This is a genomic window from Amycolatopsis sp. NPDC051371, assembly GCF_040682155.1.
Taxonomy (GTDB): domain Bacteria; phylum Actinomycetota; class Actinomycetes; order Mycobacteriales; family Pseudonocardiaceae; genus Amycolatopsis.
The window spans coordinates 1-114,967 of record NZ_JBFBAG010000024.1 but is presented as its reverse complement, the minus strand read 5'-3'; the positions used below and the strand labels follow the sequence as shown (position 1 = coordinate 114,967).

The window sequence follows — 114,967 nt, the reverse complement described above, 5'->3', positions numbered from 1 at the left end:
GCCGGGCCGATCTCGGGCTTAGCGTGGACCGGGTGAAAACCGTTGATCTGTGGTTCGACCCGGTGTGCCCGTGGGCGTGGATCGCCTCGCGGTGGCTCCTGGAGGTGGAGGCCGTCCGCGACGTCCGGACGCGGTTCCACGTGTTCAGCCTGGCGCTGCACAACGAGGGCCGCTCGGTGGACGCGTGGTACCGAAGCTGGCTGGACGAGCGCTGGGGCCCCGCGCGCGTCATGATGGCCGCTTCGCGGGCACACGGGGACGAGGTGCTGCGCGACCTCTACACCGCGCTCGGCACGCGCTTCCACCGCGACAAGGCGCCGGTCGACCGTCCGACGCTGGTGGCCGCGCTGACTTCCGTGGGCCTGCCCGCGTCGCTGGCGGACGCGGCCGACTCACCGGAGTTCGACGCGGACCTGCGCGCCGGGAACCGCGCCGCGCTCGACCCGATCGGCGAGGATCTCGGCGTCCCGGCCATCCACGTGGACGGCCACGCGTTCTTCGGCCCGGTCGTCAGCCCGGTCCCGCTCGGTGAGGAGGCCGGGCGGTTGTGGGACGGCGTGCTGCTCGTGACCGGCACTCCGGGGTTCTTCGAGCTGAAGCGCGGCCGCAGCGGTCCGGTGACGAGCTAGGCGTTCTGGTCGAACGGAATCCCGGCCGGCTTCGCCTTGCCCAGGTTGCCGGCGAACTGGTCGTCCTTGATGCCGAAGGTGGCGCTGCCGAAGTTCGCCTGGGTCAGCTTGTCCCGGATCCCGGACGGGTAGCCGTCCCAGCCGACGAGCGTCGGGTACTGCCAGGTGCCTTTGTGGTTCTCGGGCGGGTCGTCGTTGCCGTTGGCGGCGCGGAAGCAGTGCGTCGAACCGCCGTCCTTGTGGTAGACGACCTTCGCGTGCGTGCCCTCGAAGCGCATGCTCGCGCGATCGTGGATCGCGAAGCCGCCGTGCTGCGAAGTCGCGACGTACTCGACCTGGTTGTCCTTGACCCACACGACGACGTGTTCCCAGTCGTGGCGGTGCCCGGCGCTGCCCGGGCCGAGGGAGGCCTGGTCCTTCTCGAAGTAGAGGGTGAACATGACGGCGCACCAGCCGTTGTTGCACTTCTGACGCGAGTAGGAGTTGGTGTTGTCGAGGTCCCAGGAGTCGCGGCAGTGGCCGTTGGTGTCGCCGCCGAGGGAGAGACCGGGGGCGAGGGCGCCGTCCGGGCCGATGGCCGGGGTGGGGTAGCAGCCGTCCTTGTCGTAGTCGAAGGCGGGCTGGAAGGTCTTCTCGAAGTCGGAGGCGTTGCCGGGCAAGGCGGTCGGCGGATCGGCGGCGGCGGTGCCCGGGAAGGCCAGCGCCCAGGCGGTGGCCGCGGTGATCACGGCGGACAGGGTGCGGATTCGGTGCGCCATCGCGGTACTCCCTCGGGTCGGGGCCGGGAGGGTTCCCGGCCGGGATCCGTGCTCAGGCTCGCCGCGGGCCGCTCGGGCCCGCAACCGTGCTGCGGGGAGTGTGCCCGGAAAGGTCCGGGAGAAGGGGACTTCCGCGCATTTCTGTCCGGTGAGCGGGATTGCGGACAGACCGGGCGCGAATCCCGGAGGGTCGTTCACAGCGTTCGGGCAGGTCGCGGACCCGGCCAGGCGGGAGCTGGCCCGGCGCCGGCTCGCGGGAGGAGTGCCGGCCGCGGGAAGGTCGCGAATGACTCATTCGGGACCTCCGGCGCCGCGAATGAGTCATTCGCGACGCTCGGGTGAGTGGGCTGCGCGCGCTTGGCTCAGCGGGCCAGCCGGGCCTCGGCCGCGTCCCAGTCACCGGCGCCGGACGGCTCGTACCGCCGGACCTCCTGCGTCTCCCGCACCAGCGCCCGCATCGCCGCCAGATCCGGCAGGTCCTCCCCCAGCGCCCGGGCCTGCACCAGCACGTTCCCCAACGCCGCCGCCTCCACCGGACCCGCCAGCACCGGCACCCCGCACGCGTCCGCCGTCAACTGGCACAGCAGCTCGTTGCGCGCCCCGCCACCGACGATGTGGACCACGTCGATCGTCCGCCCGGTCAGCGAAGCCGCCTGGCGGAGCGTGCGGCGGTACGCCAGCGCCAGGCTGTCCAGGATGCACCGGACCACCTCGGCCCGAGAAGACGGCGGCCGCTGCCCCGTCACAGAGCAGGCGGCCGCAAGACGCGCCGGCATGTCGCCCGGCGGCAGGAACTCCGGCGCGTCGATGTCCACCACCGCCGCCAGCCCGGGCGAGGAGGCCGCCGCGAGGAGCAAGCCGGCGAGGTCCGAAGTGGACCACGTCCGCAGCGTCTCCGACAGCACCCACAGCCCCATCACGTTGCGCAGGAAGCGGATCGTGCCGTCGACACCGCCCTCGTTGGTGAAGTTCGCCGCCAGGGCCGCATCGCTCAGCTCCGGCGAGGGTAGCTCCAGCCCGGCCAGCGACCACGTGCCCGACGAGATGTACGCGAAGTTCGTCCCGGAGGCGGGCACGGCGACGACCGCGGACGCCGTGTCGTGCGAACCCACCGCGACCACGGGCAGCCCGACCAGCTCGGACGCTGTGCCCACCACCGTGCCGGGGTCGCGCAGGGGTGGCAGCAGGCCCGGCGGGATCCCGACCTGCGAAGCAAGCGAAGTAGCCCAAGTCCGCGAGCGCACGTCGTAGAGCTGCGTGGTCGACGCGTTCGTCCGTTCGGCGCCGATCGACCCCGTCAGCCAGTAGTTCAGCAGGTCCGGGATCAGCAGCATCGTCCGGGCCGCGTCGAGCCGGTCGCCCTCGGACACCAGCTGGTACAGCGTGTTGAACGGCAGCTGCTGCAACCCCGTGACGTCGTAGAGCTCCCGGTCCGACACCTTCGAAGCCACGGCGGCGGGGACGCCCTCGGTACGCGAGTCGCGGTAGTGGACAGGGTTGCCCAGCAGTGCGCCCCGCTCGTCCAGGAGCCCGTAGTCGACAGCCCACGAGTCGATCCCGATCCCGGAAACCGGACCCGCTTCCCGGATTCCGGCGAGCGTTTCGCGGTACAGCCCCAGGACGTCCCAGTACAGCACCGGCCCCGCCTGGATCCCGCCGTTCGCGAACCGCCGCACCTCCTCGACGCTCAAGACCGACGATCCGACGGTCCCCGCCATGACCCGCCCGCTGGACGCGCCGAGGTCGACGGCCGCCACCCGCTTCACGGGTTCACCACGGTCAGCTCCAGTCCGAGCAGGTCCGCGACGGCCGTCAGCTCGGCAACGCGGTGGCCGGTGCCGAGCGCCCAGTGGTGCGCGATGCCGCTCGCCGACCACGCGTCGGTCCACTCCCCCGGGTCGCATCCGAAGTCGACGCGGGAGGTCGTGTTGCCGATCCGCAGCAGTGGCCCGGGCACGACCGTGCCTTCGGACGCGATGAGCGTGAACGTCCCGTCGCGCCGCTGCCCGAGCCCGCACAGCGTCACCGGCCCGTGCTTGACGTCGAACTCCACCGACACGCCCCAGCCGCGCTTGCCGTGGTAGACGCCGAGCCCGCGCAGCAGCGGCTTGCGCGCGCTGATGCCCAGGTGCGCCGGGCCGTCGTGGCCCATCTCGACGACGTTGTCCCGGAAGTTCAGCGCCTGCAGCTCGGTGAACGAGCCGCCCGCGCCGAGCCGGTCCATCAGCAGCATGGCCAGGGACGTCCGCAGCTCGTACTCGCCGACGGCCGGGATGCCGCGCGCGGTGAGCAGCGACGCGCCGAGGATGAACCCGGCGCCGACGCGCTCGTGCGTCTCGCCGTCGAGGCCCCGGTGGTAGTAGGCCAGGGAGTCCAGCGAGAAATCCGACACCAGCCGATCGAGAGCCACGGAAACCCTTGCGCCCCAGGCAAAGTCCGCGTCCACAACGGACTCGTCCACGGTGAACACTTCACGGGCCAGGGCGACGCGGGCGGCCGTCTCGTCGTCGGTGACCTTCTCGACGCGCACGCGCAGGTCGTCGATCTCCAGGATCTCGACGTGCCCGCCGAGCTGGCCGGACACGAGCGTCGGGTCGGTCGAGACGTCCATCATGCCCGGGTAGAGGTGCCCGAGCAGGCCGTGGCGGCCGTTCCGGAACGCCGCCCGCACGCCCGCCGCCTTGATCCACCGCTCGATCCGCGTCCAAGCCCGCTCGTCCTCGAGGTACCCCGACACCGAACGGAACTCGACGCCGACGCGGCGGAACGCGTTGGCCATTTCCGGCAGCGGGCAGGCCCCGCAGTAGGCCAGCCACGCGCCGGTGTCGAAGGACTCGTGGTCCATCGCCTCGGTCGGCTGCAGGTTCAGCAGCAGCACCGGCGCGCCCGAGCGCTGCGCGACCGGCGCCAGCATGCTCGACGTCAGGTACGTCGTGAGGAACCCGACGATCAGGTCGCACCCGGCCACCCGCAGCTTCTCCGCCGCGGCCGCGCCCTCCTGCGCGTCGGAGACGAACCCGGCGTCGACGATCTCGCAGTCCATTTCGGACAAGCGCGAGGCGACGCGCCGGGCCGAGGCCTCCAGCTGCGGAAGCAAGGCCGGGAACTGCGGCCAGTACGCGCCGAGTCCGCCCGCGACGAGCCCGACCCGGGTCTTGCGGGGTGTGATGCGGTCGAGGGTCATCGATCCTCCTTAACGCAGGAACGCGGCGGCCACCCCGGCGTCCACCGGCACGTGCAGGCCGGTGGTGTGGGTGAGGTCGCCGCCGGTGAGGGCGAACACCGCGGCCGCGACGTGCTCGGGCAGCACCTCGCGCTTGAGGATGGTCCGCTGGGCGTAGAACTCGCCGAGCTTCGACTCCTCGACGCCGTAGACGGCGGCACGCTGGGCGCCCCAGCCGCCGGCGAAGATGCCGGAGCCCTGGACGACGCCGTCCGGGTTGACGCCGTTGACGCGGATGCCGTGCCCGCCGAGCTCGGCGGCCAGGAGCCGGACCTGGTGGGCCTGGTCGGCCTTGGCCGCGCCGTAGGCGACGTTGTTCGGGCCGGCGAAGACCGAGTTCTTCGACGAGATGTACACGACGTCGCCGCCGATGCCCTGGTCGATCATCGCCTTCGCCGCCGCGCGCGCGACCAGGAACGAGCCCTTGGCCATCACGTCGTGCTGGAGGTCCCAGTCGCGCTCGGTGGTCTCCAGCAGCGGCTTCGAGATGGACAGCCCCGCGTTGTTGACCACCAGGTCGATCCCGCCGAACGCCAGCGCGACCGCGTCCACCGCGGCCTGGACGGCAGCCGCGTCGGTGACGTCGGCGGTGACCGCGATGGCCTTGTCCGCGTTCCCGATCTCGGCCGCCGTTTCCGCCGCGGCCGAAGCGTTCAGGTCGGCGATGGCGACGCAGGCGCCCTCGGCTGCGAGCCGCTGGGCGATCGCCTTGCCGATGCCCGACGCCGCCCCGGTCACCAGGGCGACCCGACCGGCGAGGGGCTTGGGCTTCGGCATCCGCTGCAGCTTGGCCTCTTCGAGCGCCCAGTACTCGATCCGGAACTTCTCGCTCTCGGCGATCGGCGCGTAAGAGGAAACCGCCTCCGCGCCGCGCATGACGTTGATCGCGTTGACGTAGAACTCGCCCGCCACGCGCGCGGTCTGCTTGTCCTTGCCGAAGGAGAACATGCCGACGCCGGGGACGAGCACGATCGCCGGGTCGGCGCCGCGCATCGCCGGCGAATCGGCGACGGCGTGCCGCTCGTAGTAGGCGCGGTATTCGTCGCGGTACTCGCCGTGCAGTTCCTTCAGCCGCGCGACGACGTCCTCCAGCGGCGCCGAGCTGGGCAGGTCCACGACGAGCGGGCGGACCTTGGTGCGCAGGAAGTGGTCCGGGCACGACGTGCCGAGGGCGGCCAGGGCCGCGAGCTTCTCCCGCGCCAGGAACTCCAGCACGACGTCGCTGTCGGTGTAGTGCCCGACCTGACGCTGGTCGGTCGAGGCGAGACCCCGGATCACCGGAGCCAAAGCCGCCGCTCGCGCGTGCCGCTCGGTTTCGGGGAGCGCCTCGAAACCGGGGACGACCGGGCCGAACGGCTCGGCGACACCCCGCGAAGCGAGGAACTCCTCAGCGGTCCGGATGATGTCGAGGGAGTTCCGCTCGCACTCTTCCGAGGTCGCGCCCCACGCCGTGATGCCGTGGCCGCCGAGGATGACGCCGATGGCCTGCGGGTTGGCCGCCTTCACCGCGGCGATGTCCAGGCCCAGCTGGAACCCGGGCCGGCGCCAGTCCACCCACGCGACGCGGTCGCCGAAGCACTCCTTCGTCAGCGCCGCGCCGTCGGCCGCCGTGGCCAGGGCGATGCCGGAGTCCGGGTGCAGGTGGTCGACGTGCGGGGCCTCGACCAGGCCGTGCATCGCGGTGTCGATCGACGGCGCCGCCCCGCCCCGGCCGTGCAGGCAGTAGTCGAACGCGGCGACCATCTCGTCCTCGCGCTCGACACCCGGGTAGACGTCCACCAGGGACCGCAGCCGGTCCAGCCGCAGCACCGCGAGCCCGGCCTCCTTCAGCGTGCCGAGGTCGCCGCCGGATCCCTTGACCCACAGCACCTCCGTCGGCGCGCCGGTCACCGGGTCGGTGACCGCGCCCTTGGCGGAGGTGTTGCCGCCGGCGTAGTTGGTGTTGCGCGGGTCGGCCCCGAGCGCGTTGCTGCGCGCGATGAGCTGCTCCGGCACGGTCATCGTCATGCTCCCCATCCGGCCTGCGTGCCGCCGGCGCGCTCGGCCACGATCTTCTCCTGGTACCCGCTGCGGTGGTAGGCCGCGACGGGGTCCGGGTCGAGCCCGGAGTCCTCGCGCAGCTCGGCCAGCAGCGGCCGGACGTCGGTGTTGTAGGCGTCCATGACCACGGCGTTCGCGGCGAGCACGTCACCCGCCTGCTGTGCCACGCGCAACGCGGGACGGTCGACGAGCAGTGCCTTCGCCGTGGCCTCCTGGACGTTCATCACCGACCGGATGATCGCCGGGATCTTGGCCTCGATGTTGTGGCACTGGTCGAGCATGAACGCGATGCCGTACGCCGGGTCGAGCGCGTCGCCGCGGACGATCTCGTACATGATCCGGAACAGCTGGAACGGGTCCGCCGCCCCGACCATGAGGTCGTCGTCGGCGTAGAAGCGCGAGTTGAAGTCGAACGCGCCGAGCTTCCCGGCCCGCAGCAGGAACGCCACGATGAACTCGATGTTCGTGCCGGGAGCGTGGTGGCCGGTGTCGATGCACACCGTCGCCCGCTCCCCCAGCTCGATGCAGTGCGCGTACGACGTGCCCCAGTCCGGGACGTCGGTGGCGTAGAACGCGGGCTCGAACAGCTTGTACTCCAGCAGCATCCGCTGGTCCGGGCCGAGCCGGTCGTAGGTCTCCTTCAACGCCGCGGCCAGCCGGTCCTGGCGGTCGCGGATGTCGTCCTGGCCCGGGTAGTTGATGCCGTCGGAGAACCACAGCTTGAGGTCCCGCGAGCCCGTCGCGTCCATGATGGAGATGGCCTCGAGCAGGTGATCGGTGGCCTTGCGGCGGATGCCGGCGTCCGGGTTGGTGACCGAGCCGAGCTTGTAGTCCTCGTCCTGGAACACGTTGGTGTTGATCGCGCCGATCTCGACGCCGGCGTCACGCGCGTAGGCCGTCAGGGCGCCGTAGTCGTCGACGCGGTCCCACGGGATGTGCAGCGCGACGCTCGGCGCGACGCCGGTGAACCGGTGCACGGTCGCGGCGTCGGCGATCTTCTCCTCGGGCGTCCGCGGGACGCCGGGTTGCGGGAACACCTTGAACCGGGTGCCCGAGTTCGCGTACGCCCACGACGGCGTTTCGATGCGCTGGGCCCGCAGGGCCTGTTTCACGGCCGTCAAGTCGCCCACGGCGATCACTGTCCTTCCGCGACGGTGGGGGGTTCGAGGTGGAAGACCTCTTCTAGGAGCTGGAAGCCTTCGTCGGGCGGACCGCCATCGAGGCCGGTGAAGAACTCCGCCATCTCCGCCTGCCAGCGGGCGTTGACCTCGGTCTTCGCCATCGCCGCCTGCGCGGCGTCGAGGTCGTCGGCTTCGACGTAGCCGATCAGGAGGCCGTCCTCGCGCAGGAAGAGCGAGTAGTTGCGCCAGCCGGTGTCGAGCAGGGCCTGCCGCATCTCGGGCCACACCGTGCGGTGCCGCTGCGCGTACTCGGCCTTCCGGTCCGGCTTCACCTGCAGGCAAAAGCAGTAACGGGGCACTTTCTGTCCTTTGTGGAACCCGCGGCCGGGCCGGGGCGGCGATCCGGCCCGGCCGCGGAGACTCGTCAGAAGTTGAACTTGTCGATGTTGTTCGCGTCGAACGTCGTCGGCGGGCCGAGGACGATCTCACCGCTCGCGCCGATCTTGTAGTCGCCGAGCTTGCCCGCCTTGAACGTTTCACCTTCCTTGCCGGAGATCTGGCCGGAGCTGAGCGCGACGCCCGCATAGGCGGCGAGGTAGCCGATGTCGGCCGGGTTCCACAGCGCGAACTGCTTCACGGTGCCGTCCTTGACGAACGCGCGCATCTGGTTCGGCGTGCCGAGCCCGGTCACCGCGACCTTGCCCTTGTAGCTGGACGAGCTGACGTAGCGCGCGGCGGCCGCGATGCCCACGGTGGTCGGCGAGACGATCACCTTGAGGTTCGGGAACGACTGCAGCAGGCCCTGGGCCTCCTGGAACGACTTCTGGTCGTCGTCGTTGCCGTAGGCGACCTTGTCCAGCTTCAGGCCCGAGTACTCCGGCTTGGCCAGCTCCTTCTTCAGCACCTCGATCCAGGCGTTCTGGTTGGTCGCGTTCGGCGTCGCGGACAGGACCGCGATCTCGCCGGACCCGCCGGAGAGGTCCTTGGCCTGCTTGGCCAGCGCCTCGCCGATGCCCTGCGTGGTGGCCTGGTTGATGAAGACGTCGCGGCAGTCCTTGGCGGCGTCGGAGTCGAACGCGACGACCTTGATGCCGGCGCTGCGGGCCTGGTTGAGCGACGGGCACACGGCGTTCGGGTCGTTCGCGGCGATGCCGATCACGTCCTGCTGCTGCTGGATCAGCGTGTTGATGTAGCTGACCTGCGACGACGCGCTCGCGTCGTTCGGCCCGACCAGCTTGTACTCGCCCTTCAGCTCCTCGAGCGCGGCCTTGCCCCCGCTGACCTCGATGTCGCTGTAGGGGTTGTTGAGCTGCTTGGGCAGGAAGGCCATCTTGACGCCTTCCTTGGCCGCGGCGTTCGGGTTCGCCGCCGCCGTGGACTGCTGGGCACCGGAGGACCCGGTGCTGTCGTTCTTCGTCGTGCCGCTGCAGGCGGCCAGCACGAGCACCAGCCCGGCCGACACTGCGCCGGTGATGAACCGTCGGGACATCTTTGTCACCTTTCTGGGGATACCGCGCTGGAAGCTGTGACCCGGTGCCGGCGCCGGAGCGCCGTACGGGTCGAGGAAATGATGTTGGGCAGCAGGACCGACACGATCAGGAGTACGCCGGTCACGATGTTGAGCGCCTCGTTCGACACGTCCTGCAGGCGCAGCGCGTTCTGCAGGGACGCCAGGAGCACCACTCCGGCCAGCACGCCGGGCAGGGTGCCCTTGCCGCCGAAGATGGACACGCCGCCCAGCAGGACCGCGGCCACGACGGCGAGTTCGAGGCCGGAGCCGTTGTCCGCGCGAGCGCTCGAGTACCGCAGGGTCCACAGCACGCCGGCGACCCCGGCGACCGCGCCGCTGACGACGAAGAGCCAGAACTTCAGCCGTGCGGTGCGGATCCCGGCGAACCGGGCGGCCTGTTCGCCCGCGCCGGCCGCGAAGACGCCCCGCCCGATCGGCGTCGCGTGCAGCACCAGGCCGAACAGCAGGGCCACGACGATCAGCGGGACGAGGACGTTCGGGATCGGGCCGTCGCCGATGGTCCCGGTGACCCAGCTCGTGTAGTCGCGTGGGAAGTCGGCGACGGCGCCGTCACCGAGCACGACGAAGGCCAGGCCGCGGTACAACGCCAGCGTGCCGATCGTGACGGCGAGGGCGGGCAGTTTCAGGACGGTGATGAAGAAGCCGTTCACCGCCCCGAGCACCGCGCCCAGCACGATGCAGAGCGGGATGATCATCTCGATCGACAGGCCCGCGTCCCACAGCGAGCCCATCACCGCGGACGTCAGGCCGAGCGTGCTGGCCACCGAGAGGTCGATCTCGCCGGTGACGATGATGAACGTCATCGGCAGCGCGATCAGCGCGATCGGGAGCAGGTCGAGCAGCAGGAAGGTGAAGTTGCGGCTGGTGCCGAAGTTCTCGACGGCGCCGGAGGCCACCAGGACCACGACCACCGTCACCAGGACGACCGCGGCGTCCCAGCTGAGCAGCCGGCCGAGCCGGTTCCCGTTGTCAGACATGGGAATCCCTCTTCTTCAGTGCTTTGGCGACCCGGACCGCGACCAGCCGGTCGGCCCCGATGGCCAGCAGGATCAGCGCGCCGACGATCGCCTGCTGCCAGAACTGGTTGATGTCGAGCACGGCCAAGGCGCTGCCGATGACCGTGAGCAGCAGCGCGCCGAGGCCGGCGCCCCAGACCGAGCCGCTGCCGCCGAAGACGGCGACCCCGCCGACCACGGCCGCGGCGACCACGTTCAGCTCGTAACCGGTGCCGGCCGCTGCGTCGACAGTGCCGAAGCGCGCCGCGAACAGAACGCCGGCGAGCCCGGCCAGCGCGCCGCTGACCAGGAACGCGGCGCTGGTGTTGCGACCGACCTTGATGCCCGCGAGTTTCGCCGCCTGGGGGCTGGAACCCATCGCGTACAGCTCGCGCCCGACGCGGTAGCTGCGCAGCACGATCCCGGCGATCACCAGCACGACCAGCGCGATCAGCACCAGCCACGGGACCCCGAGCACCGATGCCGTGCCGAAGTCCAGGAAGGACGGCGGCAGTTTGTCGGCGTTGATCTGCTGGCCGCCGGCCCAGAAGAAGCTGACCCCGCGGAACGCGTAGAGCGTGCCGAGGGTGACGACCAGGGCGGGTACCTGGCCGAACCGGACGAGCACGCCGTTGAGCAGCCCGCAGACCGCGCCGACGACGAGGCCGACGAGCAGTGCGGCGATCACCGGCAAGCCGGGGTTGTCGCGCATCAGCGAGCCGACGGCGAACGCCGAGAGGCCGAGCACGGACCCGACCGACAGGTCGATGTTGCGGGTGACGATCACGATGGCCTGCCCGACGGCCAGCACCGCGAGGATGGCCGTGCCGAGCAGGATGTCGCGGATGCTCTGCCCGGACAGGAACCGGGAGTTCTGCGTCGCGGTGAACACGACCAGGACGATCAACGCGAGGACGATGCCGGATTCGCGGGCCTTGAACAGGTTCGCGGTCCACGACTGTCGCCTGTGGACGGTCGTTTCCCCGGTCACGGGGGCCTCCTTGGTCGCGGTCATGCGGCGGCTCCCTGGCCCATCGCGGCGTACATGACGGCGTCTTCGGTCGCGTCGGCCCGCGGGAGCTCGGCGACGAGCCTGCCCTCCCGCATCACGAGCACGCGGTCGGCCATGCCGAGCACCTCCGGCAGCTCCGAGGACACCATGACGATCGCGACGCCTTCGGCCGCGAGCGCCGACATCAGCCGGTGCACCTCGGCCTTCGTGCCGACGTCGATCCCGCGGGTCGGCTCGTCGACGATCAGCACCTTCGGCGCCATCGCGAGCCACTTGGCCAGCACGACCTTCTGCTGGTTGCCGCCCGAGAGCGTGCCGACGGGGTCGCCGAGGCGGCGGTACTTCGTGCGCAGGCGCTCGGTCCAGTGCCGGGCCTCCTGCCGCTCGCTCGCGCCGGTCAGGAAGCCGAGCTTCGAGAGCGCGCGGGAGCGCGGCAGCGTCACGTTCCGCTCGATCGAGAGGTCCATGATCAGGCCCTGCTGGCGCCGGTCTTCGGGGACCAGCGCCATCCCGGCGGCCATCGCGGCCCGCGACGAGTGCGCCTTGAGCTTCTTGCCGCCGATCTTCACGACACCGGCGTCGCGTTCGTCCACACCGAACACCGCCTGGACGACTTCCGAGCGTCCCGAGCCGACAAGCCCGGCGAAAGCGACGATCTCTCCCGCGCGCACCGAGAAGGAGATGTCGCGGAAGACGCCGTCCCTGGCCAGGCCTTCGACCTCGAGTACCACCGCGCCGGGCTCGACGTCCTGCTTGGGGAACAGCGCGTCCAGGTCACGCCCGACCATCCGCTTGACCATGTCGTCGACCGTGACGTCTTCGAGGAGGTCGGTGGAGACATGCTTGCCGTCGCGCATGATCGTGACGCGCTGGCAGAGCTCGGTGATCTCCTCGAAGCGGTGCGAGATGAACATGATCGCCGCGCCTTCCTGGCGCAGCGTCCGCGCGACGGTGAAGAGCCGCTCGACCTCGACGCGGCTCAGCGCGGCGGTCGGCTCGTCCATCACCAGGACGCGGGCGTCGGCGCTGAGCGCCTTGGCAATCTCCACGATCTGCTGGTCGGCGATCGACAGCCCGCGCGCCGGGCGGCCCGGGTCGATCCGGACGCCGAGGCGGGTGAAGAGCCGCTCGGCCTCGGCCCGGATCGCGGCCCGGTCGATGCGGCCGAGGTTCTTGCGCGGGTGGCGGCCCATCACGATGTTCTCCGCGACCGACAGGTCGGGGAACAGCGTCGGTTCCTGGTAGATCACCGCGATGCCGGCGGCCTTGGCGTCGGCCGGCGAACCGAACTCCACCGGCCGCCCGTCCAACAGCAGCGTGCCGTCGTCGGGCTTGTGCACCCCGGCGAGCATCTTCACGATCGTGGACTTGCCGGCGCCGTTCTCGCCGACGAGCGCGTGGGCCTCGCCGGGGTACAGGCCGAAGCTCACCCCGGCGACCGCCGCGACGGCGCCGAACGACTTCGTCACACCGCGCACCTCCAGCAGAGGCGGTCGGTCCGAGTCCTGCCGCGTCATCGCGACCTCCGGATTGAAAGGTTTCACAAATCTGGTGCGGTGACGCTACTATGCGAGCGAAGAACAAGTCAATGAATCCACCGAACCGTGGCCGAACGTCTTCAAGGCCGGACTGTTCGTGGCGATGTTACGTTTCAATGAGGGGGTTCCATGACGGTGCAGGAGTCCGGTGCCGAGCCGAAAGCGGCGGGCATGAAGGACGTCGCCGCGGCCGCGGGCGTCTCCCTCGGCACGGTGTCCAACGTGCTCAACCGGCCCGACCGCGTCAGCCCCGCCACCCGTGCGAAGGTCGAGACCGTCATGGCCGAGCTCCGGTTCGTGCGCAACGAGTCCGCGCGGCAGCTGCGGGCCGGGCGCAGCCGCGTGCTGGCGTACGTGATGCTCGACGGCAGCAACCCGTTCTTCACCGACGTCGCGGCCGGCATGGAAGACGCCGCGGACGCCGCCGGTGAGGGCGACCTCTCGCTGTTCCTCTGCAACAGCGCCCACCAGCCCGCGCGCGAAGCGGCCTACCTCGGCCGCCTCGAACAGCAGCGGGTGCAGGGGATCCTCATCACGCCGGTCGACCCGGACGCCGCGCTGCTGGGCGAGATCGCGCACCGCGGGACGCCGGTGGTGATCGTCGACCGGACCCCCGGCGGCACCTCCCACTGCTCGGTCGCGGTCGACGACGTCTACGGCGGCGAAATCGCCGTGCGGCACCTGATCGAGCAGGGCCACGACCGCATCGCGTTCATCGGCAACCACACGACGGTCGGCCAGGTCCGCGACCGGCGGCTCGGCGCGTTGCGAGCCCTTCGCGCGGCCGGGCTCGCCCCGGACCGCCTCGTCGACCTCACGACGACGGCCCTGACCGTGGCGGACGGCCGCGGCGCGGGCGAGCGGCTGGCGGGGCTGCCCGCGTCGATCCGGCCGACCGCGGCGTTCTGCGCCAACGACCTGGTGGCCCTCGGCCTGCTGCAGACGTGCGCGAACCTGCGCATGAACGTCCCGCAGGACATGGCGATCGTCGGCTACGACGACATCGAGTTCGCGGCGGCGGCCGCGGTCCCGCTGACGTCGGTGCGCCAGCCCCGGCGCCGCTTGGGCCGCACGGCGGTGGAGCTGCTGCTCGCGGAGTCCGAACCGGGCCACGAGCACCGGCAGGTCGTCTTCACCCCCGAGCTGGTGGTCCGCGCTTCGACGCTGCGCTGAGCCAACCCTTTGATCGCTTGTGACGTCTAAGCCGTGGGAAGCGATTACCGGGTGGGGCACCGAGCGGAGGTCGTCGATGGCCGAGAGCGATGCGCGCCTGACGCGCCGCGGGTTCCTCGCCGCGGGCGGGGCCGCGCTGCTCGGCGTGGCCGCCGTCGGGACCGTCGCCGGGTCGGCCGGGCTCGGTGAGCCGGACCCGGATGCCGTGCGGCTGGGCGATTTCTGGCTCTTCGGGCGGTATGAGGACGGGTGCGCGGACCTCGGCTTCGACGAGATCGACCTCTCGCCGGTGCAGCTCCCCCACTGCGTGACGCCGCTTTCGTGGACCGGCTGGCAGCCGTCGTCGTGGCAGGACCGGTGGATCTACCGCAAGCACTTCACCGTGACCGCGGCGATGACCGCCGACCGCGTGCGGGCTCGCTTCGACGGCGTCATGACGAACGCGGCCGTGTACCTCAACGGCACGCTCGTCGCGACCCACGAAGGCGGTTACCTGCCCTTCGAGGTCGAGCTGCCGCAGGTGACGGTGGGCGACAACGTCCTCGCCGTGGTCGTCGACGGGCGCTGGCAGCTCGACGTGCCGCCCAACCTGCCGAGCACCGCGGGCCCGTCGGCGATCGACTTCTACCAGCCGGCCGGCATCTACCGGCCGGCCTCGATCGGCACGGTGCCGCGGACCCGGCTGGCCGACGTCTTCGCCCGCCCGGCCGACGTCCTCGGTCCCGATCGTTCGCTGCACCTGACGTGCGAACTGGACACGACGGTCGCGATCGCCGAGCCGCTGCAGGTGACCGCGTCGGTGCGGCAGGCCGGCCGGGAGCTGGCCCGCGGCAGCACCGCCGTCGCGCCGATGCCGGTCGGCACCCGGACCGTCGAGTTCGACGTCCGCGGGCTGGGTGCGGTCCGGCTGTGGGACGTCGAGGATCCCGCGCTCTGCGACGTCGTGGTGAGCGTCCGGTCCGGGCCGCGGGCGCTCGACCAGCAGGTCGTGCGGGTCGGGTTCCGCGACGCCGCGTTCACCCCGGACGGCTTCTTCCTCAACGGACGGCGGCTCAAGCTGCTCGGCCTCAACCGGCACCAGTGGTACCCGTTCGCGGGCGGCGCGCTGCCGGACCGCGTCCAGCGGCGCGACGCCGAGATCCTGCGGCGCGAGCTGAACTGCACGATGGTCCGCTGCTCGCACTACCCGCAGTCGAGCGCGTTCCTCGACGCGTGCGACGAGCTGGGCCTGCTGGTGTGGGAGGAGATCCCCGGCTGGGGCCGGATCGGGGACGCGGCCTGGCAGCAGCAGAACTTCCGGGACGTCTCGGGCATGATCATCCGCGACCGCAACCACCCCAGCATCATCGTGTGGGGCACCCGCGTGAACGAGGCGAACGGCACCACGGCGATGTACGGCCGGACCGGGCGGCTCGCGCGGAAGCTCGACCCGTCCCGGCCGACGAGCGGCGCGCTGGCCAGCTCCACGGGCGCGCGGTTCGCCGGCAGCGACGTCGAGGTGCTGGCCTACAACGACTACACCGCCCGCCGCGGCGCGCCCTTTCAGCTGCGCCCGCCGCGCGCGGGGGTCCGGTACCTGGTCACGGAGACGATCGGCACCATCGCAGGCCCCCGCGCGTACCGCCGGACCGACCCGGCGGCGACCCAGCAGCTGCAGGCCGAGCTGCACGCGAAGGCCCACGACTTGGCGGCGGCCGACGACCGCTACTGCGGGCTGCTCGCCTGGTGCGCGTTCGACTACCCGTCGGGCTGGCAGCGCTCGCTGGGCGGGTCGAAGTTCGCCGGGGTGGCGGACTTCTTCCGGATCCCCAAGCCCGCTGCGGCGTTCTACGCGTCGCAAGGAGACCCGAAGGTCCGGGCGGTCGTCGAGCCCGGCTTCGCCTGGGACTTCACCGCGTCACCGACGGGACCGGGACGGGCGGCGACGATCTGGTCGAACTGCGACCGGCTCCTGCTCTTCCTCGACGACCGGCCTCTCGGCGAGGCGCGAAGCCGTCGCGCGGAGTTCCCGCACCTGGAGTACCCGCCGTTCGCCGTCGACCTGACGGTGCCGCGCGGACGGCGTCCCCAGCTGCGCGTCGACGGTTACCTGGGTGACCGGCTGGTGGTGTCCCGGCGCTTCAGCGGCGACCGGAGCCGCGACGTCCTGGGCTGCGTCCCGGACGACACGCAGCTGCGCGCCGACGGCGGCGACGCGACCCGCGTGGTGGTGTCGGCGCTGGACCGCTTCGGGACGTTGCGCGCGGGCGCGACGGGCAAGGTGTCACTGACGCTGACCGGCCCGGGCGAGCTGGTCGGCGACCCGACGATGGACCTGGGCGCCACGGGCGGCGCGGCGGCGGTGTGGCTGCGGCCGTTCGCGGGTCCACCGGGGACGCTGACGCTGACCGCGCGCCACGACACCTTGGGGACGGCGACCGCGACGGTGACCACGACCGCGAGCGGCTCGGAAGGCGGGTTCCGGTCGTGACTTCAGCCGGTGAGGACCTCGGCCAGCACCGCGGCCTGGCTGATCGTCGGCGACGCGCTCGCCGTCAGCAACGTCACCGGGCCACCCGCCGCCAGTTCCCGCAGCCGCTCCAGCGCCGCCGCCCGGTCCGGCTCCCGCAGCTCCGCGCGGTACCGCTCGGCGAACTCCGCGAACCGTTCGGGATCGTGGCCGTACCAGGTGCGCAGCTCGTCGGACGGCGCCAGCCCGCGGTACCAGCCGTCGAGGACCACCGCCGTGCGAGCGGTGCCGCGCGGCCAGAGCCGTTCCACGAGCACGCGGACGCCGTCGGCGGGCCCGGCCGGGTCGGCCAGGCGCGCCACCCGGACGACCGTCGGCTGCATGCGCGCATTCTGCGGTGCGCCCGCGCGCCCCGCCACTCCGGAAAGCTCCCGCCATGCGCAACCGCGTGACGCCGGCCGGGGACATCGTCGACGTCCCCCTGCGCGGTGCGTGGACCGGCAACCGGGGCGTCCTGCACCGCGGCCACGAGATCGTCCGCTTCCACGGCGGCGACCTGTGGATCACCTGCGCGCTCGCGTTCCGGGACAGGTGGCGCGAGCAGTGGCTGCCGAACCGCTACACCCACCTGTACTTCCACGACGAGGCCGTCTCGTTCGCCGCCGGGCACCGGCCCTGCGGCGAGTGCCGCCGCCCCGCGTACACCGCCTACCGCGACGCCTGGCCCGGCGCACCGTCGGCGACCGCGATGAACCGGCGGCTGCACGCCGAACGCCTGGTCCGCGGCACGCACACCAGGCGCCTCCACGAACTGAGCTGGGCCGAACTGCCGGACGGTGTCTTCGTGCTCCGCGACGGCCACCCCGAACTCGTCGTCGACGGGCACCTCACCACCTGGACGACCGCGGGCTACAGCCGGAAACAGCAACTGCCCACGGCAGGGACCGTCCCGGTCCTGACCCCGCCGGCCACGATCGCCGTCCTGCGCGCCGGCTACCCCGTGCAGATCGACGACAGCGCCCGCTGAACGCACTGAGGGCCACCACGACGACCGGGGGTGGAAGGTCGCCGGGGTGGCCCTACCCCCAGCTCGTGCCGCCTGAGGGAGCGGCGGCCCGCCGGTTCGCACCGGCGGGGTGAGCGGGCCGCGGACATCGTCGGGGTGACGTCCGTCGACCCGGCCAGCATCATCGATCAAGCTTGCAACCCGCTTGCAGTACGGTGGTCACCCGGCCGGGTGAACGGAGGTGGCGGGGTGCGGTTCCGTGTCCTCGGCACCGTCGAGGCGACGGCGGACGGCGCCCCGGTCGATCTCGGGTCCCGCAAGCAGCGGCTCGTCCTCGCCGTCCTGCTCCTCGAAGCCGGCCGCCCGGTCTCGCTCGACCGGCTCGTGGACCTGCTCTGGCCCACCGCTCCCCCGGCCAGCGCGCGCAACACCGTCCAGGCGCTGGTTTCGCGGCTGCGGGCGGTGTTCCGCGCCGCGAACGGCCCCGAGCTGGCCACCGAAGGACCCGGATACGTCCTGCTCGCCGACCCCGACGCCGTCGACGCCCACCGGTTCACCGCGCTCCTCCGGCAGGCCCGCGCGGCCGGCGACGAGACCGCCGCGGCGCTCCTCGACGAGGCGCTCGCGCTGTGGCGGGGCGACGCCTTGGCCGGTGCCGCGTCCGCCGACCTCGCCGGACGTCTCCTCGCGGGGTTGACCGAAGCCCGTTGGACCGCCCTCGAAGACCGGATCGACGCGCAGCTGCGGCTCGGCCGCGGACGAGACGTGCTCGCCGAGCTCACGACGCTGGTCGCCGCGCACCCGCTGCGGCAGCGGTTCGTCGGCCAGCTGATGCTCGCCCTGCACCGCGAAGGCCGCACCGACGCCGCCCTCGCCGCCTACCGCGAGCTGCGGACCCGGCTCGCCGCCGGCCACGGCCTCGACCCGGCGCCGGAGCTGACCCGGCTGCACGCGGCGGTCCTCGCCGCCGACCCGGCCCTGGACGCCGTCGCCGAACCGGTGCGCCCGGCCCAGTTGCCCCACGACGTCCGCGGCTTCACCGGCCGCGCCGCCGAGCTGGCCCGGCTCGACGAGCCCGCCGAAACCGGCCTCGACATTCGCGTCCTCACCGGCACCGCGGGTGTGGGCAAGACCGCGCTGGCCGTCCGGTGGGCGCACCGCGTCCGCGACCGCTTCCCCGACGGCCAGCTCTACCTCGACCTGCGCGGCTTCGACCCCGACCACGAGCCGCTCACGCCGGCCGTCGCCGCCGCGCAGCTGCTGCGGGCCCTCGGCACCGACCCGCGCGCGATCCCGCCGGACCCGGACGGCCGCACGGCGCTGTGGCGCTCGCTGCTGGCCGACCGCCGGGTGCTCGTCCTGCTCGACAACGCCCGCGACAGCGCGCAGGTGACGCCGCTGCTGCCGCCGTCGGGCACCGTGCTGGTCACCAGCCGCCAGCGCCTCGGCGACCTGATCGCCCGCACCGGCGCGCGGCCGGTACCGCTGTCCGTGCTGCCGGCGGACGACTCCCGGCAGCTGCTGGAGACCGTGCTCGGCCCGCCCGCGGTGGCAGCCGAGCCGGCGGCGGCCGCGGAGCTGGCGCGGCTCTGCGGGCACCTCCCGCTCGCGCTGCGGTTGGCGGCGGCGAACCTCGACGCGGGCGAGGCGTCCGGGATCGCGGAGCTCGCCCGGGAGCTCGCCGACGGCGACCCGCTCGTGGGGCTGAGCGTCGACGGCGCCGAGGAAAGCGCCGTCACGACGGCGTTTTCCGTGTCCTACCGCGCGCTGCCCGCCGAGCACCGACTGCTGTTCCGGCGGCTCGCGCTCGTCCCGGGTCAGACGTTCACCGCGCCCGCGGCCGCGGCGCTCGCGGACGTCGCCGAAGGCCGGGCCGGGCAGCAGCTCAAGGCGCTGGCCGCGGCGCACCTCGTCGAGCGGCACCTGCCCGGCCGCTACCGCTTCCACGACCTGCTGCGCAGCTACGCGGCCGGCCGCGTCGAGGCCGACGACGCCCCCGGCGACGCGGACGCGGCCCGGCGGCGGCTCCTGGACCACTACCTCACGACGGCCGACGCGGCGGGGCGCCGGCTGATCCCCCACTTCCTCCGGCTGCCGCGGCCCGAGCCGTCGCAGGTCTTCGAGGGCACCGAGGACGCGCTGGCCTGGCTGGACACCGAATGGCCGAACCTCGCCGCCGCCGTCGAGCACCCCGCGGCCCGCGAGCACGCCTGGCACCTGGCCGACGCGCTGCGGGCGTTCTTCCACCACCGCGGCCACCACACGGAGTGGATCGACACGGCGACGACGGCGCTGACCGCGGCCGAGTCCGCCGGCGACCGGCAGGCGCAGGCGGCGATGCGGCTGTCCATCGCACTCGCCGGCGTCAACAACGGCCGCTACGCCGACGCCCGCAAGCACCTGACGACGGTCCTGGACGGAGGGCTGGCGGCGGACTGGCCGGCCGGGCGCGCGGCGGCGCTCAACAACCTGAGCGCGGTGCACCAGCGCCTCGGCGACCCGCACGAGGCCATCGCGTGCGGCTCGGAGTCGTTGCGCCTCTGCGAAGAACTCGGCATCCCCGGAGTCACGATGGCGCTGGCCAACCTGGGGTTCGCGTGCGGCCAGGTCGGCGACCTCGACGCGGCCCTGCACCACTTCGGCCGCGCACTGGAGATCGCCGAACGCGACGGCGCGCGGTTCAGCGTGGCGGTGGTGCTGGTCGACCTCGCCCACATCCACCGCGACCTGGGCAACGCGGTCACCGCCGAGCTCTACGAACGTGCGCTGACGGCCAACCGCGAGCTCGGCTACCAGTACGGCGAGGCGGCGGCGCTCTCCGGCCGAGCTGTCCTGGAGGCCCGTCTGGGCGACGGGACGCGTGCCCTGGCTGACGCGGCGGAGGCGGTGGAGCTGACCCGCCGGATCGGTGACCGCGGCACGGAGGCGTCGGCGCTGGCGGCTCTGGGCGAAGCTTCTCTCCACCTCGGCCGCCCGGCGGCTCCGCATCTCGGCGCAGCGCTCGAGATCGCCCGCGAGACCAGCTTCACGTGGTGCGAAGCGGCGGCGTTGACGGGTTTGGCCGAGGCGTCGCTCGCCGAGGGGGACGTCGTCCAGGCCCGGACGCACGGCGAGGCGGCGGCGAAGCTGGCCGCCAAGGCGGGTTACCGCCCCCTCGAGACCCGCGCGGCCCGCGTCCTCGGGAAGCTGCCCGGCTGAAGGTCGCTCCCGGGGTGGTCTTGAATGACTCATTCAAGACCACCGAAGACCTGAATGACTCATTCAAGACCTCTGCCGAACCGGGGCCGGACGCGGCGCTTGCGAGTTTCCCCGCCCCGGCCGAGACTGCCGGGATGGATCAGCACCTCGTCGACCGCGCCCGGCAGCACTCGCTCGGTGATCTGCTTCGCCGGACCGCTCTGCGGCTGCCGGACAAGCTCGCCGTCGTCGATGGCGACGACAAGCTCACCTTCGCCGAGTTCGAAGCCGCCGCCAACCGCTGTGCCCACGCCCTGGCCGAGAGGGGCCTCCGCAAGGGCGACCGGCTCGCGCTGCTGAGCCACAACTGCTGGCAGTACGGCGCCCTCGCCTTCGCCACCGCGAAACTCGGTGTCCTCCTCGTGCCGGTCAACTTCATGCTCGGCGCCGACGAGATCGCCTACATCCTCCGCCACGCCGAAGTCCAAGCGTTCGTCACCGAGGACGCTCTCGAACCGACCGCCGCCAAGGCCCTCGAACTGGCCGAACGAACCGGCGTCGTCCGCGGCCGCATCCCGAAGAGCGGGGGCGGCGAGTGGGAAGACATCGGCACCTGGCTGTCCGAAGGGGACGCCGCGGCACCCGATGTCCTCGTCGCCGACGACGACCCGCTGCGGATCATGTACACCTCCGGGACCGAGTCGCGACCCAAGGGCGTGCTCCTGTCGAGCCGGTCGCTCCTCGCGCAGTACGTCTCGTGCGTCATCGACGGCGGCATGAGCGCCGACGACGTCGAGGTGCACTCGCTGCCGCTCTACCACTGCGCCCAGCTGGACTGCTTCTTCTCCGTCGACGTCTACCTCGGCGCGACCAGCGTGATCCTGCCCGGCCCGGACCCCGCCGCGTTGCTCGCGGCCGTCGAACGGGAACACGCGACGAAGCTGTTCGCGCCGCCGACCGTGTGGATCTCCTTGCTGCGCCACGAAAACTTCGACCGGACCGACCTCTCCAGCTTGCGAAAGGGTTACTACGGCGCGTCCGCGATGCCGGTCGAGGTGCTGCGCGAGCTGCGCCGCCGCCTGCCCGACGTCGAGCTGTGGAACTTCTACGGCCAGACGGAGATGGCGCCCCTGGCCACGATCCTGCGTCCGCACGAACAGCTCGACCGCGCCGGCTCGGCCGGTCGGCCTTCGCTGAACGTCGAGACGCGCATCGTCGACGACGAGGACAACCCCGTGGCACCGGGCGAGATCGGCGAGATCGTCCACCGCAGCCCGCACGCCACCCTCGGCTACTACCGCGACGAGGCCAAGACGGCCGAAGCGTTCCGCGCCGGCTGGTTCCACTCCGGCGACCTCGGTGTCGTCGACGAGGACGGTTACCTGTCCGTCGTGGACCGCAAGAAGGACATGATCAAGACCGGCGGCGAGAACGTCGCGAGCCGCGAAGTCGAAGAAGCGCTGTACCTGCTCGACGGCGTCGCCGAAGTGGCCGTGTTCGGGATCGGCCATCCACACTGGATCGAAGCGGTGACCGCCGTCGTCGTGCCGCGCGAAGGCGTCACTCTCGACGCTGTGCAAGTGATCGACCACGCAAAGGCACACCTCGCCGGTTACAAATGCCCCAAGTACCTCGTGTTCGCGGACCGGCTTCCCAAGAATCCCAGCGGAAAGATCGTCAAGCGGGAATTGCGGGAACGACACAAAGGACTCGCGACCGAGGGCTGAGCCACCGAAAACACCTTGCGTGGCACGGAAGACGACGGATACCGTCGGGTCACCGCCGCTGCCTTCCGAGGAACGCGGGACGGGTGTCCCACCAGGGCCGACCGGCCCGGAAACGAGATAGCCAAAAGCCATGGCGCGCGGCGTCCGTCGGGTCTAGTAATGAGGCCGTTCCTCGTTCCCGAACCCCGAAAGGATCTTCCCGTGTCCGTTTTCCTCGCCGTCCTGCTCGCCTTGGGCGCCGGGCTGTTCGTCGGCAGCCGCGTCCACAGCGCCCGCGAGGCCCGCTCCAACTACTCCGCCTACCGGGCCCGCACCGCCAAGGGGTTCGGGGAGATGATCCGGTCCGCGGTTTCCGCGCTGCTCGCGGTGGCCGGCGCCCTCGTGCTCCTCTTCATCCTGCTCAACGTGCTCCAGCAGGCCTGATCGCGGAACCCGACTCATGGCGGGTTGTTGCCGCCCCGGCGGCAGCGCACGCTTTCTCCTGGCCCCGACGCGCGGGGCCGGGAAAGGACTCCCCCATGAGATCGAGGGTGCTTTCTGCTGCGCTCAGTGCGGCCGTCGGCCTGCTAGGCACAGTCGTCGTCGCCGCGCCGGCCGAGGCCGCCGCGGTCTGCGGTGACCAGGTCGTCGGCAACGGCGGGTTCGAGAGCGGTACCGCCCCGTGGACGCAGACCAGTGGCGTGATCTCCGCCGCCACCTCGGCGGAGCCCGCGCACGGCGGGACGATGGACGCCTGGCTGGACGGCTACGGCAGCACGCACACCGACACCATTTCGCAGGCGTTGACCCTTCCGGCCGGCTGCGCTTCGGCGTCGCTGTCGTGGTGGACGCACGTCGACACCAAGGAGACGACGACCGGTACCGCCTACGACAAGCTGGTCGTGCAGGCGGGTTCCGACACCGTCGCGAGCTACTCCAACCTCGACAAGAACACCGGGTACGTCCAGCGCACCGTCGACGTGTCGCGCTACCTGGGCCAGACCGTCACGCTGAAGATCACCGGCACCGAGGACTCGAGCCTCGCGACCAACTTCCTCCTCGACGACTTCTCGCTGACCACGACCGGCACGAGCAACCCGCAGTCGCCGGTCGTCACCTCGCCGGGCGCCCAGTCGAGCGCCGCCGGCCAAGCCGTGTCGTTGCAGGTCCAAGCCACCGACCCGCAGAATGACGCCCTGACCTACACCGCGACCGGCCTGCCCGCCGGGCTGGCGATCGGCGCGAGCACGGGCAAGATCACCGGCACGCCGACCACCGCCGGGACGTCTTCGGTGACCGTCACGGCCAAGGACCCGGCCGGCAACAGCGGCAGCGCCACCTTCGCGTGGACGATCACGGCCGCGCCCGCGGACTCCACGCGCACGCCGATCAACCCCGCCTACACCGTGAACCTCACCTCGAGCAGCTCCGGCACGACGTGGACCGGGCACCAGAGCGTGAGCTTCACCAACGGCTCGGCGACCGCCCTGCCTGAGGTCTACCTGCGGCTGTGGGACAACTACCACGGCAGCTGCCCGTCGACGCCGATCACGGTCACGAACGTCACCGGCGGCACGGCGTCCGCGCTCAGCGTGAACTGCACCGCCATGAAGGTCACGCTTCCCAGCCCCCTGTCCCAGGGCCAGTCGGCGACCATCGGGTTCGACCTGAGCGTCGTCGTGCCCAGCGGCGCCGACCGGTTCGGCCACGACGGCGCGTACAACATGATCGGCAACGCGCTGCCGGTGCTCGCGGTCCGCGACGGCGCGGGCTGGCACCTCGACCCCTACACCAACAACGGCGAGGCGTTCTACAGCCTGATCAGCGACTTCGACGTCACCCTGGTGCACCCGACGTCGCTGCTGACGCCGGCCACCGGCTCGTCGACCGAGACGACCAGCGGCACCACGACCACCACGCACGCCACGGCGTCGAAGGTCCGTGACTTCGCGTGGGCTTCCGGGCCGTTCGCGAAGATCACCACGACGTCCGGCAAGGGCGTGCGGGTCAACGTCTACTCGGTCAGCGGGATCTCCACCAGCAGCGCCAACCAGATGCTGAGCCTGGCCGCCGACTCCATCGACGTCCACTCGGGCCGCTTCGGCGACTACCCGTACGGCGAGGTGGACGTGGTGCTGGACAACAACTTCTGGTTCGGCGGCATGGAGTACCCGGGCTTCGTGATGGACCTCGTGTCGACCACGGCGCTCCCCCACGAGCTGGCGCACCAGTGGTTCTACGGGATCGTCGGCGACGACGAGTACAACTCCCCGTGGCTCGACGAGAGCTTCACCGACTACGCCACCGACCTCTACCGCGGGATCACCGGCAGCGGCTGCGGCATCACCTGGCAGTCGAGCGCGGAGAAGCTGACCAACTCGATGGCGTACTGGGACGCGCATTCGTCGCGGTACTCGACGGTGGTCTACAACTACGGCAAGTGCACGCTGCACGACCTGCGGCGGACGATCGGCGACACGGCGATGGCGAACCTGCTGAAGTCGTACGCGCAGTCGCACTGGTACGGCGTGTCCACGACGGCCGAGTTCAAGGCCGCGGCGCAGGCGGCGGCCGGGTCGACCGACCTGACGTCCTTCTGGGCCACGCATCGTGTTGAGGGATAGCGCTGTGGGCTGATAATCGGGTTTCGTTCCCCGTCCGTGTCCGGCACTGTGGGGGCATGGACGGGGAACGGCTCTTCTGCGACACCGCGCTGGCCGCGCGGATCGAACGCGCCGAGGCGCGGTTCACGGGCGCGTGCAGCGATGCCGCACGAGCCCGCCGTGGGGACACGGCCGGCTTCGCGCGGCCGCTCGCCGGCGGCGTCGCGAGCTTCGCCGAGGCGGACTCGCCGTTCAACAAGGTCATCGGGCTCGGTTTCGACGGCCTGCCTTCCGACGCTGCGCTGGAACAGGTCGAACAGGCTTTCGGCGAGCTGGGCGCGCCGGTGCAGGTCGAGCTGTGTCAGCTGGCCGACCCCTCGGTGGGCGCGTTCTTGACCGAGCGCGGCTATCGGCTGGAGTCGTTCGAGAACGTGCTCGGCCGGCGGCTCGGCGACACCACCCCGGGTGACGGTGTCCGGCCCACCCGCGACGACGAACTGGAGCCCTGGCTCGCCATGATCGCCGACGCGTCCGCGGTCGCCGACACCGAGGGTGTGCCCTCCCACGAGGACTTCCCGCGGGAGACGCTCATCCACGCGTTGCGGGACATGGCCGGGGTCCGGCGGTACGTCGCGGTGCGCGGCGGCGAGTTCGCCGGTGGCGCGAGTTTCCGCAGCACGGACGGGATCGCGCAGTTCACCGGTGCGGCCACCGCACCCGCGCACCGCCGCCGCGGGGTGCAGACGGCGCTGCTGCGGGCCCGGCTCGCCGCGGCCACGGCGGCCGGGTGCGACCTCGCCGTCGTCACGACGCAGCCGGGCTCGAAGTCGCAGCAGAACGTCCAGCGGCAGGGGTTCGACCTGCTCTACGCGCGGACGATCCTGGTGAAGGGCACCTCGGCGACCAGCTCGTCCGGGGCCGAGAGCCGCCAAGCCTCGTAGATCAGCTCGGCGACCTCGTCGGGCTCGACGCCGTCGAGGTACACCACGACCCAGCCGAAGCCGCCCGCGGTGAACTGCACCTCGAAGACGTCGGGGCGTTCGGAGACCAGGGCCAGCTGCTCGGAGATCGTCTGCTTCAGGCCGAGGGTCCGCGTCCGCGGCCAGTAGTACCCGAAGCGCTTGCCACGCACGCTGAACGACGAGTAGTCGCGCGCTTCGGACCGTTCGACGTCCGCCAGCGCGCCGAGCACCCGTTCGAAGTCCTGCACCGGCCCACCGTAGCGCGCCGGTAGCGTGCTGGACATGACCGAGCCCGTGGCCCGGCTCACCGGGCACGCCGTAACCGAGTCTCGCCCGATGACGGGGGATCTTCGCGAAGCCGTCCTCGACGACGGCCGTGTGGTCGTGGTCAAGCGGGGGCACGGGCCGGGCGCGGCCGCGGCCGAGGCGGCGGGCCTGCGCTGGCTGGCTTCGGCGGAGGCGGTCCCGGTGCCGTCGGTGGCCGGCCACGACGAGAAGTGGCTGGTCATCGACCGCATCCCGGCCAGGCGGTCGTCGGCCCCGGCGGCCGAACGGCTCGGGCGCGGCCTGGCGCGCCTGCACGCGGCCGGAGCGCCGGCGTTCGGCGCGGCGCCCCCGGGCGGGCCCGCCGACGCGTGGATCGGCCGGGCGCCGATGGCGAACGTCCCCGGGGAGGACTGGGCGTCCTGGTACGCGGCGCAGCGCGTCCTGCCGTACGTCCGGCGGGCGGTCGACGCGGGGACGTTCGACACCGCCGAGGCAGCGCTGTTCGAGCGCGCGTGCGATCGGATCCCGGCGTCGGCCGAACCCCCGGCGCGGCTGCACGGCGACCTGTGGACCGGCAACGTCCTGTGGGACGGCCGCGAGGCGTGGCTGATCGACCCGGCCGCCCACGGCGGGCACCGCGAGACGGACCTGGCGATGCTGCACCTGTTCGGCTGCCCGCACCTCGGCAGTGTGCTGGGCGCGTACGAGGAGGTCGCGCCCCTGGCCGAGGGCTGGGCCGAGCGGGTCGGGCTGCACCAGCTGTTCCCGCTGCTGGTGCACACCGTCCTGTTCGGACGGTCGTACGCCGGGCAGGCGGTGGCGGTGGCACGTTCGTTCTAGCAGTGCTGGAGCATGCTTTCCAGCGCCGTCTTTTCGGGGACGGTGATCGAGAGGTCGTAGTTGCTCTTGACCACGATCCAGTCGGTGGCGTAGGTGCACCAGTAGGAGACCAGCGGCGGTTTCCACTGGTCCGGCGCCTTGTCGCTCTTCTGCTCGTTGAGGTTGTCGGTGACCGCGTGCAGCTGCGGCCGGACCAGGTCGTTCGCGAACTGCTCGCGGCGCTCCTGGGTCCACGACTTCGCGCCGCTCACCCAGGCCTGCCCGAGGGGCACCATGTGGTCGATGTCCACATCGGACGCCTTCTTCCAGGTTTCGCCGTCGTACGGGCTGACCCACGTGCCGGACTTCGGCGCGCAGTCGGAGTTGGTGGTGACGTCCTTGCCGTCGCGCTTGAGGACCTGCTCGCGGGTGTCGCAGGCGCCCTCGACCTTGTCCCAGCGCGGGAACTTCTCGCGGCTGTAGCCGTCCATGGTGCCGCGCACGGCGATCTTGAGCTGCGCCAGCTGCGCCTTCGCCTCGGCGGGTGCGATCGGCGGCGCGGCGGCGGTCCCGGTGGGCTGGGACCCGGACGCGAGTCCGTCGGGCACCTTGCAGCCGGTGAGGGAGGCGCCCGCGAGGACGGCCAGCAGGACGAGCGCTTGGGTGCGCGGCATCGTGAACCCCTTTCACGTCTAGCGGGAGGTGCCCAGACGACGCTGCGGGGAAACGGTGCAGATGGCGAGTTGGCGCGAAACTCACGAGCCGTGGAAGACCTGTGCCACGAACACGGCGGCGATCACGCCCACGGTGACGAGCAGGGTCAGCACGAAGACCAGGCCCCACGGCACCTGCCGGATCGGCCGCGGCCGCGGGAAGACGGCGTGCCCGCGTGGCGCGGGGATCCGCGGACCGGGAGCGTCGTGGGCCGCGGCGACCGCCGGCTCGGGCGGCAGGGACACGACAGCGGGCAGCACGGGCACCCGCTCGAGCCGCGGAACGCGGGCCGGGAAGCCGTCGGCGAGCAGGGCGGCCCGCGCCGGGGCGAGGTGGGCGAGGGAGAGGGCGTAGCAGGCGTCGAGCACGTCGTCGGCCGACCAGACGGTCCGCCACCGGTTGTGCTGCCCGATGATTCGCCGGAGCCCGCGCGGATCGGCGAGCACGACGGCCACGCCGGGGAAGGAGTCGGCTTCATACCAGAAGGGGTTAGGTTCGTACCAGGCTTGGTTCAGCTCGGGTTCGCCGGGATCCGTTTCGCGAAAAGCCTGCCCCGGATCCGCCGCGGGCCAAGCTTGGCTCGGAGCGGGATCGCCCGGGATCGGACCGCCCCAGGCGTGGTCCGGCTCGCGTCCGCCCGGACCCGCCGCACGCCACGCTTGGCCCGCATCGGGCTCGCCCAGGCTCGGCCCGCCCCAGGCGTGGTCCGGCCCAGGTTCGCGCCGACCCCACTCCGGTTCGGTCGCACTCGGCCCCACCCCACTCCACGCTCCATCCGGCCCGCCCGCACGCCCGGACCGGCCCGGGTCCTGCCCACCCGGGCCCGCTTCACGCCGGTCCGATTCCCTTGCCCCCTCCGGCAAACGCGTCTCGGCCACCGGTTCGCGCGGCTCCGGCACCCGGACCGCCGCGGGCTCGGGAGGCTCTTCCGCCGAATCGGGCCCACCCGGCTCGGCCACGCGATCTCGCAGCTCCGGAACCGCCTCACGCAAGCCCGGCTCCCCCACCGGCGGAACGACCGCGACCAGCCCCGTCACGTAGCGCCCGCCGTCGTGCGCGGCCAACGCCCCCTTGGCCGCCGCGACCCCGGCACCCGCCCGCTCGCCCGGCGAAACGCCCACCCCCGGCGAGTGCGCCGCGATCACCACAATCCCCGACCGGGTGAACACCAGCGCGTCCACGAACCGGGGACCGAAGCGGCTCGGGACCGTGATCCCGGTCAGCGCCAGACCCGTCAGGTGGTCCGGTCCCGGTCCCCAGGAACGCAGCAACCCCACGAGGTGCTCCGCCGCGGCGGGCAGGCGCCGCACCTCACCGGTGCGCTGGAAAGCCACGAGCACCGCCGGTCACTCCTCCCACGAGTAGAGCTCCCTCGACGGTAGGAGCCGGACCGGCGCCGCCCCAGCAGCCGAACGAGTGGTCGAACGCCACCGTGCGTAGCCGGGGCATGCTGGAGCGGCATCCGCACCGCACGAGGGAGACCCGATGCCCCCAGCCGCCTACCAGGGCCGCGCGCTCGACGTCGACCGGTCGTTCTACCGCCGGCTCGCCCACGACGAGGGCCGCGAGCTCGTGGACGCGTTCGAGGTCCCGATCCGCTCCGGCCGCGCCTGGCGGGTGCCGCGCGGCCACCTGTGCCGCCTGCGGACCGTCGAGGGCCCGCAGGTCGGCGACCTCAACCTCTGGAACGCCGACGACCCCCGCGAACGCTTCTGGGCCGCCCGCACCCGCCAGCTCCAGCGCGCCCACGTCAGCACCTTCGACCGGCTCTGGTCGACCCTCCCCTTCCTCCGCCCGCTCGCCACGATCACCGCCGACACCCTCGAGAACCACGGCGTGGACGCGGACGGCGGTCGTGTCCACGACCTGCTCGGCACCCGCTGCGACCCCTACGTCAACCGCATGCTCACCGGCGAAGACTTCGACTTCCACTGCCATTCGAACCTCGTCCGCGCGGTCGCGCCGTTCGGGCTCACCGAGTTCGACGTGCACGACGTCCTGAACGTCTTCCAGTGCACCGGCCTGAACGACGAAGACCGGTACTTCATGAAGGCCTGCCCCGCCCGCCCCGGCGACCACCTCGAGTTCTTCGCCGAGCTGGATCTGCTGTGCGCGCTCTCGACCTGCCCGGGCGGCGACCTCTCGATTCCCCTGTGGGGACCGGGCGCCCGCGACCCGATCGACGTCTGTCACCCGATCGGCGTCGAGGTCTTCAAGCCCCGGGCGGACCTGCTCGACGGGTGGCGCCCACCGGAGCGCGCGGCCTACCGGGGTCTGCACGGCGTCCGGCTGCCGGAGTGGGGTGCTCCGGCCTAACCGTTGTCCCGCAACGGAAGTCGACGCGAAGGTTCTCCTCGCTGCCGGTCCGTGTGATGATGGCAGGCCGGGGACACCGATCGGCTCGGCGAGGAGTGCGAGTGGACCTGCGGACCGAGATCGCGCAGTCGTGGCGGCGGGCGGAGCTTTCCGGGCTCTCGCCGGCCTCGTCGGTCGAGCGGCTGAACGTCACCGACGTCGACCGCCGCAGCCGGTTGCTGCGGGCCGCCTCGCCGGTGCTCGACGAGCTGGCCCGGCAGCTGGCCGGCACGCGGTTCTGCGTCGTGCTCGCCGACGACGAGTGCCGGATCGTGGCCCGGCGGTTCTCCGAGCGGTCGGTCGAGCTGGCGCTGGAGAACATCAGCGCGGTCCCCGGCTGCCAGTTCCTGGAGGAGCGGACCGGGACGAACTCCCTCGCGACGCCGTTCGAGACCCGCCGCGGCGTCTCCGTCGACGGCGACGAGCACTTCCTCGAGGCCATGAAGCAGTTCACCTGCTACGGCCACCCGGTGGTGCACCCGACGACGCGGCGGCTGGCCGGCGTCCTCGACATCACCGGCCCCGCCGGGGACGCGAACCCGTTGCTCGGACCGTTCCTGCGGCGCGCGGTCGCCGACATCGAACGGCGGCTGCTCGACGGCGCGAAGCTCGCCGAGCAGCAGCTGCTGGCGGCGTTCCAGTCGGTGCAGCACCGGGCGTGCGCGGTCTTGGCGCTCGGCCAGGACGTCGTCCTCGCGAACACCGCGGCGACCGAGCTGGTCGACACCGCCGACCACCGGCTGCTGCGCGAGCTGGGCCGCACGCAGCGCGGCCTCGGCCGTCTCCGGCTGACGTCGGGCACGCCGGTCGAGGTGCGCGTCGAAGCGGTGTCGGCGAGTGCCGGGCTGCTGTTCGAGCTGGCGCCGGTGCGGACGTCGAGCCCGGTCGTCTCGCGCCCTCGGGCCGAGCGCGGCCTCTTCCCCGCCCAGGTCGACGAGCGTCTCCGCAGCGCGGGGCGCGCCCGGCGGCGCGTGCTGATCTCCGGCGAGCCGGGGGCCGGCCGCAGCACGGCGGCCCGCGTCGTGGCCGGGGACGAACCGGTGCACGAGTTCGACGCGTCCGACGTCGTCGCCGGCGAGGCCGAGTGGTGCGCGCGGGTGGAGACGGCGGCTTCGGTGCGCGGCCTGCTGGTGATCGACGGGATCCAGCTGCTGCCCCCGCTGGCGGCGGTCCGCCTGGCCCGGCTCCTGGACACGACGACGGCGTGGTTCGTGCTGCTCAGCGGCCCGCCGCCGGAGCTGCACGGTGAACAGGCGACCCTGGCGGCGCGCATGCACCGGCGGATCGAGCTGCCGCCGTTGCGCGAGCGCCGCGACGAGATCCCGGCGATCGCCCGCGCCCTGCTGCGCGGTTACAGCGACGCGCTCCGGCTGACCCCGGGGGCGCTGGAGCTGCTGGGGTCCCAGCAGTGGCCGGGCAACCTCCGCGAGCTGGCCGGAGTCCTGGCGGGCGCGGCCGACCGCCGGTCGGCGGGCGACCTCACGGCGGAGGACGTGGCGCCGGGCTGCACGGACACGGCCCCCGGCGCGGTGCTCAGCGGCTGGGAGCAGGCGGAGTACGACGTGATCGTCCGGACGCTGCGCGCGTGCGACGGCAACAAGGTGCGGGCGGCGAAGCAGCTGGGCATCAGCCGGTCCACGCTCTACAACCGGATGCGGGCGCTGCGGGTCCGCTGAGCCGCGGTGTCCGGGAATTGGACACTCCGCGCCCTCCTCCGCTCCACACAATCGAGGCACCAAGGGTGCACCGCCGCACGTGGAGGAGATGGCCGTGAAGACCAAGGCAGCCGTACTGTTCGACGCCGGGAAGCCGTTCGAGATCATGGAGCTGGACCTCGACGGCCCGGGCCCGGGCGAGGTGCTCATCAAGTACACCGCCGCCGGGTTGTGCCACTCGGACCTGCACCTGATCGACAACGACCTCGTGCCGCGCTTCCCGATCATCGGCGGCCACGAGGGCGCCGGGATCATCGAGGACGTCGGCCCGGGCGTGACGAAGGTGCAGCCCGGCGACCACGTCGTCTGCAGCTTCATCCCCAACTGTGGCACCTGCCGCTACTGCTCCACCGGCCGCCAGAACCTGTGCGACATGGGCGCCACCATCCTCGAGGGCCACCTGCCGGACGGCACCTTCCGCTTCCACGGTGGCGGCCAGGACTTCGGCGCCATGTGCATGCTCGGCACGTTCTCCGAGCGCGCCACCATCTCGCAGCACTCGGCCGTCAAGGTCGACGACTGGCTGCCGCTGGAGACCGCCGTGCTCGTCGGCTGCGGCGTCCCGACCGGGTGGGCCACCGCGAACTACGCCGGCGGCGTCCGGGCCGGGGACACCACCGTCGTCTACGGGATCGGCGGCATCGGCATCAACGCCGTGCAGGGCGCCGCGCACGCCGGCGCGAAGTACGTCGTCGCGGTGGACCCGGTGGAGTTCAAGCGGGAAGCCGCGCTCAAGTTCGGCGCCACCCACGCGTTCGCCACCGCGGCCGAGGCCGCCGAGAAGGTCAACGAACTCACCTGGGGCCAGCTGGCCGACCAGGCGCTGATCACCGTCGGCACCGTCGAGGAGGACGTCGTCAGCGAGGCGTTCAACGTGGTCGGCAAGGGCGGCACGGTCGTCATCACCGGCCTCGCGAACCCCGAGAAGCTCACTGTGCACGTCTCCGGCGGCGTGATGACGCTGTTCGAGAAGACGATCAAGGGCACGCTGTTCGGGTCGGCGAACCCGCAGTACGACATCGTCCGCCTGCTGCGGCTTTACGACGCCGGGAAGCTCAAGCTCGACGAGCTGGTGACCCGCAAATACACCCTCGAGCAGGTCAACGAGGGCTACCAGGACCTGCGCGACGGCAAGAACATCCGCGGCGTCATCGTCCACGGCTGACCGTGTCCACAGTGGACCTCGACGCGGCGTACCGGCTGAACCCGTGTACCGCTCTCGACGTACTGGCCCACTGCTGTGAGCGGCGGGAGCGGTGTTCCCTCGGCACGCCCGACGTGGTCCGGTTCGTCCGCGCGCTGGTCATGCACGCCTCGGTCCGCGACGCTCTCGACGCCGCGGACCTGGGCGGGACGAGCCGGGCCCGGGTGGTGGCGGCGCTGGAGCACCTCGCCGCCACCGGGGTCATCGTCACCGCCCCGTGAACCACCGGTTCACGGGCGCGGCGCGTTGCGCAGGTTGGTGCGCGCCAGGTCGACCATCTTGCCGACGCCGCCGTTGAGCACGGTCTTCGTGGCGCCCAAGGCGAACCCGCGCACCATCTCGCCGGTGATCCGGGGCGGGATCGACAGCGCGTTCGGGTCGGTCACCACCTCGACGACCGCGGGGCCCGGGTGGGCGAACGCCTTCTCCAGCGCGCCGCGGACGTCGGCCGGGTCCTCGACGCGGGCCGCGTGGATCCCGCAAGCGGCCGCGATCGCCGCGAAGTTCACCGGTGCGTGGTCGGTGCCGAAGTCCGGGAGGCCGTCGACGAGCATCTCCAGCTTCACCATGCCGAGCGTGGCGTTGTTGAACACCACGACCTTCACCGGAACGTCGTAGGCGGGCAGCGTCAGCAGGTCGCCCATCAGCATCGCGAGGCCACCGTCGCCGGAGAGCGAGACGACCTGGCGGCCCGGCTGGGCGAGCTGCGCGCCGATCGCGTGCGGCAGCGCGTTCGCCATGCTGCCGTGCCGGAACGAGCCGAGCACGCGGCGGCGGCCGTTCGGGGTCAGGTAGCGCGCGGCCCAGACGTTGCCCATGCCGGTGTCGACGGTGAACACCGCGTCGTCGGCGGCGACCTCGTCGAGCACCGAGGCGACGTACTCCGGGTGGATCGGCCGGCGGTGCTCGATCTTCGTCGTGTACGCGCCGACGACCTTTTCCAGCTTCCGCACGTGCTCGCGCAGCATCCGGTCGAGGAACGCGCGATCGGTGCGGGGCCGCAGCAGCGGGAGCAGCGCCCGCAGCGTTTCCCGGACGTCACCGTGCACCGCCAGCTCCAGCGGCGTGCGCCGGCCGAGGCGCGAAGCGTCGTGGTCGATCTGGATCGTGCGGGCCTGCGGGAGGAACTTGTCGTACGGGAAGTCGGTGCCCAGCAACAGGATCCGGTCGGCCTCGTGCATCGCGTCGTAGCAGGCGCCGTAGCCGAGCAGGCCGCTCATGCCGACGTCGAAGGGGTTGTCGAACTGGATCCACTCCTTGCCGCCGAGCGAGTGCCCGACCGGCGCGCCGAGCTTTTCCGCCAGCGCCATGACCTCGTCGTGCGCACCCCGGACGCCCGCGCCGGCGAAGAGCATCACCTTTTCGCCCGAATTCAGCAGATCCGCGAGCTCTTGGACGGTCTCCGAAGACGGCACCGCGGGCGACGGCGTGACCAGGGGCAGGCGCTCGGTCAGCGGGCCGGTGGCCTTGCGGTCGGCGAGGTCGCCCGGGATGGTCAGCACCGCGACGCCGCCCTTGCCGACGGCGGTCTGGGTGGCGATCCGCAGGAGCCTCGGCAGTTGCGCGGGGTCCGCCACGACCTCGCTGAAGTGGCTGCACTCGGCGAAGAGCCGGTCCGGGTGCGTCTCCTGGAAGAAGCCGGTGCCGATCTGGTTCGACGGGATGTGCGACGCGATGGCCAGCACCGGCGCGCCCGAGCGATGGGCGTCGAAGAGGCCGTTGATCAGGTGCAGGTTGCCCGGCCCGCAGCTGCCCGCGCACACGGCGAGCTTGCCGGTGACCTGCGCTTCGGCCGCCGCGGCGAAGGCGGCCGTCTCCTCGTGGCGGACGTGCACCCACTCGATGCCGTCAGTGCGGCGGACCGCGTCGACGATCGGGTTGAGACTGTCCCCGACGATGCCGTAGATGCGCTCGACGCCCGCGTCCCGCAGGGTCCTGACCAGCTGTTCTGCCACGGTTGCCATACGTCCAGCGTGGCCCGTGCCGACCGATGCGTCCAATGCCTGATTGGATGAAAATCCATACACTGGAGGCATGGACGTCCAGACGCTGCGGCTCTTCCGCGAGGTCGCGGGCGGCGCGACCGTGACGGAGACCGCGGCCGGCGCCCACCTGACCCAGCCGGCGCTCTCCCGCGCTCTGCGCCGGCTGGAGCGCGAGGCGGGCGCCGAGCTCTTCCGCCGGTCCGGGCGGGTGCTGCGGCTGACGCCGGCCGGGCACGCGTTCAGGCGGCACGTCGACCTTGTGCTCGACCAACTCGACCAGGGACTGCGCGAGGTCGGTGAGATCGTCGCGCCGGGCACCGGGGTCGTCCCGCTGGCCTTCCTGCACACGTTCGGCACCTGGCTCGTGCCCTCGGTGCTGCGGGGCTTCCTGCGCGAGCACCCCGGCGCCCGGTTCGAACTGCGGCAGCACGGCGAGGCCGGCCTCGAAGCGGAACTCCTGGACGGCACCGCGGACCTCGTCATCACCAGCGGCGACCCGGGGCACCCGCAACTGCACTGGGAACGCCTGCTCGTCGAGCCGCTGCGACTGGCGGTCCCGCCGCACCACCGGCTCGCCGGGCGGCGACGGGTCCGCCTCGCCGACCTCGCGCACGAGTCGTTCATCCTGCTGCGACCGGGTTACGCGCTGCGCGAAACCACCGAGCGCCTGTGCGCCGAGGCCGGGTTCGCGCCGCGGATCGGTTTCGAGGGCGACGAAGTCGAGACGCTGCGCGGGCTCGTCACCGCCGGGCTCGGCGTGTCCGTGCTGCCGCTGCCGCACACGGCGGAATCCCCGGCGCCGCACCTGGAACTGACCGATGTGGACGCCGCGCGCGACATCGGTCTCGCCTGGGCGGCCGGGCGGACTCTCCCGCCGCTGAGCGAAACCTTCCGGCGGTACGTCCTCGCCGCCGACCTCGACCGTCCACAAGGGACTATGTGAGAATCGCCGTACGACCACGCAATGTGACCGCCGGTGTGACAGGGTGGCGACATGGTCGCCGCGCTGAGATCCTTCCTGACGTCCTGGACCTCCGTCACGCCGGTGCTCGGCCTGGTCGTGCTGGCGTTCGCCTGGGGCCGCGACCTCGGCCCGGTCTTCGTGGCCGTCGTCGCGATCGCGCTCGGTGCGACGGTGCTGGCCGCGGTGCACCACGCGGAGGTCGTCGCGCACCGCGTCGGCGAGCCGTTCGGGTCGCTCGTGCTCGCGGTCGCGGTCACCGTCATCGAGGTCGCGCTGATCGTCACGATGATGGTTTCGGGTGGCCCGGAGGCCGGTTCGCTCGCGCGCGACACCGTGTTCGCCGCGGTGATGATCACGACCAACGGCATCGTCGGCATCTCGCTGCTCGTCGGCGCGAGGCGCTACGGCGTCACCCTGTTCAACTCCGAAGGCAGCGGCGCCGCGCTGGCCACGGTCGCGACCCTGGCCACGCTGAGCCTGGTGCTGCCGACGTTCACCTCCAGCACCCCCGGCCCGGCGTTCTCGACCGCGCAGCTGACCTTCGCCGCCGTCGCGTCCCTGGCGCTGTACGGGACGTTCGTGCTGACGCAGACCGTGCGCCACCGCGACTTCTTCCTCCCGGTGGCCGCCGACGGCGAGGTCAAGGAGGACGACCACGCCGACCCGCCGACGAGCCGGGCGGCGCTGGGCAGCCTCGCGCTCCTGCTGGTGGCGCTGGTCGCGGTGGTCGGCCTGGCGAAGGTCGAGTCGCCCGCAATCGAGGCGGGTGTGCGCGCGGCCGGGTTCCCGCAGTCGTTCGTGGGTGTCGTGATCGCGTTGCTGGTGCTGCTGCCGGAGACCTTGGCGGCGACGCGCGCGGCCCAGCGCGACCGGATGCAGATCAGCCTCAACCTGGCCTACGGCTCGGCGATCGCGAGCATCGGCCTGACCATCCCGGCGATCGCGCTGGCGTCGGTGTGGCTGCCGAGCGAACTGCTGCTCGGGCTCGGCTCGACGCAGATCGTGCTGCTGGCGCTGACCGTGGTGGTGAGTGTCCTGACCGTGGTGCCCGGCCGGGCGACGCGCCTGCAGGGCGGCGTGCACCTGGTGCTGCTGGCCGGGTTCCTGGTGCTGGCCGTCAACCCTTGAGGCGCGCCTCGTCCCGGGTGGGCTGGAACAACTCGACCGGGTTGCCCGACGGGTCGTCGACGAGTACCTGGTCGCCGCCGACGCCGTGGACGATCCCGCCGCGCAGCCGCACGCCGGCGGCCGTCAACCGTTCGACGTCCCCGGCCAGGTCCTCGACCTCCAGGGCGAACCGGTTCCACCCGCCCGGCGCGGGCGTCACCCCGGCGACGGCCGCGCCACCGCCCGGCCCGCCGCCGGGCGCGGAGAGCAGCAGCCGGAGGTCGCCGCGGGTCAGCATCGCGAAGCCGGGCGCGGGGTGCATCCTCTCGGTGAACCCGAGCTGCCCGCAGTAGAACGCGATGGCGGCGCCGACGTCGTCGACGATGTACCGGACACTCACTGTGGCCATCGCTCCAGCACAGCACAGCGGAGCCGCCGAGGCCACCACCGGCGGCTCACCGCCCTCCGGTGACCTCGATCCCCACCACGCACGTGTCGTCGTCGGTGTCGGCGGTGCTGTACGTCAGCAGCGTGTCCAGCTGGTGCTCCAGCCCGCCGTCGTGGCCCTTCACCAGCGTCACCAGGCGCGACACCGTCTCCTGGACCGGCCGGTCGCGCCGCTCGACCAGGCCGTCGGTGTAGATCAGCAGGATGTCGCCTTCGCCGAGCTGGAGCTCGTCCTCCTGGTACACCACGTCGCGGACCGCGCCCAGCAGCGAGCCGCGCAGCAGCGGCAGTGTCGTCGCGCCGCCGTCGCGGTGGCGGACGATCGGTGGCAGGTGCCCGGCGCGCGCCCAGCGGAGCTTGCGGGTCGCCGGGTCGTACACCGCCGCGACCGCCGTCGCCGTGACGTGGTCGGTCAGGTGGTAGGCCACCAGGTTCAGCCACGTGAGCAGCTGCGCCGGCCCGGCGCCGGTCGCCGCCAGGCCGCGCAGCGCGTTGCGGAGGCTCACCATCCCGGTCGCCGCGTCGATCCCGTGCCCGGCGACGTCGCCGACGCACAGCAGCACCTCGCCCGTCGGCAGAGCGACCGCGTCGTACCAGTCGCCGCCGACCAGGTGCTCCTTCTCCGCGGGCCGGTAGCGGACCGCCGCGCGCAGGCCGGGCATGTCGATCGGGCCGGTCGCCGGCGGCATGATCGCGTGCTGCAGCTGCAGCGCGAGCCGGTTGCGCTCGATCGACTCCTGCTCGGTCTCGGCCAGCCTGTCCCGAGTCGCGGCGAGCGCCACCTCGGTCCAGTGCTGCGACGAAACATCCTGGTAGGCCCCGCGGACCGCGACGAGGTCGCCGCGGCCGTCGACGACCGGCTCGGCGACCACCCGGATGTGCCGGGCGACGCCGTCGGACCGCTGCAACCGGAACGCCGTCGACGACGGGCGCCGGTGGTGCAGCACCGCGCGCAGGAACCGGCCGATCGCCTGCGCGTCGTCCGGGTGCGCGTGCGCGGCCAGCTCGTTCAGCGACAGCGGTGTCGCCGTCGGCGGCAGCCCGTACAACGCGAACAGCTCGGTGTTCCAGGTGATCGCCCCGGTCACCACGTTCTCTTCGAAGCCGCCGATGCGCCCGAGCCGCTGGGCGTGTTGCAGCAGCACGGCGAGCTTCGCCGCGTCGTCCTGGATGCGCAGGATCAGCAGCACGTTGCCGGCGAACCGCGTCACGCTGATGTCGGTGAGAACGGTCAGCGGCACCTGGTCGACGAGGGTGGTGATCGTCATGCTCTCGGCGCGGAACGGCTCGCCGGTGGCGTAGACCCGCTGGACCATGTCCAGCAGGCCGCTCTCCTCGGCGGCGAGCGGGTAGGTCTCCAGCAGCCGCGTGCCGACGAGCCGGCTGCGCGGCCGCCCGCCGGGGTCGGCGAACCGGACGTTGGCGTGGTGGATGCGGAAGTCGGTCAGCCGGCCGCCGTCGAGGCACGGCGAGAGCAGCACCGCCGGGTCGTGCAGCCCGTCGACGAAGTCGACCAGCTCGCCGAGGAAGTCCCCCGAACCGCCGGCGGACACGGGGCCGACCACGCCGTCCCACGTGTCGAGCGTGTGCGCGCACAGCTCCGCCAAGGCCTCCAGCTGCCGGCGCTGCCGCCCGGGCTCGGCGGGCAGCGGGTCCGGCCAGCACATCTCGACGACACCGATGATCCGGCCGCCGGTGCCGGTGGGCACCGCGACGCGGCCGCCCTCGGCGAGGGTGTGCTGCCCGATCGACGGCAGCCCGGCACCGGACAACGTCGGGTGCCAGACGGTGTCGCGCTCCAGGAGCGCGCTGCGGGCGGGAGTCGCGACGCCGGGCGGGACGTAGCGCCAGCGCGCCGCCTCCTCGGCCGAGAACCCGGCCGACCCGGCGAGCGTCAGCGACCCGTCGGGCCCGGCGAGCCACACCGCGACCGCGGTCGCGCCGAGCGGTCGCAGGGCATGCTCCAAAATGGACTCCGCGACGCGCTGGGTGTCCCCCGCCGCGAGCACGCCGCTCTCGGCGGTGCGCAACCGCACCGCGACGGACTCCTCGCCTTCGGCGCGGGCCAGGAACTCCTGCGTCACCTCGGTGATCCGGTCCTCGGCCGCTTCGCCGACGACGTCCGCCGCGAACTCCAGCGGCGTCAGCCCCGCGCGCTCCGCCAGCGTCTCCAGCTGCCGGGCCGCGTCGGCGGGCGTGCAGTGCAGGCGTTCCATCAGGACGCCCTTGGCGAGCTCGATCAGCGCGCGGCCGTCGGCGACGGCGTGGGCGTGGTCGACCTCGCCGCGCAGGCGGGCGACGGTGTCGGCGAGCCGGGCGAGATTGGCGGAGACCTGCGCCGCCGGCACCGGGACGACCTGCTCGTCGGCGGCCGGCAGCTCGTCGCCGATCACGCCGTCACGTGCCGCTTGATGCGGGCGACGAGGTCGTCCGCGTCCACCGGCTTGGTCACGTAGTCGGTCGCCCCCGACGCGAGGCTCTTCTCGCGGTCGCCGGGCATCGCCTTCGCCGTGACCGCGATGATCGGGATGCGGGCGTGCTCGGGCATCGCGCGGATCTTCGCCGTCGCGGTGTAGCCGTCCATCTCGGGCATCATCACGTCCATCAGGATCAGGTCGATGCCCGGGTGCCCGGCGACGGTCTCGACGCCCTTGCGGCCGTCCTCGGCGTGCAGCACCTGCATCCCGTGCAGCTCCAGGATCCCGGTCAGCGCGAAGACGTTGCGCGGGTCGTCGTCGACGATCAGCACCGTGCGCCCGGCCAGCGTCGTGTCGACGTCGGCGGCCCGCACCGGCGCGGCCGGCTCGTCCGGGCGGACCAGCGGCAGCACCGCCCCGGGTTCCTCCGCCGACAGGTGCAGCGCGATCCGCTCGCGCAGCTCGTCGAGACCGGACAGCACCTCCAGCGACTGCACGTCCGCGCGGGACTGCACCAGCTGCTCCAGCTCGCCGTCGAGCCGGCGGCTGTTGTGCGCGAGCACCGGCACCATCCGCAACGCGCTGTCGCCCTGCATCGCGTCGAGGAAGCCGAACGCGGTGCGGTCCGGCAGGTCCAGGTCAAGCACGACGCAGTGGTAGGCGTCGGTGGCGAGCGCGGCCGCGGCCTCCTGCGTGCCCACCGCCGTCACGACCTCGACCTCGGCCGGCGAGATCCCGATGTCCCGGCTGTCGGCCAGGTCCGCGGCGGCGCTCTCGGCGACGAGCGTCAGCAGCCCGTGCTGGCGCTCCTCCACGACCAGCAGCCGCCGGTGGGCGCGCGGCACCGAGGTCGTGAGGGCCGTGCCGGTGTCCCCGAGCGCGACGGCCGTGCCGGGGTGCTCGCCCGCGGGCAGCGGCGCGAAGTCCGGCCGCGCGACCGGCAGGGAGAACGTGAACGAGCTGCCCTCGCCGGGCGTGCTCTCGGCGGTGATGAACCCGCCGAGCAGCTGGGCGATCTCGCGGCTGATCGACAGGCCGAGCCCGGTGCCGCCGTACTTGCGACTGGTGGTGCCGTCGGCCTGCTGGAACGCGCCGAAGATCGACTCCAGCTGGTGTTCGGCGATCCCGATGCCGGTGTCGATGACGCGGAACGCGACGGCGGGCCCGTGCGCGCGCAGCGGGCGGGGCAGGGTTTCCGGGTCGACCGGCTCGATGTGCAGCTCGATCCCGCCGACCTCGGTGAACTTGACCGCGTTGGACAGCAGGTTGCGCAGCACCTGCCGCAGCCGCGAGTCGTCGGTCAGCAGCTCGACGGGCGAGCCGGGAGCGACGGTGATCCGGAAGTCGAGGTTGCGCTGCGAGGTCATCGGCCGGAACGTCGCCTCGACGTAGTCCAGCAGGCCGCGCAGTGACACCTGTTCCGGGGTGACGTCCATCTTCCCGGCCTCGACCTTCGACAGGTCGAGGATGTCGTTGATCAGCTGCAGCAGGTCCGACCCGGCGGAGTGGATGATGCCCGCGTACTCGACCTGCTTCGCGCTGAGGTTCCGGGTCGGGTTCTGCGCGAGCAGCTGGGCGAGGATCAGCAGGCTGTTGAGCGGGGTGCGCAGCTCGTGGCTCATGTTGGCCAGGAACTCCGACTTGTACTTCGACGCCAGCGTCAGCTGCTGGGCGCGGGCCTCCAGCTCCTGGCGCGCCTGCTCGATCTCCAGGTTCTTCGTCTCGATGTCGCGGTTCTGCGTGACCAGCAGCGCCGCCTTCTCCTCCAGCTCGGCGTTGGAGCTCTGCAGCTCCTCCTGCCGGGCCTGCAGCTCCTGCGACCGGGCCTGCAGTTCCCCGGTCAGCCGCTGCGACTCACCGAGCAGCTCGTCGGTGCGGGCGTTGGCGACGATGCTGTTGACGTTGACGCCGATCTGCTCCATCAGCAGTTCGAGGAACGCCCGGTGCACCGCGGTGAAGCCGTGCACCGACGCCAGCTCGAGCACCCCGAGGACCTGGTCCTCGACGACGATCGGCAGCACGATCAGGCTGGCCGGCGCGGTGCGGCCGAGGCCGGAGGAGATGGTGGCGTAGCCCGGCGGGACGTCGTCGACCGCGATCGGCCGGCGGCTGCGCGCGGCCTGCCCGACGAGGGACTGGCCGATCCGGAAGCGCACCATCGGGCCCTCGCCGTCGGGGTGGCCGTACGCGCCGACCAGCCGCAGCTCGGGGACCTCGGCGGTGTCGTCGGCGAGGTAGAACGCGCCGAACTGGGCGTTGACCAGCGGGACCAGCTCGTCCATCACCGCGGCCGCGACGACGGCGAGGTCGCGGCGGCCCTGCATCAGCCCGGTGATCGTGGCCAGGTTCGACTTCAGCCAGTCCTGCTCCTGGTTCGCCCGCGTCGTCTCGCGCAGCGACTCCACCATCGAGTTGATGTTGTCCTTCAGCTCGGCGACCTCACCGGAGGCGTCGACGGTGATCGAGCGGGTCAGGTCGCCCTCGGCGACGGCGCTGGTGACCTCGGCGATCGCGCGGACCTGCCGGGTGAGGTTCCCGGCCAGCCCGTTGACGTTCTCCGTCAGCCGCTTCCACGTGCCGGACACGCCTTCGACCTCGGCCTGGCCACCGAGGCGGCCTTCGCTGCCGACCTCGCGTGCGACGCGAGTGACCTCCGCGGCGAACGCCGAGAGCTGGTCGACCATGGTGTTGATCGTGGTCTTCAGTTCGAGGATCTCGCCGCTGGCGTCGACGTCGATCTTGCGGGTCAGGTCGCCCTGCGCGACGGCGGTGGTCACCTGGGCGATGTTGCGGACCTGCCCGGTGAGGTTGTTCGCCATCGAGTTGACGTTGTCGGTGAGGTCCTTCCAGGTGCCGGCGACGTTCGGCACGCGCGCCTGGCCGCCGAGCATGCCCTCGGTGCCGACCTCGCGGGCCACGCGGGTGACCTCGTCCGCGAACGCCGACAGCGTGTCGACCATCGTGTTGATGACGTCGGCCAGCGCCGCGACCTCGCCCTTGGCCTCGACGGTGATCTTGCCGGACAGGTCGCCGCGCGCGACGGCCGTGGCGACCTGGGCGATCGAGCGGACCTGGCCGGTCAGGTTGGACGCCATGACGTTGACGTTGTCGGTGAGGTTCTTCCAGGTCCCGGACACGCCGCGGACGGTCGCCTGGCCGCCGAGGTTGCCCTCGGTGCCGACCTCGCGGGCGACTCGGGTGACCTCGTCCGCGAACGCGGACAGCTGGTCCACCATCGTGTTGATGGTGTCCTTCAGCTCGAGGATCTCGCCGCGGGCGTCGACCCGGATCTTCTGCGAGAGGTCGCCGCGCGCGACGGCGGTGGTGACCTGGGCGATCGAGCGGACCTGCGCGGTGAGGTTGTCGGCCATGACGTTGACCGACTCGGTGAGGTCCTTCCACGTCCCGGACACGCCCTTGACGTCGGCCTGGCCACCGAGCCGGCCTTCGGTGCCGACCTCGCGCGCCACCCGGGTGACCTCGTCCGCGAACGCGGACAGCTGATCCACCATCGTGTTCAGCGTGTCCTTGAGCTCCAGGACCTCGCCGCGGGCGGTCACGTTGATCTTCTGCGACAGGTCGCCCTTCGCCACCGCGGTGGCGACCTGGGCGATGTTGCGGACCTGGTCGGTCAGGTTGCCCGCCATGAAGTTCACCGAGTCGGTGAGGTCGCGCCAGGTGCCGGAGACGCCCTTGACGTCGGCCTGCCCGCCCAGCCGGCCCTCGGTGCCCACCTCGCGGGCCACGCGGGTGACCTCGTCCGCGAACGACGACAGCTGGTCGACCATCGTGTTGATCGTGCTCTTCAGCTCGAGGATCTCACCGCGGGCGTCGACGGTGATCTTCTGCGACAGGTCACCCTTCGCGACCGCCGTGGTCACCTGCGCGACATTGCGGACCTGGTCGGTCAGGTTCCCGGCCATGAAGTTCACCGAGTCGGTGAGGTCGCGCCACACGCCGCCGACGCCGGGCACCTGGGCCTGCCCGCCGAGCCGGCCTTCGCTGCCCACCTCGCGCGCGACTCGCCCGACCTCGTCGGCGAACGACGACAGCTGGTCCACCATCGTGTTGACGGTGTCCTTGAGTTCGAGGATTTCGCCGCGGGCGTCGACGTCGATCTTCTGTGACAGGTCGCCCTTGGCCACCGCGGTCGCCACCTGGGCGATGTCGCGGACCTGGGTGGTGAGGTTGCCGGCCATGGCGTTCACCGAGTCGGTGAGGTCCTTCCACGTGCCGGACACGCCCGGGACCTTCGCCTGCCCGCCCAGCTGCCCCTCGCTGCCGACCTCCCGCGCGACGCGGGTGACCTCGGAGGTGAACAGCGAAAGCTGGTCGGCCATGCCGTTGAACACGGTGGCGATCTCGCCGAGCAGGCCGTCGGCCCCGCCGGGCAGCCGGATGCCGAAGTCGCCGTCGCGGACCGCGGTCAGGCCGGCCAGCAACCGGCGCAGCTCCTGCTCCCCCGCCTCGCCCACGCCTGCGACGGCAACTCCGGCACCCGGGCGCGTCCCCTCGACCATTGCCCCACTCATCCGCCACCCGTTCCTTCGCTTGTCGGCGCCCCTGCGCCGTCCCGGCGTGCCCACCGGGATGGCTCAGCATAGTGCAGCTGCACTATGCTGAGCGGCAACGGTTGAGCAACCAGCCGCGCCCGTGCCCGTGCGCGCTCTCCAGGCGGTGCTCCCGAGCTTTCCTTTCCTCCCAGGCCATCCGGCCGCATTGACCCGTTCGGCTGAACGTCGTCCCGGGGACCGGTGACGCTCGCACGGCGGCGGCGCCGGCTGCCGTCATGCCCATTTGACGTCCACAGTGGACACTCCACTGTGGAGTGAAGTGTGCGGGCCGCGCCGAGCGGGTACCCCTCCCGCATGGATGCCCAGAACCTCGTCGTCGTCGGCAGCGGGCCGGCCGGCGTGTCGGCGGCCCGCGCCTACCGGGAAGCGGGCGGAACCGGTCCGGTCCACCTGCTCACCGCCGATGCGGACCCGCCTTACGAACGCCCGCCGCTGTCGAAGGACTTCCTGCGCGGCGAGGCCGAACTCCCGTTGCTGGAGAAGGACTTCCTGGCGGAGCACGACATCACCGTCACGCTGGATGACCCCGTCACCGAACTGGGCGACGGCCGGGTGCGCACCGCGTCCGGCGCGGTCCACCGGTTCACCACCTGCGTGCTCGCCACCGGCGCGGAGCCGGTGCGGCCCGAAATCCCGGGCGCCGATCACCCGGACGTGCGGACCCTCCGGTCGGCCGCCGACTCCCGTGGGCTGCGCGCGGCCGCGTCGGGGGTGCGCAGCGCGATCGTCGTCGGCGCCGGGTTCATCGGCTGCGAGGCCGCGGTCTCCCTCTCCCGGCTCGGGCTCCAGGTGACCGTCGTCTGCCCCGACGACGTCCCGCAGGAGAAGCGGCTCGGCCACGAAGCGGGCGAGTTCCTCCTGCGCTGGCTCAAATCCGAGGGCGTGAGCGTGCTCCGCGGTACGAAGCTGCTGTCGATCGAGGGCGGCTACCGGGTCCGCACCGACCTGGTGCCGATCCTCGACACCGGCTTCATCGTGCTCGCGACCGGCGTCCGGCCCCGGATCGAACTGGCCGAAGCGGCCGGGCTCACCATCGAGCAAGGCCGGGTCCGCACCGACGAGCACCTGCGCACGAGCACGCCCGGCGTGCTCGCGGCCGGCGACGTCGCGCTCGCCCACAACCCGGCGGCCGGCCGGGCGCTGGCCGTCGAACACTGGGGCGAAGGCCTGGCGATGGGCGAGGTGGCCGGGCGGACCGCGGCGGGCGAAGACGCCGCGTGGGACGCGGTGCCCGGGTTCTGGTCGGTGGTCGGCGACCGCGTGCTGAAGCACGCCGCCTGGGGCGACGGCTTCGACCGCGCCCGCCCGCTGCCGCGCGACGACGGCGGCTTCACCGTCTGGTACGAACGCGACGGCAAGGCGGTCGGCGTCCTCACCCACGAAGCCGATGACGACTACGAGCGGGGTCAGGAGCTCATCCGGCGCGGCGCCCCGGTGCCCGGGTCATAGCCAGTCCTTCTTCTTGAAGAGCGCGTACAGCCCCACCGAAAGCACGAGCACGACGACCGTCGAAGCCCAGAACCCGCTGGTCGCGCCGTAGCCCGGGTACGGGACGTTCTGGCCGTAGAACCCGGTCACGGCGGTGGGCACCGCGATCACCGCGGCCCACCCGGTGACCTTCTTCATGACCAGGTTCAGCCGGTTGCTCTGCAGGTTCAGCTGCGTCTCCCGGATCGTGGTGACCAGCTCCCGCAGTGCCTCGGTCTGCTCCGCGGCCTGCCGGGCGTGGTCGTGGACGTCCTCGAAGTAGGGGCGGGTCAGCTCGTCGGCCAGCCGCAGGTCCGGGCGCATCAGCGAGCTGATCACCTCACGCATCGGCAGCACCACCTTGCGCAGCGCGGTGAGGCTCTTGCGCAGCCGGAACGAGCGCCGCTGGAGCAGCGACTGGTTCGGGCGGTCGTCGAACACCAGGTCCTCGAGGGCTTCGACCTGCTCGTCGAGCGACTGCACGGCCTCGTACTGGCCGTCGACGACGAAGTCGAGCAGGCCGTGCGCCAGGAACGGGACGCCCGACTTCGCCAGCTCCGTGTTCTGGTCCCACCGGCGCACGACCGCCTCGATGTCGAAGCCGTCGTCCTTGCGCACCGTCACCAGCGCCCGCCGCGTGAGGAACGCGGCCAGCTCGGACATCGCGACGTCCCCGGTGCCCGCGTCGAACCGGACGGCGTAGGCGGTCAGGAAGGCGTGCCCGTCGTAGCGGTCGAGCTTGGGCCGCTGGTGCTCCTGGACGGCGTCCTCTACGGCGAGCCGGTGCAGGTCCAGCTCGTCGGCGAGCTCCGTCAAGTCCGCTTCGGACGGTTCGCACAGGTCGACCCAGACGGCGGTGTCCGGTTCGGCCAGGAAGTCGGAGACGTCCGCGACGGGGAAGTCTTCCTTGTGCAGCACGCCGTCGCGGTAGGCGCGGGTTCTCGTCATGCTCCGATGGATGCCCGGCGGGCGGGCCGTTCACACGCCCGCGTAACTCACGGCAAAATGGGTACCCGTCGATCTCGTGACTGCTTTGCTGGGAGAGACCCCGCCGAAACCCCTGCCGTCGCCGCGCACCGCCGCATCGGTCGGCGCCGAGCTGCGTTCCCTGCACGCCGCCGGCGAGCTCGGCCTGCCGCTGCCGGGCGACTCGCGGACCGCGGCCCGCTGGGCGGCGCTGGCCGCGTTCGGGCGCCGTGACCTGACGCTGGCCCGGCTCGCCGAGGGCCACACCGACGCCGTCGCGATCCTCGCCGAGGCGGGCCGCTCCCCCGCCGCGGGCGCGCTCTACGGCGTGTGGGCGGCGAAGTCCGGCGGGACCGGGGCGGTCCTGGAAGGCGGGACGCTCACCGGGACGGTCCGGTTCTGCTCCGGGCTGTCCCTGCTGGAACGCGCGCTGGTCGCCGCGGGCGACCGGCTGGTCGAAGTGGACCTCGCCGATCCCCGCGTCCGGCGGCACCCGGACGCGTGGCAGGCCGTCGGGATGGACGCCTCCGACAGCGGTGACGTGGTGTTCGACGGCGTGCCTTGCACGCTCGTCGGGCCGCCCGGCTGGTACGTGGCCCGGCCCGGGTTCGCGCTCGGCGGGGCCGGCGTCGCGGCCGTCTGGCTCGGCGGAACCGCCGGAGTACTCGACGGCGCCCTCGCCTACCTGCGCGACCGGGGCGCCGCGGACGAGCACCAGCTGGCCCACGTCGGCGCGATGCACACCGCCCTGAGCTGCGCGGAAGCCGTGCTCGCGCTCGCGGCCGCCGAGGACGTGGACGCGCTGGTGGCGGGAACCTGCCGGGCCGCGGCGGAACGCACCGCCCTCGAGGTGCTCGAACGTGCGTTGAAGGTGACCGGGCCGACGCCGGCGTGCCGGGACCGGCGCTTCGCCCAGCGGGTCGCCGACCTGCCGGTCTACGTCCGGCAGCACCACGCGGAACGCGATCTCGCCGCGCTCGGGCGCACCGTCCTGGGCACGGCATGACCGCGGCCGAGCTGCCGGACTGGCCGGGAGAGCCGTTCGAGCGCGCCCTCGTCGTCGCCGCGCACCCGGACGACGAGACGCTGGGGGCAAGCGGCCTCCTGCAGCGCCTGCACGCCGCCGGCACCGCGGTGACGCTCGTCGTGGCGACCGACGGGGAGGCGGCTTTTCCGGCCGCGAGCCCCGACGAACGGCGTGAGCTGGGCCGTACCCGCCGGCGGGAGCTGCGGGATTCCCTGCGGGCACAAGGGTTGTCCGAGGCCGAGCCGGTGTGGCTCGGGCTGCCGGACTCCGATCTGGCTTCCCACGGCGACGAGCTGACCTCGGCGTTGCGCTCGCACGCGGACGGGCCCGACCTGTGCCTGCTGCCGTGGCCGGACGACCCGCACCCCGACCACCAGGCCGCCGCGCGGGCCGCCTTGGCCGCGGCGCCGGTGGCCGCGCAGTGCTGGTCGTACCCGATCTGGCTCTGGCACCGGCTGCGCCTCGACGACCCGGCCATCTCGTGGACCCGGGCGCGGTCCCTGCGGCTCACGGGAGCGGAGCGTGACGCCAAGGCGGCCGCGATCGCGACGTTCACCTCGCAGCTCAAACCCGGTCCCCGGGGCGAGGACCCGATCCTGCCGGAGGAGGTGCTGGCCCACTTCACCCACGGCACCGAGGTCTTCTTCCGCGAGCCGCCGCGGACGTCGGCGCCGGTGAGCCGGTTCGCTTCGCTGTACGCCGCCGCGGAGGACCCGTGGTCGGTGGGGACGAAGTGGTACGAGCGGCGGAAGCGGGCGATGGTGCTGGCCTGCCTGCCCGACGAGCACTACGGCACGGTCGTCGAACCCGCGTGCGGCGTGGGCGCGCTGACTCGCGACCTCGCGGCGCGCGCCGACCGGGTCATCGCGTTCGACCCGGTGCCCGCGGCGGTGGAGCGCACGCGCACGGCCGTCGCTGGTCTGTCGCATGTGGACGTCCATATCGGATCCGCGCCGGGCGCGCTGCCTCCTGGGCCCGTCGACCTGCTGGTCTACAGCGAGCTTCTGTACTACTTGGACGATCAGGCGCTCGACGCCACGATCGAGGCGTCGGCGGCGGCCCTGCGGCCCGGCGGGCACCTGCTGGCTGTGCACTGGCTGCCCTGGGCGCCCGAAGCGCCGCGCGACGCCCGGGACGCGCACGCGCGCCTGCTCGCCCACCCCGCGTTCGAGCCCATGGTCGAGCACACCGACGAGCAGTTCCTGCTGCACGTGCTGAGGCGCCGGTGATCACGGCGGTGGGCGTCGTCGTGCCCGCGCGCGACGAAGCTCCGCTGGTCGGTGCGTGCGTGCGCGCGGTGGATCTCGCGCTGCGGCGGCTGCCGGCCGGGGTCGCGCGCGCGGTCTGCGTCGTGGCGGACCGCTGCGGCGACGCGACGGCGGCCGTGGCCCGCGCGGCGTTCGCGGACGTGCCCGGCGTCGTCGTGGTCTCCCGGTCGGCGCGGACGGTCGGCGAGGTGCGGGACCTGGGCGTGGCGCGGGTCCGTGCTTCGTTGGGCACGCCGGCGGCACGGACGCTGCTGCTGAGCACGGACGCCGACACGCGCGTGACGCCGGGCTGGGCGCGGGCGCACCTGGCCCGGGCGCGCCAGGGGTACCACGCGATCGCGGGGACAGCGGAGCTGTCGGACCCGTTCAGCACGTCGGCCCGCGCGCTTTCCCGGTACGACGACGTCCTCGACCGCGCGCGCACGACGGAGGGACACGGGTCCGTGTACGGCGCGAACCTGGGCGTCCGAGCGGACGCGTTCGACGTGGTGGGCGGTTTCGGCCCCCGGGCGACGGGCGAGGACCACGACCTGTGGCGCCGGCTCGGCCAGGCGGGCTTCCGCCGGTGCTACGAGTCCGGGGCACCGGTGGTGACGAGCGCCCGGCTGCACGGCCGGGCCCCGGACGGCCTCGCGGCCCTGCTCCGCACCCTGGCCGAGGACACCGTCGCCTGACCCCGCTCACCGGCTGTCTTGAATGAGTCATCCAGGTCTTCGGAGGTCCTGAATGACTCATTCAAGACGTTTGGCCGGCCGTTTGTAGAGGTCCTTCGTAGAGGTTGTCGCTGTCGCGCCCCGCCGTCCGCCGCGAAGATCAGCCTTGCCGCCACTCCCGATGAGAAGGGCACCGGTGAGAGCTGCCTGGAGGATCCTGCTCGCCGCCCTCGTCGCGGCGTCCCTGCTCACGGCGGCGCCTGCCACCGCCGCGGAAGCGCGCACCCACGTCGTCCTGGTCCAGCGGATCCGGGACACCGTCACCCTCGTCTGCGCGACCCACGACGGCAAGATCGCCTGCGTCCCCGTGCACCGTCCCCGGCCCTACCTGACTCCGGTGGTCACAATCGGTCCAGCTCCGCTCGCACCGCGGCCGCGCGCTCCTCGCCGCCGTACTCCCGCAGCAGCTCCAGCGCGTCCGTGAGCGCCTCGCGCGCCCGGCCGCGCTCCTCCCGGCCCAGGTGCGCGCGGCCCAGCTCGGCCAGCGTCATCGCCTCGTACAGCCGGACCCCGGCCTCGCGCCAGAGGTCCGCGCTCCGGCCCAGCTCCTCGACCGCGACGTCGAACCGGCCCAGCTCGCGGTGCACGATCCCGATCCGCATCCGGCCGTACGCCATCCCGCGCATGTCACCGGTTTCCTCGCCGACGGCCACCGCTTCGGACGCGTACGCCAGCTCGCGCGCGCGGTCGCCCTGGCGGCCGTACAGCACCGCCAGGTTGACCAGGTTGAGCGTCTCGACGTGCCGCAGCCCGAGCGACCGGTTCAGTGCCAGGCTCCGCTCGCCGAAGCCGATCGCCGCGTCGACGTCGTCGCCGAGGCCGTACACGAAGCAGAGGTTGTTGAGGGTGCCCGCCAGCTGACGCTCGTCTCCGATCGCCTCCCAGTCCGCGAGGCTCCGGCGGAGGAACGCGTGCGACCGCCGGAAGCCGGCCGCTTCGCCACCGCTCGCCAGCTCCGCTTCGGCGACCCCGAGGTCGTTGCGCAGCGTCGCGGCCGCGACCGGGTCGACGCCGTCGACCAGCCGCAGGGCCACCTCGTCGACCTGGATGGCGTCCCGCCAACGCGCCCGCGCGCGGTGGTATTCGTACAGGCCGAGCCCGACCGCGGCGACCGCCTCGGGCGGCACCCCGGGCGTGGCGGCGGCCTGCCGCACGACGGTGACGAGGTGCGCCTGGTGCCGGTCGAGCCAGGCGAACACCTCGTCCGCGGACGCCGGTCCGGCGGCCCACCGCCCGGCCGCCCAGTCGTGGCGGTGCGAAGCCGCCGAGACGAGCGCCATGCTCTGCCAGGCCATCGCCGCGCAGAGCTCGACGACGCGGGTGATCGCCGCGGCCCGCTCGCCCGGCGGCGCCTGCTCCCGCGCGTAGAGCCGGAGAAGGTCGTGCAGCCGGTACCACCCCGGAGCGGGCGTGGTCAGGAGGTGCTCGTCGGTGAGCCGCTCCAGCAGCGCCTCCGTCTCCCGCTCGGGCGCGTCGAGCAGCCGGCTCGCGACGGGTACCGACAGCTCCGGGACGTCGAGCAGCGACAGGAGCGGGTACGCGCGGGCCGCGGTGTCGTCCAGCGCGCCGACGGCGAGCGCGAAGCTGGTCCGGACGCCCGTTTCGTCGAGCCGGCGACGCTCGTCGTCGAGCCGGTGCGCGAGGTGGGCGACGGGCCACCGCGGCCGGGTCGCCAGCCGCGCGCCGACCAGGTGCAGAGCCAGCGGCAGGTAACCGCACAGGCGTGCGACCGTCCGCGCGGCGGTGGGCTCGGCCGCGACGCGTTCGGCCCCGACCTCGGCCGCGAGCAGGCGCAGCGCGTCGGCCTCGGGCAGGACGTCGAGCAGCACCTGGTGCGCCTGCGGCAGGTCCGTGAGCGCGGTGCGGCTGGTGACGATCGCCGCCGAGCCGCCGGCGCCGGGCAGCAGCGGCGCGACGTGGGCGGCGTCGCGGGCGTTGTCGAGCAAGAGCAAGACGCGCTTCGGGGCGAGCAGCGTCCGGAACCGGGCCGACGCGGAGTCGAGCGACATCGGCTTCGGCGGCTCGCCCCCCAGTTCGCGGATGAGCCGGTCGAGCAGGTCGAGGGCATCCGGCGGGTCGGCGGCGTGGCCCCGCAGGTCCAGGTGCAGCGAGCCGTCGGGGAAGCGCCGGGCGAGGCGGTGGCCGGCTTCGAGGGCGAGCGCGGTCTTGCCCACGCCCGCCATTCCGGCGATCGCCACGACGACGCCCTGACGCGACTCGCCGAACAGGCCCAGGATGCGGTCCAGCTCGAGGTCCCGGCCGGTGAACACGGCGAGGCCGCCGGGCAGCTCCCGCGGGACGGCATCGGTGCGCGCCGGGCTTCCGGGCCGGGCGGCCGCGGCGGCGAAGTCCGCGCGGTCGTCCCCGGTGAGACCGAGGGCGTCGGCGAGCCGGTCGAGGGTCTCGCGGTGCGGGTAGCGGCGGTCGCCGCGTTCGAGCGCGCCGACGGCCTGGCCGCTGAGCCCGGACTTCTCCGCCAGCGCCTCCTGGGTCAGCTCCGCGGCACGCCGAAGGCGGCGCAGCCGAGCGCCGAACGATTCCATCCCCGCCCCTCTCCCCGGACGAGGATCACACGCCGGAGCGGGAGGGCGCCAGGAGATGTCCCTCCAGACGCCGCGAGCGACCGACGGCAACGGAAACCTGTTCGGGGGTTCCCTCGCGCCGCCGATCGTATATCATTTGAGATATCTTCCCGTCCCGGCAGGCAGGAACCACGGATGACCAGCATCGCGCGGCCCGGCAAGATCATCGCGCTGCACCTCAACTACCGTTCGCGCGCCGCCCAGCGCGGTCGCGTCCCGGAACAGCCGTCGTACTTCCTCAAGCCGCCGACGTCCGTGGCGGTGAGCGGGACGGCGCTCGAACGCCCGGCCGGCACCGAGCTGCTGGGCTTCGAAGGCGAGATCGCGCTGGTCATCGGCCGCACCGCGCGCCGGGTCGCCCCCGAGGACGGCTGGTCGTACGTCGGCGGGGTCACCGCGGCCAACGACTTCGGCGTGTACGACCTGCGCTACGCCGACAAGGGCAGCAACCTGCGGTCGAAGGGCGGCGACGGCTTCACCCCGCTCGGCCCGGTGGTGCTGCCCGCCGCCGACGTCGACCCGGCGGCGCTGCGGCTGCGCGCCTGGCTCAACGGCGAGCTGGTCCAGGACGACACGACCGGCGACCTGCTGTTCGGCTTCGGCCGCCTGGTCGCCGACCTCTCCCAGCTGATCACCCTCGACCCCGGCGACGTCGTCCTGACCGGCACGCCCGCGGGCGCGTCGGTCGCCGTCCCCGGCGACGTCGTCGAGGTCGAGGTCGACACCGCCGGGCACACCACCGGCCGGCTGGTCACGCCGATCACCGAAGGCACCGTCCCGTTCGGACCGTACGGCGCGCTCCCCCGCGCCGACGAGCGGCAGCGCGCGGACGCGTACGGAACGTCCCCATCGGACTTCGAACTGACCGCGGAACTCAGGGAACGCATCGAGTCCGTCGGCACCGCGACACTTTCCGTCCAGCTCCGCAAGCGCGGGCTCGACGACGTCTTCATCGAAGGCTTGACGTCGACCCGCCCGGGCGCCCGGCTGACCGGCCGCGCCCGCACCCTGCGGTACCTGCCCTACCGCGAAGACCTGTTCAAGAAGTACGGCGGCGGCTACAACGCCCAGAAGCGGGCGATCGACGGCCTCGGTCCCGGCGACGTCCTCGTCATGGAGGCCCGCGGGGAACGCGGCACCGGCACCGTCGGCGACATCCTCGCGCTGCGGGCGCAGGTGCGCGGCGCGGCCGGGATCGTCACCGACGGCGGGGTCCGCGACCTCGCCGCCGTGTCCGCCTTGGACATTCCCACCTACCACGCCGGGCCGCATCCGGCGGTGCTCGGCCGGCGACACGTGCCATGGGACGTCGACGTCGCGATCGCGTGCGGCGGCGCGGCCGTCTGTCCCGGCGACGTCATCGTCGGCGACTCCGACGGTGTCCTGGTCATCCCGCCGCACCTCGTCGAGGAGGTCGTGGACGCGGCGGTCGAGCAGGAACTGCAGGAGACCTTCATCGCCGAGCAGGTCGCCGCGGGCGAGCGCGTCGAAGGCCTCTACCCGATGGACGAGCACTGGCGCGGGAGGTACGCCGCATGGCTCGCGAAGCGGTGAACGGCGCCGCGATGAGCAAGTCGCGGATCGCCTACGAGTGGATCAAGGCCCGGATCGCCGACGGCACCTTCTCCCCCGGCTACCGCCTCGTCCTCGGCCAGCTCGCGCACGAGCAGGGTGTCAGCGTGGTCCCCGTCCGCGAGGCGATCCGGCTCCTGGAAGCCGAGGGGCTCGTGACGTTCGAACGCCACGTCGGCGCGCAGGTCGCGATGGTCGACGAAAGCGAGTACCAGCACACGATGCAGACCCTCGCGCTGGTCGAGGGCTACGCCGCCGCGCTGGCCGCGCCTCACCTGCCGCCCGGCTCGCTGGACAAGGCTCGCGCGCTGAACGCCGACCTCGCCGACTGCCTCGGGCACTTCGAGCCGGCCCGGTTCACCGCGCTCAACCAGGACTTCCACGCCGTGCTCTTCGACGCCTGCCCCAACCCGCAGGTCCTCGACCTGGTCCGGCGGGGCTGGGACCGGCTCGGCAGGCTGCGCACCTCGACGTTCAGCTTCGTGCCCGGCCGCGCCCGGCAGTCCGTGGCCGAGCACGAGCACATCCTCCGGCTGCTCGACGCGGGCGCCCCCGCCGCCGACGTCGAACAGGCCGTCCGCGCCCACCGGCTGGCGACGCTCGACGCGTTCCTCGCCCACCGCCATCCCTGACGCAGGAAGGAAACCCATGCGATTCCGCTCCGATCCCCAGGCCATCCGCGGGTCGATCGCGCCGCTGATGACGCCGTTCGCCGCCGACGGCGCGGTGGACCACGACGGCTTGAAGAACCTCGTGCGCTGGCAGCTCGCCTCGGGCACGCACGGCATCTCGATCGGCGGCTCCACCGGTGAACCCGGTTCGCAGACGATCGCCGAGCGGGCCGAGGCGATCCGCACGGTCGCCGCGGAGGTAGGCGACGAAGTGCCGTTCGTTCCGGGCACCGGCTCGGCGAAGCTCGACGAGACCCTCGAGCTGACCGCCGCCGCGCGCGACGCCGGGATCGACGCCGCGCTGGTCATCACGCCGTACTACGCGCGACCCACGCAGGACGCGCTGTTCGTCTGGTACCGCACGGTCTGCAACGAGTTCCCCGACCTGCCGATCGTCGCCTACAACGTGCCGAGCCGGACCGCCGTGGACCTCGCGCCGCCGACGGTCGCACGACTGTTCCGCTCGTGCGAAAACTTCGTCGGGATCAAGGAGACGACCAAGGACTTCGAGCACTTCTCCCGGGTGCTGCACCTGTGCGGCCGCGAGCTGCTCGTGTGGTCCGGGATCGAGCTGCTCTGCCTGCCGCTGCTGGCTCTCGGCGGCGCCGGGTTCGTCAGCGCGACGGCCAACATCGCCCCGGCCGCCTGCGCCGAGATGTACACCGCGTGGCAGGCGGGCGACCACGAGCGAGCCCGGGAGATCCACTACGGCCTGCACCCGCTGGTCGACCTGCTGTTCGTCGAGACCAACCCGGCGCCCGGCAAGTGGGTTCTGGAGCAGCGCGGGCTGATCGCGTCGGGGCACGTGCGGCCGCCGCTGATCGCGCCGAGCGAGGCCGGGATCGCCCGGATCAAGGAATTCCTGGGGGAAGGCGAGAAGTACCTCTCGCCGGCCGAAGGCTTCACCGTGAAGGGGAAAGCATGAGTCACCACGTCCCGGAAGGGCTGCCGGGCGAGCTGAAGCACTACATCGGCGGGGAGCTCGTCGACAGCGCCTCGGGCAAGACGTTCGACGTGCTCGACCCGGTGTCGAACACCCCGTACGTGACGGCGGCGGCCGGCCAGGCCGAGGACGTCGACCGGGCGGTCGCGGTGGCGCGCCGGGCCTTCACCGACGGGCCGTGGCCGCGGATGCTGCCGCGGGCCCGCGCACGCGTGCTGAACAAGATCGCCGACGCCGTCGAGGCGCAGGACGCGCGGCTCGCCGAGCTGGAGACGTTCGACACCGGCCTGCCGATCACCCAGGCGCTCGGCCAGGCCCAGCGCGCCGCCGAGAACTTCCGGTTCTTCGCCGATCTCGTCGTCGCGCAGGCCGACGACACCTACCAGGTGCCCGGCCGGCAGGTGAACTACGTGCACCGCAAGCCGGTCGGCGTCGCCGGACTGATCACGCCGTGGAACACGCCGTTCATGCTGGAGAGCTGGAAGCTCGCGCCGGCGCTGGCTTCGGGGTGCACAGTGGTGCTCAAGCCGGCCGAGTTCACGCCGCTGTCGGCCAGTCTGTGGGCGGGGATCTTCGCCGACGCCGGACTGCCTTCGGGGGTGTTCAACCTCGTCAACGGCTTCGGCGAGGAAGCGGGCGACGCGCTCGTCAAGCACCCGGACGTCCCGCTGATCTCCTTCACCGGCGAGACCACGACCGGGCAGACGATCTACCGCAACTGCGCGGCCGGGCTCAAGGGCATGTCGATGGAGCTGGGCGGCAAGTCCCCGGCGATCGTGTTCGCCGACGCGGACCTCGACGCCGCGCTCGACTCGACGCTCTTCGGCGTGTTCTCGCTCAACGGCGAACGCTGCACCGCCGGCAGCCGGATCCTCGTCGAGCGGCCGATCTACGACGAGTTCTGCGCGCGGTACGCCTCGCGGGCGAAGGACATCGTCGTCGGCGACCCGCACGACCCGGCCACCGAGGTCGGTGCGCTGGTGCACCCCGAGCACTACGAGAAGGTGATGCGGTACGTCGAGCTGGGCAAGGCGGAAGGCCGGCTGCTGGCGGGCGGCGGTCGTCCGTCCGGATCGGACACCGGGAACTACGTGGCGCCGACGGTGTTCGCCGATGTTCCTTCCACCGCGAGGATCTTCCAGGAGGAGATCTTCGGACCGGTGGTCGCGCTGACCCCGTTCGACACCGATGCCGAGGCCCTGGCGCTCGCCAACGACGTCAAGTACGGCCTGGCCGCTTACCTGTGGACGTCGAATCTGGAACGGGCGCACACCTTCGCGCACTCGGTCGAAGCCGGGATGGTCTGGCTGAACTCGCACAACGTCCGCGACCTGCGCACGCCGTTCGGCGGGGTCAAGGCGTCCGGCCTCGGCCACGAAGGCGGCTACCGCTCACTCGACTTCTACACCCACCAGCAGGCGATCCACGTCTCGCTCGGGCCGGTCCACACGGCCCGGTTCGGCGCCGACCGGAAGGCTGAGTCATGACCCCGCCGGACATCCTTCGTTGCGCGTACGCCGAACTCGTCGTCACCGACCTGGCGGCGTCGCGGGCCTTCTACGTCGACGTGCTCGGGCTCGTGGTCACGCACGAAGACGAAGAAGCGCTGTACCTGCGGGCGTTCGAGGAGTACCTGCACCATTCCCTCGTGTTGCGGAAGGGGCCTACGCCTGCGCTCGCCGTACTCGCCTACCGCGTCCGGAGCGCGGCGGACCTCGACCTGGCCGAGGCGTACTACCGTGCGCTGGGGGTGCGCGTGGAGCGCCGTCCGGCGGCTGCGACGCGCGGCATCGGCGAAGCGGTCCGGGTCCTCGACCCGCTCGGGTTCCCGGTGGAGTTCTTCCACGAGGCCGAGCACGTCGAGCGGTTCACGCAGCGCTACGACGTCCACGGCGCCGGCGCGCTGTCCCGGTTGGACCACTTCAACCTGGACACCCCGGACGTCCCGGCGGCCCGGAAGTACTACGAGGGCCTGGGGTTCCGCGTGTCCGAAGACATCCAGGACGGGGAAGGCACGGTGTACGCGGCCTGGATGTTCCGCAAGCCGACGGTGAACGACGTCGCCCTGACCGGCGGCGACGGCCCGCGGCTGCACCACATCGCGTTCGCGTCGCACGAACGGCACCAGATCCTGCACATCTGCGACCACCTGGGCGCGCTGCGGAAACCGGGCACGATCGAGCGCGGGCCGGGCCGCCACGGCGTGTCGAACGCGTTCTACCTGTACGTCCGGGATCCCGACGGGCACCGCATCGAGATCTACACGCACGACTACTACACCGGCGACCCGGACAACCCGGTGATCACCTGGGACGTGCACGACAACCAGCGCCGCGACTGGTGGGGCAACCCGGTGGTGCCGAGCTGGTACACCGACGCGTCCGTGGTGCTGGACCTCGACGGTGCGGTCCAGCCGGTCGTCACCCGGGCCGAGCCGCGCGAAGCCGACGTCACCATCGGTGCGGACGGCTTCTCCTTCAGCGCCGGGGAGGTGGAGTTCAAGCTAGGCGAGCAGGTGTGAGAACCACGCGCGCGACCGGTTCAGGACGTCGATCTGGTGGCCGCGCTCGCGGATCGAGTGGTTCTCCCGCGGGTAGACGACGTACTCGTGGTGCTTGCCGGCGAGCGCGCGGTGGAGGAGTTCGGCCTGGGAGAGCGGGACGTTCGTGTCCTCCTCGCCGTGCAGGATCAGGACGGGCGTGCGGATCCGGTGGGCGTGGGTGATCGGGCTGTTCTCCGCGCCGCCCAGCGCGGCTTCGAACCGCGAGTGCTCGCCGGTCGCCGCGAGCATCGGCCAGTCGATGACCCCGGCGAGGACGACGGCGGCGGCGAAGCGGTCGGTCTGGGTGACGGCCCAGGCGGTGAAGAATCCCCCATGGCTCCCGCCACCGATCCCGAGGCGGGTTTCGTCGGCGATGCCGTCCTTCACGAGCAGGTCGATGCCGGCGAGGACGTCGGTGAACTCCGCGCCGCCGACGTCCCCGGCGACGCTCGCCGCGAAGGCGTGGCCGTGACCCAGCCCACCGCGGGGGTTCGGGAGGAAGACCGCGAAGCCGGCGGCGGCGAGCCATTGGCCGGAGGGGTACCAGCCGAGGTGGAAGCGATCGGCGTACCGATCGTGGGGACCGCCGTGGACGAGCGTGACCAGGGGGAACGGGCCGTCGGTCGGGGTTCTCCCCGGCGGGAGGACGAGGAGCCCGTCGAGGTCCAGGCCGTCCGGGGCTCGGTAGTCCAGCCGGTGCTGGGTGCCCCAGCTTCCGTCCGGGGCGGTCCTGCTGAGGCGGACCAAGGGACCTTCCGGCGGACCGGCGAAGATCTCTTCGGGCTCGGTTCCGGTGCTCTTCACGACCGCGACGGTCCGGCCGTCGCAACTCGCGGTGAGGGCGGCGCCCTGGATCCCGGCGATCTTCGTAAGAGCGGAGTCGAGACGGCGGATGGTGGTGTCCAGGCCGTCGGCGAACAACGCGAGAGGCGGGCCTTCGTCGACCTGGACGAGTTCGGTGGGGCAGCTGGTCATGCCCTCGGTGCGGTTCTCGCGGCCGTCGAAGACGGCAGTGCCGCCGACCAGGCCCGGCGGCGTCAGGCCGAGGTAGGCGAGGTGCCACTCGGTGCCGTCGTGCCACCAGGCCGGTGAGGACGCTTCGAGCGCCGGGGTGCCGAGGTCGCGGGTTTCGCCGGTGCTGGGGTCGACGAGGTGGAGGCCGGGTTCGAAGATCCCGGGTTCACGATCGGCGCACGACCAGGTGAGCACGGCGAGCGCGGTGCCGTCCGGCCGGGCGGCTGCTTCGCGGACGTGCCGGTCGCCGAGGTCGCCGAGAGGCCGCACGGCGGAGGTTTCGAGGTCGAGCGACCAGAGCCGGTCGGGACGGGCTCGGGTGTCCCAGACCGGCCGGGTGACCGGCTCGTCCGGCCGCACGGTCCGGACCCGCGGATCACCCGCGCGGTCCTGCGCGTCCGGCGCGATCAACACCACCGATCCCGCCAGCGGGACGTGACCGCTGACTCCCGCGGCCCACTCCGTCAACCGCCGGGGATCGCCTCCGCCCACGGCGATCCGGTACAGCTGCGCCGTCCCGCGCTCATCGCTGTCCGACAGGAAGAACACCGAACCCGAGTCCGCGGCCCACCGCAGCGCCCGGCGCTCGGCCGCGCCGCCCGCGAGCTCCCGGGCGGCCGCACTCCCGTCGGCCGGCGCGAGCCACAAGCCACTCACCGGGTGCTTCCCCACGCGGCCCACCGGAGCCGTCACGTACGCGACCCACCGGCCGTCCGGAGAGATCCGGGGTTCGCGCGGCACCAGCCGATCCACCGCGGTTTCCGCTGTCAGCACCTGTCCCCCACCGTCATGGGGGCCAGTCTGCCTCAGGCTTGCGGCACCAGGGCGGCCAGCAGCTCCTCGTGGTCGCCCGGCTCGCGCAGCGCCGGCGCTTCGAGCGTTCCGGCGTCCGGGTCGTCGGCACGGACCGCCGCGAGGAAGCGGACCACCGCACGGGGTTCGGCGAGCACTTCACCGCCGAGGTAGGTCAGGATCGTCGCGCCGCCGTGGTCTTCGATCGCCGCCGCCCAGCCGTGAGCTTCGTCCCAGACCAGTGCGAGGTCGTGGTCCGGGAACCGGGTCAGGCGCCAGTCGAGCGCGATGTAAGCCGCCGCGGGCGTTCCCGCGTCCAGTGTGCAGGACTCCAGCCCGACCCCCACCGCGCGGGCCACCGCGGCCACGTACCCGCGCAACGCCCGCTCGAACGAGAACTCCGTGTCGCGCCCGAAATCGACCAGTATGCTCAACGCCGCCTCGCTTTCCCGTGCCGCCGCGGGATCCCCGCGGTCCGAGCGCCGGATACCCCGGCCGCCGGCGCGATCAACCGGGAAGATCCGACGTCCGTATGTCATCAATCCGATGACATTCTACGTGTCGCCTCATGGATGACAAGTCCCCATGCCCGGTACCGCCCGGACGGCACGGTGCGTTCGCCTTCGCGGTGAGGCAGGATCGGGACGTGACCATCGATCAGGCCGGGGTACCGGAAGCCCGTCCGGGCCCGGCATTCCCCGAGCACGAAGCCCGCGTCGACGCCCTGCGCCGGCAGCTCACCGCGATGGCGGGTGAAGCCACCGTCCGGCTCGCGAAGCGGACATCCAACCTCTTCCGCTCGCGGGCCGCCGCGAAACACCCGGGACTGGACGTTTCGGGCTTCACCCACGTGCTGCGCGTCGACCCCGACACCCGTACCGCCGACGTCGAAGGGATGGTCACCTACGAACAGCTCGTCGACGCCACCCTCCCGCACGGCCTGATGCCCCTGGTCGTCCCGCAGCTCAAGACCATCACCCTCGGCGGCGCGGTCACCGGCCTCGGCATCGAGTCCTCGTCCTTCCGCAACGGCATGCCGCACGAGTCGGTGCTGGAGCTCGAAGTCCTCACCGGGGACGGCCGGATCGTCGTCGCCACCCCGGACAACGAGCACGCCGCCCTCTTCCGCGGCTTCCCCAATTCCTACGGCACCCTCGGTTACGCGCTGCGCCTGAAGATCGTCCTCGAACCGGTGAAGCCGTTCGTGCGGCTGCGCCACGTCCGCCACCACGACCGGGAGACCTTCTTCCGGACGCTGGAAGAGGTCTGCGCGAAGAGCGAGTACGACGGCGAGCACGTCGACTTCGTCGACGGCACGGTGTTCGGCCCGGACGAGCTGTACCTCACGCTGGCCACGTTCGCCGACACGGCGCCCACGCCCAGCGACTACACCTGGCTCGACATCTACTACCGGTCGATCCAGGCCCGTGAGACCGACCACCTGACCGTCCGCGACTACCTCTGGCGCTGGGACACCGACTGGTTCTGGTGCTCCCGCGCGTTCGGCGTCCAGCACCGGCTGCCGCGGCTGCTGCTCGGCCGCAAGTTCCTGCGGTCGTCGGTCTACTGGAAGGCCGTGGCGCTCGACCGCCGGTTCAAGATCGCCCAGCGGCTGCTCAAGCTCCGGCGGCTGCCACCGGAAGAGACGATCGTGCAGGACATCGAGGTGCCGGTCGGCCGCGCCGCGGAGTTCCTCGAGTTCTTCGAGCGCGAGATCCCGATCAGCCCCGTCTGGGTCTGCCCGCTGCGGCAGCGCCCCGGCGGCGTGCGCTGGCCGCTCTACGAACTGGACCCCGAAGCGCTCTACGTCAACTTCGGGTTCTGGTCGGCCGTCCCGCTGGCCCCGGGTGAGCGTGACGGCGTGCACAACCGGATGATCGAAGGCGAGGTCACCCGGCTGGGCGGGCACAAGTCGCTCTATTCGGACAGCTTCTACGCCGAAGACGAGTTCTGGCGGCTCTACAACGGCGACGCCTACCGGGAGCTCAAGCGGACCTACGACCCGGACGAGCGATTGCTCGGCCTCTACGAGAAATGTGTCCGCCGCCGGTGAAAGGAACGAACGTGACCCAGGCAACCACCCCGGTCGGCGAGGTCTTCGAGCGCCTGCTCGGCCCCCGCGCGACCGTCTCCATCACCGCCTACGACGGCAGCAGCAGCGGTCCGGCCGACGCGCCGGTCGCGATCCAGGTGCGCTCGCCGCTGGCCCTCGACTACCTGATGTCGTCCCCCGGCGACCTCGGCCTCGCCCGCGCGTACGTCGCGGGCGCGCTCGACGTCACCGGCGACCTCTACACCGCGCTGCACGCGCTGTCGGCCCAGGTCGACCAGCTCACCGCGGCCGACCGGCTGTGGCTGCTGCGCAAGCTCGGCGCCCGCCACCTGCGGGTCGTCAAGCCGCCCGCCGAGGAGCACCCGAGCCGGATCCGCCGCGGGATGACCGCGCTGCGGCACTCGAAGAGCCGCGACAGCGAGGCCATCGCCAGCCACTACGACGTCTCCAACCGGTTCTACGAGCTGGTCCTCGGCCCGTCCATGGCCTACACGTGCGCGGTGTTCCCGGAAGCCGACGCCACGCTGGAGCAGGCCCAGGAGCACAAGTTCGACCTGGTCTGCCGCAAGCTCGGCCTCGAGCCCGGCATGAAGCTCCTCGACGTCGGCTGCGGCTGGGGCGGGATGGTCGCGCACGCCGTCCGGCACTACGGCGTCGAAGCGCTCGGCGTCACGCTCTCGCGCGAGCAGGCCCAGTGGGCGCAGAAGAACATCGTCTCCCTGGGCTTGGCCGACCGCGCCGAGATCCGCCACCTCGACTACCGCGACGTCACCGAGACCGGGTTCGACGCGATCTCCTCGATCGGCCTGACCGAGCACATCGGCGCCCGGAACGTGCCCGGTTACTTCCGGTTCCTCGCGGCCAAGCTCAAGCCGCACGGGCGCCTGCTCAACCACTGCATCACCAACCCGGACACCAGCGTCGCCCACCGCTCGCGCGGGTTCATCGACCGCTACGTCTTCCCGGACGGCGAGCTCGAGGCGCCCGGCGAGCTCGTCACGGCCATGCACGACGCCGGTCTGGAGGTCCGGCACTCGGAGAACCTGCGCGAGCACTACGCGCTGACGCTGGCCGGGTGGTGCGCCAACCTCGACGAGCACTGGGACGAGGCGGTCGCCGAGGCGGGCCCCGGCCGCAGCCGGGTCTGGGCCCTCTACCTGGCGGCTTGCCGCCTGGCGTTCGAACGCCGCGAGATCGAACTGCACCAGATTCTCGGGGTCCGGACCGACAGCGAGGGCGGCATGGGGATGCCGCTGCGCCCCGATTGGGGAGTTTGACCACCGGGGCTGGCCAGTCCGGACCGTCAATGGGAGGATGGTCCCGAGACCGGGCGTCCGAACGGGACGTCCAGGCTCACTAAAAAAGAGTAGGTATGGGTATGGCTCAGGGCAGTGTCAAGTGGTTCAACGGTGAAAAGGGCTTCGGCTTCATCGCGCAGGACGGCGGGGGTCCGGACGTGTTCGTCCACTACTCCGAGATCCAGGGCAGCGGCTTCAAGTCGCTCGACGAGGGTCAGCGCGTGGAGTTCGAAATCGGCCAGGGCCAGAAGGGCCCCCAGGCCCAGCGCGTCAGCGTCATCTGAGCCACGAGGCATCCTGAAGGCCCTCGCCCCTCGGGGCGGGGGCCTTTCTCGTGCGCGCCCACACTGCGGATTTACAACAGTCAGGTAACGTAGTGGGTGTCGAGAGCCCCACTTCGGATGCCGGCGTCCCGCCGGTCTCACTCCCGACCTCGGCCGACCAGGCCGATCGCCGAACAGGAGCGGCGACGTGCCCGGCCCCCCACACCGCAGACCGCTGACCGCCGGGTGTTCCGATCCCCGGCGACCCGCGCGTGAGCCTCGCTCCGCGCGCGATGACTTCGAAACGAGTAGTGCATGACAGCCTCCGTAAAGGCTCGCCCTTCCCCTCCGAAACCCGTGCTCTCCGGCCGCCAGACCGTGGCCGAGCTGATCACGATCCGCACGTTCCTGCTGGTCCCGTTCCTCGCGCTCGCCGCGGCCGTCCCGGTCTTCTGGGGCTGGGGCGTCAGCTGGCTCGACCTCGCCATCGGCGGCGGCTTCTTCGTGGTGTCGACGCTCGGCATCACCGTCGGCTACCACCGCTACTTCACCCACGGCGCGTTCCGCGCGAAACGGGCGCTGCGCATCGCCCTGGCCATCGCCGGCGGCCTCGCGGCGCAGGGCCCGGTCATCGGCTGGGTGGCCGACCACCGTCGGCACCACGCGTTCTCCGACCGCGAGGGCGACCCGCACTCCCCGTGGCTGTTCGGCACGTCCCCGGCGGCGCTGGCCCGCGGCTTCTGGCACGCCCACATGGGCTGGCTCTTCGGGCGTGACAAGACCAACATCGACCGGTTCGCCCCCGACCTGGCGGCCGACCGCGACATGCGCGTCGTCGACCGGCTCTTCCCGCTGTGGGTCGTGGTGAGCCTGCTGCTGCCCGCGCTGCTCGGTGGGCTGATCACGCTGTCGTGGTGGGGCGCGCTGACCGCGTTCCTGTGGGCCGGCCTGGCGCGGATCTCGTTCCAGCACCACGTGACGTGGTCGGTGAACTCGGTCTGCCACATGATCGGCGAGCGCCCGTTCGCCAGCCGTGACCGCTCGGCGAACTTCTGGCCGCTGGCGATCCTGTCGATGGGCGAGTCCTGGCACAACACCCACCACGCGGACCCGACGTCGGCCCGCCACGGCGCGCAGCGCGGGCAGATCGACATCTCGGCGCGGGTGATCTGGGCGTTCGAGAAGCTCGGCTGGGCGTGGAACGTCCGGTGGCCGACCGCCAAGCGGCTGGCCGCGCTGGCCCGGTGACCACGGTCGCCCTGACCTTCGACGACGGCCCGTACCCCGGGACGACGCCCGCGCTGCTGGCCGCCCTCGGCGACGCGCTCGCGACGTTCTTCCTGTGGGGCGAGCACGCCGCGGCGCACCCCTCGCTGGTCCGGGCGATCGCCGCGGCCGGGCACACGATCGGCAACCACACGTGGACGCACCCGCGGCTCACCGGTCTCGACGCCGGTGCCCGCGACGAGGAGGTCCGCCGCACGCAGGACCTCCTCGGCGACCTCATCGGGACCCGCCCGGCGTTGTTCCGGCCGCCCTACGGCGACACGGGTCCCGCGGTCGCGGAGACCATCGCCGGGCACGGGCTCACCGAGGTGCTGTGGACCGTCGACACCCGCGACTGGGCGGGCGCCTCCGCGGACGAGGTCGTCGCCGCGGCGGCGCGCACCGAGCCGGACGGGGTCGTCCTGATGCACGAAGGCCGGCCGGCGACGGTCGAAGCGGTACCCCGGATCCTCGCGGATCTCGCCGACCGCGGCCTGCGCCCGGTCCCGCTGCCTTCCAGCCGGCCATGAGGGACCTTCCTGGCTCTTGTGGCCAGGAAGGTGCCCCTCATGGCATCGGTCAGGGGTTGATGCGCAGGTATGCGGGCTTCGGCTGCAGGTTCTCGTCGAACAGGCAGGCCGCGCCCTCGCCCGGGAAGACGTCCGGGACCCAGGAGTGCCGGTCCGTGAAGCCCCACGTCGTGAACTCCACGCACCGGCGGACCGCCTGGCAGCCGTCCCACAACTGGTCGAAGTAGCTGGCCTGCGTGTCGAGCTTCGCCGCGTCGGGCGGGGTCGGGATGCGGACGTCGGCTTCGGTGATCGCGACGTCCACGCCGAGCTTCGTCAGCCGGGCCAGGTTCTCGCGGTACTCCCCCGGGAAGCCGTACTGGATCGACAGGTGTGCCTGGACCCCGACGCCGCCGATCGGGACGCCCTGTCGTTCGAGCGTCTTCACCAGGTCGTACACCGCGTCGCTCTTCGGGTTGCGGCCTTCGATGTTGTAGTCGTTGATGTACAGCGTCGCGGACGGGTCGGCCGCGTGCGCCCAGCGGAACACGTCCGCGACGAAGCCGTCGCCGAGCTTCTGCCGGAAGACGGTGTCACGGCGCGTGCCGTCCTCGTTGAAGATCTCGTTGACGACGTCCCAGGCGCGGATCTTTCCCTTGTACCGCTTGACTTCCGTGGTGATGTGGTCGCGCAGGACGCGGCGCAGCTCGCCGGCGGGCAGCGCGGCGACCCAGTCCGGCAGCTGGGAGTGCCAGACCAGCGTGTGGCCGCGGACGGTCTTGTGGTGCGTTTGCGCGTACCGGACGATCGCGTCGGCGCCCGACCAGTCGTACTGGCCGCGAACGGCTTCGACCGTGCCCCATTTCATCTCGTTCTCGGGCGTCACGTTGTCGAATTCACGGGTGAGCACGGCCCGGTAATCGGTTTCGTTCGCCAAGTACGCCGCCGCCACCGCACTGCCGACGTAACGATGGGTGATGTCTTTCAGCGGAACGGCCGCCGAAGCCGCCGGCGCCTGCCACACGGCAATACCCGCGACGACCGCGACCGTCAGCAGAGCGCGTTTAATAGGAATACTTCTCAGCATCTCTTTCCTCCGTTTTCCGAAAGTTTCGAGGTGTGTCAAATCAGGTTTCGATGACCTAGAATCTCCTTCATGACAACGACGTCCGATGATCCTGAGCCTGTCGTCTCCCGGGTCACCATCGCCCGGATCGCCGCCGAGACGGGGGTTTCCGTGCCGACTGTTTCGAAGGTGCTCAACGGGCGCCCCGACGTCGCCGAAAGCACCCGCGCCCGTGTCGAAGCGGTCATCGGGAAATACGGTTACCGCCGTCGCGCCGACGAACGGTCCCGCCGTTCCCGGTTGCTGGAACTGATGTTCCACGAACTCGAAAGCACGTGGGCACTGGAAATCATCCGCGGGGTCGAGTGCGTGGCCCGCGAAAACGGAATGGCGGTCGTGCTCGCGGAATCGTCGGGCCGCCACACGCCGGGGCAGAGCTGGCTGGAAAGCGTGCTGGCGCGGCGGCCGGTCGGCATCGTTTCGGTGTGCTCCGACTTCACCGGCGGGCAACTGGCGAAGCTGCGGGCCCGCGACATCCCGCTCGTCGTGGTCGACCCGGCCGGCGCGCCGGGGCCGGAGACGCCCTCGATCGGGGCCACGAACTGGCAGGGCGGGCTGACCGCGACCCGGCACCTGGTGGAGCTGGGGCACCGCCGGATCGCGATGATCGGCGGGCCGGACGGGGTGCTGTGCAGCCGGGCCCGCATCGACGGCTACCGCACGGCGCTGGAGACGGCCGGGCTGGCGTTCGACCCGGCGCTGGTGCGCCGCGGCGACTTCCACGTCCGGTCGGGCTACCGGGAGCTGGCGTCATTGCTGACCCTCCCCGACCGCCCGACGGCGGTGTTCGCCGGCAGCGACCTGCAGGCCCTGGGCGTGTACGAGGCCGCGCGCGACGCGGGGCTCCGGATCCCGGACGACCTGAGCGTGATCGGCTTCGACGACCTGCCGGTGGCCCGCTGGCTGACCCCGGAGCTGACGACGATCCGCCAGCCGCTGCAGGAGATGGCGGCCGCGGGTGCACGGCTGGCGATTTCGCTGGCCCGGGGGACGCATCCCGAGAGCCACCGGCTGGAGTTGGCGACGAGTCTGGTGGTCCGGCACAGCACAGCCGCTCCGGCGCACCGGGGGAACGGCGCGCTGGCTGCCGGGCGCAGGTAGCGGAGTCCCGCTCATCCCGGCCACCGCATGCTCTCCGGCGGTCCCAGGTAACTCGGGCGCAGGCCGCCCGTGTCGACCACCAGCTTCTGGACTACCACCGCTGGGTCGACCATCCAGACCTTCAGCACGTGCGGCCCCGGCGCCGCCACCACGTGCCGCGTCGAAGTCAGGTTCACGTTGTCCGATGTCGTCCGCTCCCACTGGCGGTTCATCGTCATGTCGTCGGCGCCCGTGGCCTTCGTGATGTTGACGACCTGCGGCGCCGCGTCGTCGAACGACACCGCGTACCTCAGCCCGTCACCCTGCAACACGTTGCTGCGCGGCGAAAGGTACGCCCACACCGTCACCGGCCCGGGGGTGAACAGCGTCATCCGGTACTCCAGCCGCGGCCCGGCACCCGCCGCGCGGCTCGCCGCCGTGACCGGGAACGGGGTCATCCCGGCGCCCGTCCGGCCCAGGTCCGGGATCGGGCGCCACGAGACCGGACCGGCAGAGACGTTCGCGCTGCAGTGCGAAGCCTCCATCGACACGTACCCGCCGGCCTCGACGAACCCGCGCCGCCACGGCGCCGGCGCGTCGCGATGGGCGACCACGGCGTCCACCACCACCGACTCCCCCGCCCCCGACACCGTGATCGGCACGGTCGTGACGCCCTTCGGCGCACGGCTCCAGTCGATCCGCACGGTCATCCGCAGTTCCTCCCCCACCCGGCCGCCCCGCGGCTCGACCAGCACCCACGGCGCGCCGGCCGAAACGGTGCAGCGGAACGGTGTCCGGCCCCGGTTGAACACGTCGATGTACTGGGCCGGCGCGCTCTGGAACGGGCTGAACTCCGGCAGCACCGGACGTCCCGCGGCGCCCGGCCACGCCTCCGGAGACCCGTCGACCGCGACACCCAAGGAGGCCTCGGCAGGCAGCGAAAGCCGCCGCACCGCGGGGAAGATGACGTCCGGCAGCGCGACGTTGTTCAGCTCCGGCTGCTGCCAGGGCGCATTCGGGCCGTAGCGGGCGACGTCGCCGTAGTCGATGTGCGGCTGGGTCTGGAACCCCTTCCACTTGCCGCCCGCGATGCCGGTGTTGTACTTCTCCGCCAGCGCGAGGTCGTCGGCGAAGCGCGCCTCGGTGACGGCGGCGAGCCCGTTCGCCGAAGCACGGCCCTGAGCCGCGTACAGCAGGTTCGTGAACTCCGCGCGCCGCAACGCGTAGAGGTTCGCCGACGCCGTGACCTCGTACCCGACCAGTTCGTAGAACGCGTCCCGGTAGGCAGCAGGCAGCCGTGCCGAAATGCGGGCCGACCGCGCGGCGAGGGCCTGCCACTCGTCGGTGACCCGGTCCAGCTCGCGGTAGTTCACCAGGCTGAACGGCGTCGCCTGGTCGTCGTACACGATCGCGCCGTCAGGCTGCAGCGTGATCCGCCGGTTGAGCAGCTCGGGCTTCCGGCGGGACTGAAGCCGTCCGTAGTCGTGCAGGACCGACGCGATGTCGGAAGCGAGAGCGGACCCGAAGTTCGCCGACGCGAACTCACGCTCCCAAGTGGACAGCCGCTCGACGGGCAACGCCGACGGGTTCCACGCGTAGTCGAGGAAGAACTGCAGCGGCAGCTCGTTGCCCTTCATGTCCCCGACGTTGGCGACCCACAGCCGGTCGTTGCCGTACGCCGAAGCCTGGTGCAGCTGCTCCCACGTGTTCGCGAGCAGCGCGGTGTCGACCCACTTGTAGTTGCGGCCGCCGCCGACGTAGTCGAAGTGGTAGTACAGCCCGTACCCGCCCGGGTGCGGCGGCAGCGAGAGGTCCGGGTGCTTGCGGACGTTGCCCCAGTTGTCGTCGGTGAACACCACGATGACGTCGTCGGGCGGGCGCAGGCCCTGCGCCCAGTACCGCTGGACCTCCTTGTACAGCGTCCACACCTGCGGGACGTCCGTGCTGAGCTCGCGGGCGAGGATGTCCCGTTCGGCCGCGATGATCTCCTGCATCAGCTCGATGCCGTCGCCGTCGGGCAGGCTGACGTCGCCGTTGCCGCGCATGCCGAGCGTGACGACGCCTTCGAAGTCCTCACGGGCCATCCGGCGGATCCCGTCGGTCCAGTAGGCCTTGATCGCCTCGCCGTTGCGCCGGAAGCTCCACTCCCCCGTGCCGCCGTACGGATCGTGGCCCGGCGTCGTGATGTTCCCGGCGGCGTCGCGGACCGCCGGCACCGCGTGCCGGTTCCACTCCTCGATCCCGCGCATCATCGGCGCCTCGTGCGAGGTGCCCATGACGACGCCGTACTCCTTGGCGGTCGCGTGGTTGAGCGGGTCGTCTTCGGCGAAGGCGCGGCCCCACACCGCCGGCCACAGGTAGTTGGCCCGCAGCCGCAGCATCGTCTCGAAGACCTTGGCGAAGAACTCGTGGTTGAAGCCGTTCGGGAAGCCCGGCGCGAGACCGGGTCCGAAGTACGCGGGCGCCCAGGTGCCGAGCGCCGGGTTCTCGTCGTTGATGAAGAACCCGCGGTACTTCACGTGCGGCGTCCCCAGGCTGAACCGCTCGCCCGGGATGTGCAGCTCCGAAGCCCGGGCAGGCGGGACGTCGGCCCACCAGTACCACGGCGAGACGCCGATCCGCCGCGAGACCTCGTAGACGCCGTAGATCACGCCGCGCTGGTCGCTCCCGGTGAGGACCAGGCGCCCGTCGACGACCTGGCTCAGCGACGTCTCCCACTTCCCGGCGATGCCACTGACGTCGAGGCGGCCCGCCGCCACCAGCGCGTCGACCAGCGGACTGTGGCCGAGGGTGCCGACCAGCACTACCGGCCCGTGAGCCGGGACCACGTCGGTCACGACCGGCCGCACGCCCGTGACGCGTTCGACGTCGGCGGCCAGGTCGCCGGCGACCCGCCGGACCCCCGGCAGATCGCCGGGACTCACCACGATCGTCGCGGCCTTTCCCCGCGACACCAACGGAAACCCGCTCCCGGCCTCGGCGAGGCCCGGCAGGGCCACGGACCCCGCCCCGGCGACAGCGAGCAACTGCAAAAAGGTACGACGGTGGACCTCGGACGGCACGGGAGACCTCCTGAGTCAGCCCTTCACGGAACCGGTCAGCCCGCCGACGATGCGCCGTTCGGCGAGCACGAAGAACGCGAGCGCCGGGATCATCGACAGCGCGGTGAACGCGAGCACCCGGGCGGTGTCCTGGGAGTACTGGGTCCGGAACGTGGCGACGCCGAGCGGCAGCGTGAAGTGCCCGGAGTCGTTGAACACCAGCAGCGGCAGCAAGTAGGCGTTCCAGCTGGTGACGAAGGCGAGCACGGCGACCGTGGTCAGCGCGGGCGTCGACAGCGGGAGCAGGATGCGCCAGAAGAACCCGAGCCGGCTCGCGCCGTCGAGCACGGCCGCGTCCTCGATCTCACCCGGGATGGCGTGCATGAACGGCCGCAGGATCACGATCGTCACCGGCAGCGAAAACGCCGCTTCCGGGATCGCCACGCCCCAGAAGCTTTCGAGCATGCCCAGCTGGCGCAGCCACAGGTACAGCGGCAGCGTCGCCACGGTCAGCGGGAACAGCAGGCCGAGCGTGAACAGGGTGTACAGGCCCTCCCGACCCTTGAACTGGTACCGCGACAGCGCGTACCCGGCCATCGAGCCCAGGCCGACCGCGACCGCGGTCGCGATCACGGCGATCAGCGCGCTGTTGCCGAGGAACGTCCAGAACGCGCTCGAGCCGAGGACCGAGGCGTAGTTGTCCGGGATCCACGGGCCGGGCAGCCCGGCCGGGTCGTTGTTGATCTGGGCGTTGGTGCGGAACCCGCCGAGCACGACGAACAGCAGCGGCACGACGGTCACCCCGAGCACGACGATCGCCGCGAGGTAGCCCACCGACAGGCCGAACCGGCGTGAACGCATCAGTGCACCATCCTCGTCAGGGCGCCCTGGGTGTCGCGGCGGAGCGCGAACCGCTGGTACAGCAGGGCGAACACGAAGCAGATGACGAACAGGATCACCGCGACGGCGGAGCCGAACCCGAATTCGTAGCGCTTGAAGCCGTGGTCGACCAGGTAGGTCGCCATCGTCGTCGACGCGTTCGCCGGGCCGCCCAGCGTCATGATCCAGACGACGTCGAACAGCTGCAGCGAGCCGATGACCGACAGGAAGATCCAGATCCGGATGGTCGGCCCGAGCAGCGGCAGCACGACGTGGCGGGTGGTCTGCCAGGCCGACGCGCCGTCGAGCGCCGCGGCTTCGCGCAGCTCGGCGGGCACGCCCTGCAGGCCGGCCAGCAGCAGGATGATGCCGAAGCCGATGTACTTCCAGGTGATCACCGCGAACAGCGTGTAGAGCACGATGCCCGGGTCGGCCAGCCAGTTGTGGACCAGGCCGCCGAGCCCGGCCCCCTGGAGCACCTGGTCGGCAAACCCGTTCGGCTGCAACATGAGCGCCCAGATCACCGCCGTGATCGCCTCGGACAGCACGTACGGCGCGAACACCAGCGCGCGCAGCACCGCGCGGCCCCGCAGCTTGCGGTTGAGCAGCATCGCCAACCCGATCGACAGCGGCAGCTGCACCACGATCGACAGTCCCGCGATGATCAGGTTGTGCCCGATGGCGCCCTGGAACACGTCGCCCGAGAACGCGTCGACGTAGTTGTCGAAGCCGATGAAGTCGTCCAGCGGGCCGAAGCCGTTCCACTTGAACAGGCTGTAGAACGCGGCGATCCCGATCGGCACCAGGACGAACCCGGCGAACAGCAGCAGGGCCGGCCCGAGCAGGAGCGCCAGCTCGAGCCGTTTCCGCAGGCTCGGACGGTGCGCCCGGGCTCGGACCGCCGGTGCGGACGGCCGTTCCGCCGTCCGCACCGGGGTCGTCGCCGTGGTCACTTGTTGCCCGCCGCGGCCTGGTTGACGGCGGCCACGATGCCTTCGGGGGTGCCCTGACCGGCGAACATGTTCGCCACCGCGTCGTTCAGCGCGGCGCCGACCGCGGTCGGGAACGCCCGGTCGAAGTACATCTGCAGGTAGGGCGCCTTCGTGCCGTAGTCGTAGACGGCCCGCAGCGTGTCGGTCTTCAGCGACTTGGCGGCGACGGTGTTGACGGGCAGGCCGGCCCCCTGGGCGGCGAGCTGCGTCTGCACCGGCTCGCTGCCCAGGTACTGCAGGAAGTCCGCACACGCCTTCGACGCGCGGGTCGTGCAGGCGAAGCCGTCGCCGCCGCCGAGCACGGCCGCCGGGTCGCCCTGGCCGCCCGCCACGGACGGGAACGGGAACCAGCCGACCTTCGAATCCAGCTGCTTGTCGTCGGTCAGCGCCGACATCGTGCCGGGCTCCCAGTCGCCCTGCAGTTCCATCGCGGCCTTGCCGTTGGCGACGAGGCCGGCGGAGCTGCCCGCGCCCTGCTGGGCCGGCGTGCCGGCGAACCCGGTCTGGAACGGCTGCGTGGCCAGGAAGTTCTTCAGGTCCTGGCCGGCCTTAGTCCAGCACGGGTCGTCGAGCTTGACCGCCTTCACCGACTGCTTGAGCACGTCGACCGAGCATTCGCGGATGGCGAAGTAGTTGAAGTAGAAGGCGTCGGGCCAGCGGTCCTTGCCGCCGACCGAGATCGGCGCGATGCTCTTGGCCTTCAGCTGCGTGACGGCGGCGTTCAGCTCGTCCATCGTCTTCGGCGGGGTGGTGATCCCCGCCTGCTGGAAGAGGTCCTTGCGGTACCAGAAGCCGACGAAGTGCTGCTCGAACGGCACCCCGTACTGCTTGCCGTCGACCTGCCAGTTCTCCCCGAACTTGCCGGTGGTCGCGGTGATCCACGGCTTCGTGGCGTCGGTGATGTCAGCGACCTTGCCCGAGGTGATCTGCGAGGCCAGGTCCCCGGCGCCCCAGGACTGGTAGACGTCCGGCGGCTCCGCCCCCTGCAGGGCGAGCGGGACCTTGGTGGGGAAGTCCTCGTTCTGCAGCGGCTGGGCCTTGATCGTGACGTCGGGGTGCGCCTGGTGGTAGTCGGTGACGACCTTCTCCCAGATCGACTTGATCGGGTCGGTGGTGCCGTTGTGCCACCAGGTGAGGGTGACCGGCCCGCTCGGCTGCGCGGGTGTGTCGCTCCCCCCGCTGCTGCACGCCGAAAGCGCGAGCGGGAGGACCGCCACCAGCGCGGCGAGAAGGGGGATTCTGTGCTTCACAAACATCGTGGGTCCACTCCTGACGACTTCGGCCGAGTTGGACGGGGCGCGACGGCACCCGGGTTGGCGAAGAGTTTGCTCCCGGGCAAATCGGATGTCAATCGTTGTCGATAACGTTTTACATGGCTAGTCTGAGCCGATGCAGCCCAGTTCGAGGGTGACCATCCGTGACGTCGCGGCCCAAGCCGGCGTCTCGGTGGCCACAGTCTCCAAAGTCATCAACGAGCGCTACGGCGTCTCCGCCGCGACGCTTGCGAAGGTCCGTGCGGTGATCGAAGACCTCGGGTACGAAGCGAGTCTCGTGGCGCAGAGCCTGCGCAACCACCGGACCAACGTGATCGGGATCCTGGTCGCCGACCTCGAACCGTTCTCCACCGAGCTGCTCAAGGGAGCCGCGGATGCCATCCGCGGCAGCGGGTTCGAACTCGTCGTCTACTCCGCCGGCGGCCGCACCGGCGACCCGAAGGGCTGGGAAAAGCGTTACCTGTCCCGCCTTTCCGGCACGCTCGTCGACGGCGCCGTGCTCGTCACGCCCGCCGTCTCGCTCGAAGCCGTGCCCGGTACGCCGGTCGTCGCGGTCGACCCGCACACCGGACCGTCTCACCTGCCCACGATCGATTCCGACAACCTGCGTGGTGCGCAACTGGCCACCGAGCACCTCCTGGATCTGGGCCACCGGCGGATCGGATTCCTCTCCGGCCGCCCCGACCTCGAATCGGCGTCGCTGCGCAAGGCGGGTTACCTGCGGGCCCTCGAAGCCGCGGGCGTGCCGGCCGACGAGGACCTGATCCGGATCGGCGCCTACGACCCGGAGATCTCCGCGGCCTCGGCGCACGACCTGCTGACCGGCCCGGACCGCCCCACCGCGGTGTTCGCCGCGAACGACATCTCGGCCATCGCGACCGTCGGCGCGGCTCGCGAGCTGGGGCTTTCCGTGCCCGACGACCTCTCCGTGGTCGGCTTCGACAACGTCCCCGAATCCGCGCTCTGCAGCCCGCCACTGACCACAGTGGACCAGCCGATCCGGGAGATGGGGCACCGGGCGATCAGCATGCTCATCGCGCTGATCAACGGCGACGAGGTCGAGCGCACCCACGTCACGCTCGACACCGGCCTGGTGGTGCGCAGCTCGACCCGGGCCCTCTCCTGATCCTGTGTCATCCGGGGCTCCGCCCCGGGCCGGGGGCGCCGCCACCCGGAACCGCCGAAAGCTCCCTCCTGACGAAGGGCGGAAAGCCTTGACCACGCAGCCTGCCGCGGCCACCGAGCCGTGGCGCGACCCCGCGGCCGACCCGGGCGAACGCGTCCGCGCCCTGATGGCGCGCATGACGCTGCGCGAAAAACTCGCCCAGCTCTACGGCGTCTGGGTCGGCATCGACTCCGGCGGGGAGATGGCGCCGCACCAGCACGAATTCGTCGACGCCGCGGTCGACCTCGACGACCTGGTCCGCCACGGCATCGGGCAGCTGACCCGGGTCTTCGGCACCCGGCCGGTCGACCCGCTGATCGGCGCGCACAGCCTCGCGCGCACGCAACGCCAGATCGTCTCGAGCAGCCGGTTCGGCATTCCCGCCGTCGTCCACGAGGAATGCCTGACCGGGCTCGCCGCGTGGCAGGCGACGATCTTCCCGGCCCCGCTGTCGTGGGGCGCGACGTTCGACCCGGACCTCGTGCGCCGGATGGCCTCGCGGATCGGGCAGACGATGCGCGGACTGGGTGTGCACCAAGGCCTCGCGCCGGTCCTCGACGTCGCGCGGGACCTGCGCTGGGGCCGCGTCGAGGAGACGATCGGGGAGGACCCGTACCTGGTCGGGACGATCGGCGCCGCGTACGTCGCCGGGCTCGAGTCGGCCGGTGTGATCGCGACGCTGAAGCACTTCGTCGGGTACTCCGCCTCGCGCGCCGGGCGCAACCTGGCACCGGTTTCGGCCGGGCCCCGGGAGATCGCCGACATCCTGCTCCCGCCGTTCGAGCTGGCGCTGCGAGCGGGCGCCCGGTCGGTGATGAACGCCTACACCGACACCGACGGCGTCCCGTCCGCCGCCGACGAGTCGCTGCTGACCGGTCTGCTGCGCGACACCTACGGGTTCACCGGCACGGTCGTCGCCGACTACTTCGCCGTCGCGTTCCTGCACCGGTTGCACGGCGTCGCGGCCGACCGCGGCGACGCGGCCGGGCAGGCGCTGACCGCGGGCATCGACGTGGAGCTGCCCACCATGGACTGCTACGGCGAGCCGCTGCTCGCCGCGGTGGAAGGGGGTGCGGTCGACGCCGCCGCCGTCGACCGCGCCCTCGAACGGGTGCTGCGGCAGAAGTGCGAGCTCGGGCTGCTCGACGCGGACTGGGCGCCGGAGGTCCCCGAAGAAGTCGACCTCGACGACGCTCCTTCCCGGGCGTTGGCGCGCGAAGTGGCGGAAAAGTCGATCGTGCTGCTGCACAACGACGGGACGCTGCCGCTGTCCCCCGGCACCCGCGTCGCCGTCGTCGGGCCGCGCGCGGACGCGGCGGGCGCGATGCTCGGCTGCTACTCGTTCCCGCTGCACGTCGGCGTCCACCACCCGGACGTCCCGTTCGGCGTCTCGGTGCCGACGGTGGTGGAGGCCCTGCGCTCGTCCTTCGACGTCACCTACGCGCTGGGCTGCCCGGTCACCGGTGGCGACGACGACACGATCGCCGAAGCGGTGGCAGCGTGCGCTGACGCGTCGGTGTGCGTGGCCGTGCTGGGCGACCGGGCCGGCTTGTTCGGCGGCGGGACGTCCGGCGAAGGCTGCGACGCGCCGGACCTGCGGCTGCCGGGCCGACAGGAGGAACTCCTCGAAGCCCTGCTGGCCACGGGCAAGCCGGTCGTGCTGATCCTGCTCTCCGGGCGCCCGTACGAGCTTTCCCGGCAGATCGACCGGCTGGCCGCGGTGGTCTGCGGGTTCTACCCCGGCGAGGAGGGCGCGCCGGCGCTCGAAGGTGTCCTCAGTGGACGGATCGACCCGTCCGGCCGGCTGCCGGTGAGCTTTCCGGCGGCCGGGGCGAGCCAGCCCTCGACGTACCTCGCGGCGCCGCTCGGCCGCCGCAGCGAGGTGAGCACGGTCGACCCGTCGGCGCTGTTCCCCTTCGGGCACGGGCTGTCCTACGCGCCGGTGACCTGGGTCGACGTGAGTGCCACGGGTTCGGTGTGGCCGACCGACGGCGTGTGCCGGGTCCGGGTGACCCTGCGCAACGACCACTCCCGGCCCGCGTCCGAAGTGGTCCAGGTGTACCTGAACGACCCGGTGGCGGAGGTCGTGCGACCCGAGCGCCAGCTGATCGCGGCCCGCCGGGTTTCACTGGAGCCGGGTGAGACGGTCGTCGTGGACATCGGCCTGCACGCGGACCTGACTTCGTACACGGGCCGGGCGGGCACGCGTCTCGTCGAGCCCGGCGACGTCGAACTGCGGGTGGGGACGTCGAGCGAGCAGTTCGTGGCGACCCTGCACTGCACGCTGACCGGGCCGCGCCGTCAGGTCGGCTTCGACCGCGTCCTGGCTCCGGAGTTCGGGTCATGAGACGGACTTCGGTGGTCGTCGTCTTGGCCGTCTTGACCGCGTTGTTCGTGGGTGCGTCCGGGCGGCCGCCCGCGTCGCGTTGGGTGGCGACCTGGACGTCGATGCCGCAGCTGACCGAGCCGTCCAACATGCCGCCGTCGCCGTACACGGGCACCGACCGCGTGCTGGACAACGCTTCGCTGCGCCAGACCGCGCACGTGTCGGCCGGCGGGCCCCGGATCCGCCTGCGGTTCTCGAACGCCTTCGGCGGGGCGCCGCTGCCGCTGTCGGCTGTCTCGGTGGCGCGTCCGCTCGACGGGCGCGCGGGGGTCTCGTCCGTGGTTCCCGGCAGCGTCCTGCCGGTGACGTTCCACGGCAAGCCGTCGACGACGATCCCGATGGGCGCGCAGGTGGTCTCGGACCCGCTGCCGTTCCCGGTGCGTCCCTTCGAGAACATCGCGGTGACGGCGTACCTGGCGCACGGCCAGGGATCGCTGTCGATCACGTCCCACCCCGGCTCCCGCACGACGTCCTACCTGGTGCCGGGCAACCAGGTGAGCACCCCCGACCTGACCGGCGCGACACCGGTGGACCACTGGTACTTCCTGAGCGGCATCGAGGTCCTGTCCCCCGCGCCGGCGGTGGCGGTGATCGGCGACTCCCTGTCCGACGGCCGCGGTTCGACGACCAACGGCAACGACCGCTGGCCGGACGTGCTGGCGTCCCGGGTGTCGTCGGCGGTGGTCAACCAGGCCGCGGGCGGCAACCGGGTCCTGCAGGACGGCCTCGGCCCGAACGTCCTGGCCCGCTTGGACCGCGATTTACTCGCTCAGAGCGGGGTTTCGCGGGCGATCGTCTTCGAGGGGATCAACGACCTCGGCACGGCCGCTCCCGGCGCGGCCGCGTCCACGGCGTCGGACCTGATCGACGCGTACGACCAGATCCTGACGCGCGCCCACGCGGCGGACATCCGGGTGTACGGAGCGACACTGACCCCGTTCGGCGGCAACTCCGGTTACGACTCACCGGAACGCGAGGCGGCACGGACTTCGGTGAACACGTGGATCCGCGGTCATTTCGACGCGGTCCTGGACTTCGACCGCGTGGTCCGCGACCCGGCGGCGCCGACCCGGCTGCTCCCGGCCTACGACGTCGGTGACCACCTGCACCTCAACCCCGCGGGGTATCGCGCTTTGGGCACGAGCGTTCCCGCGGGGCTATTCCGGAATGGCTGAGGGAATGCCGATGGGCCAGAAACTGGACAATTCCTGGACGCCATTTCCCCGTCGGCATCACTGATCGCTCACCCCGGCCTGACGGACCGTGATCACAGGTCCAGTCAACCCGGAGAGCGTTGTCTCGCGCCGGATATCTGTTGGGACACAAGCGAGTCTCGAACCCGGGGGTCTGTGACGAGGATCATGCGCGATGCCCCTATAGTGTCGCCGTCTCCGCTCGTCCCCATCCGCAGTCGTCGCTCCCGAAAAGGGGAAAACATGTCCGACGTCATCAACAGCATCTTCGGTCGCGCTCAGAACGAAACGCCCAGTTCAGAAGGTTACGGCTACGGCACCGCCGCCACCGAGACCGCCGACGCCGACACCACCGAGACCGAAACGGTCGAGCCGGCCGAGGACACGACCGAGACCGAAGACGCCGTCGACGAGACTTCCGACGTGGACGAAGCCGACGACTCCGCCGAAGTCTCCACCGAGACCGACGACTCAGCTGAGGCCGAAGAGGACACCACCGACGAGGTGTCCGACGAAGCGGTCGCGGAGGAAACCGAAGCCGCCGAAGAGTCCGACGAGGACACCGGCACCGCCGACGAAGCGGTCGCGGACGAAACCGCGGCCGTCGAGGAGGCGCCGGTGGTGGTCGCCACCGAGACCGAAGCGGCCGGATCCCGCGCCGCCGCCGGTACTCGCGGCAGCACCACGGTGGCCGACGGCGTGGTCTCGAAGATCGTCATCCGGGTCGCCCGCAACGCCGAAGGCGTGTACGAGCTCGACGAGGCGGGCACCTCCGTCGAGGTCGACGGCGAGGTCGCCACGATCGCCGTCACGCTGGTCGTCGAGTTCGGGCGCGCGGTCAAGACGCTCGCCGAGCAGATCCGCATCCAGGTGGTCGAAGCGGTCGAACAGTACCTGGGGCTCGAGGTCGCGTCCGTGGACGTCCACGTCGCCGACATCCACTTCCCGGACGCCGACTGACCCTCCGCTCGGTCCCGGGTGAATCGCGCCCGGGACCGGGCGTCCTTCACCGGCGCACGGCGTACCGCAAGTGGAGTACGTCGCGATCCGCCAGCTGCCGCACCAGGTCCAGCTCGACCTGGTCCCCGTCCCCGAACAACCGGCGACCGCCGCCGAGCAGCACCGGCACGACGTGGAGTTCCAGCTCGTCCAGCAACCCCGCCTTCAGCAAGGCTTGCGCGGCACCCGCGCCGTGGACCATGACCGCGCGCTCGCCCGCCGCCGCGCGCGCCTCCTCCGCGCACGCCACCACATCCGTGAAGAACCGCGCGCTCCCGGGCGGGGTGTCGGACGGATCGGCGTCGTGGGTGAGCACGTGGATCGGGACGCCGTCGTGGTGGTCACCGCCCCAGCGGCCGGCCAGCTCGAACGTCCGCCGGCCGGAGATCAGCGCACCCGTCGCCATCGCTTCGGCGTACACCTGCGCGCTCGGCCCGTCGCCGTGGCGGTCGTCCAGCCAGTCGAACAACCGGAAACCGCCGCGTCCCATCTCCTGGCCCGGCCGGTCGTCCGGTCCGGTCACGAACCCGTCGAGCGACGTCGTCATGTACAGCCTGATCGGTCCGGTCATCGTTTCCTCCGTGTCGTCGTCACCAGTACGTCGAACGGGAGGTGCTCGAATCGACCGCGCGGCGAGATGATCTCTCCCCCGCCGGCGGCGGCCGAGCACCTGAAGATGAACGGCCGATCGGTCTGGAACACGGCGACGCGGTGCCTGCCGGACAGCATCCTGCGGGCGACGGACATCGCGGCGTCGGCTACGTCTCCTCACCGCGCGCCCGGCTGATCACCTCCTCGAGCCGCAGAGGACTGGCCGGGTGGTGGGACAGGCACAGCGGCGTCGCCACCTGGCGGAACCCGAACGCCTCCCCCGCCACGTAGAACTGCGCCCGCTCCAGGCGCGAGATGTCCGCGACGGGACTTCCCTTGGCCCGCGCCAGCTCGTTGGCCGCCGCGATCTGGGCCGGGCTGTTCAGGCGGCCGAAGAACTGCGTCATCGCGTTGCCGACCACCTGGTTGTGCAGTCCCTTCGGCGCCTGGGTCGCGAACAGCAAACCCAGCCCGTACTTGCGGGCCTGCGACGCGAGGACGATCGTGCTGCGCGTACTCGCCGTGAGACTGCCCGACGACGCCATCGTCTGGGCTTCGTCCATCACGAACAGCGCGCCCAGCGGCCGGTCGCCCGCCGGGTTGCGCTTGACCCACGCGAACAGCTCCATCTGCAGCTGGTTGACGAAGTTCTGCCGCTGCTCGTCGGCCTGCAGGCCGACGAAGCTGATCACCGAGACCCGGGCCCGCTTGCCGGCCGCCGGGGTCAGCAGGACGCCCGGGTCCACCGGTTCGCCGCCGCCGGCGAACAGCGGATCGTTGACCATCGCCGCCTTGAGCACCTCGGCCAGGCCGGCCGCGATGCGCTTGGCGTCGTTGAGGTTGCTGACCTCCTCGGGCAGGTCGGTCAAGAGCTCGATCAGCGCCGGCAGGCTGCGCGACCCGGTCCGCGCGTGCTGGATGACGGCTTGGCGCAGCACGGCCAGGCCGATGTTCGTCTTCGCCGTGGTCCCGGTCAGCCGGGCTTGCGGCGCCAGCGTCGCGACGGCAACCTCGACCGCCGCCGCGAACTCGTCGGAGTCGTCGAGGACGCCGGCGAAGTCGGGCAACGGCTGAAACGCCAACGGCCGCCCGGTCGCCCGCCCCGGCGTCCAGACGACGACGTCGGTTTCGGCCAGGTACCGCTTCGCCAGTTGGGCGTCATCGGGCCCCCAGCCATCGGGCGGCGCAGGCCAGGCGTCCCCGAGCCGGGCGAGGTCGTTGTTCGGGTCCAGGACGATCGCGGAGACCCCCAGGAGAGCGCACTCCTCCACGATCCGCCTGAGCAGCACGGTCTTCCCCGAACCGGACCCGGCGAAGACGGCGGCGTGCTTGCGCAGCGCGGAGAGCTCGACCCGCACGGGCTCCCCCGAGCCGACGACGGTGCCGAGCGTGATCTCCCCTTCCGCCAGGGGCAACCCCGCCGCGGCCGGCGTCACGATCACCGGCGGCGGATGGGTCCCTTCGGCGGGCTGCCCCGACGGCTTCTCCGGAAGCACCGCGGAAAGCAAATCCGAACGGCTCGCGGGCCGCCGGTCGATCAGCCACTCGTGCAGCTCACGGCCCCCGGTGCCGAGCATCTTCTGCAACGCCCAGAAGGTCCGCGCATCGGCGTCGGTGAGCCGGATCGTCTTGCCGCCGGCGGCCGTGAACTTCTCGACCTCCTCTCGCGTCTTGGCCCCGCGCCCCCAGACATCCCGGAGGATGACGAGGTGCCGGTTGTCCGCCCCTTGCAACTGTCCCGCGGCGGAGCGCGCCTTGCGGAACCGGGTCAGCGCGGCGCGAGGATGCTGTGCCGCGATCGCTCGAAACGCCCAGTGCTCCTGCAGGTCCGCGGCCTCGTCAAGGGTCCGGGTGAGCCAGGCGTGCACTTCGCTGCGCCCGTTCTGGCGCTCGCACGACCACTCCATATCGTCGTCCCCGACTTCGGTGACCCAGCAGCGCAAAGCCGCGGAGAGGAGGTCGGGCATGGCCTTGTCCACGGTGTTCTCGGCGAGCAGTTTCTCGGGTTCCGCTTCCGCCTGAAGCTTCTCGAACTCGCTGTCGAGTTCGGCGAACCGGTCGGTTTCGACTGCTGTGCGCACCGGAGCGACCGGCACCACGACCTTCTCGTCGAAGGAGGTGAGCTCCTCGACCGTCCCGGCACGCAGGCAGAGTTCGATGTGCGCGCCGATGCGCTTGAGCAGCTGCCGCGGGGTCCACTGTTCCCAGGGCTCAGCGAACGCCACGGCCGCGACGGGCCAGGTCGGATGCGGCGGACTGAATTCCATGGCCTGGTAGGCCACTCCGAGCCGTTTCGCCACCAGCGCCCGGCCGACCTCGGCGTCGATGATCCGACCGAGCGTGACCGATTCGCGGAAGCGGTCGGGCACGGTGCCCGCGGCCTTTCGCCTGAGCTGATCCCACGTGCCGGGCAGGCAGGCAACCACGGTCAAGGTCTTCTGCGTGATTTCCCGCAATCCCATGAGTCCGTCGGCGATCTGCGCCACGAGCAGATCTTCCTCGTCGTCGGCCCCCATCTCCCGGGTGAGCTTGGTCGACCTCGCGACGAGCGTGTCGAGCTGGTCGACAGCGATCACGACCGGTCCGGTAAGAGCGAGCAGGCGGGTGATTTCCTCCACGAGGACGCGCGCCGGCTTCGGCCGCGAGTAGATGTTCCACTGCCGGGCTTCCGGCGTGAGCTGCTCATCGCCGTCGAGGAAATCTTCGCCGATGTACTTGGCACCCCGGTCCCGGCTCGCGATGAGGACGAGGGCACGCGCGGTGTCCCCGCACTCCTCGGCGACCATCCCGTCGAGGGACGACAGCCCGTCGACGAACGCCTCGACGTGCTCCGCGGTCAAACCGCGGCCACGCCGGATGGTCGCCGTGACTTCGGCGTCGACGTGGGTGCGCAGGCAGACGCGTAGCAGGAAGCTCTTCAGTTGCGACTCGCCCGAATCGTCCGGTCGGGACAACCCGCGGCGCAGCGCCTCGGCTGTGTTCTCCCAGAACGCTTCGGCCGCGGTGACGTCGTCGAGGAAGAAGTACCCTCGCGCGCGGTGCACCCGGCGCCGGACGAGACCCAGCAGGTGGGTCTTGCCGACGCCCTTCGTCCCCCGCAGGACGAGCCCGATCGGGCTGGGCCCCTCGCTGGTCACGGCATCGCGGATACCGATGTCGAGCGCCGCGAGCGCGTCGGCGTGCAACCCGTCGACGTGGTAGGGCGAGTCCCGCCAGACGTGGTCGGGGGTGTCCGCCCAGTCGAAGCTCAATGCCGCCAATGCCGCGAGCTCGTCCATCACAAGGCCTCGATCGAGAGCAGGTGGTTGTCCTCACCGCCGATGCGGATCGCCGCCTCGTGGTCGGCCGCGGTGAGCGCCTTGCGGTTGTCTTCGGGGACGAGGTGCACCTTGCCGGCGCGGCTCAGTTCCTTGAGCACGGCGTCGACCTCCGCCGCGGGCGCACCGAGCTTCGGCCGCAGGTCCACCAGCCCGACCCAGCCACGCGGTTCCCTCACGAGTTCGCGATAGGCGACGCGGATGCGTTCCTCGAGGGTGGTTTCCTCGAAGTCGACGCCCGGCCCGGTTTCGACCGGGGGCCCGCCCGGAGCGAAGACATCGGCCAGCCGCAGCTTCCGGCTGCGCAGGAACCCGTCGAAGCCGCCGAGAACGACGTAGAGCGCCGAGCAGAGAGTGCTCAGCGGCCGTGGCGGCGGAGGGGTCCCGGCTCCGATCTCCTTCTCGCACCACGCCCAGCCGCTGTCGGTGAGCTGGTGGACGAACGTACGGCCGACCTTCTCGCTGGCGATGTAGCCGCTGTCGTTCAGCTGCGTGCGTTCCTTGCCGGTGAGGGTGAACCCCACGAGCTCCTTCAGCTCCGGGTTGGGCACCTCCCGGCCCAGCACCATCAGCGTGAACATCGCGGCGGTCTGCTTGTGTCCCAAGCGGTCGGTCATCCGAGATCCTTCCGGTGGTTCGGCTTCGTCGTGTTCCGGGCGCGGACGTCGAGGGTCCGCAGGAGCCAGTCGATCGACTGGCGGACCCTCGGCGGTGCCGCGTGGTGGTCGTCGCCGTTCGGGGGGCGGGGTTTCACCGCCACCGCGAGATCTGTCGCGAGGTCGCGGGTCCGGCCGCTGTCGCCCGCGCCGACCGCCGTCTGCAGGGCCGCCACCAGCTCGTCCACCAGGTCCCAGCGGGACGTGCGCAGCCGGGAACCGCGGGCTTGGCCGAGCAGCGCCACCAGATCGAGGTCGTCGTCGGCGTCGACGAGTGGCGTGAAGCCCTTCAGCTGGCCGACCAGGTCGCGGGCGACCTCGTCCGCGCCGCGTGAGCCGCCGAGCCGCAGGTAGCGGAGATTGCCGACGTAACCCGGCAGTCCGGCCGCGTCGGTGCCCGCCGTGAGCACCGGGATCACCCGGCGGTCCTGGCCGAGTGTGCGGTGCAGGAACAGCTCGACCTCGGCGGACTGCCAGCGACTGACCTTGCCGTCGACGAGCAGGCACAGGTGCCGCGCGTCGTCTTCGGCCCGCGCGAGCAGGGACCGATCGCCGGAATAGGACTTCACCACCCGGACGCCCTGGCTCTTCAGGGCGGCGACCAGCTCGTCCGCCTTGCCGACCGCCGGACGCGGGGTGCTGACGCGCAGTTCGTGCTTGAACTCCTGCCGGCTCGCCCGCACGGCGGCCACGTAGGCGTCGCGATTCTCGGCCAGCAGATCCGTGCGGTCCAGCCGGCTCGCGATCACCGCCGCGACGGTTTCGAGTGCGAACCCGATCTGGTCGGCGCTCGGCGTTTGCTCCGACAGCACCGGCAGCTGCTCGCCGAAACTCCAGTAGGACACGTACGGCAAGGTGAGGTGCCGGGCCATCGTCGCCGGCTCCACCGTCTGGTCGAGCCAGGTCAGGTACAGCTCGGCCGTCTCGTCGACGACGATGCCGCGCCAGGTCTCCGACCGGTCGTACTCCTCCCGGTTGTCGAACCGAGACAGCACCGGGAGGACGGTCAGCCGCGCGCGGTCGAACGGCAGCCGGTTGCGCGCCGCGTCCGCGCGCCGGGCGGCCTCCATCGCGCCGAGGATGCTCTGCCGGTTCGCGGTGAACAGCAGGACGAGGTGGTCCGGCAGGTGCGCCGTGCAGATCCCGCCGATGTCGGAGATCCCGGTGCGACTGTCGATGAGGACGAAGTCGTAGCGCGCAACCCACTGCTCACGGCACTTCTCGAGGTACTCGCCGAACCCGTCTTCATACAGCCGGTCCCAGTCGATCTCCTGCACCTGCCCGACGTAGCCGGGCTCCTCGCGGCCGGCCGCGAGAAAGTCGAGCACCCCGACGTCCGTCAGGCGCTGGACGTGCGCCTCCGGCTTGAACCGCCCCTGCCGGAAGTCGTCGACGAGGTCGACCACACCCCCGCTCGGCCGCGCGGGCAAACGCGGCCGGAAGTAGTCGCCGAGGCCCGGAGCTTCGAGGTCCCAATCCAGGCAGAGCACGCGGTGGCCCCACCGGGCGAGCAGCACGGCGATGTTGGCCAGCGTGAAGCTGCGGCCGACCCCGCCCTTGTAGGAGTAGAAGGTGAAGATCGATCCCGGCATCCGTCAGAACCTCGGCATCCGTGCCCGCTTCGGCGGTTCCGCGGCCGGTGTGCGCACCGGCCAGTCGTCCCGCCACTCCGGCGCTCGTTCGATGAGCTCCTCCAGCTCCGCGGCGATCTGTTTGATCTGCTGGTTGAAGTCGAGATAGGCCGGCGCGGTCTGGAAGTGTTCGAAGGGGTGGTTCCACTGCTGCAGGTCACGCGGCCGTCGCGCGTGGGCCCAGTCGGGGAAGTGCTGGGAGTCGCAGAAGATCACCGGGTAGATCAAGGGCCGCCCGGCGCCGAGCGCCTCGCGCTCGGCCATCGAATACCACTCGGCCAGGCACAACTCGTCCCGGAAGTACTTCGGGGAGCAGACCGGCACCAGCACACGAGAGCGCTGCAGCGCCGAGCGCAGTTCCTCCGGCCAGCTCGACCCGGTGCGCACCTGGTCGTCGAAGAAAATCTTGACGTCGTCGTAGAGGTTGTTGTCGAGCACTTCCGACAGGCGTGGGTGAAAATGGTGTCGAATCCACTCGGATATGTCGCTGGCGGTGCGCCGGTAGCTGATGAAGATGTCGTACTCGTACACGCGTGCCGACGCTCCTTCACCGCTCCCCACCAGGCGGATGTCATCCTAGATCCGCTGCACGCCACCGAAGAAGGCGCGAAACCTGACAGATTCAGGACAATAACTGGCCACACCTGCGGTACCACTGGAAAACGCATCTTGACAAATCTTCCCGGCACCGATACATGACAGGTCGGAAGCCGAGAACGAAGACGCGAAGTGTTTCCGGAATACCGATCTCCCGGATCGGTGAATCACCGACCGATCCCGAGGGGAAACTGATGTCCGAGCACGAGGTGCCCCGGGTATTCTTCAGCTACTCCCACGACACCCAGGAGCACAAGGACCACGTCCGGAAGTTCGCGACCTTCCTGCGCAGCCGGATCGGCCTCGAAGTCGTGCTCGACCAGTGGCACGACAACATCCGCATCGACTGGTCGCTGTGGGTCGCCCGGCACCTCAAGGCGGCCGACTTCATCGTGGTCGTGGCGTCGCCCCGGTACCGGGAGCGAGCCGACGGCGACGCTCCGCCGGACGAAGGGCGCGGAGCCCAGTACGAGACCGCCATGATCCGCGACAAGCTCACCAAGGACCACCGCGAAGGCACCCGCCGGGTCCTCCCGGTGGTCCTGCCCGGCGGCTCGATCGACGACATCCCCGCCTTCCTCGCTCCTTACTCCACCACCCGGTTCGAGATCGACGAATTCACCGACGAGGGCGTAGCCGAGCTACTCGCCGCGATCACCGGGCGGGGCAAGCACCCGATGCCGCCGCGCGGCCGATGGCTCGGCGGATCGCCGGAGCCGCAGCCCGTCCACGCGAACGCGCTGACGTGGACGGGCAGCAGCTCGGGCGTGCGGCGAGAGGCGGCCTGGATCGACGGCGTGCGGTACGAGGACAGCATCGTGCTGCGCTCGGGCACCGCGCCGGGGTTCGTCGAGGTCGACCTCGGCGGCCGCTACCAGCGGTTCTCCACCACCGCCGGGGTGCTCGACGACGCGGCCGACCCCTTCCAGGTCGGCCGCTTCCGCGTGCTGCTCGACGGCAAGCCCCGGTCCGAGCACGAAGTGGCCATCGGGAAGCCGGCCGCGATCGACCTCGATGTCACCGGTGCGCTGAAGCTTCGGCTCGAGATGTCGCGGCCGGGCGTCTCGGCGTCTCCTTTCGGGTCGGCGGCCGTCGTCGTCACCCGGCGGCGGGGACGGCCGCCCGAGCTCGCCCTCGGGGATCCGACCGTCGCCTAAGGCGTGATGACCACCTTCAACGCCGAGTTGGCGGCCGCATTCGCGAAGACGTCGTAAGCCTCGTCCATCTGCGCGAACGTGAACCGGTGCGTTCCCATGCTCTCGGCCGGGATGCGGCCGGACGCCACCATCTTCAGCAGCGTCGGGATCGATACCGTGTCCACCAAGCCCATCGTCAGCGTCAGGTTTTGGATCCACATCTCCTGCATCGGCAGCTCGACCGGGACGCCGTGCACGCCGATGTTCGCGATGCGGCCGCCCGGGCGGACCAGGGATGCCGCCGTCAGCAGCGTCTCCGGGTAGCCCACCGCTTCGATCGCGACGTCCACACCGAGGCCGTCGGTCAGGGACCGGACGTCCTCCAGAACTCCAGGGCCCGCTTCGAACGCGTCCGTCGCGCCGAACTCCAGGGCCTTCTCCAGACGGAACTTGTTGGAGTCCACCGCGATCACCTTCGACGCGCCCCACAGGCCCGTCGTCAGGATCGCCGCCAGCCCGACCGCGCCGGCGCCGACCACCGCCACCGTGTCGCCCGGGCGGACGCGGCCGGCCAGGACGCCGACCTCGTACCCCGTCGGCAGCGAGTCGGCCAGGAAGATCGCCTGTTCGTTCGTGACGTCGTCCGGGACCGCGTACAGCGACGTGTCCGCGAAGGGCACGCGGACCAGCTCGGCCTGCGTTCCGTCGATGAGGTGCCCGAAGATCCAGCCGATCCCGCCGACCGTCTGGCAATGGGACGGCATCCCGCGGCCGCAGTACTCGCAGCGCCCGCACTGGGTGATGGCCGGGACCAGCACCCGGTCGCCCACCGCGAACGCCCGGACCGCGTCACCGACGGCGGTCACCGTGCCGACCGCTTCGTGGCCGAGGATCCGGCCGTCGGTGACTGCGGCGACATCGCCCTGCAGGATGTGCAGGTCGGTGCCGCAGATCGTGGTGGTGTCGACGCGCACGACCACGTCGGTCGGTTCCTGGACGGTGGCGTCCGGGACGTCTTCCCAAGCCTTCGCACCCGGACCGTGGTAGACCAGCGCCTTCATCGTCGCCTCCGTCGGCCGCCCGGCACCCGTGGCGGGGCACGGCCGTCCCCGACGCTAGGACCGCGGCGCCCGTCCGGCTGTCGCAATTTGAGAATCAGGCATTGCGGGCCATGAACGACCGCGCGTCGCCTTCGGAAGGGTCCACGAACACGATGTCGTCCGGCCGCCGCCGCGGGACGTCGATCGCCAGCACCACCAGCGGTTCCGAGGTGATCGTGGGGAAGCCGTGGACCTTCCGCCGCTCGAAGCACAGGAACATCCCCGGCCGCGCCTCGAACTCCTCGCCGTCGAGGTGGAAGGTGCCGCCCCCGCTGATCACGTAGAGGTGCTCGTCGCACTCCTCGTGGTAGTGCAGCGGGACTTCGCGGTAGATCCGGAAGATCCGCGCGCTGGCCGACGGCTTGTCGACGAAGTACTTGTCCACCAGCATCGTCGTCGCGGCCGCGGGCAGTGCCGAGGCCTCCGCGTGGACGTCGAACACGCTCTGGCTGTTGTCGCTCTCCATGGCTGTCAAGCTAACGCGCGGCACGCGGCGAGGTCGACCGCGCTCAGCGCCGCACCGACGCCCGCCAGCGCCACCGCGTTCATCGACAACGACGTGACACCCAACCCGGCCAACACCGGCGCCGGCGTCGGATCCGCCGCCGCCTCGCCGCACACCCCCACCGGCTTCCGCGACCAGGCCCACCAGCCGCAGCAACGCCGGCTGGTGCGGGTCGTTCAACGCGGCCACCGCGCCGAGCCGGCGGTCCGCCGCGAACACGTACTGCGCCAGGTCGTTCGTGCCCAGCGAGACGAAGTCGACCTCCGGGAGGATCTCCGCGGCGCACAACGCCGCCGCCGGGATCTCGATCATCACGCCCACGCGCGCGATTCCCGCCGCACGCGCCCGCGAAGCGAACCAAGCCGCCTCCGCCGCCCCGGCGATCGCCGTCAGCGGGCGGTCCAGCAGGTCCGGCCGGTCGAACGCGACCCGCAGCCCACGGACACCCAGCGCGGGGTTCGGCTCCTCCCCCATCAGGAGTAACGCGAGCGGCTTGTCCGAACCGGCGTCCAGGGTCCGGACGACGACCGGTTTCCCGGCGAACGGCTCCAGCACCGCCGCGTAGGCCGCTCGCTGCGCGGACTCCGTCGGCTCGGAAATCGCCGACAGGTAACAGAATTCCGTCCGAACAGCCCGACTCCCTCCGCGCCCGCGGACACCGCAGCACGCGCGTCCGAAGCCGAGCCGAGGTGGCGAGCAGCTTGACGCGGTGGCCGTCGGCGAGCCGGCCGACGCCGAGCCCGGGGCCGGCCAGGCCGAGGACGCCCCCGGCACGCGACGACGGCGGGGATGCCCAGCGCCCGCGCCAGGATCGCGGTGTGGCTCGTCGGGCCGCCCTCTTCCGTCACCAGCGCGAGCACGAGGTCCGGGTCGAGCCCGGCGGTGTCGGCCGGCGCGAGGTCGCGCGCCACCAGGACGCTCGGCGACGTCAGCTCGGGAACGCCGGGCGGGGCCAGCCCGAGCAGCACGGCGACGACCGATCGGGCATCTCCGGACACGGAACGGGCACGATCGGACAGCGACGCCCCGATCGATTCCGAAGCCGGCCCGATCTTGCCCGCTTCCGCCCGGAGATCGTCCGGCACCGGCGAAGAAGCGGGTTCCCGCAGGTCACCGACTACGACGACACGCGGACCGGCGACCCTGCCGGGGCTGACTCCGACGCCGGACAACTGCATGGCGGGATCTCCGAGCGCAAAGGATCTTGTAACGGGGGATTGACAGTGCGGTAACAACGGGCACAATCAAACTACAACGGGCACACATCGGAGAGGAACGGGCATGTACGCCGCCGAACGGCATCAGCTCCTGGCTCAACGCGCACGTCGCGACGGCCGGGTCGACGTCAACGACGTCGCCACCGAACTCGGTGTCGCGCCCGAGACCATCCGCCGCGACCTCGGCGTCCTCGAACGCCAAGGCGTCGTCCGCCGCGTCTACGGCGGCGCGGTCGCGGTCGACCGGCTCGACTTCGAACCCGAGGTCGCGCAGCGCGACCAGACGAACGCCGCCGAGAAGGACGCGATCGCCCGGGCCGCGCTGGACGTGGTGCCCGACCGTGGCTCGATCCTGCTCGACGCGGGCACCACCACCAGCAGGCTCGCGACGCTCCTGCCCGATGGCCGCGACCTGACGGTGATCACCAACTCGATCCCCGTCGCGTCGATCCTGGCCACCCGCCCGGGCATCACGCTGCACATCCTCGGCGGCCGCGTGCGCGGGACGACGCTCGCCGCCGTCGAAGCGTGGACGCTGCACGCGCTCGACGGGCTGCTCGTGGACGTCGCCTTCCTCGGCGCCAACGGCTTTTCCGCCGAGCACGGCTGCACGACACCGGACATGGCCGAGTCCGCGGTGAAGGCCGCCGTGGTCGCGGCCGCCCGCAAGCGGGTGCTGCTGGCCGACCACAGCAAGTACGGCACCGACCAGCTCAGCCGGTTCGCGCGGCTGGCCGAGATCGACGTCCTGGTCACCGACAGCGGCCTCGACGCGGGCGCCGTCGCCGAACTCGAAGAGGCGGGCCCGGAAGTGGTGCTGGCGTGATTGTCACCGTGACCCCGAACCCGAGCCTCGACCGGACCGCGCGGCTGGCCGAGCTGCGTCGCGGCGAAGTCAACCGGGCCGAAGCCGTGCGGCTCGACCCCGGCGGCAAGGGCGTCAACGTCGCCCGCGCGCTGGCCGCCGCCGGGACGTCGACCGTCGCGGTGTTGCCCGCGGGCGGCTTGGTCGGCGAGCGCCTGGCCGACCTGCTCGCTCCCGAAGGCGTCCCGGTCGTCGCCGTGCCGATCGCCGGGACGACCCGCAGCAACATCACGCTCGTCGAAGCCGACGGCACGACAACCAAGATCAACGAGCCGGGCCCGGAGATCTCCCCCGCCGAGCTCGCCACTCTCGAACGCCGCGCCGTCGAGCTGGCCGCGCGCGCGGACTGGCTGGTGTGCTGCGGAAGCCTCCCCACCGGCGTGCCCGGCGACTTCTACGCGCGGCTCACGAAACTGGCCCGCGACGCCGGGGCCAAGGTCGCCGTCGATTCCTCCGGCGCGCCGCTCGCCGCCGCCTGCGCCGGCGGGCCGGACCTGCTCAAGCCGAACCTCGACGAGCTGACCGAGCTCGCCGGCCGCCCGCTGCCGCTGCTCGGCGACGTCGTCGCCTTCTGCCGCGAGCTGATCTCCGGCGGCGTCGGCCGCGTGCTGGTCAGCCTGGGCGCGCGCGGCGCGGTGCTCGTCGAGGAGACCGGAACCTGCCACGCGTTCGGCCCGCTGGTCGCCGTGCGCAGCACCGTCGGCGCCGGAGACGCCGCACTCGCCGGGTTCCTCCACGCGGGAGGAACCGGCCCCGGAGCCCTGCGGACCGCGGTCGCCTACGGCACCGCCGCGGTCACGCAGGAGGGCAGCCGCATGCCCACCCCGCACGACGTGCACCCCGACCAGGTGCGCGTGCTCGACGCCGACCCCACCCTCACCCTCAGCGGAGCCGCCGCATGACCACCCCAGACCTGATCACCGCCGACCTGGTCGACCTCGGCCTCGACGCCGCCGGCAAGCAGAGCGCCACGCGCGCGCTCGCCGAGCGGCTCGTCACGGCCGGACGGGTGACCGACCTCGACCTCTTCCTCAAGGACGTCGCCGCCCGCGAGGAGCAGATGGCCACCGGGCTCGAAGGCGGCATCGGCATCCCGCACTGCCGCTCGGCCGCGGTCACCGCGCCGACGCTGGCGTTCGGCCGCAGCGCCGCGGGCGTCGACTTCGGCGCGCCGGACGGCCCGGCCAAGCTGATCTTCCTCATCGCCGCGCCCGAAGGGGGTGGCAGCGAGCACCTCAAGGTCCTGGCCGCCCTCGCCCGCCGGCTCGTCCGGGCGGAGTTCAAGCAGAACCTCCTCGACGCCACCGACGCCGCCGCGGTCGCCGAGTACATCCGCCAGGAGGTGTCCTGACCATGAAGTTCGTCGCCATCACGGCGTGTCCCACCGGGATCGCCCACACCTACATGGCCGCCGAGTCGCTGGAGCAGACCGCGAAGGCCAACGGCGACACGATCGTCGTGGAGACCCAGGGTTCGGCCGGGTCCGAGCCCCTGTCCGCGGAGGACATCGCGAGCGCGGACGCCGTCATCTTCGCCGCGGACCTCGCGGTGCGGGGCCGGGAACGCTTCGCCGGAAAGCCGATCGTCGAAGCGCCGGTCAAGGCCGCGATCAACGACGCCGCGGGGCTGTTCGAACGCGCGAAGGCGGCGGCGCGGGAGCCCGCCCCCGCGTCCGCCGCTCCGGAATTGACGAGCAAGGTCGGCGCCAACGACAAGGCCGGCACCCGGATCCGCCAGTGGCTGATGACCGGCGTCAGCTACCTGATCCCGTTCGTCGCGGCGGGCGGGCTGCTGATCGCGCTGAGCTTCGCCTTGGGCGGCTACCAGATCGTCGACGCCCCGAAGGTCACCGAGCACTTCGACGCGGGTTCGGTCACCGGCTGGGCCGCCCTGATGTTCCAGATCGGCAGCGCGGCCTTCGACTTCCTGGTGCCGGTGCTGGCCGGGTTCATCGCCTTCGCGATGGCCGACCGCCCGGCGATCGCCCCGGGTTTCGTGGGCGGCGCGATCGCCGTGACCGTCGGCGCCGGGTTCCTCGGCGGCCTCGTCGCGGGTCTCCTGGCCGGTGGTGTCGTGCTGGCGCTGAAGCGGATCCAGGTGCCGAAGGCGATGCGCGGCATCATGCCGGTGGTCGTCTACCCGCTGCTCGGGTCCATTGTGGTCGGTGTGCTGATGTACGTGGTGGTCGGCAAGCCCATCGCGGCCGCGACGTCGGGCCTGACGAATTGGCTCAACAGCCTCAGCGGCGTCAGCGCGCTGCTGCTGGGCGCGCTGCTCGGCCTGATGATGGCGTTCGACATGGGCGGGCCGGTCAACAAGGCGGCGTACGCGTTCGCGGTCGGCGGCCTGACCACCGGTGCGACGGCGTCGCTGCAGATCATGGCCGCGGTGATGGCGGCCGGCATGGTGCCGCCGCTGGCGCTGGCGCTCGCGTCCACCGTGCGGAAGAAGCTGTTCACCGAAGCCGAACGCGAGAACGGCCGTGCGGCCTGGCTGCTCGGCGCGTCGTTCATCACCGAGGGCGCGATCCCGTTCGCGGCGGCGGATCCGTTCCGGGTGATCCCGTCGATCATGCTCGGTTCGGCGGTCACCGGGTCGCTGTCGATGGCGTTCGGCGCGACGCTGCGCGCCCCGCACGGCGGGATCTTCGTGCTCCCGCTGATCGGCAGCCCGCTGCTGTTCCTGGTGGCGCTGGTCGCCGGGACGGCGGTCGCGGCCGGTTCGGTGATCCTGCTGAAGCAGGTCCGCTTCCGCGCGACCGAACGTTCCGCCGCTGTTTCCGGCCAGCCCGTCAACGCGTGAAGGAGTCCACTGTGTACCAACGCCGCACGCTCGTCGCCAGCAGTGTCGGGCTGCACGCCCGGCCGGCCGGCCTGGTCGCGAAGACGGCCGCCGGTCAGCCAGCGAAGGTGAAGATCGCCAAGATCACCGGCGGGGTCGCCGGGGAACCGGTCGACGCGGCCAGCGTCCTCGGGTTGATGACGCTGGGCGCGGGTCACGGGGACGAGGTCGAGCTGACCGCGGACGGTGACTCGGCCCGGGAGTCCGTGGACGCGCTGGCCGAGCTGATCGCCCAGGACCTGGACGCCTGACGGCAAGCGCCCCAAGGCGGCCTTGGGTGCGTTCAACGCACCGAAGGCCGCCTTGGGTGCGTTCAACGCACCCAATGTGGCCTTGGGGCGCTCGGGTCAGGCCGGTCCGAGCAGGGCGATTGACGCCCGGACCGCGAGCTCCGTGACGTCCCCCGCTCGCCCGCCGTCCTCCACCGTGGTCGCGATCAGCTCCCGCAACCCACCCAGGAGCATGATCGCCAGCTGACGGGACGGCGGGCTGATCCCCGCCGCGCGCAACGCCGGGGTGTCCGTCAGCCGCTGCGTCATCGCGATGAACCCCTCCATCGCGTCGCGCTGCAGGTCTCGGGCCGGGGCGCCCAGCGCCGGGACGTCGCGGATCCAGCTCAGCGTGATCGCCGGCTCGGACTCCGCGCACGCGATCCACGCCTCGATCGCCTGGCGCACCTGAAGAGCCCACGGCGCGCGCGGGTCGACGGCGTCGGAAATCTGCTGGATCATCGCGCGGTTCGCGTCCGCCAGCAGCGCGATCAGGCACTCTTCGCGACTGGAGAAGTGCTCGTAGAAGGTCCGGCGGGAGGTGCGGGCGCGGCGGACGATGCCGGCGACCGTCGTGTCGCGAAAGCCGTCCTCGGTGATCGACGCGGCCAGCCCGTCCAGCAGCCGCTGCCGGTGCCGGCGGGTGTCGACGTCCACGGAAGTCACGCTACAGCCCTCCTCTTGAAACCGGATGGTACACCGGCGTACCGTACCGACGGTACGCTCGCGTACCACCTTTCGGGAGGGGTCGATGACGACCATGACCAGCGCGGTGACGCTGCCGCCGGGGCCGACGGCGCCGCGCGTCGTCCAAGGCGCCTACGCACTGACGCAACCGCTGCGCGGCATGCGGCGGCTCAAAGAACGCTACGGCGACACCTTCACGGTGAACGTGCCGATCTTCGGCCACGCCGTCGTGATCAGCGACCCCGGCGAGATCAAGCAGCTCTTCACCTCCGGGCCCGACCTCGTCGACAACCTCGAGGTCAACCTCGGCCGCGTGCTCGGGCCGCACTCGATGTTCGCGTTGTCCGGCGACGAGCACAAACGGCAGCGCAAGCTCCTCGTCCCGCCCTTCCACGGCCGGCGGCTCGCCGCGTACGAGCGGATCGTCGAGGAAGAAACCGTCCGCGAACTCGCGAGCTGGCCGGACGGAAAAGCGTTCGCCACGCTGCCGTCGATGATGCGGATCACGCTCAACGCCATCCTCCGCGCGGTCTTCGGCGCCGAGGGGGCCGAGTTCGCAGAGCTGCGCGAGCTGCTCCCGCCGTTCGTCACCCTCGGCTCCCGGCTGGCCGTCGCGCCGATCTCGAAGAAGGGCCGCTTCAATCCCTGGCGCCGCTTCGAACGGATGCGCCGCGAGTACGACGCGATCGTCGACCGGCTGATCGCGAAGGCGCGCCCGGACGGCGACGACGTCCTCGCGATGATGCTGCAGACCCGCTACGACGACGGGTCCGGACTCAGCCGCGAGGAGATCTCCGACCAGCTCCTCACCCTGCTCACGGCCGGGCACGAGACCACGGCGACGACGCTGGCCTGGGCCGTCGAACGCCTCCGCCGCCACCCCGCGCTGCTCGAAGAACTGAAGGAAGACGACGGGAAGCTCCTCGACGCCACGCTCCTCGAGGTCCAGCGCACCCGCCCGGTCATCGACCTGACCGCCCGGCAGGTCAAGCAGGACGGCTACCGGCTGGGCCGCTGGACGCTGCCGAAGGGGTACGCGGTGCTCGTCAGCATCGCCCTGATCCACGACGACGACGCGGTGTTCCCGAATGCGGCCACCTTTGACCCGCATCGCTTCCAAGGCGCGCGCCCGGACCTGTACCAGTGGATCCCGTTCGGCGGCGGCACCCGCCGCTGCATCGGCGCCGCCTTCGCCACCATGGAGATGACGGTCGTGCTGCGGACGCTGCTGCGGGACTTCACCCTCGAGCCGACGACCGACGCCGACGAACGCTGGCACTCGCGGGGCGTGGCCTACGCCCCCGCCAAGGGCGGGCGCGCGATCGTGCACCGCCGGAGCACCGGAGGAGATTCGTGACCGAAGAGATCGCCGACGCCGGCCGGGGGATTTCCCTGGCCTACGAACGGATCGGGGACCGCGGCGCCGAGCCGCTGGTCCTCGTCGCCGGACTGGGCCAGCAGCTGCACAGCTGGCCGGACGCGTTCTGCGCGCGGCTCGCCGAGCGCGGCTTCGAGGTCGTCCGGTTCGACAACCGCGACGCCGGCCGCTCGACCCACCCGCGCTTCCGGCCGTCGAGGCTGCCCGCGATGTTCGCCGGCCGCTTCCCACCGGAGCAGTACGACCTGACGGACATGGCCGCCGACACCGTGGGCCTGCTCGACGCGCTGAGCCTCGACCGCGTGCACATCGCGGGCGTGTCGATGGGCGGCATGATCTCCCAGACGGTGGCGGCGTTGCACCCGGCGCGCGTCCGGACCCTGACGTCGATCATGTCGACGACCGGGTCCCGCCTGATCGGCCGCCCGGCGTTCTCGACGTTGCGGCTGATGGGCGCGAAGCCGCCGAAGTCCCGCGACGAGGCCGTCGAAAGCGCCGTGAAGATGTTCCGGCACATCAGCTCGCACGGCTTCCCGTTCGACGAGGCCTGGGTGCGTGAAAAGGCCGGAGCGGGCTGGGACCGCGACCCGACGGCGGGCGGCGTGGGCCGTCAGCTCGGCGCGATCCTCAAGTCCGGCAACCGGACCCCGCTGCTCCGGCGGATCACCGCGCCGACGCTGGTGATCCACGGCGACCGCGACCGGATGGTCCACCCCACCGGCGGCGCCGCGACGGCCCGCGCGATTCCCGGCGGCCGCCTCGAAACCGTGCGCGGCATGGGTCATGACCTGCCCGAAGGCGCGTGGGACACCGTGCTCGACCTGGTCGGCAAGCACCTGAGGAGCAGCGATGTCACGGCCCCGTAGCATCACCGGCCGGCCCGTGGTGATCACCGGCGCCGCCTCCGGCATCGGCCGTGCGCTCGCCACCCGGCTGTCCCGGCTCGGCTCCCCCGTCGCTCTGGCCGACGTCGACGCGGACGGGCTCAAGGCGACCGCGGCGGCACTGCACGGCCGCGTGCTCACGCGCGTGCTCGACGTCCGCGACGCCGACGACCAGCTCGCGTTCGCCGGCGAGGTCCGCGAATGGCTTCCGGCGCCGCTGGCCGCCGTGTTCAACAACGCCGGCGTCGCGGTCACCTCGTCCGTGCTCGACGCGGTGCCCGAGGACGACGACTGGCTGCACGACATCAACTTCCGCGGGGTGGTGCACGCGACGCGGGCGTTCCTGCCGATCCTCGCCGAGCAGGGCGAAGGCGCGATCGTCAACACCTCCAGCGTGTATGGCCTGCTCGGGGTGCCCTACCAGAGCGCCTACTGCGCGGCGAAGTTCGCCGTCCGCGGCTTCACCGAGTCGCTGCGGCAGGAGCTGGCCGGCAGCGCGGTCCGCGCGATCACCGTCCACCCGGGCGGCATCACGACGAACATCGCGCGCAACGCCCGGGTGCGCCGGGACCCCACCGGCCAGGGCCGGAGCCGCGACGAGATGGCCGCGCAGTTCGAGGCCATGACCATGACGTCGCCGGACAAGGCCGCGGCGATCATCCACACCGGCGTCGACCGCGGGAAGGCCCGCATCCTCGTCGGCCCGGACGCCTACCTGTTCGACGCGCTCGCCCGCGTCACCCCCACCCACTACAACGCCGTGCTCACGCGCCTGATGAGGCGCCCGCGGCGAACGGAGGCCGTGCGATGACCGAGCACGTCGAAGTGCTGATCGTCGGCGCCGGATTGTCCGGTGTCGGCGCGGCCCACCACCTGCGGACGGCGTTCCCGCGCAAGACGTACGCGATCCTCGAAGCCCGCGACGCCATCGGCGGCACGTGGGACCTGTTCCGCTACCCGGGGGTCCGGTCCGATTCGGACATGCAGACCCTCGGTTACCGGTTCCGGCCGTGGACGAGCGAGAAGGCCATCGCGGACGGCCCGTCGATCCTGAAGTACGTCCGGGACACCGCGGCCGACGCCGGGATCGACCGGCACATCCGGTTCGGGCACAAGGTGGTCCGCGCCGAATGGTCCACAGAGGACGCGCAGTGGACGGTCGAGGCGACGCACGACGGCGAGGCCGTGCGGTTCACCGCGAAGTTCCTCTACCTGTGCAGCGGCTACTACGACTACGCGGGCGGCCACACCCCGGAGTTCCCCGGCATCGAGAACTTCGGCGGCACGGTCGTGCACCCGCAGCACTGGCCCGAGGACCTGGACTACGCCGGCAAGAAGGTCGTCGTCATCGGCAGCGGCGCGACGGCCGTGACGCTGGTGCCGGCGATGACCGACCGCGCCGAGCACGTCACCATGCTGCAGCGCTCCCCCACCTACATCCTGTCGCTGCCCTCGGAGGACGCGCTGGCCAACCGGCTGCGCGGGCTGCTCGGCCCGAAGCTGGCGTACCCGATCGCGCGGTGGAAGAACGTCGCGGTGAGCACGCTGATCTACCAGCTCAGCCGGCGCCGCCCGGGCGTGGTCAAGGCGATGATCCGCAAGGCCGCGATGAAGCAGCTGCCGCCCGGGTACGCCGTCGACACCCACTTCAAGCCGCGCTACCAACCGTGGGACCAGCGGCTGTGCCTGGTGCCGGACGGCGACCTGTTCCGCTCGATCAAGCGCGGTGACGCCTCGGTCGTCACCGACCGGATCGCCTCCTTCACCGAGACCGGCATCCGGCTCGAATCGGGCGACGAGCTGCCCGCGGACGTCGTCGTCTCGGCCACCGGGCTGCGGCTGCTGGCCTTCGGCGGCATCGACCTGGTCGTCGACGGCGACCCCGTCAAGCTGCCGGAAACCATGGCGTACAAGGGAATGATGCTCAGCGGCGTGCCGAACTTCGCGTTCACGATCGGCTACACGAACGCGTCGTGGACGCTCAAGGCCGACCTCGTCGGCGAGTACGTCGTCCGGCTGCTGCGTCACCTCGACCGCAACGGGTATGACCAGTGCGTGCCGGTCAACGACGACCCCGCGGTCACCGAGCGGCCGCTGCTCGACTTCGACGCGGGGTACGTGCTGCGGGCGATCGACGAGTTCCCGAAGGCCGGCTCGCGGGCACCGTGGACGCTGGGCATGAGCTACGCGCACGACGTCGTCAAGCTGCGGCACGGCCGGATCGACGACGGCGCACTCCGCTTCTCGCGGCGGAAGGCGGGAGCGGGCAGACTGAGCGCATGACGTTCTCTTCGCCTGTCCGGGGTCGCTGACATGCACTCCGCGGGACTTGTGCTGCACCCCCGCCGCGACTCGGCGGCCGCCGTCGAAGCCGTGCTCGGCTGGGCCGGCAACCGGAACATCGAGATCCTCGGCATCGCCGATGAGATCGTCCGCCTGAACTGCGCGGCGATCGGGGTGACGCCCGAGGAGCTCGGCCGCCGGTCCGACCTGGTGGTCAGCCTGGGCGGCGACGGCACGATGCTGCGGGCCATGCGGCTGGCCGACGGCCAGCGCGCGCCGGTGCTCGGGGTGAACCTCGGCAAGCTGGGCTTCCTGGCCGAGGTCGACGTCCCCGACCTGCCCGGCGCACTCTCGGCCATCGACGACCACCAGTTCACGGTGGAGCCGCGGCTGGCCGTGGACGCCGTGCTGGAGGGCCGCCGGATCACGGCGTTCAACGACATCGCGGTGGTGCGCGTACCCGGCGACGGCAGCGCGGTGGTGGCGGTGCACGTCGGCGGCCAGCAGTTCGTCAGCTACTCGGCGGACGCGGTGGTCGTCGCCACCCCGACCGGCTCGACGGCGTACAGCTTCTCGGCCGGCGGCCCGATCACCAGCCCGTCGGTCGAGGCGCTGCTGGTCACACCGGCGGCGCCGCACTCCGCGTACAGCCGGGGCATCGTGCTGTCGGTGCACGACGAGGTGACGCTGGAGCTGCTGCCGACCAGCGGCCGGCTGGCGGTGGAGGTCGACGGCCAGGTCCAGGGGTACGTCTCCCCCGGCGACCGCCTCGACCTGCACGCCCGCCCCAGCGCGGCGCGGGTGGTCCGGCTCGGGATGACGACGTTCTACCAGCGGGCGCGCCGCAAGCTCCGGCTGACGGACTCGGCGGAGATCCCCCAGCAGGACGGCGAGCGCTGACGCGCACTTTCACGTGAAAGCTCCGCCCCAGGTGGTCACTTTCACGTGAAGTGCCGCCGGGGGTATGGGTGGTACGGGTCACATCTCGGGCGTGTCCCGCGATGGTCACGGAAAGGTCACAGGTAGCGTCCCCGGCTTGCGCCTGAACCAGCCGAGCCGTCGCGGAGTGTCTTAACGCATGCTGTCCCCTTCACCCATCCGTCCCTCACTGCCTGCCCGGCTGCTCGTGCCCGGGGCACTGACCGCCCTCGCCGGCGCCGTCGTCCTGCTGGCCGTGCTGCACCTCGACCGCCGGCTCGCGCCACTCGACCCGGTCAGCACGATGCTCAGCGACTACGCGCTGAGCCCGGGTCGCTGGATGTGGGACGGCGCGCTGCTGCTCACCAGCACCGGCTCGGCGCTGCTGCTGGTCGCGCTCTACCGCCGCGGACTGCTGGCCAACCCGGCGCTGGTGGCGGCGAAGGCGCTGTGGTGCCTCAGCCTGCTCGCGGTCGCGGTCTTCGCGAAGGATCCGCAGGGCGGCGCCATCACGGCCACCGGCAAGATCCACCTCTACGCCTCGGCGGTGACGTGCCTCAGCCTGCCGATCGTCGGCTGGACGCTGGGCCGCCGCCACCGCGACGACCCGCGCTGGCGCCGCTTCGCGACCTGGTCGCGCCGGCTGGCGCTGGCCGCGATCCCGTTCTACCTGCCGTTCATCGTGCCGTTCGCGGTGAACGTCGTCCTCGGCGGTCATCTCCCGACGGTCGCGACCGGCCTGGTGGAACGCCTGATGATGGTGCTGGAGATCGCGCTGCTCGCCGTCCTCGGCCACTGGGCCCACCGGGCGATGCGCGCCGGGGTTCAGCTGCGGCGGGCGTAAGCCGCGATCCGGTCGACGGCCGGCGCCGACGCCGGCATCCGGAGCGCGCCGGTGCCGATGCCGAGCTGCCGCAACGCCTCCTTGATCCCCGCCACGGTGCCGCCCAGCACGTCCGAGACCTCGTCCGCACGCGCCTGAGCCGCCCGCTCGGCTTCGGCGTCCCCCTCTTCGACCGCGATCGCCAAATCCAGGAACGGGTCCGGGAACGCCGCGGACAGGCCCGACACGATGCCCGCCCCACCGGCCCGGGCCACCGCCGCCAGGTCCGTGTCGGCGCCGGACCAGAGCCGCGCGTCCGGCAGCGCCGCCCGGAAGTCCGCGAACCGCGCCGCCGCGGCACCGGACAGTTTGCCGCCCCGGAGGCCGGTCGCGGCGAACTCCGCCGGGGTGAGCGTGACGCCGGTGCGCTCCGGGAACAGGTAGCCGTAGACGGCGGCATCCCCGGCGGCCTCGGCGACGGCGGCGAAGTGCCGCCGGACCGCCTCGGCGTCCACCGGGAGGTAGTACGGCGTGAGCACGGCCAGGCGGGTGGCCCCCGCGGCGAGCGCGTCCGCCGTGAGCGCCACGGCCTCGCGGGTGCTCGCCGCGCCGACGTGGACGATCGTGCGATCCGGCCCGAACACCGTCAGCGCGAGCCGGGCGAGTTCCCGGCGTTCGGCACGGTCGAGTGCGGGGAACTCGCCGGTCGTCCCGGCGACGAAGACGCCGTCCACCCGGCCGTCCAGCCGGTTCAGCAACGCGGTGTTCGCCGGTCCGTCGAGCGCGCCATCGTCGCGGAAGAGCGTGGGCGTGGCGGACAGGACCTCAGCGCGCGGCATCGGCGTCTCCCGGCTGGTCGCGGGTGCGGTGCAGGAGCCAGTCCCGGCCGGTGCGGATCAGCGCGTACCGGACCGCGCCCGTCCGGCCGTGCAGGGTGAACAGGATCCGCTTCTCCGTCCGGTCGTGCTCCTCCCACCAGCCCGTGTCGGCGACCTTCTTCGTGTCGTCCTCGTAGGCGAGGTGGTCGAGCGCGTGATCGGGCACGGCGACCGCGAGCCGGTTGCCGCTCGCGTCCGGCGGGAGGCCGCGCGGCACCGCCCATGAACGCAGCACGCCGTCCTCCTCGAGCCGGAGGTCGAAGTGGTGCCGCGGGCGCCAGTGCTCGTGCAACACGAAGGCCGGTTTCACCCCTCCACCATGCCAGAACGGTGTGCCATTACCCGTTTTCCGGCCGGTCAAACCGTCCATCCGAGGACTTGACCCGATCCAGAAGAGCGCGGACGGTGGGGTGTCATGAGCGATGCGACCACCACACTGCGGGCCGCCGGCCTGCGCGTCACCGCGCCCCGGCGGGCGGTGCTCACGTGGCTGGGCGGCCATCCTCATTCCACAGTGGACGAAATCGGCGCCGGGGTCCGCTCGGTGCTGGGATCCGTGTCCACCCAGGCGGTCTACGACGTCCTGGGCGCGTGTGCGGCGGCCGGCCTGATCCGGCGGATCGAGCTGCCCGGCCACCCGGCCCGCTTCGAACGGCGGGCCGGGGACAACCACCACCACGTCGTGTGCCGCCGCTGCGGGCGGACGGAGGACGTCGACTGCGTGGTCGGCGCCGCCCCGTGCCTGACCCCGGACGACGCACACGGCTTCCTGGTCGACGAAGCGGAAGTGGTGTTCTGGGGCGTCTGCCCCGCTTGCCGCGCCACCACTTCCCGGAAAGAGGCATCACCGTGACCGAACCGACCACCACCGACGCCGGCATCCCGGTCGAGAGCGACGAGCACTCGCTCACCGTCGGTCCCGACGGGCCGATCCTGCTGCACGACAACTACCTCATCGAGCAGATGGCGCAGTTCAACCGCGAACGCGTCCCCGAACGCCAGCCGCACGCCAAGGGCAGCGGCGCGTTCGGGCGCTTCGAGGTGACCGGCGACGTCAGCGCGTACACGAAGGCCGCCGTCTTCCAGCCGGGCGCGAAGACCGACCTGCTGGTCCGGTTCTCCACCGTGGCCGGGGAGCGCGGCAGCCCCGACACCTGGCGCGACCCGCGCGGCTTCGCGGTGAAGTTCTACACCGGCGAAGGCAACTACGACATGGTCGGGAACAACACCCCGGTGTTCTTCGTCCGGGACCCGATGAAGTTTCAGCACTTCATCCGGTCGCAGAAGCGCCGCGCCGACAACAACCTGCGCGACCACGACATGCAGTGGGACTTCTGGACGCTGTCGCCGGAGTCGGCGCACCAGGTGACGTGGCTGATGGGCGACCGCGGGATCCCGCGGACCTGGCGCCACATGAACGGCTACAGCTCGCACACGTTCATGTGGGTCAACGCCGCCGGCGAACGTTTCTGGGTGAAGTACCACTTCAAGACCGATCAGGGCGTCGAGACGTTCACGCAGGACGAGGCCGACCAGATGGCGTCGGCCGACACCGACTACCACACACGCGACCTCTACGAGGCGATCGAGCGCGGCGACCACCCGAGCTGGACGTTGAAGGTGCAGGTCATGCCCTTCGACGACGCGAAGACGTACCGGTTCAACCCCTTCGACCTGACGAAGGTGTGGCCGCACGTCGACTACCCGCTGATCGACGTCGGCCGGATGACGCTCGACCGCAACCCGACCGACCACCACGCCGAGATCGAGCAGGCCGCGTTCGAGCCGGGCAACCTGGTGCCGGGGATCGGCGCGAGCCCCGACAAGATGCTGCTCGGCCGGCTGTTCTCCTACCCGGACGCGCACCGTTACCGGATCGGCGCGAACTACCGGCAGCTGCCGGTCAACGCGCCCGTCGCCCCCGTGCACAGCTACAGCAAGGACGGCGCGATGCGGTACACGAAGGTCTCCGACCCGGTGTACGCGCCGAACTCGAAGGGCGGCCCGCGTGCGGACGTCGCCCGGTACGGGCAGCCGGCGGGCTGGCACACCGACGGCGACATGGTCCGCACGGCGTACACGCTGCGCGAAGACGACGACGACTGGGGCCAGGCCGGGACGATGGTCCGCGAGGTGCTCGACGACGACGCCCGCGGCCGGCTCGTCGACAACGTCGTCGGGCACCTGCTCAACGGCGTCTCCGAACCGGTCCTGCTGCGAGCGTTCGACTACTGGCGCACCGTCGACAAGGACCTCGGCGACCGGATCGAGTCGGGCGTGCGCGCCAAGCAGGACGAGACCGACCCGAAGGCCGCGGACCAGGGCAACCCGGCGCGGTCGAGCATGCAGCACAAGGCCTGACGGGATCCACTGTGGACGCGGACCCGGTGGGCGGCCACCGGGTCCGCGTGCTCTACCTTGGCCTCTTCGGGGGAGGTGGGGGGGCCGGGTGAGCGTCACCGCTGTCGTGCTGCCCGGCTGTGCCGCGGCGGCCTTGCTGGTGTTCGCGGTCCGCTTGGCCCGCGAGCCGCGCCGGCTCGGCAACGCCGTCTGGCTCGGGGTGGCGCTGCTGCTGAGCGGACTGTGGCTGTTGCGCGCGGCGCTGCACCTGGAGTGGCTGACGCCGATCCTGGTCGGAGTGCTGGCGGTCGTCGCGGCGGTGGTCGCGGTGGTGCTGCCGGGCGCGCTGATCGTCAACGGCGTCCGGATGGTGCGGCGCGAAGGCCGGAGTCTCGCGAACCTGCTCTCGTTCCTGCTCGGCGTCGGCATGCTGGCGCTCGAAGGGCTGTTTTTCGCGCCGCTCGGCCGCTGGGGCTCGGCCCTGGTGGCGACGGCCGCGGTGCTCGCCTGCTACTTCGGGTTCCTGTTCGCGTCCCTGCTCGGGTACTCGATCCTGTACGGCAGGCTGCGGCGGCGCACGGGCTTCGACGCGATCATCGTGCTGGGCAGCGGCCTGGCCGGCGACCGCGTGACGCCACTGCTCGCGGCCCGGCTCGACCGCGCGATCCGGCTGTACGAGCGCGAAGCGACGCCTCCGCTGCTGGTGGTGTCAGGCGGCTGCGGTCCCGGCGAGACGACGACCGAGGCTTCGGCGATGCAGGAATACCTGCGCTCGCACGGAATCCCGGCCGACCGGATCCGCCGCGAAGACCGCGCGACGACGACCGAGGAGAACCTGGCGTTCTCGGCGAAGCTGCTGCCCGGCGGCGTGCGGCCGCCCCGGGTGCTGGCGGTGACCAGCAACTACCACGTGTTCCGCACGGCGGTGGAGTGCCGCCGGCTGGGCCTGCCGTTCGACGCGACGGGCGCGCCGACGGCGCGGTACTTCCTGCCGAGCGCGCTGCTGCGCGAGTTCGCGGCGCTGATCCTCCACTACCGCCGCACGACGATCGCGGCGTGCACGCTGATCATCGGTGGCGGGCTCCTGCTAGCGATCTTCGCTTAGCCGCATGTCTTGACTGACCCACCAAACGTCCTGAATGAGTCATTCAGGTCTTCGGAGGTCCTGAATGACTCATTCAAGACACCCGAGAGGCCGGTCGTCTAGGTGGGCACCGCGGCGATCGCCTCGACCTCCACCGCGTAGTCCGGCCCCGCCAGCGCCGCCACGACCGCCAGGGTCTGTGCCGGGAAGTCGCCCTCCGGGAACCACTTCGCGAACGCCTCGGCCTGTGCGACGCGGTACCCGGCGAGGTGCTCGGTGCCCGCCACCAGCGTCAGCAGCTTGACGAGGTGCTCCGGCCCGGCCCCCTCGGCTGCGAGGAGCGCTTCGAGGTTGGCGAAGATCTGCCGCGCCTGCGCTTCTGCGTCGGCCGCGAGCTCTCCATCGGGTGCCACGCCGAGCTGCCCGGCCAGGAAGACGAGCCGGTGCCCAGCGGGCACCTCGGCCAGGTGGCTGTACCGCCCGAGCGGCGGCGCGACGGTTTCCGGGTTCCAGCGGCGCGGCTTCACGCACTGATGATCGCAGACCCGGGTTCCGCGGGGGTGCAAGTTGCGCTGGTGGATCTTCGCACCCGCTGCTGGTTTCGGTTCTCAACCGGCGCCGCGACTTACGCCGAACCATCGCCAACTGTATAGGTCGTTATACATAAGCGTGGCCGGCGACGCTGCCCAGTCGAACCGGCGAGCCGCCGTCAGCGGAACCAGGCACCCGCCGCCGAGCGCATCATCAGGCCCTGCGGCTCCGGCGGGATCGGCAACGAGCCCTGGCTGGGCGGCCACAGCGTCACCGTCGGCACCTCTCGCAGCTGAGCGCGGAGCTTCCCCAGCGGCAACGGGCGCCGGCGGGTCAGCAGCGTCGTCGTCCGCGGGTGCAGGTCCACGAACGGATAAGTCGCGTGCAAAGCCGCCAATCGGCGCTGCAGGTGGTGGCTGCGGGACGCCAGCTCCGCCGCCGGCACCGCCGGCTGGACCACCAGGAACTCCCCCGGTCCGAGCCGGACCGCGCGGTCGAGCGGGCGCAGTCCGCCGCGGAGCAGGTCGGCGATGTTCTGCTCCGTGTGCATCCGGACGCGGGTGCCGTGGCGCCGTTCGACCGCGGTGAGGTCGTCGACCGCGATCAGCACCAGCCCGAGCGGCACCGTGTCCGTCGCGTCGCCGAGCCATCGCGTCAGGCCCGCCAGGGTGTCGAGGCCGGTGTCCGGGTCGACGGCCGGGCCCGCGACCGGCGGCGCCGAAGCGCGCGCCTCGTCCAGCCGGGCCGCCACGTGCCGCAGTGCCGCCTCCGCCCGGCTCTCGACGTCGACCACCGCCGGGGTCTCCACCGACGCCAGGACCTCGTCGACCTTTCGCCGCACCGCCGGGGGCAGCCGTTCGCCCATGGCGTCGCGCAGCCGGACGACCTCCGCGTACGCCTCGTCGCGGCGCAGCCCCCAGCGGCCGCGGAACAGCCGGGCGCGCTCGACCGACGACGCCTGCGGGTCGACCTCGTCCAGGTCCTGCGCGACGACCGAAGCCCCGAACGTCGGCGACAGCACGGCGACCGACCACTCGCGCGCCATCGGCTCATCGGGGCGCAGCAGCACCGGTGTGACGCCGTGCGGGAGGTCGGGGCGGCCGGAGTCGACCATGCCGACGACCGTGACGGCCGCCTTCCGCGCGATCCGCGCGTACATGTCGCGCTCTCGCTCGAAGTACGGCAACCGCTGGAACAGCGCGAACACCACGGTGTCGGCGCCCGTCCCGTCGGCGAGCGCGGCGCGCTCGACCGCGTGCGAGGCGGTCACCAGAGCACGTTTGGACAGCACGCCAGCGCGCTGGTCTGCGTCGGACACGGAGGATCGCCTTCGCCGGGGAAAGGGAGGCAATCACCGTAAAAGAGCAAAGACCATCCGGCTAGCTACACAATGGTGTGGACTCAGAAGTGGCGACGGTCAGCCTCTCGGGCGACAACCTCGTCACGGTCCGCAAGTCTTTCCAAGCCCCGCAACGGCTGCCGCATCCGGTGGTTGCCCCGCAGCCGTCCCGCGTTGCGGTCGAGGAACGCCCAGTACCCGGCGGTGAACGGGCACGCGTCCGGTCCGGTCCGCTTCTTCGGGTCGAAGACACACCCGGGGCAATGGTCACTCATCCGGTTGATGTACGCCCCGCCGGCCGCGTACGGCTTCGTCCCGACGAGCCCGCCGTCGGCGTACTGGCTCATGCCGATCACGTTCGCCGGCATCACCCACGGGAACCCGTCCACGAAGGCGGTCGCGAACCAGCGGGTCAGCTCGGCCGGGTCGTACCCGCGCTGCAGCGCGTGGTTGCCGAGCACCATCAGGCGCTCGATGTGGTGGGCGTAGCCGCGGTCGCGCACGCCGGCGAGCGCGGTGCGCAGGCAGGCGGCTTCGACGGCGTCCGCGTCCAGCGAACGCCACCAGTCCGGCAGCTCGCGGTGCGCCTGCAAAGCGTTGCGGCGCAAGTACTCCGGGCCTTGGTGCCAGTACAGGTGCCACACCCACTCGCGCCAGCCCAGTACCTGTCGGACGAACCCTTCGACGCTGCTCAGCGGCGCGTCACCGGCCCGGTAGCGCTCTTCGGCCCGCCGCACGACGTCGCGGGGGTCGAGCAGGCCGAGGTTGAGCGGCACCGAAAGCAACGCGTGCGCCATCGCCCAGTCGTGGGTGAGCATCGCGTCCTGGTGGGGCCCGAACACGGGCAGGCGGTGCTCGAGGAACCGCCGCAGGGCGCGGTCCGCTTCGTCGTGCCCGACGGCGAACCGCCGCGGGCCGTCGACGCCCACCGGGTGGATCTTGCCGGCGCGCTCGGCTTCGTCGAGCTCCGCGCGGACGCGGTCGTCGACCTCGTTCTCCCGCGGGCGCCAGGGCGCGGGCACGTCGAGCCGGGTGGTCTTCGGCGGCGGCTGCCGGTTCTCCTGGTCGTAGTTCCAGTGCCCGCCCTCGGGTTCGCCGTCCGGCTCCAGCAGCACGCCGAACTTGCGGCGCTGGTCGCGGTAGAAGTCCTCCATCACGAACCGCGTGCGCCCATCGGCCCAGCCGGCGAAGTCCTCTTTGGACAGCATGAACCCGGGCGTCGGCAGGATTTCCGTGACGAGGCCTTCGTCGCGCAGCCGCCGGACGAAGGCGTCGGCGGCGTGCGACGTCGGCTCGTGCACGACGACCGGCCGCCCGAAGCGGCGCAGGCCAGTGCGAGAATCCGGGGCGTCAAGCAGAGTGACGCGGTCGCCGAGGTCGGCGGCGAGCCGGTACAGCGCGGCCTGGACCAGGTGCAGCTTCTGCCGGTGGAACGGCTTCGCGGCGAAGGCCGCGGCCGAGCGGATCAGCAGCACGTCGCGGCCGCGGTGTTCGGGAGTGCTGTGGAAGTGCGGCCCGAGCTGGTCGGCGAACAGCCAGAGCGCGGGCTCGTCTCGCATGGGCGGAACGCTAACCCGCTCCGGGCGGCTCCGCAGCGTACGCGCGCAACACTTCCATGGTGTCGCCGAGGAACTTCGCCACCACTTCGGCCTGCCCCGGCTCCAGCTCCGCCGTCAGCCGGGTCACCGCGTCGACCAGCGGGGCCAGCGCCGCCCGGACCTCGGCGCGGGCCGCGTCGGCGATGACCAGCGTGACGCGGCGCCCGTCGCTGGGGTGGCGGTCGCGGCGGACGTGGCCGGCGGCCTCCAGGCGGTCGACCAGGACCGTCGCCGACGCGGAGCGGATCTTGAGCGCGTGCGCCAGGTCGACCGTGCCCATCGGGGTGCCCGCGGCCAGGTGCTGCAGGGCCTGCACGTCGGTCGCGCCGAGGTCCAGGCGCCGGGCCAGGGCCAGCTGGACGTCGTGGGCGAGCGCCAGCAGGTCCCGCAGGGCGAGGTTCACCCGGAACGCGACGCTGTCTTCCACCTGGCCATTCTATGGTAGCTAGACAATCTAGCTAGTTTTGCTACCGTGAACCTGGTGGACGTGCGAGCGATGAACGCCGAAATGACCGCCAAGCTGATCGACGCGCCCGGCGAGGCCCCGCCCGAAGGCGGGTACGCGCTGCGCGTCGTCGAGACCCGCGGCCGCAGCACCGGCGAACCGCGGCTCGTGCCGCTGGCCGTCGTCGCGCGGGACGGCGGGCGCTACCTCGTCTCGCCCGTGCGCGACCGCGACTGGGTCGCGAACCTCCTGGACGCGCCGGAATGCGCGCTGCTCGCGGCCGGCGAACGGCAGGACTGCCGCGCCGAGACCGTCGACGGCGACGAGGCCGCCGGAGTGGTCGCGACATACCTGGCCGCGATGTCGGTGCCGTGGGCGGTCAAGGCTTTCCCGGTCCCCCAGGACGCGAGCCTGGGGCAGATCCTCGAACACCTGCCCGGAATGGCGGTGTTCCGGCTGTCCACCGTGGACACTTTGGACACGGCGTGAGCGTCGCGATCGCGGGCGGCGGCCCCGGTGGGCTGCTGCTCGGCTACCTGCTCGCCCGCGCCGGGATCGACGTCACCGTGTTCGAAGCGCGCTCCGACTTCGACCGCGACTTCCGCGGCGACTCGCTGCACCCCTACACCCTCGAACTCCTCGACCGGCTCGGCCTGGCCGACGACCTCCTGCGGCTCGACCACTTCAAGGCGCGGTCGTTCCGCTTCCACACCCCGTCCGGCGTCTACAGCTGCGCCGACTACGACCGGCTCGACACGCCGTTCGGCTACGTAGCGCTGATGCCGCAGGTGCGGTTCCTCGACTTCCTCGCCGAGCGGGCCGACGCGCTGCCGGCGTTCACGCTCCGGACGAACGCCAAGGTCACCGGCCTGCTCGAAGAGGACGGGAAGGTGACCGGCGTCCGCTACCGCGGCGGCGAGCTGACGACGTCGCTGGTCGTCGGCGCCGACGGGCGCTTCTCGACCGTGCGGCGGCTCGCGGGCCTCGTCGCACGGCCGCTCGGCGCCACCACCGACCTGCTCTGGTTCCGGCTGCCCCGCTCCCCCGGCGACCCGCCCGACGCCGACCTCGACCTCTACTTCGGGCGCGACGCCTACGTCGGCGTCCTCGGCGGGGTCCACGACTGGCAGGTGGGTTACAGCATCGGGAAAGGCTCGTACCCGGTGCTGCGCGAAGGCGGGGTCGAGCCGATCCGGGCGTTCCTCCGCGAGCGCGTGCCGTGGCTGGCCGACCGCGCGCACCTGCTCGCGGACTTCTCGCAGACGACGTTGCTGTCGGTCGACATCTCCCGCGTCGAACGCTGGCACCGCCCGGGTCTGCTGCTGCTCGGCGACGCGGCGCACGTCATCTCCCCCATCGGCGGCAACGGCATTCTCATGGCGGTCCAGGACGCCGTCGCCGCGGCGAACCGCCTGATCCCGGTGCTGCGCCGCGGTGCGGCCGGCCCGGACGTCCTCGCCGGCGTCCAGGCCGACCGGATCCGCGCGATCGAGCGGGTCCAGGCCGGCCAGGTGCGGGTCGAGAAACGTGCCGCCGCCGCGCGGGCGCGTGGCCGCGGCACCGCACCCCCGGCCCTGCTCAAGCTCCTGTTCGCCGTGCCCGCGCTCCGCACCCGCGGCGCGCGCGGCAACGCCTACGGGCCGTTCCCGCCTCAGCTCGACGAGTCCTTGCCGGTGTCGTAGGACGTCCAGCCGCCCTCACCCTCGGCCGCTTCGACGTCGGCGTCGGCGGAGGCCGCGTGGGTCATCGCGGCCACCGTGCGTTCGAGGCCCTGCTGGACCTCGCCGCCGTCGGCCTCGCGAACGCTGTGCAGCGTCACGGTGATCTCCGACGACGCCGGGCCGTCCTCGGCGATCCTCAGCTCGCCGTGGTAGTCGTCAGGACCTTCCGCGCCCCACGTCAGCGACCGGTTCGCCGAGTCGGTGTGCAGCCACGCCTCGCTCGCGACCCGCTTGCCGTGGACCTCGGCCTCGACGTGCACGCTGTCGCCGCCCTTCGGCTCGGCGACCTTCATCTCCGGGAAGTACCGCGGCAGGTTCTCGGGGTGGCTCAGGAACGCGAACAGCTCGTCGGCGTTGACGTCGGCGGTCGCGGTGTGGCGGTACTCGGTCATCGTTCACTCCTCGGTCCGATTTCACCCCGATTACCCCTGAACCAGTGCATTAAAAGGGCGCTCGCGGGGAATCCGGGAAGCATGGCGACCACCGAACCCGAGACCCGGGTGCCGAAGCGGGGCCCCGACCCCGTGCAGGGCATGGGCATGCTGATCGGCCTGCTGTTCCTGGTGCTGGGCGCGCTGGAGCTGATGCCGGGGGTCACGGTCGGCGAAGGATCCGCGCGGACCCTGTTCGGGGTCTTCGCGGTGTCGGGGGCGTGGACGGTGGTGCACCTGCTGACCGGCGCCACCGCGGTGTTCTGCACCCGCTCCTCGCGCGCCGCCGCCCGGTTCCTGGTCGCCGCCGGTGCGTGCTACGCCGTGGCCGGCCTCGCCGGGCTGCTGCCGTTGCCGCGGTCGGTGACGGACGCGCTGCCGCTGAACACGGCGGGGATCTGCCTCGCGCTGGCGTTCGGCACGGCGATGCTCATCCTCGGAGCGGGCTGGCTGTGGCGCCGGCCGGAACGGCGCCGCTGAGGTCGTCGGTCCGCCGCGGGAACCGCACGAGCACCGCCATGACCAGCACCGCGAGTCCGAAGAGGACATAGCCGTTGCCGGTCAGCTGCTGAAGGAAGGTCCAGTCGCGCTCCACTTCGCCGCCGCGCGGCCACCACCACTGCGGGCCGGTGACGAACAGCACGACGCCCACCCCGGCCACGGCGGCGAACCCGAGTCGCCGGGTGCGACGCGCCAGCTCGGCCCAGCCCAGCAGCACGACCACGGCCCAGACCCAGTGGTGCGTCCACGAGATCGGCGAGACGAGCAGGCCGCCGACGGCGTTCAACCCGAGCGCGACGGTCGTCTCCCCCGCGGCCAGCGCGCGCCGCACGCCCAGCGCGGTCAGCACGAGCACGACCGCGACCAGCGGCAGCCACCACGCCGTCCGCGCGTCCGCGGGCACCCCGGCCCGGGCGAGCAGTCCCAGCAGTGACTGGTCGCCGGCGTAGGTCGGTTCGCCGACGCGGCCGGTGTCCCAGAGCGCGCTCGTCCAGTACCGCACCGAGTCCGCCCCGGCGAGCAGGAAGCCCAGCGCCGTCGCGGCCAGGAAGGTGACGACGCCGGTCAAGGCCGCCCGGGTGTCGCGGCGGAGCAGGAGGTACAGCAGGAAGATCGCCGGGGTCAGCTTGATCGCGGCGGCGAGGCCGATCAGCAGGCCACGCGGCCACTTCGGGGTGTCGACCAGGACGTCCAGGACGACGAGCGCGAGCAGGAGCACGTCGAGCTGCCCCGCGTACACCGTGCGCAGGACCGGCTCGAGCACCTCGGCGGCCAGCAGCAACACCACGACCCGGCGCCAGTCGCAGCGTGCCCCCAGCGCGCGCAGCACCGTGACCAGCACCAACGCGAGCAGGCCGAGGGTGCCCACGGTGACCACGAGGCAAGCGGCCCAGTACGGCAGCACCGCGAGCGGCGCCAGCAGGATCGCCGCGAACGGCGGGTAGGTGAACAGCAGGAGCTGACCGTCGCCGGTGGGCGGCAGCGTGCCGTACAGCGCGTCGCCGTGCAGCAGCGCCGCCGACCCGAGCCGATAGACGTCCAGGTCGACGCGGTACGCGGGGAACCGCACCCGGCCGTCGTTGTACGACACGAGCAGCGCCACCAGCACGAGCGCCTGAGCACCCAGTAGCACGTACGCGTTCCCCAGCTTGGCCCGCACCTTGCGTCCCCCTCGGATCATCCTTGGCATTCTGTCGTGTCCCCACCCGGGCGCCATCCGGGAAACCCCCGGACTCCGCCCCCTCAAAACCGCTTGCCCGCCGTGCCAGCCTGGGCGGATGGGGACACCGACCGGCTTCACCTACCGCATCGACGAACACGGCACCGTGACGATCACGCACCACGGCCGTCCGGCCGGGACGCTGCGCGGGTCCGCCGCCGCGCGCTTCCTGGCCGCCGCCGACCGCGGCGACGACCAGCAGCTGCTCATGGCGCGCGCGACGGGCAACTACAAGCACGGCAACGAGCGCCGGGCCCGCGACCACGCCCGCAACCGCGGCCGCTGACTTCCTGGCACGCTGACGCCATGAGCTACGACGTGCGGACGATCCGCAAGCACTTCCCCGCGCTGACCGCCGCGCACTTCGACGGGCCGGGTGGCTCGCAGGTTCCCGACGTCGTCGGCGAAGCGGTGGCCGGGACGCTGTGCTCCGGGATCGCCAACCGCGGCGTCGTCACGGCCGCCGAGCGCCGGGCGAGCGCGGTGGTCACCGAGGCGCGCCAAGCCGTCGCCGACCTGCTCGCCGCCGATCCGGCCGGGGTCGTGGTCGGGCGCAGCATGACGCAGCTGACCTACGACTTCTCCCGCACGCTCGCGAAGACCTGGGGCCCGGGCGACGAGGTCGTCGTCACCCGGCTCGACCACGACGCGAACATCAGGCCGTGGGTCCAGGCCGCGGAGGCCGCCGGCGCGACGGTGCGCTGGGCGGACTTCGACCCGGCGACCGGGCTCCTGGCGCCGTCCGCCGTCACCGAGCTGCTGTCCTCGCGGACGCGGCTGGTGGCGGTCACGGCGGCGTCGAACCTGCTCGGCACCCGGCCGGACATCCCGGCGATCGCGGCGGCGGTGCACGACGCGGGCGCGCTGCTGTACGTCGACGGTGTCCACCTCACGCCGCACGCACCGGTCGACGTCACGGCGCTGGGGGCCGACTTCTACGTCTGCTCGCCGTACAAGTTCCTCGGCCCGCACCTCGGGCTGGTCGTGGCGGCGCCGTCGTTGCTGGAGACGCTGCACCCGGACAAGCTGCTGCCGTCGACGGACGCCGTCCCGGAGCGGTTCGAGCTGGGCACGCTCCCGTACGAGCTCCTGGCCGGAACGACGGCGGCGATCGACTTCCTCGCCGGTCTCGTGCCCGGGTCCGGTTCACGCCGCTCGCGGCTCGTCACGTCGCTGACGGCGCTCGGGGCCCACGAAGACGTGCTGCTGGCCCGCCTGGACGCCGGTCTGGCGGCGCTTCCCGGGGTGACCCGGTACGGACAGCCGTCGCGGCACCGGACGCCGACGGCCTTGTTCTCCGTCGACGGCGTCGCGTCGCAGGCGGTGTACGAGCACCTCGGCGCGCAGGGGGTCAACGCGCCGGCGGGGAGCTTCTACGCGATCGAGTGCTCGCGGCACCTCGGCCTCGGCGACACGGGTGCGGTGCGGGCGGGGATCGCGCCGTACACGACGGAAGCCGACGTCGACGCGCTCCTCGCCGCTGTGAAGTCCCTCCCCCGGAGCTAGGTCTGCCGCGGCGGGTCGTGAGTGAGAAACAGGGTTTCCGACGAGCACCACCAGCACGGCGCTCGCGCACACCCCGATGAGCGCGACCTCGTGCCCGTGCCGGC

98 protein-coding genes and 1 pseudogene are annotated in these 114,967 nt (G+C 71.9%); 55 read left to right on the top strand and 44 right to left on the bottom strand.

Going from position 1 to position 114,967, the window contains the following annotated elements:
• Positions 1-32 precede the first annotated feature (32 nt).
• Positions 33-629: a DsbA family protein gene (locus tag AB0M59_RS27860; RefSeq protein ID WP_364620505.1), complete on the top strand. Its 597-nt coding sequence runs from the start codon at positions 33-35 to the stop codon at positions 627-629.
• Here AB0M59_RS27860 and AB0M59_RS27855 read toward each other — a convergent pair.
• The 10 genes from AB0M59_RS27855 to AB0M59_RS27810 form a co-directional block, all read right to left on the bottom strand.
• Positions 626-1,387 carry an NPP1 family protein gene (locus tag AB0M59_RS27855; protein ID WP_364620503.1) on the bottom strand — a complete coding sequence of 254 codons (762 nt, stop codon included), beginning with the start codon at positions 1,385-1,387 and terminating at the stop codon, positions 626-628. The genes AB0M59_RS27860 and AB0M59_RS27855 overlap by 4 nt on opposite strands.
• A 362-nt stretch (positions 1,388-1,749) precedes the next feature.
• A complete protein-coding gene (locus AB0M59_RS27850; RefSeq protein WP_364620624.1) occupies positions 1,750-3,144 on the bottom strand; it encodes a rhamnulokinase family protein in 1,395 nt (464 codons plus the stop codon).
• Positions 3,145-3,149: 5 nt separating this feature from the next.
• A complete protein-coding gene (locus tag AB0M59_RS27845; protein WP_364620501.1) occupies positions 3,150-4,571 on the bottom strand; it encodes an L-fucose/L-arabinose isomerase family protein in 1,422 nt (473 codons plus the stop codon).
• 9 nt (positions 4,572-4,580) lie between these two features.
• A complete protein-coding gene (locus AB0M59_RS27840; protein ID WP_364620499.1) occupies positions 4,581-6,611 on the bottom strand; it encodes a bifunctional aldolase/short-chain dehydrogenase in 2,031 nt (676 codons plus the stop codon).
• Positions 6,612-6,613: 2 nt separating this feature from the next.
• Positions 6,614-7,789 (bottom strand): L-rhamnose isomerase, encoded by a 1,176-nt coding sequence (rhaI, locus tag AB0M59_RS27835; protein ID WP_364620497.1) that lies wholly within the window; start codon positions 7,787-7,789, stop codon positions 6,614-6,616.
• Entirely contained in the window at positions 7,786-8,130 is a 345-nt protein-coding gene (locus AB0M59_RS27830) for an L-rhamnose mutarotase (protein ID WP_364620495.1), read from the bottom strand. The genes rhaI and AB0M59_RS27830 overlap by 4 nt, the downstream gene beginning before the upstream one ends.
• 65 nt (positions 8,131-8,195) lie before the next feature.
• Positions 8,196-9,260: a rhamnose ABC transporter substrate-binding protein gene (gene rhaS, locus AB0M59_RS27825; protein ID WP_364620494.1), complete on the bottom strand. Its 1,065-nt coding sequence runs from the start codon at positions 9,258-9,260 to the stop codon at positions 8,196-8,198.
• Positions 9,261-9,265: 5 nt separating this feature from the next.
• Positions 9,266-10,279 carry an ABC transporter permease gene (locus AB0M59_RS27820; RefSeq protein WP_364620492.1) on the bottom strand — a complete coding sequence of 338 codons (1,014 nt, stop codon included), beginning with the start codon at positions 10,277-10,279 and terminating at the stop codon, positions 9,266-9,268.
• On the bottom strand, positions 10,272-11,312 hold the full coding sequence (locus tag AB0M59_RS27815; protein WP_364620489.1) for an ABC transporter permease: 1,041 nt from the start codon (positions 11,310-11,312) through the stop codon (positions 10,272-10,274). The genes AB0M59_RS27820 and AB0M59_RS27815 overlap by 8 nt, the downstream gene beginning before the upstream one ends.
• Positions 11,309-12,826 (bottom strand): sugar ABC transporter ATP-binding protein, encoded by a 1,518-nt coding sequence (locus AB0M59_RS27810; protein ID WP_364620486.1) that lies wholly within the window; start codon positions 12,824-12,826, stop codon positions 11,309-11,311. The genes AB0M59_RS27815 and AB0M59_RS27810 overlap by 4 nt, the downstream gene beginning before the upstream one ends.
• Before the next feature lie 150 nt (positions 12,827-12,976).
• Between AB0M59_RS27810 and AB0M59_RS27805 the strand changes: the two genes are divergently transcribed.
• Complete coding sequence (locus tag AB0M59_RS27805; RefSeq protein WP_364620483.1) at positions 12,977-14,020, top strand: LacI family DNA-binding transcriptional regulator; 1,044 nt, start codon at positions 12,977-12,979, stop codon at positions 14,018-14,020.
• Between the two features lie 76 nt (positions 14,021-14,096).
• Positions 14,097-16,490, top strand: coding sequence for a glycoside hydrolase family 2 TIM barrel-domain containing protein (locus AB0M59_RS27800; protein ID WP_364620481.1), 2,394 nt, complete (start codon positions 14,097-14,099; stop codon positions 16,488-16,490).
• Between the two features lie 2 nt (positions 16,491-16,492).
• On the opposite strand, the gene AB0M59_RS27795 is transcribed toward AB0M59_RS27800, so the two are convergent.
• Positions 16,493-16,852 (bottom strand): DUF488 family protein, encoded by a 360-nt coding sequence (locus AB0M59_RS27795; protein WP_364620479.1) that lies wholly within the window; start codon positions 16,850-16,852, stop codon positions 16,493-16,495.
• 53 nt (positions 16,853-16,905) lie between these two features.
• On the opposite strand from AB0M59_RS27795, the gene AB0M59_RS27790 reads away from it, so the two are divergent.
• From AB0M59_RS27790 to AB0M59_RS27765, 6 genes are all read left to right on the top strand, one after another.
• Positions 16,906-17,496, top strand: coding sequence for a hypothetical protein (locus AB0M59_RS27790; protein ID WP_364620476.1), 591 nt, complete (start codon positions 16,906-16,908; stop codon positions 17,494-17,496).
• 228 nt (positions 17,497-17,724) lie between these two features.
• Positions 17,725-20,673 (top strand): BTAD domain-containing putative transcriptional regulator, encoded by a 2,949-nt coding sequence (locus AB0M59_RS27785; RefSeq protein ID WP_364620474.1) that lies wholly within the window; start codon positions 17,725-17,727, stop codon positions 20,671-20,673.
• Between the two features lie 134 nt (positions 20,674-20,807).
• Entirely contained in the window at positions 20,808-22,379 is a 1,572-nt protein-coding gene (locus AB0M59_RS27780) for an acyl-CoA synthetase (RefSeq protein ID WP_364620471.1), read from the top strand.
• Between the two features lie 201 nt (positions 22,380-22,580).
• Positions 22,581-22,802, top strand: coding sequence for a hypothetical protein (locus AB0M59_RS27775; RefSeq protein WP_364620468.1), 222 nt, complete (start codon positions 22,581-22,583; stop codon positions 22,800-22,802).
• Positions 22,803-22,909: 107 nt separating this feature from the next.
• Positions 22,910-24,982, top strand: a complete 2,073-nt coding sequence (locus tag AB0M59_RS27770; RefSeq protein ID WP_364620621.1) for a putative Ig domain-containing protein — start codon at positions 22,910-22,912, stop codon at positions 24,980-24,982.
• Positions 24,983-25,038: 56 nt separating this feature from the next.
• Positions 25,039-25,902: a GNAT family N-acetyltransferase gene (locus AB0M59_RS27765; RefSeq protein WP_364620465.1), complete on the top strand. Its 864-nt coding sequence runs from the start codon at positions 25,039-25,041 to the stop codon at positions 25,900-25,902.
• Here the strand turns inward: AB0M59_RS27765 and AB0M59_RS27760 are convergent.
• Entirely contained in the window at positions 25,827-26,207 is a 381-nt protein-coding gene (locus AB0M59_RS27760) for an MmcQ/YjbR family DNA-binding protein (protein ID WP_364620462.1), read from the bottom strand. The two genes, AB0M59_RS27765 and AB0M59_RS27760, sit on opposite strands and share 76 nt — an antisense overlap.
• On the opposite strand from AB0M59_RS27760, the gene AB0M59_RS27755 reads away from it, so the two are divergent.
• Positions 26,206-27,030, top strand: coding sequence for a fructosamine kinase family protein (locus AB0M59_RS27755; protein ID WP_364620460.1), 825 nt, complete (start codon positions 26,206-26,208; stop codon positions 27,028-27,030). The two genes, AB0M59_RS27760 and AB0M59_RS27755, sit on opposite strands and share 2 nt — an antisense overlap.
• On the opposite strand, the gene AB0M59_RS27750 is transcribed toward AB0M59_RS27755, so the two are convergent.
• Both AB0M59_RS27750 and AB0M59_RS27745 read right to left on the bottom strand, forming a co-directional pair.
• Complete coding sequence (locus AB0M59_RS27750; protein WP_364620457.1) at positions 27,027-27,683, bottom strand: HNH endonuclease family protein; 657 nt, start codon at positions 27,681-27,683, stop codon at positions 27,027-27,029. The two genes, AB0M59_RS27755 and AB0M59_RS27750, sit on opposite strands and share 4 nt — an antisense overlap.
• An 81-nt stretch (positions 27,684-27,764) precedes the next feature.
• A complete protein-coding gene (locus tag AB0M59_RS27745) occupies positions 27,765-29,063 on the bottom strand; it encodes a hypothetical protein (RefSeq protein ID WP_364620454.1) in 1,299 nt (432 codons plus the stop codon).
• Between the two features lie 145 nt (positions 29,064-29,208).
• On the opposite strand from AB0M59_RS27745, the gene AB0M59_RS27740 reads away from it, so the two are divergent.
• The 4 genes from AB0M59_RS27740 to AB0M59_RS27725 all read left to right on the top strand — a co-directional run bounded on the left by AB0M59_RS27740 (position 29,209) and on the right by AB0M59_RS27725 (position 33,218).
• A complete protein-coding gene (locus AB0M59_RS27740; RefSeq protein WP_364620452.1) occupies positions 29,209-30,039 on the top strand; it encodes an urea carboxylase-associated family protein in 831 nt (276 codons plus the stop codon).
• A gap of 101 nt (positions 30,040-30,140) precedes the next feature.
• Positions 30,141-31,754, top strand: coding sequence for a helix-turn-helix domain-containing protein (locus AB0M59_RS27735; protein ID WP_364620449.1), 1,614 nt, complete (start codon positions 30,141-30,143; stop codon positions 31,752-31,754).
• Between the two features lie 94 nt (positions 31,755-31,848).
• Positions 31,849-32,958, top strand: coding sequence for an NDMA-dependent alcohol dehydrogenase (locus tag AB0M59_RS27730; RefSeq protein WP_364620446.1), 1,110 nt, complete (start codon positions 31,849-31,851; stop codon positions 32,956-32,958).
• 2 nt (positions 32,959-32,960) lie between these two features.
• The gene (locus AB0M59_RS27725; RefSeq protein WP_364620443.1) at positions 32,961-33,218 is read left to right on the top strand and encodes a hypothetical protein; all 258 of its coding nucleotides are present in this window, start codon (positions 32,961-32,963) and stop codon (positions 33,216-33,218) included.
• Between the two features lie 9 nt (positions 33,219-33,227).
• Here the strand turns inward: AB0M59_RS27725 and AB0M59_RS27720 are convergent, their stop codons facing one another.
• Positions 33,228-34,961 (bottom strand): pyruvate dehydrogenase, encoded by a 1,734-nt coding sequence (locus tag AB0M59_RS27720; RefSeq protein ID WP_364620440.1) that lies wholly within the window; start codon positions 34,959-34,961, stop codon positions 33,228-33,230.
• Between the two features lie 70 nt (positions 34,962-35,031).
• Here AB0M59_RS27720 and AB0M59_RS27715 point away from each other — a divergent pair, with 70 nt between their 5' ends.
• Positions 35,032-35,925 (top strand): LysR family transcriptional regulator, encoded by an 894-nt coding sequence (locus tag AB0M59_RS27715; protein ID WP_364620438.1) that lies wholly within the window; start codon positions 35,032-35,034, stop codon positions 35,923-35,925.
• A 51-nt stretch (positions 35,926-35,976) separates the two neighbouring features.
• Positions 35,977-37,074, top strand: coding sequence for an ionic transporter y4hA (locus tag AB0M59_RS27710; protein WP_364620436.1), 1,098 nt, complete (start codon positions 35,977-35,979; stop codon positions 37,072-37,074).
• Here the strand turns inward: AB0M59_RS27710 and AB0M59_RS27705 are convergent.
• The 3 genes from AB0M59_RS27705 to AB0M59_RS27695 are packed head-to-tail and all read right to left on the bottom strand — an operon-like array spanning position 37,064 to position 44,437.
• Entirely contained in the window at positions 37,064-37,462 is a 399-nt protein-coding gene (locus AB0M59_RS27705) for a VOC family protein (protein ID WP_364620433.1), read from the bottom strand. The two genes, AB0M59_RS27710 and AB0M59_RS27705, sit on opposite strands and share 11 nt — an antisense overlap.
• A 46-nt stretch (positions 37,463-37,508) precedes the next feature.
• Positions 37,509-39,893, bottom strand: coding sequence for a SpoIIE family protein phosphatase (locus tag AB0M59_RS27700; RefSeq protein WP_364620431.1), 2,385 nt, complete (start codon positions 39,891-39,893; stop codon positions 37,509-37,511).
• Positions 39,890-44,437, bottom strand: coding sequence for a HAMP domain-containing protein (locus AB0M59_RS27695; RefSeq protein WP_364620618.1), 4,548 nt, complete (start codon positions 44,435-44,437; stop codon positions 39,890-39,892). Before AB0M59_RS27695 ends, AB0M59_RS27700 begins: the two co-directional genes overlap by 4 nt.
• Before the next feature lie 348 nt (positions 44,438-44,785).
• On the opposite strand from AB0M59_RS27695, the gene AB0M59_RS27690 reads away from it, so the two are divergent.
• A complete protein-coding gene (locus AB0M59_RS27690; protein ID WP_364620428.1) occupies positions 44,786-45,940 on the top strand; it encodes an FAD-dependent oxidoreductase in 1,155 nt (384 codons plus the stop codon).
• On the opposite strand, the gene AB0M59_RS27685 is transcribed toward AB0M59_RS27690, so the two are convergent.
• Positions 45,935-46,906 (bottom strand): magnesium transporter CorA family protein, encoded by a 972-nt coding sequence (locus AB0M59_RS27685; protein WP_364620426.1) that lies wholly within the window; start codon positions 46,904-46,906, stop codon positions 45,935-45,937. The genes AB0M59_RS27690 and AB0M59_RS27685 overlap by 6 nt on opposite strands.
• A 76-nt stretch (positions 46,907-46,982) precedes the next feature.
• On the opposite strand from AB0M59_RS27685, the gene AB0M59_RS27680 reads away from it, so the two are divergent.
• The 3 genes from AB0M59_RS27680 to AB0M59_RS27670 are packed head-to-tail and all read left to right on the top strand — an operon-like array spanning position 46,983 to position 49,893.
• Positions 46,983-47,930 carry an acyl-CoA dehydrogenase gene (locus tag AB0M59_RS27680; RefSeq protein WP_364620424.1) on the top strand — a complete coding sequence of 316 codons (948 nt, stop codon included), beginning with the start codon at positions 46,983-46,985 and terminating at the stop codon, positions 47,928-47,930.
• Positions 47,927-49,180 carry a bifunctional PIG-L family deacetylase/class I SAM-dependent methyltransferase gene (locus AB0M59_RS27675; RefSeq protein WP_364620421.1) on the top strand — a complete coding sequence of 418 codons (1,254 nt, stop codon included), beginning with the start codon at positions 47,927-47,929 and terminating at the stop codon, positions 49,178-49,180. Before AB0M59_RS27680 ends, AB0M59_RS27675 begins: the two co-directional genes overlap by 4 nt.
• Positions 49,177-49,893: a glycosyltransferase gene (locus tag AB0M59_RS27670; protein ID WP_364620418.1), complete on the top strand. Its 717-nt coding sequence runs from the start codon at positions 49,177-49,179 to the stop codon at positions 49,891-49,893. The genes AB0M59_RS27675 and AB0M59_RS27670 overlap by 4 nt, the downstream gene beginning before the upstream one ends.
• Positions 49,894-50,273: 380 nt before the next feature.
• On the opposite strand, the gene AB0M59_RS27665 is transcribed toward AB0M59_RS27670, so the two are convergent.
• Positions 50,274-52,475 carry a helix-turn-helix domain-containing protein gene (locus AB0M59_RS27665; protein WP_364620415.1) on the bottom strand — a complete coding sequence of 734 codons (2,202 nt, stop codon included), beginning with the start codon at positions 52,473-52,475 and terminating at the stop codon, positions 50,274-50,276.
• A gap of 174 nt (positions 52,476-52,649) precedes the next feature.
• On the opposite strand from AB0M59_RS27665, the gene AB0M59_RS27660 reads away from it, so the two are divergent.
• Genes AB0M59_RS27660 through hpaD form a run of 5 tightly spaced genes read left to right on the top strand, consistent with a single transcriptional unit; the run spans position 52,650 to position 58,221 of the window.
• The gene (locus tag AB0M59_RS27660; protein ID WP_364620413.1) at positions 52,650-54,068 is read left to right on the top strand and encodes a fumarylacetoacetate hydrolase family protein; all 1,419 of its coding nucleotides are present in this window, start codon (positions 52,650-52,652) and stop codon (positions 54,066-54,068) included.
• Complete coding sequence (locus tag AB0M59_RS27655) at positions 54,050-54,718, top strand: GntR family transcriptional regulator (RefSeq protein ID WP_364620410.1); 669 nt, start codon at positions 54,050-54,052, stop codon at positions 54,716-54,718. The genes AB0M59_RS27660 and AB0M59_RS27655 overlap by 19 nt, the downstream gene beginning before the upstream one ends.
• 16 nt (positions 54,719-54,734) lie before the next feature.
• Positions 54,735-55,682 (top strand): 4-hydroxy-tetrahydrodipicolinate synthase, encoded by a 948-nt coding sequence (dapA, locus tag AB0M59_RS27650; protein ID WP_364620408.1) that lies wholly within the window; start codon positions 54,735-54,737, stop codon positions 55,680-55,682.
• Complete coding sequence (gene hpaE / locus AB0M59_RS27645) at positions 55,679-57,187, top strand: 5-carboxymethyl-2-hydroxymuconate semialdehyde dehydrogenase (RefSeq protein ID WP_364620405.1); 1,509 nt, start codon at positions 55,679-55,681, stop codon at positions 57,185-57,187. The genes dapA and hpaE overlap by 4 nt, the downstream gene beginning before the upstream one ends.
• On the top strand, positions 57,184-58,221 hold the full coding sequence (gene hpaD, locus AB0M59_RS27640) for a 3,4-dihydroxyphenylacetate 2,3-dioxygenase (RefSeq protein ID WP_364620402.1): 1,038 nt from the start codon (positions 57,184-57,186) through the stop codon (positions 58,219-58,221). The genes hpaE and hpaD overlap by 4 nt, the downstream gene beginning before the upstream one ends.
• Here the strand turns inward: hpaD and AB0M59_RS27635 are convergent.
• Both AB0M59_RS27635 and AB0M59_RS27630 read right to left on the bottom strand, forming a co-directional pair.
• Positions 58,204-60,030 carry a prolyl oligopeptidase family serine peptidase gene (locus AB0M59_RS27635; RefSeq protein ID WP_364620400.1) on the bottom strand — a complete coding sequence of 609 codons (1,827 nt, stop codon included), beginning with the start codon at positions 60,028-60,030 and terminating at the stop codon, positions 58,204-58,206. The genes hpaD and AB0M59_RS27635 overlap by 18 nt on opposite strands.
• A 32-nt stretch (positions 60,031-60,062) precedes the next feature.
• Positions 60,063-60,482 carry a DUF6292 family protein gene (locus tag AB0M59_RS27630; RefSeq protein ID WP_364620615.1) on the bottom strand — a complete coding sequence of 140 codons (420 nt, stop codon included), beginning with the start codon at positions 60,480-60,482 and terminating at the stop codon, positions 60,063-60,065.
• Positions 60,483-60,694: 212 nt separating this feature from the next.
• On the opposite strand from AB0M59_RS27630, the gene AB0M59_RS27625 reads away from it, so the two are divergent.
• From AB0M59_RS27625 to AB0M59_RS27605, 5 genes are all read left to right on the top strand, one after another.
• Positions 60,695-62,101: an FAD-binding oxidoreductase gene (locus AB0M59_RS27625; RefSeq protein WP_364620397.1), complete on the top strand. Its 1,407-nt coding sequence runs from the start codon at positions 60,695-60,697 to the stop codon at positions 62,099-62,101.
• Positions 62,083-63,378, top strand: a complete 1,296-nt coding sequence (locus AB0M59_RS27620) for a cyclopropane-fatty-acyl-phospholipid synthase family protein (RefSeq protein WP_364620394.1) — start codon at positions 62,083-62,085, stop codon at positions 63,376-63,378. Before AB0M59_RS27625 ends, AB0M59_RS27620 begins: the two co-directional genes overlap by 19 nt.
• Before the next feature lie 101 nt (positions 63,379-63,479).
• Positions 63,480-63,683: a cold-shock protein gene (locus AB0M59_RS27615; protein WP_004558414.1), complete on the top strand. Its 204-nt coding sequence runs from the start codon at positions 63,480-63,482 to the stop codon at positions 63,681-63,683.
• A gap of 294 nt (positions 63,684-63,977) precedes the next feature.
• On the top strand, positions 63,978-64,910 hold the full coding sequence (locus AB0M59_RS27610) for an acyl-CoA desaturase (protein ID WP_364620391.1): 933 nt from the start codon (positions 63,978-63,980) through the stop codon (positions 64,908-64,910).
• On the top strand, positions 64,907-65,458 hold the full coding sequence (locus tag AB0M59_RS27605; RefSeq protein ID WP_364620388.1) for a polysaccharide deacetylase family protein: 552 nt from the start codon (positions 64,907-64,909) through the stop codon (positions 65,456-65,458). The genes AB0M59_RS27610 and AB0M59_RS27605 overlap by 4 nt, the downstream gene beginning before the upstream one ends.
• A 49-nt stretch (positions 65,459-65,507) precedes the next feature.
• Here the strand turns inward: AB0M59_RS27605 and AB0M59_RS27600 are convergent, their stop codons facing one another.
• Positions 65,508-66,524: an endo-1,4-beta-xylanase gene (locus tag AB0M59_RS27600; protein ID WP_364620386.1), complete on the bottom strand. Its 1,017-nt coding sequence runs from the start codon at positions 66,522-66,524 to the stop codon at positions 65,508-65,510.
• Positions 66,525-66,593: 69 nt separating this feature from the next.
• Between AB0M59_RS27600 and AB0M59_RS27595 the strand changes: the two genes are divergently transcribed.
• Positions 66,594-67,664, top strand: a complete 1,071-nt coding sequence (locus AB0M59_RS27595; protein ID WP_364620383.1) for a LacI family DNA-binding transcriptional regulator — start codon at positions 66,594-66,596, stop codon at positions 67,662-67,664.
• 11 nt (positions 67,665-67,675) lie between these two features.
• On the opposite strand, the gene AB0M59_RS27590 is transcribed toward AB0M59_RS27595, so the two are convergent.
• Genes AB0M59_RS27590 through AB0M59_RS27575 form a run of 4 tightly spaced genes read right to left on the bottom strand, consistent with a single transcriptional unit; the run spans position 67,676 to position 73,811 of the window.
• A complete protein-coding gene (locus tag AB0M59_RS27590) occupies positions 67,676-70,669 on the bottom strand; it encodes a glycosyl hydrolase 115 family protein (protein ID WP_364620381.1) in 2,994 nt (997 codons plus the stop codon).
• A gap of 51 nt (positions 70,670-70,720) precedes the next feature.
• Positions 70,721-71,545, bottom strand: a complete 825-nt coding sequence (locus AB0M59_RS27585; RefSeq protein ID WP_364620378.1) for a carbohydrate ABC transporter permease — start codon at positions 71,543-71,545, stop codon at positions 70,721-70,723.
• The gene (locus AB0M59_RS27580) at positions 71,545-72,516 is read right to left on the bottom strand and encodes a sugar ABC transporter permease (RefSeq protein ID WP_364620375.1); all 972 of its coding nucleotides are present in this window, start codon (positions 72,514-72,516) and stop codon (positions 71,545-71,547) included. Before AB0M59_RS27580 ends, AB0M59_RS27585 begins: the two co-directional genes overlap by 1 nt.
• Positions 72,513-73,811 (bottom strand): extracellular solute-binding protein, encoded by a 1,299-nt coding sequence (locus AB0M59_RS27575; RefSeq protein WP_364620373.1) that lies wholly within the window; start codon positions 73,809-73,811, stop codon positions 72,513-72,515. The genes AB0M59_RS27580 and AB0M59_RS27575 overlap by 4 nt, the downstream gene beginning before the upstream one ends.
• 133 nt (positions 73,812-73,944) lie before the next feature.
• Here AB0M59_RS27575 and AB0M59_RS27570 point away from each other — a divergent pair, with 133 nt between their 5' ends.
• The 4 genes from AB0M59_RS27570 to AB0M59_RS27555 all read left to right on the top strand — a co-directional run bounded on the left by AB0M59_RS27570 (position 73,945) and on the right by AB0M59_RS27555 (position 79,533).
• On the top strand, positions 73,945-74,955 hold the full coding sequence (locus tag AB0M59_RS27570) for a LacI family DNA-binding transcriptional regulator (RefSeq protein WP_364620370.1): 1,011 nt from the start codon (positions 73,945-73,947) through the stop codon (positions 74,953-74,955).
• Between the two features lie 88 nt (positions 74,956-75,043).
• Complete coding sequence (locus AB0M59_RS27565; protein WP_364620367.1) at positions 75,044-77,341, top strand: glycoside hydrolase family 3 N-terminal domain-containing protein; 2,298 nt, start codon at positions 75,044-75,046, stop codon at positions 77,339-77,341.
• Positions 77,338-78,555: an SGNH/GDSL hydrolase family protein gene (locus AB0M59_RS27560; RefSeq protein WP_364620364.1), complete on the top strand. Its 1,218-nt coding sequence runs from the start codon at positions 77,338-77,340 to the stop codon at positions 78,553-78,555. The genes AB0M59_RS27565 and AB0M59_RS27560 overlap by 4 nt, the downstream gene beginning before the upstream one ends.
• A gap of 261 nt (positions 78,556-78,816) precedes the next feature.
• Positions 78,817-79,533 carry an Asp23/Gls24 family envelope stress response protein gene (locus AB0M59_RS27555; RefSeq protein WP_364620361.1) on the top strand — a complete coding sequence of 239 codons (717 nt, stop codon included), beginning with the start codon at positions 78,817-78,819 and terminating at the stop codon, positions 79,531-79,533.
• A gap of 46 nt (positions 79,534-79,579) precedes the next feature.
• Here AB0M59_RS27555 and AB0M59_RS27550 read toward each other — a convergent pair whose 3' ends face one another.
• The 5 genes from AB0M59_RS27550 to AB0M59_RS27530 all read right to left on the bottom strand — a co-directional run bounded on the left by AB0M59_RS27550 (position 79,580) and on the right by AB0M59_RS27530 (position 86,298).
• Positions 79,580-80,143 (bottom strand): dihydrofolate reductase family protein, encoded by a 564-nt coding sequence (locus tag AB0M59_RS27550; RefSeq protein WP_364620359.1) that lies wholly within the window; start codon positions 80,141-80,143, stop codon positions 79,580-79,582.
• Between the two features lie 187 nt (positions 80,144-80,330).
• Entirely contained in the window at positions 80,331-83,441 is a 3,111-nt protein-coding gene (locus AB0M59_RS27545; RefSeq protein WP_364620356.1) for a DUF87 domain-containing protein, read from the bottom strand.
• Positions 83,441-84,097 (bottom strand): hypothetical protein, encoded by a 657-nt coding sequence (locus tag AB0M59_RS27540; RefSeq protein ID WP_364620354.1) that lies wholly within the window; start codon positions 84,095-84,097, stop codon positions 83,441-83,443. Before AB0M59_RS27540 ends, AB0M59_RS27545 begins: the two co-directional genes overlap by 1 nt.
• Positions 84,094-85,728, bottom strand: a complete 1,635-nt coding sequence (locus AB0M59_RS27535) for a CATRA system-associated protein (protein ID WP_364620351.1) — start codon at positions 85,726-85,728, stop codon at positions 84,094-84,096. The genes AB0M59_RS27540 and AB0M59_RS27535 overlap by 4 nt, the downstream gene beginning before the upstream one ends.
• Positions 85,729-85,731: 3 nt before the next feature.
• Complete coding sequence (locus AB0M59_RS27530; RefSeq protein WP_364620348.1) at positions 85,732-86,298, bottom strand: TIR domain-containing protein; 567 nt, start codon at positions 86,296-86,298, stop codon at positions 85,732-85,734.
• Between the two features lie 260 nt (positions 86,299-86,558).
• Between AB0M59_RS27530 and AB0M59_RS27525 the strand changes: the two genes are divergently transcribed.
• Positions 86,559-87,521 (top strand): SEFIR domain-containing protein, encoded by a 963-nt coding sequence (locus tag AB0M59_RS27525; protein WP_364620345.1) that lies wholly within the window; start codon positions 86,559-86,561, stop codon positions 87,519-87,521.
• Here the strand turns inward: AB0M59_RS27525 and AB0M59_RS27520 are convergent.
• The 3 genes and pseudogenes from AB0M59_RS27520 to AB0M59_RS27510 form a co-directional block, all read right to left on the bottom strand.
• Positions 87,518-88,561 (bottom strand): alcohol dehydrogenase catalytic domain-containing protein, encoded by a 1,044-nt coding sequence (locus AB0M59_RS27520; RefSeq protein WP_364620342.1) that lies wholly within the window; start codon positions 88,559-88,561, stop codon positions 87,518-87,520. The two genes, AB0M59_RS27525 and AB0M59_RS27520, sit on opposite strands and share 4 nt — an antisense overlap.
• Before the next feature lie 94 nt (positions 88,562-88,655).
• On the bottom strand, positions 88,656-88,991 hold the full coding sequence (locus AB0M59_RS27515; protein ID WP_364620613.1) for a cupin domain-containing protein: 336 nt from the start codon (positions 88,989-88,991) through the stop codon (positions 88,656-88,658).
• Between the two features lie 80 nt (positions 88,992-89,071).
• A pseudogene (locus tag AB0M59_RS27510) lies at positions 89,072-90,283 on the bottom strand (putative PEP-binding protein).
• Between the two features lie 103 nt (positions 90,284-90,386).
• Between AB0M59_RS27510 and AB0M59_RS27505 the strand changes: the two are divergent.
• The 5 genes from AB0M59_RS27505 to AB0M59_RS27485 are packed head-to-tail and all read left to right on the top strand — an operon-like array spanning position 90,387 to position 94,279.
• On the top strand, positions 90,387-91,148 hold the full coding sequence (locus tag AB0M59_RS27505; RefSeq protein WP_364620340.1) for a DeoR/GlpR family DNA-binding transcription regulator: 762 nt from the start codon (positions 90,387-90,389) through the stop codon (positions 91,146-91,148).
• A complete protein-coding gene (pfkB, locus tag AB0M59_RS27500) occupies positions 91,145-92,089 on the top strand; it encodes a 1-phosphofructokinase (RefSeq protein ID WP_364620338.1) in 945 nt (314 codons plus the stop codon). The genes AB0M59_RS27505 and pfkB overlap by 4 nt, the downstream gene beginning before the upstream one ends.
• Positions 92,086-92,538: a fructose PTS transporter subunit IIA gene (locus AB0M59_RS27495; protein WP_364620336.1), complete on the top strand. Its 453-nt coding sequence runs from the start codon at positions 92,086-92,088 to the stop codon at positions 92,536-92,538. The genes pfkB and AB0M59_RS27495 overlap by 4 nt, the downstream gene beginning before the upstream one ends.
• Positions 92,539-92,540: 2 nt before the next feature.
• Positions 92,541-93,989 (top strand): fructose-specific PTS transporter subunit EIIC, encoded by a 1,449-nt coding sequence (locus tag AB0M59_RS27490; protein WP_364620333.1) that lies wholly within the window; start codon positions 92,541-92,543, stop codon positions 93,987-93,989.
• Positions 93,990-94,000: 11 nt separating this feature from the next.
• Positions 94,001-94,279 carry an HPr family phosphocarrier protein gene (locus AB0M59_RS27485; protein ID WP_364620330.1) on the top strand — a complete coding sequence of 93 codons (279 nt, stop codon included), beginning with the start codon at positions 94,001-94,003 and terminating at the stop codon, positions 94,277-94,279.
• Positions 94,280-94,375: 96 nt separating this feature from the next.
• On the opposite strand, the gene AB0M59_RS27480 is transcribed toward AB0M59_RS27485, so the two are convergent.
• Positions 94,376-94,963, bottom strand: a complete 588-nt coding sequence (locus tag AB0M59_RS27480) for a TetR/AcrR family transcriptional regulator (RefSeq protein WP_364620327.1) — start codon at positions 94,961-94,963, stop codon at positions 94,376-94,378.
• Positions 94,964-95,048: 85 nt separating this feature from the next.
• Here AB0M59_RS27480 and AB0M59_RS27475 point away from each other — a divergent pair, with 85 nt between their 5' ends.
• The 6 genes from AB0M59_RS27475 (at position 95,049) to AB0M59_RS27450 (ending at position 101,291) form a co-directional block, all read left to right on the top strand.
• Entirely contained in the window at positions 95,049-96,341 is a 1,293-nt protein-coding gene (locus tag AB0M59_RS27475) for a cytochrome P450 (protein ID WP_364620325.1), read from the top strand.
• Entirely contained in the window at positions 96,338-97,228 is an 891-nt protein-coding gene (locus AB0M59_RS27470) for an alpha/beta hydrolase (protein ID WP_364620323.1), read from the top strand. The genes AB0M59_RS27475 and AB0M59_RS27470 overlap by 4 nt, the downstream gene beginning before the upstream one ends.
• A complete protein-coding gene (locus tag AB0M59_RS27465; RefSeq protein WP_364620320.1) occupies positions 97,212-98,057 on the top strand; it encodes an SDR family NAD(P)-dependent oxidoreductase in 846 nt (281 codons plus the stop codon). Before AB0M59_RS27470 ends, AB0M59_RS27465 begins: the two co-directional genes overlap by 17 nt.
• On the top strand, positions 98,054-99,529 hold the full coding sequence (locus AB0M59_RS27460; protein WP_364620317.1) for an NAD(P)/FAD-dependent oxidoreductase: 1,476 nt from the start codon (positions 98,054-98,056) through the stop codon (positions 99,527-99,529). The genes AB0M59_RS27465 and AB0M59_RS27460 overlap by 4 nt, the downstream gene beginning before the upstream one ends.
• 30 nt (positions 99,530-99,559) lie before the next feature.
• Complete coding sequence (locus AB0M59_RS27455; protein WP_364620315.1) at positions 99,560-100,429, top strand: NAD(+)/NADH kinase; 870 nt, start codon at positions 99,560-99,562, stop codon at positions 100,427-100,429.
• Positions 100,430-100,607: 178 nt separating this feature from the next.
• Positions 100,608-101,291, top strand: a complete 684-nt coding sequence (locus AB0M59_RS27450) for a DUF998 domain-containing protein (protein WP_364620312.1) — start codon at positions 100,608-100,610, stop codon at positions 101,289-101,291.
• Here AB0M59_RS27450 and AB0M59_RS27445 read toward each other — a convergent pair.
• Positions 101,273-102,109, bottom strand: a complete 837-nt coding sequence (locus AB0M59_RS27445; RefSeq protein WP_364620309.1) for a dihydrodipicolinate synthase family protein — start codon at positions 102,107-102,109, stop codon at positions 101,273-101,275. The two genes, AB0M59_RS27450 and AB0M59_RS27445, sit on opposite strands and share 19 nt — an antisense overlap.
• Complete coding sequence (locus tag AB0M59_RS27440) at positions 102,096-102,458, bottom strand: DNA polymerase ligase N-terminal domain-containing protein (RefSeq protein ID WP_364620307.1); 363 nt, start codon at positions 102,456-102,458, stop codon at positions 102,096-102,098. Before AB0M59_RS27440 ends, AB0M59_RS27445 begins: the two co-directional genes overlap by 14 nt.
• 105 nt (positions 102,459-102,563) lie before the next feature.
• On the opposite strand from AB0M59_RS27440, the gene AB0M59_RS27435 reads away from it, so the two are divergent.
• The 3 genes from AB0M59_RS27435 (at position 102,564) to AB0M59_RS27425 (ending at position 105,593) form a co-directional block, all read left to right on the top strand.
• Positions 102,564-103,001: a Fur family transcriptional regulator gene (locus AB0M59_RS27435; RefSeq protein WP_364620304.1), complete on the top strand. Its 438-nt coding sequence runs from the start codon at positions 102,564-102,566 to the stop codon at positions 102,999-103,001.
• Positions 102,998-104,509 (top strand): catalase, encoded by a 1,512-nt coding sequence (locus tag AB0M59_RS27430; protein ID WP_364620302.1) that lies wholly within the window; start codon positions 102,998-103,000, stop codon positions 104,507-104,509. The genes AB0M59_RS27435 and AB0M59_RS27430 overlap by 4 nt, the downstream gene beginning before the upstream one ends.
• 88 nt (positions 104,510-104,597) lie before the next feature.
• Positions 104,598-105,593 (top strand): YdcF family protein, encoded by a 996-nt coding sequence (locus AB0M59_RS27425; protein ID WP_364620299.1) that lies wholly within the window; start codon positions 104,598-104,600, stop codon positions 105,591-105,593.
• Positions 105,594-105,691: 98 nt separating this feature from the next.
• Here the strand turns inward: AB0M59_RS27425 and AB0M59_RS27420 are convergent, their stop codons facing one another.
• The 4 genes from AB0M59_RS27420 to AB0M59_RS27405 form a co-directional block, all read right to left on the bottom strand.
• Positions 105,692-106,099: a RidA family protein gene (locus AB0M59_RS27420; RefSeq protein ID WP_364620296.1), complete on the bottom strand. Its 408-nt coding sequence runs from the start codon at positions 106,097-106,099 to the stop codon at positions 105,692-105,694.
• Positions 106,100-106,281: 182 nt separating this feature from the next.
• Positions 106,282-107,421: a DICT sensory domain-containing protein gene (locus AB0M59_RS27415; RefSeq protein WP_364620293.1), complete on the bottom strand. Its 1,140-nt coding sequence runs from the start codon at positions 107,419-107,421 to the stop codon at positions 106,282-106,284.
• Positions 107,422-107,504: 83 nt separating this feature from the next.
• Positions 107,505-109,001 (bottom strand): cryptochrome/photolyase family protein, encoded by a 1,497-nt coding sequence (locus tag AB0M59_RS27410; RefSeq protein WP_364620290.1) that lies wholly within the window; start codon positions 108,999-109,001, stop codon positions 107,505-107,507.
• 10 nt (positions 109,002-109,011) lie between these two features.
• The gene (locus AB0M59_RS27405; protein ID WP_364620287.1) at positions 109,012-109,467 is read right to left on the bottom strand and encodes a MarR family winged helix-turn-helix transcriptional regulator; all 456 of its coding nucleotides are present in this window, start codon (positions 109,465-109,467) and stop codon (positions 109,012-109,014) included.
• Between the two features lie 54 nt (positions 109,468-109,521).
• On the opposite strand from AB0M59_RS27405, the gene AB0M59_RS27400 reads away from it, so the two are divergent.
• Both AB0M59_RS27400 and AB0M59_RS27395 read left to right on the top strand, forming a co-directional pair.
• On the top strand, positions 109,522-109,974 hold the full coding sequence (locus tag AB0M59_RS27400) for a nitroreductase/quinone reductase family protein (protein WP_364620285.1): 453 nt from the start codon (positions 109,522-109,524) through the stop codon (positions 109,972-109,974).
• The gene (locus AB0M59_RS27395) at positions 109,971-111,167 is read left to right on the top strand and encodes an FAD-dependent oxidoreductase (protein WP_364620283.1); all 1,197 of its coding nucleotides are present in this window, start codon (positions 109,971-109,973) and stop codon (positions 111,165-111,167) included. The genes AB0M59_RS27400 and AB0M59_RS27395 overlap by 4 nt, the downstream gene beginning before the upstream one ends.
• Here AB0M59_RS27395 and AB0M59_RS27390 read toward each other — a convergent pair.
• Complete coding sequence (locus tag AB0M59_RS27390; protein ID WP_364620281.1) at positions 111,137-111,598, bottom strand: SRPBCC family protein; 462 nt, start codon at positions 111,596-111,598, stop codon at positions 111,137-111,139. The genes AB0M59_RS27395 and AB0M59_RS27390 overlap by 31 nt on opposite strands.
• An 81-nt stretch (positions 111,599-111,679) precedes the next feature.
• Between AB0M59_RS27390 and AB0M59_RS27385 the strand changes: the two genes are divergently transcribed.
• Positions 111,680-112,117 (top strand): DUF4383 domain-containing protein, encoded by a 438-nt coding sequence (locus AB0M59_RS27385; RefSeq protein WP_364620278.1) that lies wholly within the window; start codon positions 111,680-111,682, stop codon positions 112,115-112,117.
• Here the strand turns inward: AB0M59_RS27385 and AB0M59_RS27380 are convergent.
• Positions 112,068-113,318, bottom strand: coding sequence for a glycosyltransferase 87 family protein (locus AB0M59_RS27380; RefSeq protein WP_364620276.1), 1,251 nt, complete (start codon positions 113,316-113,318; stop codon positions 112,068-112,070). The two genes, AB0M59_RS27385 and AB0M59_RS27380, sit on opposite strands and share 50 nt — an antisense overlap.
• Before the next feature lie 97 nt (positions 113,319-113,415).
• Between AB0M59_RS27380 and AB0M59_RS27375 the strand changes: the two genes are divergently transcribed.
• On the top strand, positions 113,416-113,643 hold the full coding sequence (locus AB0M59_RS27375; protein ID WP_285996014.1) for a hypothetical protein: 228 nt from the start codon (positions 113,416-113,418) through the stop codon (positions 113,641-113,643).
• A 20-nt stretch (positions 113,644-113,663) separates the two neighbouring features.
• Positions 113,664-114,863 carry a cysteine desulfurase-like protein gene (locus AB0M59_RS27370; protein ID WP_364620273.1) on the top strand — a complete coding sequence of 400 codons (1,200 nt, stop codon included), beginning with the start codon at positions 113,664-113,666 and terminating at the stop codon, positions 114,861-114,863.
• The last annotated feature ends 104 nt before the right edge of the window (positions 114,864-114,967 follow it).

Coding starts and splice junctions, on each gene's coding strand:
- AB0M59_RS27555 (WP_364620361.1), top strand. CDS start 78,817: ATGTCCGACGTCATCAACAGCATCTTCGGTCGCGCTCAGAACGAAACG.
- AB0M59_RS27445 (WP_364620309.1), bottom strand. CDS start 102,109: ATGCCGCGCGCTGAGGTCCTGTCCGCCACGCCCACGCTCTTCCGCGAC.
- AB0M59_RS27450 (WP_364620312.1), top strand. CDS start 100,608: ATGCTGTCCCCTTCACCCATCCGTCCCTCACTGCCTGCCCGGCTGCTC.
- AB0M59_RS27435 (WP_364620304.1), top strand. CDS start 102,564: ATGAGCGATGCGACCACCACACTGCGGGCCGCCGGCCTGCGCGTCACC.
- AB0M59_RS27660 (WP_364620413.1), top strand. CDS start 52,650: ATGACCAGCATCGCGCGGCCCGGCAAGATCATCGCGCTGCACCTCAAC.
- AB0M59_RS27750 (WP_364620457.1), bottom strand. CDS start 27,683: ATGCCGCGCACCCAAGCGCTCGTCCTGCTGGCCGTCCTCGCGGGCGCC.
- AB0M59_RS27515 (WP_364620613.1), bottom strand. CDS start 88,991: ATGCTGGTGGACAAGTACTTCGTCGACAAGCCGTCGGCCAGCGCGCGG.
- AB0M59_RS27715 (WP_364620438.1), top strand. CDS start 35,032: ATGGACGTCCAGACGCTGCGGCTCTTCCGCGAGGTCGCGGGCGGCGCG.
- AB0M59_RS27490 (WP_364620333.1), top strand. CDS start 92,541: ATGAAGTTCGTCGCCATCACGGCGTGTCCCACCGGGATCGCCCACACC.
- AB0M59_RS27820 (WP_364620492.1), bottom strand. CDS start 10,279: ATGTCTGACAACGGGAACCGGCTCGGCCGGCTGCTCAGCTGGGACGCC.
- AB0M59_RS27595 (WP_364620383.1), top strand. CDS start 66,594: ATGACAACGACGTCCGATGATCCTGAGCCTGTCGTCTCCCGGGTCACC.
- dapA (WP_364620408.1), top strand. CDS start 54,735: ATGCGATTCCGCTCCGATCCCCAGGCCATCCGCGGGTCGATCGCGCCG.
- AB0M59_RS27410 (WP_364620290.1), bottom strand. CDS start 109,001: ATGCGAGACGAGCCCGCGCTCTGGCTGTTCGCCGACCAGCTCGGGCCG.
- AB0M59_RS27780 (WP_364620471.1), top strand. CDS start 20,808: ATGGATCAGCACCTCGTCGACCGCGCCCGGCAGCACTCGCTCGGTGAT.
- AB0M59_RS27525 (WP_364620345.1), top strand. CDS start 86,559: ATGTCCGAGCACGAGGTGCCCCGGGTATTCTTCAGCTACTCCCACGAC.
- AB0M59_RS27375 (WP_285996014.1), top strand. CDS start 113,416: ATGGGGACACCGACCGGCTTCACCTACCGCATCGACGAACACGGCACC.
- AB0M59_RS27695 (WP_364620618.1), bottom strand. CDS start 44,437: ATGGTCGAGGGGACGCGCCCGGGTGCCGGAGTTGCCGTCGCAGGCGTG.
- AB0M59_RS27855 (WP_364620503.1), bottom strand. CDS start 1,387: ATGGCGCACCGAATCCGCACCCTGTCCGCCGTGATCACCGCGGCCACC.
- AB0M59_RS27620 (WP_364620394.1), top strand. CDS start 62,083: ATGTGTCCGCCGCCGGTGAAAGGAACGAACGTGACCCAGGCAACCACC.
- AB0M59_RS27795 (WP_364620479.1), bottom strand. CDS start 16,852: ATGCAGCCGACGGTCGTCCGGGTGGCGCGCCTGGCCGACCCGGCCGGG.
- AB0M59_RS27615 (WP_004558414.1), top strand. CDS start 63,480: ATGGCTCAGGGCAGTGTCAAGTGGTTCAACGGTGAAAAGGGCTTCGGC.
- AB0M59_RS27610 (WP_364620391.1), top strand. CDS start 63,978: ATGACAGCCTCCGTAAAGGCTCGCCCTTCCCCTCCGAAACCCGTGCTC.
- AB0M59_RS27465 (WP_364620320.1), top strand. CDS start 97,212: ATGTCACGGCCCCGTAGCATCACCGGCCGGCCCGTGGTGATCACCGGC.
- AB0M59_RS27810 (WP_364620486.1), bottom strand. CDS start 12,826: ATGACGCGGCAGGACTCGGACCGACCGCCTCTGCTGGAGGTGCGCGGT.
- AB0M59_RS27690 (WP_364620428.1), top strand. CDS start 44,786: ATGGATGCCCAGAACCTCGTCGTCGTCGGCAGCGGGCCGGCCGGCGTG.
- AB0M59_RS27665 (WP_364620415.1), bottom strand. CDS start 52,475: ATGGAATCGTTCGGCGCTCGGCTGCGCCGCCTTCGGCGTGCCGCGGAG.
- AB0M59_RS27585 (WP_364620378.1), bottom strand. CDS start 71,545: ATGCGTTCACGCCGGTTCGGCCTGTCGGTGGGCTACCTCGCGGCGATC.
- AB0M59_RS27505 (WP_364620340.1), top strand. CDS start 90,387: ATGTACGCCGCCGAACGGCATCAGCTCCTGGCTCAACGCGCACGTCGC.
- AB0M59_RS27540 (WP_364620354.1), bottom strand. CDS start 84,097: ATGACCGACCGCTTGGGACACAAGCAGACCGCCGCGATGTTCACGCTG.
- AB0M59_RS27545 (WP_364620356.1), bottom strand. CDS start 83,441: ATGGACGAGCTCGCGGCATTGGCGGCATTGAGCTTCGACTGGGCGGAC.
- AB0M59_RS27370 (WP_364620273.1), top strand. CDS start 113,664: ATGAGCTACGACGTGCGGACGATCCGCAAGCACTTCCCCGCGCTGACC.
- AB0M59_RS27385 (WP_364620278.1), top strand. CDS start 111,680: ATGGCGACCACCGAACCCGAGACCCGGGTGCCGAAGCGGGGCCCCGAC.
- AB0M59_RS27760 (WP_364620462.1), bottom strand. CDS start 26,207: ATGTCCAGCACGCTACCGGCGCGCTACGGTGGGCCGGTGCAGGACTTC.
- AB0M59_RS27520 (WP_364620342.1), bottom strand. CDS start 88,561: ATGAAGGCGCTGGTCTACCACGGTCCGGGTGCGAAGGCTTGGGAAGAC.
- rhaS (WP_364620494.1), bottom strand. CDS start 9,260: ATGTCCCGACGGTTCATCACCGGCGCAGTGTCGGCCGGGCTGGTGCTC.
- AB0M59_RS27720 (WP_364620440.1), bottom strand. CDS start 34,961: ATGGCAACCGTGGCAGAACAGCTGGTCAGGACCCTGCGGGACGCGGGC.
- AB0M59_RS27550 (WP_364620359.1), bottom strand. CDS start 80,143: ATGACCGGACCGATCAGGCTGTACATGACGACGTCGCTCGACGGGTTC.
- AB0M59_RS27755 (WP_364620460.1), top strand. CDS start 26,206: ATGACCGAGCCCGTGGCCCGGCTCACCGGGCACGCCGTAACCGAGTCT.
- AB0M59_RS27675 (WP_364620421.1), top strand. CDS start 47,927: ATGACCGCGGCCGAGCTGCCGGACTGGCCGGGAGAGCCGTTCGAGCGC.
- AB0M59_RS27740 (WP_364620452.1), top strand. CDS start 29,209: ATGCCCCCAGCCGCCTACCAGGGCCGCGCGCTCGACGTCGACCGGTCG.
- AB0M59_RS27790 (WP_364620476.1), top strand. CDS start 16,906: ATGCGCAACCGCGTGACGCCGGCCGGGGACATCGTCGACGTCCCCCTG.
- AB0M59_RS27535 (WP_364620351.1), bottom strand. CDS start 85,728: ATGCCGGGATCGATCTTCACCTTCTACTCCTACAAGGGCGGGGTCGGC.
- AB0M59_RS27495 (WP_364620336.1), top strand. CDS start 92,086: ATGACCACCCCAGACCTGATCACCGCCGACCTGGTCGACCTCGGCCTC.
- AB0M59_RS27390 (WP_364620281.1), bottom strand. CDS start 111,598: ATGACCGAGTACCGCCACACCGCGACCGCCGACGTCAACGCCGACGAG.
- AB0M59_RS27475 (WP_364620325.1), top strand. CDS start 95,049: ATGACGACCATGACCAGCGCGGTGACGCTGCCGCCGGGGCCGACGGCG.
- AB0M59_RS27705 (WP_364620433.1), bottom strand. CDS start 37,462: ATGGCCACAGTGAGTGTCCGGTACATCGTCGACGACGTCGGCGCCGCC.
- AB0M59_RS27455 (WP_364620315.1), top strand. CDS start 99,560: ATGCACTCCGCGGGACTTGTGCTGCACCCCCGCCGCGACTCGGCGGCC.
- AB0M59_RS27845 (WP_364620501.1), bottom strand. CDS start 4,571: ATGACCCTCGACCGCATCACACCCCGCAAGACCCGGGTCGGGCTCGTC.
- AB0M59_RS27575 (WP_364620373.1), bottom strand. CDS start 73,811: ATGTTTGTGAAGCACAGAATCCCCCTTCTCGCCGCGCTGGTGGCGGTC.
- AB0M59_RS27600 (WP_364620386.1), bottom strand. CDS start 66,524: ATGCTGAGAAGTATTCCTATTAAACGCGCTCTGCTGACGGTCGCGGTC.
- hpaE (WP_364620405.1), top strand. CDS start 55,679: ATGAGTCACCACGTCCCGGAAGGGCTGCCGGGCGAGCTGAAGCACTAC.
- AB0M59_RS27655 (WP_364620410.1), top strand. CDS start 54,050: ATGGCTCGCGAAGCGGTGAACGGCGCCGCGATGAGCAAGTCGCGGATC.
- AB0M59_RS27800 (WP_364620481.1), top strand. CDS start 14,097: ATGGCCGAGAGCGATGCGCGCCTGACGCGCCGCGGGTTCCTCGCCGCG.
- AB0M59_RS27460 (WP_364620317.1), top strand. CDS start 98,054: ATGACCGAGCACGTCGAAGTGCTGATCGTCGGCGCCGGATTGTCCGGT.
- AB0M59_RS27815 (WP_364620489.1), bottom strand. CDS start 11,312: ATGACCGCGACCAAGGAGGCCCCCGTGACCGGGGAAACGACCGTCCAC.
- AB0M59_RS27805 (WP_364620483.1), top strand. CDS start 12,977: ATGACGGTGCAGGAGTCCGGTGCCGAGCCGAAAGCGGCGGGCATGAAG.
- AB0M59_RS27765 (WP_364620465.1), top strand. CDS start 25,039: ATGGACGGGGAACGGCTCTTCTGCGACACCGCGCTGGCCGCGCGGATC.
- hpaD (WP_364620402.1), top strand. CDS start 57,184: ATGACCCCGCCGGACATCCTTCGTTGCGCGTACGCCGAACTCGTCGTC.
- AB0M59_RS27560 (WP_364620364.1), top strand. CDS start 77,338: ATGAGACGGACTTCGGTGGTCGTCGTCTTGGCCGTCTTGACCGCGTTG.
- AB0M59_RS27685 (WP_364620426.1), bottom strand. CDS start 46,906: ATGACGAGAACCCGCGCCTACCGCGACGGCGTGCTGCACAAGGAAGAC.
- AB0M59_RS27840 (WP_364620499.1), bottom strand. CDS start 6,611: ATGACCGTGCCGGAGCAGCTCATCGCGCGCAGCAACGCGCTCGGGGCC.
- AB0M59_RS27710 (WP_364620436.1), top strand. CDS start 35,977: ATGGTCGCCGCGCTGAGATCCTTCCTGACGTCCTGGACCTCCGTCACG.
- AB0M59_RS27380 (WP_364620276.1), bottom strand. CDS start 113,318: ATGATCCGAGGGGGACGCAAGGTGCGGGCCAAGCTGGGGAACGCGTAC.
- AB0M59_RS27570 (WP_364620370.1), top strand. CDS start 73,945: ATGCAGCCCAGTTCGAGGGTGACCATCCGTGACGTCGCGGCCCAAGCC.